Below are 112,572 nucleotides of genomic sequence, written 5' to 3'. Positions count from 1 at the left end.
ATCCGTTCGACGGGCCAGCACCGCGTACTCCCCCGCCGAGAGCGACAGGCAACCCTCCGCCTTCACCGTCGCCTCACCCGCCTCGGCGACCAGCGTCACGCCGTTGAGGTCCACGGGAGCCGTGGCTCGCAGCTCCACCCACTCCCCCAACGTGTCGTCGCCACGCGGATTGGCCATGACCTCAGTGATGACCAGGTCTCCAGGCGCCGGAAGCAGGACAGGTCTCACGGCATCGGCGCCCGCGGGCCTGCACGTCGCCACCACGCCCGCGTCCTCGGGGACACCCGCGTCACCCATGGGGCCACAGGGTGCGTTCGCGGCGCCAGGACTCCCCTGGAACGTCCCGCCGGCACCGGCGTCGGGCGAGTCACACCAGCGAGCCAGGTCATCGTTCCCCGCCATGTCCGGCACCAGGCGGCCGTCGTAGATGCGCGACGCCCCGCTCTTCGCGGGCGCGGAGAGCGGGACCTCGTCCAGGACCCGCTCACCACACCGGATGCCCAGCCGTCCGCCCGAGTTCCCCAACGCCCCCAGCCCGTCGCCATAGGCGTGGTCCACATGCGCGGGCACCGGCCCGTCGCGCACGTCGCCCAGCACCAGGTAGTCTCCCGCCGCCACCGTCAGCGCCTCGAGGACGGCATAGGCTGTCTCCTGCGAGCCATCCGCGCGGGACGCGTAGAGCGTCAGCCCATACAGGTCCACGGGGCCGCGCGTGGGGTTGTGCAGCTCCACGTACTCCTGGCCCGTGTCCGTCCCCACCGGGTCGTTGAGGTACTCGGTGATGGCGACATCACCGGGCAACAGCCCCGCGCACGCCGCGTCCACGGCTTCGTCCAGGGGCGTGCCACCACACGCCCACGCGCCCGCCAACCCCAGCAACCAGCCCCACCCCAAGTACCTGCCCCAGCCCTTCATTCCCTGCCCCCTCACGTTCAGCTCCGTCAAAAGCGCGTCTCCAACTCCAGGTGGAAGAGGTGGCGCGGCGGGTCAGGAGGCACACGCGCCACGCGCGCGTCCTTCAAGTCGAGCACCCACGCGTACCGGCCCCGGGCGGACACGGCGCTCGACACCCTCCACGCGACATCCAACGCGGTCCGCAGCTCCTGTTGGAGCCGGCTGCGCTCGGAGAGGTCCTGGTCCTTCCACACCAATCGCCCATGCAACTTCAGCGACGAAAGCGGCTGGGCGCGGACATCCAGCACGGCCTGCGCGTCGTAGCGAAGTCCCTTCGTCTCGGGTGCCTGCACGCGCGCGTGTCCGTACTGGAGCGAAACCGTCAACCCCTTCGCGACGTCGGAGCGCACCCGGGCGGTGACGCCGTACCGCGCGCTGGCGCACAGGTCCGCCACCTCTTGCTCGGGCAGCGAGTCATCCGCGCACGCCCCCATCCCGCCCACGCCGTTGTCACGCACCTCCACCTGAAGCGAGGGCTGCAACCAGGGCCGCACCCGAAGGTCCCCGCGCACCGAGGCACGCGCGTGCAGCGTGCCCGCGCTCCCGGACACCGCCCCATCCGCGGGCAGCGTCCAGGCGTCCACCTGCCCTCGCAGCCGCCATGCGCCTTCCTCACGGTGGAGGTAGCGCAGCCGGGCGCCCAGCTCGTTGCGAACGCGCAGGCCTTCCAGCGCATCCGGGCCTGACGGCGCGCCGCTGTAGGGATTGGCGAAACCGCGCCCGTAGTAGCGCAGCGACAGCTCCAGCTCGCGCGACGCCCCTGACAGCACGGTGCGCTGCACCGCACCGAAGTCCCCGCCGCCACCCGGCGCGGCATCGAAGCTGCGCGTGCCTTCCAGGAAGACGTCCAGCGCGCCACGCCCCCACGCGGCATCGAGCCCGAATGCGCCAAAGGCACCGCCCGCCGGGTAGCGGGCGTTGGGTTGGAAGTCGAGCTGCGCCCCCTCCTGGCCCCACACGGGCCGAGCCATCCAACCGGTGAGCCCCACATGGCTCCGCGACGACAGCGCCAGCGTCGCGTTGCCACCGCCCGCCAGCTCTCGGAACATCCCCGGCAGCGTCCGCGCCGTGAGCTTCTCCCACCGGCCCTCCGCCACGGACACCCAGACGTCAGGGGCCTTGCACACGCCACGGGCGGACGACGGACACAGCGAGCGGTCCAGCACCGCATGCCGTGCCAATGCACGGGACTGATACGAGCCGAAGCCGGTGAGCGACAGCGCGGCCCACGCCCCCAGCGGACCTCGCACCGTGCCCGCGACGCCCCGGAAGCCCTCGTCCCAGCGGAAGTCCGGGGTGACGTCCGACAGGCGTTCCTCGGGCTCGCAACCCGCGCTGCCCACCAGACACGCGCGCTCCAAGCCCGCCGGAGGGCGCACGTCATCGTCAGGAAGGAACCCGTCGGGTGACGGCAGCGCCGTGGTGTCCAGCGTGAGCCGCTGCCCGAAGCCCAGCCGGTACGTCCCCGCCAGCAGCGACGCGCGCGCTCCCGTCCACTGCACGTACAGCTTGGGCAGCGTGACGGACGTCCCGGGCGCCTCCACCACGAAGGCACGCCGCCGCGCGTCCCTGCGCGGAGGCGCCAGCGTCCGCCGGGCCAGCGTCGTCATCAGTCCCACCCGAAGCCCCGCGAGCCTCCAGCGCGGACCTGCAACGCCAGCGGTGGCGGCAGCCCATCCGACGCCGCGAAGGCCATCATCAACCGCGCGTCACCCGACAACCGCCCTGGCGTGCGTCCGTCCAGGAACGGCGCGAGCCGCCGCGACGCCGCCTCCGTCAACGCGCCACCCGCGGCGCTGCCTTCTCCCCGCGACCGCAGCAGCACGTCCACGTCCGAGTACGTCAGCCCCGGCAAGCCGTAGAGCGAGGCACGCGACGCCAGCCCCAGGTCCACGCCTGTCCGTCGCAAGGCCAGCAGCGCGGAGAGTGTCTCGGCGGAGATGGCGCCCTCTTCCACGAGCGCGAGCAGGTCCTGCGCGCCCACGGATTCAGGCTCCACTTCATACGGCGCGGCATGCACGGGCAGCGCGCCCGCCAACCACCAACCCAAACACCATCCCACCCAGAGCACCCGACGCACGCACCGCGCCTTGTGCACATCCGGGACCATGATTCCCTACAGCAGCCCCCTGCCCGCGGGTCGTCCGGCACGCGGACGCGCCGTCCAAAGGCGGGACACGCGGACCAGGCGCTCAGGCCCGGCCCATGCGCGGGTCGACTTCCAGCAGGTCCCACGCCAGGAAGTACGCGGCCTCCGCGCGGCTCTCCGCGGCGACGTAGCGAAGGCGTGACTCCTCGCTGCCATCCAAGGCCTCGCGCGCCTCGCGCAGGTCGGCCTCGGTGGTGAGCAGCAGGACCGCCAGGTGCGGGTGTTCCAGCTCCATGAGGGAACTCCAGATCAAACAGCATTCCGCGCAGACTGGGAGCACCGCGCGGTCCGCCCGTCGCCTGTGCATCCCCGGGGCCAGCGCTTCCCGACCGGTCACCCCCTCCAGGTATGCTGGCACCCGGTTCCCATGGGCCACGTCCACATCGTCCGAGACCTCCCCTCCCCCCAGGAGGGCTTCGCGCGCACCGTGCGCGTCTACACCCCCCACGCATACGATGCGATGCCGGGCCATCGGTTCCCCGTGCTGTACATGCACGACGGACAGAACGTGTTCGCCCACCCCGAATCCGCCCTCTTCGAGACCTGGTGCGCCAACCTCGCGTTGGAGCACGGCGTGGGCGAAGGAAGCCTGGAGCCGTGGCTCATCGTCGCCGTGGATTCGGGCGCGGGGCGCATGCACGACTATTCGCCGTGGAATGAACCGCGCAGCCCGATGCACGCGCGCGGCGAGGCCTACGGCCGCTTCCTGGTGGAGCACCTCAAGCCGCTGGTGGACCGCACCTACCGCACCCGGCCGGAGCCGCAGTGGACGGGCGCCATGGGCTCGTCGCTGGGCGGCCTGATTTCGCTCTACCTCGGGTGCCGCTATCCGGAGGTGTTCGGCCGTATCGGCGCCCTGTCTCCCACCGTGACGTGGGGCGCCAACCAGCTCTTCGGCGCCTGGTCGGCGCACAGCCGCCGCTGGACGCGCATCTACCTGGACGCGGGCGCCCACGAGTACACGGACGCCAGCGGCGTGCCCGTCTACTACGGCGAATCCACGCGCGCCTTCTACGAGCACCTCAAGCACCTGGGCTACGCGGACCACGAACTGGCGCTGGTGTTGGATCCACACGGCGGGCACCACGAGCGGGACTGGCAGCGGCGCCTGCCATCCGCCATGCGCTGGCTGCTGGGGTGAGGCGCTTCGAATGAAGCACCGCGGGGCGGTTCCCCTGGAGCAGCGGCTCGTCTACGTCCAGGTGGTGGAGGGCCTGCTCGAGCACGGGCTGCGTGGCAGCGTGTCACCCCGCCTCAAGCACCGGTTGCGGCAGGCGGGCATCGACCTGGACCGGCCACTGCTGCCGGGCTACCCGGTGCTGCTGTGGGGAAAGTGCCTCGACGTCATCGTCGAGGAGACCCTTCCGGGCCTGCCCCGGGAGGAGGCCTTCCGCCAGCTCGCCGAGCGCCACGTGCAGGGCTACGGGCGCACCGTCGTGGGCCGCGCGGTGTACGGCGTCATGCGGCTGCTCGGCCCCCGCCGCCTGGTGCAGCGCCTGCCGCAGACGCTGCGCGCCACCGACAACTACACGGAGGTGGAGCTCACCGAACAGGGCCCCAGCACCTACGCCATGCGGATGAACTCGCGGGTGGACGCGCCCGGCTACGCGGAGGCGCTCTTCGAATCCCTGCTGCGCCTGGGCGGCGCCGAGTCCCCCCGCGTGGCGCGCATCCACGAGGACGCGGACAGCACCACTTACCAGCTCACCTGGACGGAGCGCTGAGCGCGCTACGCCTTGTCCTGGATGAAGCGCACCGTGTCCCGCAGGGCGTCCATGTCCGCGTGGCGGGTGAGGTACATCTCCTCGCCCAGGAGGCTGTGGTAGATGCTCGGCAGCTCGCGGTGGAGGATGAGCGACGTGCCCAGCTTCTTCTCCACGTCCGCGTGCGGGTGCCGGTAGCGGCGGGACTTGCGGCGCGCGCTGTGACAGACGTGGTAGCGCGGCGTGAAGCGAAAGTCCGCCACCGGGTCGCCCGTCACCACCCGCGCCCAGAGCCGGTACACGTCGATGTCACACGTGTAGTTCATCATGTCCACCATGAAGCCACCGGGCGGTCGCAGGTTGGCCTCCAGCACCATGAAGCGGCCATCCGGCAGACGGAAGAACTCCAGGTGGAACCAGCGCTCGCGCAGGCCGAAGGCGGCCACCACCTGCCGGCCCAGCACGTCCAGCGCGGGGGGAATCTCCTTGTGGCTCCAGAAGGAGATGTCGCGCTGCTCCACCACCGTCTCCATGCCTCCGTCGCTGTACTCGTGACTGAGGTTGAAGACGATGACGCCGTGCCGGTCCACGATGCCGTCGTAGGTGACGATGGTGCCGCGCACGAAGGGCTGCGCCACGTAGGTGGTGGGCAGCGGATGGGACAGGGCCGCGTCCACCTCCGCGTCGCTGGCCACCTTGAAGGTGTTGGCGGCGCCCACGCCCACGTCCGGCTTGAGCACCAGCGGGTAGCCCACGCGCGCGGCGAACGCCTTCACCTGCGCGGCGTCCCGGACGCGGATGAGGTCCGGGTGCGGCACACCCGCTTCGTGGAACACCTCCGCCATGCCGGACTTGGAGCGCAGCCGGTGGATGTCCTCCGGCTGCAGGCCCGGCACGTTGAAGTCCCCACGCAAGCGCGCCTCCACCTCCAGCCAGGACTCGTTGAGCGAGTCGATGCGGTGGATGCGGCCGTGCCGCCACGTGAGGTAGCCCGCCGCGCGGGTGAGCGCATCCTCGTCCATGAGGCTGGGGACGAAGTAGTACTCGCGCAGGGACGCCTTCAACTCGGGACGGAGCGACTCGTAGGACGCGTCACCGATGCCCAGGACCGTGACGCCCCGCTCCCGCAGCGCAGAGATGAAGTGAAGGTAATGCGGAGGGAAGTGGGGGGAGATGAAGACGAAGTTCATGGCTCCTCGGGGCACAGGCGACCATATCGCGCCGCGCGCCCGGGCCCAGTTCCTGACTGAACGCCCGGAGGCGGGGAGTCACTCCTCCCCGCCCCGGGTGCGCCTGGAATCTGGGCTTCCCAACGCCCCGCCCGTCACTCAGCGGAACGACTAGGCGTTCGGCCGGACCATCGACACCTCGAAGTGCCGCTGGACGACGTTGCCCGTGGTGGGCCCCTCCCGGTAGAGGTTGCCCGTGTCCTGGTCCACGTAGAAGCGGTTGTTCGGGTTGGTGTCCGCGCCGCGCTGCTGGTGGTTCGTCGCCGGGTCGTGGAACGTGTAGTACGTGCGGCCCTGCTCGTCCGTGCCGCGGCCCGTAATCACCACGAAGTGGTCGGTGATGCCGTCCACGTTGTCCGAGTTCCGGCCCGAGCGGTGGTCCACGCCCACGACGACGGGCTTGCCCGCGTCGAGCTGGCCATCGATGTACTCACGGCCCCGGCGCGCCGCCGCGGCGTTCACCGTGACGCCGCCGTTCGGGTCATCCCCGGTGGCCACCTGGATGCGGTTGTCCGGCCCCGTCACGGTGGCCCCGGCGCCCGCGGCCATCACTACCGCGGCGCGGAAGCAGGCCTTGTCACCGGCGCGCTCCACCTTCGACGCGTTGTACTGGCTGACCCACGGCGTGGCCGTCTGCACCGCCGGGCGGTCCGCCGCGGGGGCAATCTCCGCCGTGTCGTTCAAGTCCGTGGGCGTCGCGCCCCCGGTGGTGTTGGAGGCCTGGAGGTTCTCCGGGCGCGGGCGCGGGATGGGGACCTCGGCGGGCAGCGCCGTGGTGCCCGACGTGAGGTTCTCCGGACGCGGGCGCGGGATGGGCGCGTTCTCGACCGCACCACCACCGTCGCGGTAGCCGCGCGCGTCCAGGGCCCGGACCAGCGCCGTCTCACGCCGCGTCTGGTCGGCGCGCAGGCGCTGCTCGTTGTGGTCGAAGCCGGAGGCGCTGATCTGCCCGTTGTCCGTGCGGTACGCATTCACGCGCGCGTCGACGAGCGCCTCGGGCGTCACGCCACGCGGGTCCTGCGCCAGCCTGGGCAGCTCGCGCTTGAGGAAGTTCTGCGCCGCGCGGGGCGACTGCGTGTGCAGGTCGTAGAAGGTGGAGGCCAGCAGCGCGTTGTTCGGGTCCAGGCCCGCGCGCTCGGCGGCGCGCTGGTACTGCGGCGTGACGCGGCCCAGCTCGCGGTTCCAGATTTCGTCCGCGTGCGACGGAGAGTTCGCGCCGCCCCCCTGGTAGGAGAACGAGCCCCGGTTGTGCTTGGCATTGCCCGGGTCGGTGTGGCCCCCGTAGCTCGCCGTGAAGCCACCGTTCGGCGTGCGGTTGCCTTCCGAGGTGCCAACGACAATGGCGGACTCGGAGTTGGACCCGCCCTGGCGGAAGGCCGTCAGGTCGACGTTGCGATAGCCATTCTGGGTGCCAGACACCCCAGCGGTACCCGCCGGCGTGACGCCCTGCGCCACGGTGCCCTGCGTGGTGCCAGGCTCAAAGCTGTCACGGTTCTGTGACGTCCCCGTCGGCCGGTTGGCCGGGCGCGGCGCATTGGCCTCGAAACCATCGTTGGCGCCCGGAATGATCAGGGTCTTCCCGGCGATGATGCGGTCCGGGCTCTGGAGGTTGTTCGCTCGCGCCAGCGCATCGACGGTCGTGTTGTTGCGCCGGGCGATGGCGCTGAGCGAATCACCCTGGCGGATTCGATAGGAGTTGCTACCCGTCATCAGCGGCTCCATGGGGGCGAAGTAAGTCAGACGCCTCCATGATTTTCCGGATCAATGTCCGAAAGTTGCGCAAGCCGCCAAACAACAGCCAGGGTGTTCAAATCCAGTACCCATGAACAAGCCCTGACGCGCCGCGCCAGTCCCAGGACTGTGACAGCCCCCGGCAGCATCCAGCATTGCTCAATAATTGACTTGGAGCTGGATGCGCGTCACGTGTCCCTGCTCCTGGATATACGGATAGCGGGACGAGGTGCGGTCCGAGATGAGGTAGGTGCCCGTCAGCTCCAGGGCCTTGTTGAGCTGCCACTCGGCGCCCATCTCCAGCTCCCGCACGTCGTAGAGCGGCGCGTTCGTCTCGAACTTCTTGCCGCCGTCATAGAGGGTGCCCCGGATGTAGGGGATGAGGGACACGCCCAGCACGCCGTCCAGCTTGTACATGAGCTGCGCATAGCCGCCCCGGAGCCGGCGGCTGTCGATGAGCAGGCCCTCGACGGGCCCCTCGCCCAGCGAGGGACCGCGGCCCAGGTTGAACTCGGCCAGGAGGCCCAGCGGCTGCGGGTAGATGACCAGGCTGACGATGGCGCGCGCATCCACCATGTCGGAGCCTCGGGCGAGCGCGTAGGGCGCGCCGTCACGCGGCGAGGCATTGAGGTTGAAGCGGCCGTAGTAGCCGCCCACGCCCGCTTCCACGTACTGCGAGCCGAACAGGAAGGGCCACGTGACGCGAACGACACCATGCGGCGTGTCATTGCGCTCGGCGCGGTTGGCCGTCTGGCCGTTGAAGACGCCGAGGCCGACCACGCCGTAGTCGCCGGAGCCCTTCAGGTTGTTGTCCACGAGGAACTTGAAGCGCTTCCGGATTTCGTCGGGCGCCCAGTAGAAGAAGACGCCCAGGTCGCGCTCGTCCTTGAGCCCGCTGTTGATGGCGTCGTTGCGGTCCAGCGCGAGGCGGTTCTGGCTGGACTGGAGGTTCTCGAAGCCGAACGGCACCTTCGACTGGCCCACGCGCAGACGGAACTCCTTCTTCGCGTCCAGGAAGATGTCCGCGTACCAGTCCCGCATGATGGTGACGTTGTACTGGTCCCCGATGACCGACGCGAAGTCCGGCTGGAGGTAGATGGACACGCGGTCGTGGACGTCACCGAACAGCACGAGGCGCGCGCGCCGGATGCCAAAGCCGGTGTTCTTGCCGAGGAAGCGGTCGCCCTGGTCGTTGATCAGCTCGTCATTCACCCGGAAGCTGGGCAGCCGGTTGTAGCGGAACTGCGTATAGCCCCGGATGCGGATGCGGTCGTACCAGGCCCGTTCCTCCTTCTTCGCCTCGGGCTTCACCTCCGACTCGGGCATCGCCGCCTCGGGAACCGGCGTCGGCGTGGACGCTGACGCGGGAGGCTGCTCGGTGGCGGACGAGGGCGCGGCCTCGTCCTGCTGCGCGTGGGCAAGGGGCGCCAGAAGCAGCGCGGAGCCGGACAACAGGACCTGGAGAGCAGCGCGGAACGAAGCAGTGGGGGTCATGACGGCGCGGAACTGCCAGCAGCGCGCGAAAGCGCGCACGAACTCGAGTTTGCAGTCCCGTTACAGGACGGAATGAACGACCGCAACGCACGGGCCCTCGTTTTTGCCTCACCGTCACAGGCCCCGTCGCCGCGTCACAGAACAGCCCGGCGCATGTCACCTGTTCGTGACATGCGCCGGGGTGACGACCACCGCGCTCGCGTCAGCGCTTCCAGCTGCCGTCCATCAGGCGCTGGATGCGCAGCTCCAGCGGCGGGTGGCTGGAGAAGAGGGCCATCATCCCGCCGCCCCGGATGCCGAACGCCTGCATGTTGGACGGCAGCATGGCCGGCTCCCCCTGCTGCATGCGCAGCCGGTTCAGCGCCCGCGCCATGGCGCCCGGGTCCACCAGCTGCGCGCCCCCGTCATCCGCGCGGAACTCACGCCGGCGGCTGTACCAGGCCACGATCATGCTGGCGCCAATGCCAAACACGATTTGGAGCACGATGCTGGTGATGAAGTAGGCCGGCCCCGAGCCGCCGCTCTCCTCGCCATCCTCGGAGCGGCTGAGGAAGCGGTCCACGAAGAAGCCCACCACGCGGCTGAGGAAGATGACGAAGGTGTTGAGAACGCCCTGGAGCAGCGTGAGCGTCACCATGTCACCGTTGGCCACGTGGGCCACCTCGTGACCGAGCACGGCCTCCACCTCGTCCCGCTTCATGCCATGGAGCAGGCCGGTGGACACCGCGACCAGGGCGCTGTTGCGCCTGGCGCCCGTGGCGAAGGCGTTCATGTCCGGGCTGTCGTAGATGGCCACGTCGGGCATGCCGATGCCCGCGTCGCGGGCCAGCCGGTGCACCGTCTCCACCAGCCAGCGCTCGTCCTCCGAACGCGGCGACGTGATGACCTGCGCCCCCGTGCTCCACTTGGCCATGGGCTTGGAGATGAGCAGCGAGAAGATGGCGCCGCCGAAGCCCATCACCGCCGCCATGATGAGCAGGCCCGGAAGGTTCAGCCCCACGCCGCGGCGGGCGAGCAGGTTCTCCACCCCGATGAGCTGTCCGACGATCGCCAGCATCGCGACCACCGCGAGGTTGGTCAGGACGAAAAGTGTGATGCGCTTGGCGAAGCTTCCCTTCATGAGTCTCTCTCTCCCTAGAAAAAACCTTGGGGACAACATTCAGCAGGGTGGGACGAATGCAAGCTTCGTCGGCCACTTCTTGTCCCGACCCGACTAGAACAGCCTTCCGACGGGGCACTTCCCAAGGTTGTTCCTTCAGGAACCTGAGATTTTCTCTATGAAACGACCGTGACGGGGGTTTCCCCAGGGCTTGCTCGGCCGCCGGGCTGGGTGCCTGGGGCTTGCGCATGCGGCTCCACACCAGGGGTGCGTCCCGGGCGCCCAACATGCGACTCCACCGCCCCCCCTCACGCGTCAGCCAATCACAAACAAGACGGCGAAGGCAGAATATTTCCACAACAATGAATGCCACAAATCCCGCCTGTCCACTGTCACCTTGGCGCAAATTTTCTGTCACGCCACGAAACACAGCTCAATCATGAGCGCGCGCTGGGATTGACACGCGTTTTTGACGGAATCCCAGGCAACTTTCTCTGAGCGGTTGGGAAAATGGCTCCAACTCCATTCTTCTTTCAAGGGAAGAGCCCCCCATGGTAGCCATTGCCCGCACCTCCGCGGCTGCGTCCAGCAGCGCGTCTCGCTCCGCCTCGCCCACGCTGCGCAGCGGCGCTCGCGGCGCGGCCGTGACGCAGCTCCAGAACAAGCTCAGGGCCGCGGGCTTCAATCCAGGCGCCTCGGATGGCGTGTTCGGTCCGAAGACGCAGTCGGCGGTGCAGGCCTTCCAGCGTGCGCGTGGGCTCCAGGTGGACGGCATCGTCGGTCCCAAGACGTGGAGCGCGCTCAACTCGGCGGGCGGAGCGGGCGGCTCGGGTCCCACGCTGCGCAATGGCGCGCGGGGTGAGCCGGTGCGTGCGCTCCAGCAGCGGCTCAACGTGCTGGGCTTCAAGTCGGGCACGGCGGACGGCGTGTTCGGTCCGAAGACGCAGTCGGCGGTGAAGGCCTTCCAGCAGTCCCGCGGTCTGGTGGCGGACGGCATCGTCGGTCCCAAGACGTGGGACAAGCTGGGCATCAACGTGCAGGGGCCTGTCACCAACCCGGGCGGTGGCGGTGGCGGTCGGGTCGTCACGGGCTATGTGAACGGGAAGCCGCGGCAGATTTCGCTCTCGCCGGTCCCGAACGGCAAGGAGATGCGCTCGGACGCGGCGGCGGCGTTCAACCGCATGCACGCGGCGGCGCGGGCGCAGGGCATCACCCTGAAGGTGAACAGCGGCTTCCGCAGCATGGCGGAGCAGGAAGCGCTGTACCGCGCGTACAAGAACGGCACGGGCAACCTGGCCGCGCCTCCGGGCTACTCCAACCACCAGGGCGGCATCGCGGTGGACATCAACACGGGCGGCACGGGCACCTCGACGTACCGGTGGCTGGCCAACAACGCGAAGAACTTCGGTTTCGCGCGCACCGTCCCGTCCGAGCCCTGGCACTGGGAGTACCGGCCCTGAAACAGGAGAGCGACATGAAGAAGCTGCTTTTGGCGTTCGCGGTGCTGGCGGCTCCCGCTGGCGTTGTCGTCGGCGGCCTGGGCTACACGCCCACGGCCGAGGCGCAGTCGTCCCGGCTGGCGTGTACGTACACGTATTACAATGACGAGGCGCTCACGGAGTACGTGATGACGCTGCGCTGTTCCTGCGCGAACCCGGACTGCCACGCCACCGAGGACGTGACGCCGTTCTTCACGGTGGAGTGCATCGACGCTTGCTGAGATGAAGTGCCGTCGAGCCACCGCACCTTGCCGGTACGGTGGCTCCGGACTGTCAGCGGCTCAGCTCTTCGTAATCGGGCGGTAGCGGATGCGGTGCGGCTCCAGGGCCTCGGGGCCCAGGCGCTTCTTCTTGTCCGCTTCGTAGTCCTCGAAGTTGCCCTCGAAGAAGAACACCTTGCTGTCGCCCTCGAACGCCAGGATGTGCGTGGCGATGCGGTCGAGGAACCAGCGGTCGTGGCTGATGACCACGGCGCAGCCCGCGAAGCCGAGCAGCGCGTCCTCCAGGCTGCGCAGCGTCTCCACGTCCAGGTCGTTGGTGGGCTCGTCGAGCAGCAGGAGGTTGCCGCCGCTCTTGAGCATCTTCGCCAGGTGCACGCGGTTGCGCTCACCACCGGACAGGTCCTTCACCCGCTTCTGCTGGTCCTGTCCCTTGAAGGCGAAGCCCGCCAGGTACGCGCGGCTGGGCACCTGCCCCGCCTTGCCCAGGTCCAGGTGGTCCAGCCCGCCGCTCACCTCCTGGAACACCGAGTTGTCGCCGTCCAGCGCGTCGCGGCTCTGGTCCACGTAGGCCAGCTTCACCGTCTCGCCGATGTTCAGCTCGCCCTCGTCCGGCTTCTCCACGCCCGTCATCATCCGGAACAGCGTCGTCTTGCCCGCGCCGTTGGGACCGATGACGCCCACGATGCCACCGCGCGGAAGCTTGAAGTTCAGGTCGTCGATGAGCAGCCGGTCGCCGTACGCCTTGCGCAGCCCCTTGGCCTCGACCACCAGCCCCCCGAGCTGCGGGCCGGGCGGGATGATGACCTCGCCCGTCGCGTCGCGCTTGTCCTGCGTCTGGTTGAGCAGCTCCTCGTAGGCCGCGATGCGCGCCTTGCTCTTGGCCTGACGGGCCTTCGGGGAGGCACGCACCCACTCCAGCTCGCGCTTGAGCGTCTTCTGGCGGTGGCTCTCCGACTTCTCCTCCAGCTCCAGGCGCTTCTGCTTCTGCTCCAGCCAGCTGGAGTAGTTGCCCTTCCAGGGCACACCCTCGCCGCGGTCCAGCTCCAGAATCCACTCGGCCGCGTTGTCCAGGAAGTACCGGTCGTGGGTGATGCAGACGATGGTGCCCTTGTACTCCTTGAGCGCCTGCTCCAGCCACGCGACGCTCTCCGCGTCCAGGTGGTTGGTGGGCTCGTCCAGGAGGAGCAGGTCCGGCTTCTCCAGCAGGATGCGGCACAGCGCCACGCGGCGCTTCTCACCGCCGGACAGCTTCGTCACGTCCGCGTCGCCCGGCGGCAGGCGCAGCGCGTCCATGGCCATCTCGATGGTGCGGTCCAGCTCCCAGCCATTCACCGCGTCGATGGCGTCCTGCAGCCGGCCCTGCTCGGCCAGCAGCTTCTCCATCTCCGCGTCGCTCATGGGCTCGGCGAACTTCGCGCTGACCTCGTTGAAGCGGTCCAGCGTGGCGCGAATCTCCTTCAGGCCCAGCTCCACGTTGCCCTTCACGTCGAGCGAGGCATCGAGCTGTGGCTCCTGCGCCAGGTAGCCGACCTTGGCGCTGGGGTCCGGCTTGGCGACACCGAAGAACTCCGTGTCCACGCCCGCCATGATGCGCAGCAGCGTCGACTTACCGGAGCCGTTGGGGCCAATGACGCCAATCTTCGCGCCGGGGAAGAACGAGAGGTAGATGCCCTTGAGGATCTCCTTGCCGTTCTTGACCTTGCGCAGGTCCTGCATCGTGAAGATGAAATTCTGGGCCATCTGGGCCTTCCTGCTTAAGGTGGAGTGAGGGCTCTGCGGGCCCTGCGGATACCAGGGTGCAACAGCGCACTCAAGGCGAGAGCGTCCCCCAGCCCCGTGGGGCTCGAACGACCGGCCCCGGCAGGTGGGGGCAGCCCGGAACAAGCCGTCGCTCCCTTGGCCCGCCCCGTCGGCGTGGAAAAGCGAACGGTGCAGCCAGGAGCCCTCTAAGGCCACCGCACGCTGCCCTCCCGTCAGTCCCGAAGCACCGCCCCCGTCCGCGCCCGCGACTCGAGCCTGAACCGGAACGGAAACCGCCATGTCCTCCTCCCAGACGTTCTTCTTCGCCGTGGTGGGCGACGTCCACGGGCACATGCACCGGATGGTGAGTCACCTCACCGCCTGGGAGGAACGCAGCCGCAGGCCGCTCGACTTCGTGCTCCAGGTGGGCGACTTCGAGCCCCACCGTCACGACGCCGACCTGGCCACCATGGCCGCACCCACGAAGTACAGGCACCTGGGAGACTTCGCGGCCTACCACCAGCGGCGACGCCGCTTCCCCTGGCCCGTCTACTTCATCGGCGGCAACCACGAGCCCTACGGCCACCTCGACCTGCACCCCGAGGGATTCGCGCTGGCGCCGCACTGCCACTACCTGGGCCGGAGCGGCGTGGTGGAGCTGAACGGCCTCCGCGTGGCGGGCCTGTCCGGCATCCACCGAGAAGCCACCTTCTGCAAGTCCCGCCCGCCGCTGGCCTCGATGGGCGACGTGTCCAACAAGGACTTCACCTTCTTCAACGAACAGGACGTCGAGCGAGTCCTGGCGCTCGGGCGCGCGGACGTGCTCCTGCTGCATGACTGGCCCTCCGGCATCATCCCGCCCGAGGAGGCCGCCGACTTCCAGGGACAGCGCCGCGGCGCGAGCCACGACCTCGTCGGCAACGCGTACGCGCGGCTGCTGGTGGACGCGCTCCAACCCCGGCTGGCCCTCTGTGGCCACCTGCACCGGCGCTACGCCGGCACCGTCCAGCACCCCGGCGGCCAGCGTTCGCTCGTGCGGTGCCTCGCCAGCGTGGAGCAGGGCGCGGATGCGTTCGCGGTCTTCCAGTGCCGCGAGGGCACGCTCCAGGAAATCACCATGCGGGAGTGACACCGGGTGGACAACGCGACGCGCCACCCTGCCCGACGTGCGCTAGCGAGTCGCCAGGGACGGACACGACGCCCGCACACAAGCCGAGCGCCGCGCGACCGGAGGTGTTACAGGAAGGGCCCCATGTCCGTCCCCGCCCTCGAACTCCAGGGACTCTCCAAGCGTTACGGAGAGTTCACGGCACTTCACACCGTGGACCTCGCCATCCGTCCCGGTGAAATCTTCGCCCTGCTGGGTCCCAACGGCGCGGGCAAGACGACGATGATTGGCAGCGTCTGCGGCCTGGTGAAGAAGTCCTCCGGCAGCATCCGCGTCTTCGGCAAAGACCTGGACCAGGACCCGGTGGGTCCGCGCTACGACATCGGGCTGGTGCCGCAGGAAATCAACTTCGACCCCTTCTTCACCGTGGCCGAATCGCTGCGCATCCAGATGGGCTTCTACGGCCGCCCCGCGAATGACGCGCGCATCGACGAGGTGCTCACCGCCCTCAACCTGCACGCGAAGAAGGACGCGTACACGCGCGCACTCTCCGGCGGCATGAAGCGCCGGCTGCTCATCGCGAAGGCGCTGGTACACAAGCCGCGCCTCGTCTTCCTCGACGAGCCCACCGCGGGCGTGGACGTGGAGCTGCGCCGCGACCTGTGGACCTACGTGCGCAAGCTCGCGTCGGAGGGCACCACCATCGTCCTCACCACGCACTACCTGGAAGAGGCCGAGGAGCTGGCCGACCGCGTGGGCATCATCAACGAGGGCCGCCTCCTCATGGTGGAGGACAAGGCCACCCTGCTGCGCCGCTTCGGCGAGCGCCGCGTCATCATCACCTTCGAGCAGCCGCAGCCGGGCCTGTCCGAGGCCGGCAAGCGCTTCGCCGCCCGCCTCAGCGAGGACGGCCGCACCCTCACCTACGTGGAGCGCGACGGCTGCGCCCCGTCCGGCGAGCTGCTCCGCGCCCTCTATGCCGAAGGGCAGCTCATCTCCGACGTGGAGACGCGCCGCTCTCGCATGGAGGACGTGCTCATCGAAATCCTCCGTGGCCGCCCACAGCAGGCCGCCTGAGCCCACATCATGAACGTCCTTGGGATGAAGACCCTTCTGGCGAAGGAGGTCCGGCGCTTCATGCGCGTGCCGGGGCAAACCGTCCTGTCGCCTCTCATCAGCACCACGCTGTATTTCATCGTCTTCGGCGTCTCCATCTCCGGCCGCGTCCAGACGGTGGAAGGCCTGCCGTACCTGCACTTCATCGTGCCAGGGCTCGTGTTCCTCGGCATCGCCAACAACGCCTTCCTCAACAGCTCCTCCTCGCTGTTCATCACCAAGATTCAGGGCACCGTGGTGGACCTGCTGGTGGCGCCGCTGGGGCCCGGTGAGCTGATGGCGGGCTTCATCGGCGGCGCCATGGTGCGCGGGCTCGTGGTGGGCCTGCTCACCTGGGCCGTGGCCACCTTCTTCACCGGCTTCAGCCTGGAGCACGCGGGAGTGGCCGCGTACTTCCTCATCCTGTCGTCCTACGTCTTCAGTGTGCTGGGCATGCTCGCTGCGGTGTGGGCGGAGAAGTTCGAGCAGATCAACTTCTTCCCCACCTTCGTCATGCTGCCCCTCACCTTCCTGGGCGGCGTCTTCTACTCCGTGCGCGAGCTGCCCGCGCCCTGGAACACCGTCAGCCTCTTCAACCCCATGGTCTACATGGTGGAAGGGCTGCGCTACGGCATGCTCGGCCGCAGCATCTATTCGCCGCTGGGCGCCGGGAGCATCCTCTTCGCCGTCGCCGTGGGGGCCACCGCGCTCACGTACGTCGTCCTGCGCTCCGGCTACAAGATGAAAGCCTGACTCACCCCGGAAAGCCGGGCAGGCCGCTCACGCCTGCCTGCCTGCTCGCTCCCAACCCTGTGGGGTAATTCGCGACTGAGCAATTCCCACGAGCTAAGAAAGAGCGATATCCTGGCGGGCACACATGGCTGTGCCATTCGGTAAGTACGAGCTGCTACGCAAGATTGCCTCTGGGGGAATGGGTCAGGTGTTTCTGGCCCGCGAACATGGGACGGGGTTCGAGCGACTTGTCGTCCTCAAGCTCATCCTTCCCCACCTCGCGGAGGATGATGAGTTCCTCTCCATGTTCCTGGACGAGGCGGGGCTCGTAGCGCGCCTGACGCACCCCAACCTCATCACCATCCTCGACCTGACAGAGATTGAGGGCCGCCACTGTCTGGCGATGGAGTACGTGCAGGGCGACGACGTGCGCCGCCTGGACAAGACGTCCCGCGCGCAGGGCAAGACGCTGCCGGTGGGACTCATCCTCCGCATCATCGCGGACGCGGCCGCCGGGCTCGACTACGCGCACCAGGCGCGTGACGCCCAGGGCAAGCCGCTGCGGCTGGTGCACCGCGACGTGTCGCCGCAGAACATCCTGGTCGGCTTCGACGGCGGGGTGAAGGTCATCGACTTCGGCGTGGCGAAGGCAGCCACCAGCAGCCAGAACACCGCCACCGGCGTCCTCAAGGGCAAGTACCCGTACATGTCCCCGGAGCAGGCCAGCGGGCTCGCCATCGACGCGCGCAGTGACTTGTTCGCGCTGGGCGTCGTCATGTGGGAGCTGCTCACCGGCAAGCGCCTCTTCAAGGGCGAGTCGGACATGATGACGCTGCGGCTGGTGAAGGACTGCCAGGTGCCGCGGCCGTCGCAGCTCAACCCGCGCCTGCCGCCGGGCCTGGATGAAGTGGTGCTCAAGGCCCTGGCGCCCTCGCCGGACCAGCGCTACCCGGACTGCGGCGCCTTCCGGCTGGCGCTGGAGGACTACGCGCTCAACCTGCGGCTGCCCTCCAGCAGCGCGCACCGCCGCCTTCCTGCGGGAGCTCTACGCGGACCGCATCGCCCATGAGACGGACCCGGCGAAGCTGGACCAGCTCGCGGAGGACGCGGACCTGGACTCGCGCTCCAACTCGTCGCTCAGCGGCGTGCCGGGGCTGATGGGCCCCGCGGGGCGCTCCTCCGCGTCGCGGGCCATGCGCGGCTCCCCCATGGCGTCGTCCCCGGGACGCGTTCGCGGCAGGCCGCCGCCCTGCCGCAGCCGAAAGAGAAGACGCGAGGCACCGCGCCCCTGGCCCGCCCCCTCCGGAGCCGGCCCGGCGCATTCCCTGGCTCCCGGTGGCCACGGCGGGGCTGGGCCTGCTCATCGCGGGCGCGGGCATCGTCTTCTTCCGCTCGCCCGCGGACGCCACCCCGGTCCGTCCGCCGGTGGAAGTGGCCGTGCCGCACCAGCCGGAAATCGCGCCGGAAGTGCAGCCGCCTCCACGCAGGGCCCCCGAGCCGGTGCGCCACGTGAAGCTGCCCGTCATCACCGAGCCCCCGGGAGCCCGGGTGAGCGTCAACGGCGAGGAGCGCGGCGAGACACCGCTGCGCCTGGAGCTGGAGGCCGGGGCCGCCCCGGTGTCGGTGACACTGGCCCTCAACGGCTACGAGCCCGTGACACGGCAGGTGTCCGCCACGGACGAGGAGCTGCGCCTGGAGCTGCGGCGCGCCGGAGGCGGCAAGTCCGTCCCGGGCACGCCGACCGCCGGGACGAAGCGGCCCGCCAGTCCCGGCCAGGGCGGCGGCGGCCTGGGCATCAAGACGGGCCGCTGAGCCTCGCGCGGGAAAATCCGCGCGAAATGATTTTCTGAGACGGCGCGCGCGCTGGGCCCTCAGGGGGATTGGACCCCCTCACAGGCCCAGGCGCCATGACTCCAGAATCCCTCCACCGTTCCGCCGGCCCCGCTCCGGGCCGTCGCGTGCCCAAGGCGCTGGCGTGGCTCGCGGGCGCGGCCTTGCTCGTGGGAGGCGCGGCGCTGCTGTCGTCGCGTGGCGGCGACGGCGCGTCGTCCGATGCCGAAGCCGGCGGCACCGCCGCGGCGTCCCGCGAGGCCGCCTCTGGCGGGCGAGGCCACGGCGGGCGCGCGGGCGCGGGTGGGTCGCACGACGAAGAGCCGCCGCCCCTCGCTTCGACGAGGCCGTGTGCTGGCGCGAGCTGGAGCGCTTCGACGCGGCGGTGACGCTGGAGAACTTCCGCGAGTGGGCCGCGCCGCTGCTCGCATCGGGGGATTCGCTGGTCGCGGACTACCTGGCGGGGCGCCTGACGGAGCTGATTGGCCAGGACCCGGACCGAGCGAGCGAAGTGCTGTCCTGGGCGCGCACCGCGGGGCCCGACGAGTTCGACGTCCTCCTGAGGGCGCTGCGTGGCTCGGAGGCGGTACACCACGCCCAGGTGTCCACCCGGCTGCTGGCGCAGGGCATGGACGCCACGCTCGACGGCGGTCGGCGCGCGGGCCTCCTGTCCGCGCTGGACACACAGAAGCGCTTCGAGCCGGCGGCGCTGGACACCCTGACGTCCTTCGCGAAGGACCCCGTCTCCGGCGAGGCGGGCTGGGCCGCCACGCGCACCATCGCCCGCGTCATGAAGCGCGACTTCGAGGCGAAGGGCAACGCCGCGCCCTACATGGACGCGCTGCTCACCATCGGCACCGAGTCCCCCGACGAGCAGATTCGCTACCTGGCGCTGTCCACGCCCATGCACGCCACGCCCGTGCTGGATGAGCGCACCCGCGCGCAGTACGCGAAGGTGCTCACGCAGGAGGGCAGCCCGGACGGACGCGAGGCCGCCGCGCACAACCTCTCCATCTCCGGAGACAACCAGCAGGTGCTGGAGCTGTTCGCCGAGGCCTTCGCCCGGGAGCAGGAGACGTGCGTGCGGTGGGCCCTCTTCCGCTTCGCCGCCCGCGCATCCGGCCGCGACGCCCTGCCCGTCATGGCCAACATGGCGATGGCCGACCCGCGCTTCCAGCCCCTCTACCAGGTTTTCGAACAGCGCTACGCGAGCGGGCTCCACGACTTCGTCCGGCTCTGGAACAGCCTGCCCGACCAGGACCCCTTCGGCTGCCTCGTCGGTCATGACTGAGCACGGGAGCCTCCATGAAACGCCTCTGCCTTCTGCTCACGCTGCCCCTCTTCCCCCTGCTGTCCACCCACGCGCACGCGGCCTCCACCGACGCACAGCCCGCGCTCCGGGCCAGCACCTGCTCCGTGCGCGGGTTGATGGATGACATCCGCCGCGGCCTGGGCTCCGGCTCACCGTCCTACCAGCGCTACCTGCGCACCCTGCTGCGCGAGGCCGCCGTCACGCTGCCGGACGCGGAGCTGCGCGACGCCTTCGCGCGGGAGACAGACCCCGTCATGGCCGAACACCTGGCGGCGGCGCTGGTGGCCCGCGCGGAACGTGAAGCGGACACCCAGGCCATGGACGTGGTGGCGCAGCGCGCGTTGCACGACGCGGACCCGTCCGTGCGCGCCGCCACGCTGCGGGCCATGCGGCGCACCAGCGCGCTGGAGCGCACCGGTGATTTGTACGAGCGCATGGTGCGGGACGAGTCGCCCCAGGTGCGGCAGGAGGCGGCGACCAACCTCATCGAGGACAACGCGCACGTGTACGCCGGCCAGTACGGCCCGGCGGCGGACACGGCGGTGACGGCCGCGGTGGCCTCCACGGACCCGGCGGTGACGGCGCGCATCCTGGACAACCTCTCCACTGAGAAAATCAGCGCCGAGTCCGCGGACCGCATCACCTCCCTGCTGCGCAGCGATGACGCGAGCGTGCGCAAGGCCGCCGTCAACGCGCTGGGCGGCGTCCCGGCGGAGCAGATGCAGGGCGCCCGCGAGTCCCTGCTCGCCATGTACCGCGAGGAGACGGACGACGGCGTGCGCAAGGCGCTGCTCCAGAGCGTCGCGCAGCTCGGCTTCGAGGGCGCGATTCCCGACCTCCAACGCCTGCGCGCCATGGACCCGCGCCTGGCGCAGGAGGCCGACGCGTGGATTCAGGTTCTCGGCATGGGCCTTCAGGAGTGGAGCCTGCTCCTGAGGGAGAAGCAGCGGTTGCAGCAGGCTCCGTGACAGGCAGTCCATTGAAAGGAACACCTCATGCATAGCAGCACCTGGAAGAACTCCCTGGCCGCGCTGGCCGCGCTGGCGCTCATCCCCGCGTCCGTGACGGCGCACACCGTCAAGGGCACCCACACCGGCTCGGTGACGGCCCTGACCAACTACAGCAGCGGCAAGTTCCACGGCGCGGTGGACATCGGCGCGGGCGGCCGTTGCAACTACTGGGGCGCGGAGACGGGCGTGGTGGGCTCCGTCTACTGGGCGGTGACCATCCGCACCACCGGCGTCGTCTGCAACGGCAGCGGCAGCGGCAACCAGAACGAGGCGCGCCACGCCTGGGCGAGCGGCTGGACGTTCCGTCAGTGGCACTTCATCAAGACGGCGGACTCCCGCAGCCGCACGTGTGACCGCTGCCAGGTGGGCAACATCGGCGGCACCGGCAACTCCACCGGTCCCCACGCGCACCTCCAGCAGGACAAGCTGGGGACGAAGGACACGTCCTGGTACAAGGGCTACGTCAGCGTGGGCAGCGCCGTCACGCGCGCGAAGACCATCGGCGTTCTGGACTGACGCACGGGCCCACCGGGGCCGCCAGGAGGCCCGGACACGTCCCCATCGGAAGGTCCGGGCCTTCGACCTCGCGCGAGGCGCCGCTCAGCCCAGCTTCATGCCCTTCGGGCGGGCCAGCAGCCGTTCGATGTAGGCCTCCAGCGCGGGACGCCCCGTCTGGCTGCCGAAGATGCGCATCCAGATGAACATCGAACCCACCATCACGTCCGCCGCGGTGAAGCGCTCACCGAACAGGTAGGGGCCCTGTCCCAATTCGCCCTCGACGACGTTCAGCACCGTCTCGAAGTCCGTCCAGCCCCGCGCGGGCCCCGTCGGCAGCTTCATCAGGTGGTCACCCATGGAGGGCTCCAGCTGCGACGAGGAGTACACCATCAACGACAGGTAGCGCCCGCGGTCCTTGTCACCGGGCTTCGGCGCGAGCTGCGCGTCCGGGAATTTCTCCGCCAGGTAGAGACAGATGGCCGCGCTTTCGAACAGCCGCGTGTCTCCGTCCACCAAGGCTGGCAATTTCCCAGCGGGGTTGATTTTCAAGAACTCAGGCGACTTGTTCTCCTTCTTCTCGAGGTCGATAGGGACGATTTCATACTGCGCGCCACACTCATCCAGCATCCACTTGGCGATGACCGCGCGGCTTCTGGGGTTGAAATAGAGTTTCATCGTCGGACCTGACCTTTCGGATGGAGGACAGCGCTGTCTCCTACCAGAACGCCGGCACGGGGCACGGCATCATGTGCGTGAAGAAATCCACCGCTGGGCGCTCACCCACCCGTCAGACTTCGATGGTGGGGAGCAGGACAAGACGACGAAGCCCGCAGGTTCCGCCAACGCGTTCAGGACCTGCTCGCGCTTCCTGTACTGCGTCTAGGACACCGCCGCTTGCGCCTGATTGGACACTTCACACGCGCGTCCCGGCCTCGCCGGGCCGCGCGTTTCTATTTTCGCCCCACCGGGCCAGGGCCGACTGATGACGCGAAGGGCGCATGTGCTGCCATCCCTTGCACCGACACCTCCAGCCGCCCCACCCCGCTTTCCTCCGCAGACCCGCCGCCTCCTGGCGGCCGTCCGCAAGGGCCCCGAGGCCAGCGACTGCTTCCCGCCCATTGTCCGGCCCGGCCCCGAGCGCGTGCTGCGGGTGGCCCGCGCCTTCCAAGGCGCCCGTGACGCTGCGCGGCTGGGCGCCCTGCTCTCACAGCCCGCCTTCCAGCCGCTGGTGGATTTCTATGAAGCCCTGGGCGACGGGTGCGACGCCATTGCCCGGCGGTGCCCGGGCCTGTTCGCCGCGCGCGTCGTGCGGCTCGCCAACGCGGCGCTGTTCGGCCCGGTGCTGACGGATGCCTTCGCCTTGTGCGCCGCCACCCCGGCGACACAGGGGCCCCACCCAGGGCTGCTCCGCCTGAGGGACGGGTTCCTGGCCTTCTTCGGCCTCTTCGCGAAGCGGCTCGCACGCGACCTGAAGGCCGGCGTCTTCCGCCGCGCGGGCTTCGAGGGCCCCGTCACCCAACTCTGGGCCACCCCCGAGGAGACGCACAACGGACGGCAGCACGTCCTGCGCGTCCAGTTCCGCCGGGGCGGCGCGCTGGCGTACAAGCCCCGGCCCGCGAGCGGAGAGGCCCTCTTCCTAGCGGAGCCGGAGCGGCGTGGCCCACGCGCCTTCTTCGCCTGGGTCAACCAGCTCCCGGCGGCCTCGGGAGCGGTGCGGCTCCCCACCCTTCGCGTCCTGCGCGGACGAGGCAGGGACGCCTTCACGTACAGCTGGCAGGACTGGATTGAACGTCCCCGCCAGTGGGGCGTCCTCCGCGATTCGCCCCAACTGAGGCTCCACGGCTGCCAGCTGCCGCCGCCCCAGGCCGCGCGCTTCTGGCACCACGCGGGCGCCCTCACCGGCACGTGCTTCGCCGTGGGCGCGGCGGACCTGCAGGGCAGCAACCTGGTGGTGGGCGTCCGGCGCGGGCAACGCGAGCCCCTGCCCTACCTGGTGGACCTGGAGCTGTTCTTCTGTCCCGTGCGCCGGCTCCCGGAGACAGGGCTGATTTCAGCGGGGAACCGGCGCGGCAACCACCACGTCGGCTTCGAGTGGCGCGCCTGGTGGTGCACCACCGGCGGTCCGCTGCTGTGCTTCTTCCCCGCCCGGAACGGCGCGCTCCAGCTTCGCCCGCGAAGGCGCGCGTGGGCCCGGGAGGAAGCCCGCTCCGTGGTGGCGGACACAGACGGCCACGTGGGCTACGCGGCCCACCTGCTGCCCTTCCTGCGCGGCATGTTCGACGTGTGGACCAAGCTGCTCATGGAGCACGAACGCGTGACGGCCTTCCTCGCGCGCGCGGCGCGGCGGCACCATGTCCGCGTGCTCGTCAAACCCTCGGACGCGTATGACGCGCCGCTGGAGCACCTGATGCTGGCGTCCCCAGGGCAGGTGCCCGGCGCCAGCGACCGGGGCCGCGTGCGCTTCAGCCCCGAGGAGCGCGAGCAGCTGGGCCGCTACGACGTGCCGTACTTCTTCCGCAAGGCGGACGGCGGTCCCCTGCTGATGATGGATGCGCCGCCCACGTCCGCGGCCTTCCGGCCCGTGGGCGAGCAACAGTTACTTGGGTCCACGCCGCCCCCTGCCCCGCACATCCTGAACGGCGAACAGCTCGGCCTGATGAACCTGGGCGTGGCCCTGCGGGACGCGGTGGACGCCGTCGCCCAGGACCTGCGCCACCGCGTCCAGGAGGCGCCCCAGTGGGGCGTGCGTCTGTCATTGACGAAGGACCGCCGCACGGGCGCGGTGTCCTTCGACTGGCCGGAGACGGGCAAGCGCCTGACGTTCTCCTGGAACCGTCGCACCGTGCGCCTCATCGACGAGGCGCTGGACGAAGCGCCCGCCCCCCAGCCTGGGAAGCGGGCTCGGCGGAAGTCGCCTACCGCTTGAAGTGGTCGGCGATGACGCTGGCCACGCAGCAGGTGAGCTTCTTGCCCGTGGGGATGTGGAGGAACTCGTTGGGGCCGTGGGCATTGCTGCCCGGGCCCAGCAGGCCGGTGATGAGGAACTGCGCCTCCGGGAAGCGCTCGCCCAGCATGCCCATGAAGGGGATGGTGCCGCCCTCGCCCATGGCCATGGCCGGCCGGCCGAAGTAGGTGTCGGACGCGGACTCCACCGCGTTCGACAGCCAGGAGGCCAGCGGCGGCGCGTCCCAGCCGGTGCTGGACTTCTCACCCTCGAACGTCACCGTCGCGCCGTACGGCGGGTCCTTCACCAGCGCCTCCGTCAGCGCCTCCATGGCCGCCTTGGGGTCCACGCGCGGCGGGATGCGCATGGACAGCTTCACCGTGGTGAAGGGCCGCAGCACGTTGCCCGCGCTGTTGAGCGCCGGCATGCCGTCCACGCCCGTCACGGACAGCGCCGGACGCCACGTCCGGTTGAGCACCAGCTCCGCGCCGTCGTCCGACATGGGGCGGATGCCGGGCACCCAGGGGAACTTGGTGAAGACCTCCTCCCCCAGCACCTTGGCCGCCGCGCGGGCCTGGTCGCGCCGCGCCTCCGGAATCTGCGTGTGCAGGGCCTCCACCAGCACCTTGCCCGTGCCCTCCTCCTCCACGCGAGACAGCACCTGCCGGAGCACGCGGAAGGACGACGGGACGATTCCGCTCGCGTCCCCGGAGTGCACGCCCTCCGTGAGCACGTCCACCCGCAGGTTGCCGGCCACCATGCCGCGCAGCGACGTGGTCATCCACAGCTGCTCGTAGTTGGCGCAGCCGGAATCCAGACACACCACCAGCGACGGCTTGCCGATGCGCGGCGCCAGCGCCTCGATGTAGGCCGGCAAGTCGTAGCTGCCGCTCTCCTCGCACGCCTCGATGAGCACCACGCAGCGCGCGTGCGGCAGGCCCTGCTCGCGCAGCAGGCGGATGGCGGTGAGCGACGCGAAGGCGGAGTAGCCGTCATCCGCGCCGCCGCGCCCGTAGAGCTTGTCGCCCTCGCGCACCGGCGTCCACGGCGTCAGGCCCTCGCGCCAGCCCGTCATCTCCGGCTGCTTGTCCAGGTGGCCGTACAAGAGGACGGTGTCGTCGCCCTTCGTCCCGGGCACCTCCATGTAGATGACCGGCGTGCGCTCGCGGCCCTTCTCGTCCTTGAGGCGCACCACCTCCAGCACCAGGCCGGGCAGGTGCTGGGCTTGCGCGCGGCACCAGTCCGCGACGAGCTGAACTGCGGCCTCCATGTGGCCGGAGCGGACCCAGTCCGGGTCGAAGGCGGGCGACTTGTTGGGGATACGGATGTAGCGCTCGAGCGCGGGGAGGATTTCCTGCTCCCAGATGCGGTCGGACGAGTCGGTGGCGGTCTGGACGTTCATGGCCATATCGGGCCGAATCCAGAACACGGGAGAGGGGCCCCTGTCGACAGCGGGAATCCACCAGGAGGCCGGATGGCGTTGATGGCCCCCATCGGATGCGCTGAAAACGCCCCACCCCGGCACTCCTGGGAGTACCGGGGTAGGGCGCCAACTGCTGTCAGCCGCTCACTGCTCCGCGGGGATTTCGCGCACGGACAGCCACTTGAAGTCCACGTCGGTGGCGCTGTCCCAGCGGAAGACCGCGATGGGGCCGCCCCAGGTAATCGGCATGGCGTTCACCGCGCCGCCGCAGTGGCTGGCGTCGCCACCCCAGCTGCCCGAGTCCACCATGTCGTAGACCTTCTTCCAGGTCTTCTTGTCGGCGTTCTCGTTGAGGTACATCTCCAGGCGCACGGCGTCCTTGCCGTTGACCTTGGTGTTGCGCATCACCGACTTGAAGCCCACCCAGCGGCCGCGGAGCGCGGACGTGCCCGTCTTGTACGACGCCTGCTCGTAGGAGACGTGCCACGTCTCCTTCTGCCAGCGCACGCGGCCGTCATAGTGCAGCGAGCCCTTGTAGGCGCTGCCCTCGCAGCCCGAGTGGTTGTCGTTGTGCTTTCCGCCACGCGCGTACCAGGCGAAGTTGTCCGAGTTGTCGGACGTGGAGTTGACCTTGATGAAGCCCGTCATCTCCACGTTCCGCCAGTCGTTCGCCGCCTGCATGTAGCCTCGGCTGGCCAGCACGTCACGGTCGTAGGTCGGAATCTTGGACGCGCTGTAGCCCGTGGAGGTGAACACGGACATGCGCACCTTGCTGTTCTTCATCTTCCAGGAGCCGTCCGAGTTGCGCGTGATGGTGTTCTGCGGGTCAAAGCGATTGTCGGACGTCGCGTTGTCCGCCAGGAACCACTGCTCGCCGCCCGACTTGGTCGGGTAGATCATCGTCACGCCGAACTTGTCCTGCGTGGAGCCCGGGCCAGGGTCCGGATTCTCCGGGTCCGGATTCTCCGGGTCCGGGTCCGGGATGGTGGCGCCGGAGAGGGCCGCCATGTCCGTGATGCTGCCCCAGGTCGTCTGGGTGCTGCCGTAGAAGGTGACGCGCACGTAACGGGCGTTCACCGTGGGGAAGGTGACGCGCTCGAACTCAGCCGTCTTCCCGGAGGAGATGCCCACGAAGACGCGGGTGAACGTGGTCCCGTCCGTCGACGTGGAGATGTCGAAGAGGTTGATGCGCTCGTTGCCACGGAACCAGGCGATGTCCAGGCCGTTCAGCGGCTTCACCGACCCCATGTCTGCGCGAATCCACTGGCCCGCGCCGGAGGCCGACCAGCGCGTGGCCTTGTTGCCATCCACCGCCATCGAAGGAGGGGTGGGAGCGTCATAGGAGCTGGCGGTGGCGGAGACGAAGCCTCCGGCGGCCAGCGCGGGCGTCGCGAACGCGCCGACGGCCAGCGAGAACGCGGTGACAGACGTGCGGAAGCGCTTCCATCCCCCCAGGGACGAAGTCGAGTGCTGTCGATTCAAGTGACTACCTCAAGTGAGGCCGCGAGCTTCCGCGACACATCGGAGCGGCCAAGAGCCTTTCCGGAGCGCCGCGTTCCCCCCGCGGCGCGTGGACTTCCATTTTTCCTGGCCGCCCGGAAGGAGGCACCCGCGCTTGCGCGCGGAGGCTTTCTCCAGGAGCGAACAGAGGTGTTACCGACTCAACGACGGACTGCGCGCCCCAATACCCTTTGAGTCGATATGGAATTCCCACGACATTTCTTGAGCATGTTTTCAGCCATGCCCGCTCGCCCTGCGGCGATACATGCAATGAAACACGGCGCGTTTATCAGTCTTTGGCGGGAAGTCTTATCACAGCCAGAGCCGAACCCTTCAACCGCACGGTGTCTCGCTTCAATGGCTGCAATTTTTCGGAGCCGCCGAAGCAAGCGTCTTCAGTCCACAGCACCAGCGCCGAGCCGGCGGGCACCGGATAATCCAGCGCGCCGCGCAGGCTGAGCAACACCTGCAGGCGCTGGCCGCCCCCACGCCGTTCGAGCACCAGGGCGTCCGGCCCCAGGGCCCGGGCCGCAAAGGAGCCCCGCCCCGTCTCGCGCAGGGCGGGCTCCGACGCGCGCAGACGGAGCAGCTCCCGGTAGAGCGCTCGCACGCCCGCATGCCCTGGCTTCTCCGCCTCCGCCCAGTCCAGTCGGGAGCGGGTGAAGGTGTCCTCCGCTTGCGGGTCCGGCACCTCCGCGCCCGCGAAGCGCGCGAAGCCGGCGAACTCCTTTCGCCGGCCCTCCGTGACGAGCTTGCCCAGCTCCGCGTTGTGCTCGGTGAAGTAGAGGAAGGGCGTGCTGGCGTTCCACTCCTGCCCCATGAAGAGCATGGGCGTGTAGGGAGACAGCAGCAGCAGTCCACTCATGGCGCGGAAGGCCGCGGGGCTCACGTCGTGCCCCAGCCGCTCGCCGAAGGCACGGTTGCCCACCTGGTCATGGTTCTGGATGCAGTGGACGAAGCGCCAGGGCTCCAGCCCCTCCGCCTTCGTGCCTCGCGCATGGCCCAGGTTCTTCGACACCTGCCCTTCGTAGAACCAGCCCTGGTTCAGCGTGCGCGCCAGGTCCTCCGTGTTGCCCGTGTAGTCCTGGTAGTAGCCCTCGCTGTCCCCCGCGAAGGCGCGGCGCAGCTGGTGGTGGAAGTCATCCGCCCACACGCCGTCCAGCCCCAGGCCGCCCTCCGACGTGGAGCGCATCAGGCGCCGCTCGTTGCGCTCGTCCTCGGCGATGACATGCACCTGCCGGCCCGGCGCGCAGGCCCGCGCCCGCTCGGCGACTTCGGTGAGCAGGTGCGGCGTGCCGTCGTCGATGATGGCGTGCGCGGCGTCCAGGCGCAGGCCGTCCAGGTGGTAGTCGGCAATCCACATCTCCACGTTGGCCAGCACCTGGGTCCGCGCGTGGGCGCTGCCTTCGCCGTCGTAGTTCACCGCGTCGCCCCACGGCGTGTGGTGGCGGCCGGTGAAGTAGTGCGGCGAATACACCCGCAGGTAATTCCCATCCGGTCCGAAGTGGTTGTAGACGGCGTCCATCAGCACCGCGAGCCCGTGCGCGTGCGCGGCGTCCACCAACCGGCGCAGCCCCTCCGGACCGCCGTAGGCCTGCTGGGGCGCGAACAGGCTCACGCCGTCGTAGCCCCAGTTGCGGCGTCCCGGGAAGGACGCCACCGGCATCAGCTCCAGCGCGGTGATGCCCAACTCCTTGAGGCCCGCCAGACGCGGGATGAGCGACTCGAAGGTGCCTTCGGGCGTGGCCGTGCCCACGTGCACCTCGTAGATGACCAGCGCCTGCGGCGCCACGCCCTTCCAGCCCGCGTCCGTCCAGGCGAAGTCGGGCACCACCACTTCGGACGGCCCATGCACGCCCTGGGGCTGCGAACGCGACCACGGGTCCGGGAAGGGGCCTTCGCCGTCCACGCGCAGCTTGTAGCGGAGCCCCGCGCCCTGCCCTTCCAGCACCGCGCCGAAGCAGTCGCCGGGCTCCGGCGTCATCGGCAAGACGCGGCCGGGATTGCCTTGCGCGTCGTGCAGCACCACCTCCACGCGCTGGTGGCCGGGCGCCCAGACACGCCACCGCACCCGCCCGTCCGCCTCCACCCACGCCCCCAAGAGAGGGGCCTTCGACCGCGCTGCCCGAGACTCATCCGCTGGACCCATGGGCACGTCCCTGTAATGCGTCACCCCTGCCCTTGAGGAGCACTCCGTGTGGCCGGACGCGCCCGCCGCGCGGCGGATGTTCACGGGTAGGCATGGCGCCCGGAAGGAATGGGGACCGGCCGACGGTGTTCGTGACGACGACACCCCGGGCTGGACGACGGCCGTGAGCGGGCGCGCGGCCCGCCTTGTCGGCCCCGCGCCCCGCCAGGATGATGCGCCCTCCGGCGGCCACCCGCCCCTGATTGGAGTCCCCTGGAATGAGCATCACCCACCCTGGCCTGGAGCCGCTGCCCGGATCGCCTGATGAGGACGTGCGCGCGCGCATCGCCGCCATCGAGGTCCTCTCTCCCCGCGAAATCGACGAGCGGTTGTCGGACCTGGGCTACCGGGGGCAGGCGGAGGCGCGCCGCGCGGCATCCGTGCTGGCGTACCGGCACCTGCGCCGCATCCGGCACCTGTTCCTGGAGGGGCTCGCCCCTGAACCGGGCATGCGGGAGAACTGCCTCTTCCTGGGGCCCACCGGCTCGGGGAAGACGTTCCTCGTGGAGCTGCTGTTCCGCGAAATCCTCGCCGTCCCCACCGTGCTGGCGGACGCCACGCAGTTCTCCGAAACCGGCTACGTGGGCGACGACGTGAGCACGCTGCTGTCGCGCCTGTACGAAGCCGCGGACCGGAACGCGGCCTGGGCCGGCTGCGGCGTGGTGTGCATGGACGAGTTCGACAAGCTCGCCACCAGCCGCTCCGACAGCCGCTTCGCCGGCCAGCAGACCACGAAGGACGTCAGCGGCTTCGGCGTGCAGCGCAGCCTGCTGCACATGCTGTCCGCCCCCAGCGCGGACTTCCCGCCCGACTTCGGCTTCACCAGCCGCCAGCGGCCCGACACCATGGAGCTGGCCTGCGTCACCTTCATCGCGTGCGGCGCCTTCAGTGGCCTGGGCGCCACTGCGGAGGGGTTGGCCCGGAGCGAACACCTGGGCTTCGGCCGCGAACCGCTCCCAGCGCGGTCGGAGAGCATCGCCACGCGAGTGACGGAGGAGCAGCTGGAACAGACCACCGCCTTCGCGCGCTACGGCTTCATCCCGGAGCTCATTGGCCGCTTCAACCGGCTGGTCTCCTTCTCGCCCCTGGACGCGGGCACCCTGGGCGACATCCTCCAGCACAACGTGCTGCGTGCCTATGAGCGCGAGTTCGAGCAGGAAGGGCTGCGCCTGCAGGTGGACACCGAGGTGCGGGAGTTCGTGGTCGCCCGGGCGCTCAAGCGGGAGACGGGCGCGCGAGGGCTGCGCACCACGCTCGCCCCCTTGCTGGAACGGGCCGCCTACGAGCACTTTGGCCACCGGGGCAACGACGGCACGCTCCGGCTGACGCTGGAGGGCGGCGAGGTCCAGGCGCGGCGGGTGTAGCCGCGCGCCTTCCGGCCAGCTGACGTGCCAGGGAAGCAGGCCCGTTCCACACCCCGCACGCACAAGCCTTACGGTTTCGCTGAGCAACGGAATCCGGAGGGCAGACACATGCATCACACTCGGGAGATACCCAGGGAAGGCTGGGGGGACTACCTCGCCTTGCTAAGCAACCTGGAACGCGACCACTGGGTGCGCATCGAGACGGAGAGCATCGACTTCGGCGACCAGCCGCTCGCCGGCAGGCTGCCGCTGGTGGAGATTGCCCTTGAGTCGAAGGGGAGCGACCAGGGCTCCGTGGAAATCATCGTGGGCCGGCCGGGCGGAGAGGTCACCCACCGCATCCTCAAGCCCGACCACATCTACGCGGACGAGAGCGAGAGCGGCGAGCTGGAGTGCCTGGACATCGAGGACGCGGACCACGTGAAGACGCTCATCTTCTTCGAGTCGCAACGCGCGGGCGACGAGCCGAGCATCGGCGCGCCGTCCTGACGACGGGCCCCACGCGAGCACGATGAGGCCGGAAGGCACCCGCCCGAGCACGGGGTGCCCTCCAGCCAGCGCGCCGCCCTGACCGGGCCTCACGGCGCGGCCAGGGCGGCGGTCCTGCATCGTGGGACTACGGGTACAGCGCGCGAGCGCCCTGCTTGTCCAGGGTGGTGAGCACCAGGTCGCCCGTCTGGGTGCCAGCGCACTGCGGGTAGTGCATGACGGACGCGCGGTCATACGTCGACGTCAGGGCGCGCCACGCGCTGTCCTCGAAGCAGCCGCTGCCCGTGGAGCGGGTGTGCTCGTGGCGGAAGCCCAGCACATGGCCCAGCTCGTGGCGCATGATGCCCTCCAGCGTCCAGGGCGAGATGGGGCCGAAGGCGGTGTTGTCCACCAGCACGTTGCGGCCCGAGCGCCCCGAGTTCGGGAAGAAGGCGCGCGCCAGGTACTGGCCGCCCGAGTTCACCGGACGCACGTCGAAGAGCACGTTGTTGTTCGAAGCGGTGCAGGCCCCGTCCTGCGCCGTCACGTGGGTGAAGTTGACGTTCGCGGTGGCCTCCCAGGCCGCCGTGGCGCTGTTCATCGCCGTCACCACGCGCGACTTGTTGCCGGAGAAGGTGCTGCTGACGCAGTACGTGAGGTTACGCGCCTGGGTGGCGCTCCACTTCACGTCCCCGCTGAGGGCCTTGGTGGGGCTGGTGTTGTAGACGGCCAGGCCGCCCCGGCTGGTGCCCGTCTCCGCCGCGACGTGGTTGTCGAAGAAGGCGCGCAGCTCCTCCTCGCTGTCCAGCGCCATGTCGCCGTCGAAAATCAGCTTGCCCTCGGGATCCTCGTACACCGAGGCCCGGAACTCCTCCCACGTCATCTTCGTCGGCTCGGACTCGGAGGCCTCCGGGCCACCGCACGCGGAACCGAGAAGGGCCACACCAGCAACCAGCGCAACGGAGCGGAACTTGAGCATCTTGGGGTTTCCTCTGACGCCTACTTCGGGGGACGCACCCGCCGCCCGGCGATTCCGCCAGCCGCGGCCTGGAGCGCTCCGCCCTTGAGCAACCGCCGCGCCAATCCGACGCCCAGAGGACAAATCAAGCTTTCATGACATTGCATGGACTAAAGACATTCCATGTTTGGAGTCAAAGGACGTAAACTCTCCTGACGGCGCGCCCGGCAACGTGGCGTCGGCACGGAGGAATCGCGTCTTCCGAGGGAGTTGCATCCAAACCAGACAGTGCTGTCTGGTTGTCGGTCACCTGCCCCGTGGGTCAGGTCCGCTGCGCCCGGGGGGGAAACCACCCGTTGCAAAACGCCAGACATTGGCAAGATGCATTCCCAGACAGCCTGCGTCAACCCTCTCACCGCAGCAGGGCCGGATTCATTCAGCCAACGCCGGCACACGGGGGAAGACGGCCGCGGGGGGTTGATTCCCGACGCCCGGGGGCGCTGAGGACTGCGCGCTCCATGCGGGCGTGATAGGCGGAACAGGAGGACCCCGCCGTTCGCTATGCACCTGTTCGACATCCCCGCGTGGTTGGAGGTGGCCTGCCCCATGTGGTGGCGGCGCTGACTGTGCTCATCAGCGTGGTGGCCAGCGCCCATGCGGTGCTGCACAAGCGGGACGTGCGGGCCGCGGTGGGCTGGGTGGGGCTGGCGTGGCTGGTGCCGGTGCTGGGCGGGGTGCTGTACGTCCTGCTGGGCATCAACCGCATCCGGCGCCGGGCACGGTCCTTGATGCTGAAACAAGAGCACGGCCGCTTTCCGCCGCTGTTCCAGGTGGCGCCCATGAAGGCGGAGACGGTGAGCGGGCCCCACCCCGAGGCCGCCCCCTGGCACCCCTGGTGCGGCTGGGGGACGCGGTGGTGGGACGGCCGCTGCTGCCGGGCAACCGCGTCACCGTGCTGGAGTCCCGCCGGGACGCCTACCCCGCCATGCTGGAGGCGATTGACGCGGCGCGCACGACGCTGTCGCTGTGCAGCTACATCTTCGACAATGACGTGGCGGGCCGGCGCTTCGTGGAGGCGCTGAGCGCCGCGGTGAAGCGGGGCGTGGAGGTGCGGGTGCTGGTGGACGCGGTGGGCTCGCGCTACACGTGGCCGCCCATCCTGGGCCGGCTGCGGCGAGCCGGCGTCCGCGCCGCGCGCTTCCTGCCGTCGCTGATGCCCTACCGGCTGCCCTTCGCCAACCTGCGCAACCACCGCAAGCTGATGGTGGTGGACGGGCGCGTGGGCTTCACGGGTGGCATGAACATCCGCAAGGCCTTCTGGCCCGGCGAACATGCCGCCGTGGACCTGCACTTCCGCGTCGAAGGACCGCTGGTGGGGCAGCTCCAGGAGACCTTCGCGGAGGACTGGGCCTTCACCACGCGCGAGCGGCTGACAGGCGAGGCCTGGTTCCCGCCGCTCACCGAAGCGGGCACCGTGCTCGCGCGAGGCATCGCGGACGGCCCGGACGAGGACTTCGAGACGCTGCGCACGGTGCTGCTGGGGGCCCTGGCCACGGCGCGGACGTCGGTGCACATCGTCACGCCCTACTTCCTCCCGGACACGGCGCTCATCACCGCGCTGAGCGTGGCGGCGCTGCGCGGCGTCCAGGTGGACATCCTCCTTCCCGAGAAGGGCAATCTTCCGCTGGTGCAGTGGGCCGCCTGGGCGCAGCTGTGGCAGGTGCTGCGGCCGGGCTGCCGCATCTTCCTCACCGCCCCGCCCTTCGACCACACGAAGCTGATGGTGGTGGACGGCGTGTGGTCGCTCATCGGCTCGGCCAACTGGGACCCGCGCTCGCTGCGGCTCAACTTCGAGTTCAACGTGGAGTGCTACGACACCGCACTGGCCATGCAGTTGGAGGGCGTGGTGGCCGCGCGGCTGCGCAACGCGCGGCCCCTCACGTTGGAGCAGGTGGACGCGCGCGCCCTGCCCATCCGCCTGCGGGATGGGCTGGCGCGGCTGCTGTCGCCGTACCTCTAGAGCAGGGCGCGCCGGACCCGCCAGAAGGTCTCCTTGGCGGCGCGGTAGCCCCGCGAATCCTGGGGCAGCAGCATGCGCAGCAGCTCCGCGGACTGCGTCTGCAGGGGCCGCACGCAATGCGTCTCCACCTTGGCGCGCAGGAAGCCCAGCGGGTCGCGCTTGCGGTAGTCCGCGAAATAGGTCCGCAGCTCGTTGCGCGTGCGCGCCTGCCCGTTGTCCGCGTACTTGGCCACATAGGGACTGAAGTCCGGGTAGAGCCGCCCCGCGCCGAAGTCGCCGTGCAGCGTCGTCTTCATGAAGTTGCCGATGAGCAGGTCGTCGAAGACCTGGTAGCGCACGGCCGACATCAGCGAGCCGCGTGGCACCTCGAAGGTGATGCCCCGGCGGAAGCGGCGCTTCTGGAATTCGATGACGTGCTCCCGGCCTCCCACGCGGAAGCGCAGGAAGTCGAGCGTGCGCCCCAGGTGCTCCACGCCGAGGAAGTAGGTGGTGAGCGCCGTCACATCGTCCGTGTCCAGTGAATCGCTCCAGTCGTCACCGAAGGCCTTGGGGTCCACCGGGCGCAGGACTCGCTCCCGGGGCTGAATGCGCTCCGTCTGACCGCGGCTGAAGTCGTGGCGGATGAACGCGGGCAGCAGCGAGCAGGTGCGAGACTCGAAGCCCCGGCCGTAGTCCTCCAGCCGGGTGGTGTACTCGGAGGCCCAGACGCTGTCGGCCCGCTGGTACTTGTGCATGGAGCTGAAGGGGATGAAGTAGCGCACCCCATAGAACTCCGCCTGCCGGGCAATGGTCCGTCCCACGGGCGTCTTCGCCGCGGCATGGGGCGCGATGCGCTGCCCGTCCTCGGTGAAGAAGTTGATCATATCCGCGTCGCCATACCCGGACAGGGCCAGGAGATACGACTCCTGATACCCGCTGACCACCTTGCGCACGAAGTGGCTGGCCCCGCGGTCCCCCGCATCGTTGAGGTTGACCAGCAGCCGCCCGTCCATGTCCACCAGCAGGACGGCGTCCTGGTTCACATCCGGCAGGCACATGACGCGGATGCGCGGTGACAGCTGCGTCCACACCCGGTCCGCCAGCACGTGCACCTTGAAGCCCTGCCCGCGCAGGTCATCGCGCATGCGGTGGCCGAAATGGTTGGGCACCAGCAGCGTGCGTGAGCGCAGCGCGCTCAGCGATTCCATGCTCAGGTGGTCCGGGTGGCCATGAGACAGCCACACGTAGGGACAGGCCTGGATGGCCTCGCGCTGCGCCGCCGGAATCTCATGCGACAGCGTCCAACTCCCGAAGTATGCGCTGCCGTCCGTCCACGGGTCGGTCACCAGCACCGGACCGTGGTCGTGGCAGATGAGCGTGGCGTTTCCAATCGTCTCGAAGCCCAGTTCCATCGCGTGCCCCCCTTCGCCCTGCGTCCGCGCACAAGTCCGCTGGTTTGGCCGGACGAACGTGACGATGGGCGGACGCCGCCTGCACTGCCCGGCAGCACGGTGAAGATGATTCGTTGCCTGGACGCACGCTGCCCGTTCCGGCGGGCGTGGAGACGCGGCCCCTTGCGCCCCGCCCCCGGACTTGCGCTGGAATCTCCGTGGCGCGCGGAGGGAAGCGCCCTTCCCTTCGTGGGAAGGACGCCTCCTTCCGCGAGGCGCCCGGGCTCAGCTCCTGCGCGCCACGAGGGAAAGAATCTGCGCGCCGTAGCGCTCCGTGAGGGAAGGCCCCACCCCGTGGATGGCCATCAACTCCGAGCCATTCTCCGGACAGGCCGACGCGATGGCCTCCAGCACCCGGTCCGTGAGGATGCGGAAGGCGGGCACGCGCCGCTTGCGCGCCTCCGCGAGCCGCCAGGCCTTCAAGGCCTCCACCATCTTCGGAGAAGGCTCGGCCGCGGCGCGGCGGCCCGGCGCGGAGGCACTCGGAGCCCCCGTGCTCCGGGACGCACGCGGCGCCCCGACGGCGCTCTTCGAGGGAGCGTTCGCGCGCCAGTGCGTCGGCGGGTCTTCCTCATCGGATTCGGATGCCGTGCGCCGCGTCGCGGCCCCGGCCTTGGCGCGGACCGCGCGCTTCTTGACCGAGGACCGCTTCGCGGTGCCCTTCTCCGCGCCCTTGCCCCGCCTGCGCTTCGCGGCCTTCTCCAGGGGCAACGGTAGGACGACCCGCTGGGGGTCCACCGCGCGCGTGCGGCGGCCCTCGTCCGTCAGGGCGAGGCGCTGGAACGAAATGACCTGCCCGTCCTTGTCGAACGAGTCCACCTCCAAGCGCGTCAGCCCGGCGCGGACCAGCCCGCCCACCAGCCGCTCGAAGTCGCGCCGTGGAAGGGACTCTCCAAACAACTCGCGGTGGAGCCGTCCGGTGGCCTGTCCATCCCGCTCCTGGAGCGACTCCAGGATGCGCTCCAACCCGTGCCGCTCCGCGGAGGTCGGCTCGGCGAAGCGCAGCGTGGCGCAGGCCTCCGGCGCGCAGACGTCACACAGGCCGCACGGCTCACCCGAATCCTGGGTGTCACCGAAGTGCCCCACGAGCTGCTTCATGCGGCAGCCATGGGCCTCCGCGTAGCGCCCCATCTGCTCCAGGTGCAGCAGTTTGCGATCGCGCTGGGCCGAGTACGACGCGGCCCAGCCCGGCTTCCCGCGCATCACCGTCTCGTCAGGCGTCATGACGACGCCGCCGTGAATCCAGAGCTGCTCCAGTGCCTTGTCGAAGACCTCGGGGTCTCCTCGCACGCGGCCCTGGAGCACGGCCTTGGGCTCGAGCTGCGGCGCCGTGGACTTGAACAGCCGCTCCAGCACGTACGCCTCCGGGTAGTCGCGCCGGTGGAAGAACTCGTGCGTGCGCCGGTCGATGTACGAATGCAGCAGCACCGCGCGCGACGGCTTTCCATCGCGGCCCGCGCGGCCCAGCTCCTGGTAGTAGCCCTCCAGGCTGGCGGGGAGCGCCGCGTGGATGACGGTGCGCACGTCCGCCTTGTCGATGCCCATGCCGAACGCCGTGGTGGCCACGATGACCTCCAGCGAGCCCCGGAGGAACTCGGCCTGTACCCTGTCTCGCTCCGAAGGCTGGAGCCCCGCGTGATAGGCGGCGGCGGGGAACTCGCCCGCGAGCTGGTCCGCGAGCTGCTCGGCGTGCTTGCGCGTGGCCGCGTAGACAATCGCGGGCCGGTTCTCCTCGTCCTCGAGCAGGCCCTGGATGGCGTCGCCGCGCGCGCCGGGGTTCAGCTCCCGCACCTCGATGGCGATGTTGGTGCGGCGAAAGCCGTGAATGAAGGTGCGCGCCTTGCCCCCGGGGCCTTGCAGGCCGAGCTGCTGGACGATGTCCCGCTGCACGTCCGGCGTGGCGGTGGCGGTGAGCGCCACCACGGGCGCGGGGCGCAGCAGGGGCAAACGCGCGCCCAGGAGCCGGTAGTCCGGGCGGAAGTCGTGCCCCCACTGGGAGATGCAGTGGGCCTCGTCCACCGCGATGAGCGCGGGCGTGCGGCGAGCCAGGAACTCCACGAAGCCCGGGACGCCGAGCCGCTCGGGCGCGATGAACAGGAAGTCGAGCCGGTCCTCCAGGTAGTCCGCGCACACCTGCCGCGACATGGCCCGGTCTCTTCCGGAGTGGATGCGGTCCGCCGCGAAGCCGAGCGACTGGAGCCGCGCCACCTGGTCCTCCATCAGCGCGATGAGCGGACTCACCACCAGCGTGGTGCCCGCGCGCGCCAGACCCGGCAACTGGTAGCAGAGCGATTTGCCGGCGCCCGTGGGCATCACGAGCAGCAGGTCCTCTCCCGCCGTGGCCGCGCGGCACACGGCCTCCTGATACGGCCGGAAGTCCGAGAAGCCGAACGCCTCCTTCAGCAGCGGACGCAGCGCCTCGGGCGCCGTCGGTGCGCGCCGCACGCGCTCCGGCCGCTGCCCGGTGGACGCGGCTGACGCCGGGGTCCTCGCACGGTTCACTGGAGCGCGAGCGGCGCCCGTGTTCTCCCAGGCCCCGGCGTTCCAGCCCGCGCCGTCCGCCCGCGGAAGACGTGAGGCGGCTCCTCCGCCCGGTGACATGGTGGAGGACAGCGGCTCGCCATGAGGCTCCGAGCGCCCCACGGAGCCCGAGGTCCTGCTCCGCCGCGTCCCGAAGAGCGGCTCCGAAGCCTCCGAGAACGCCCCCTGGCGTCCCTGTCCCGGCACACCCGGCGCGGCATCCGCGAAGCGCTCGGCAGAAGCCTCCGTGAACGCCCCCTGCCGGCCACGCCCCGACACCCCCGCCGAAGCATCCCCGAAGCGCTCAGCAGAGGACTCCGCGAGCACAGCCTGCCCGCCAGGGCCACGCGCTCCCGCGCCAGCGCCGTGCGCCGCAGCCGCGCCCTCGCTCGCCACCTGCGCCGCGCCGCCCTGCCCCCAACCTGCTCCAGGTGGAGCCCCCAACACCTCGTTGCGCGGAGGCCGTTGCGGCGCGGTGGCGCCATGGCCCACCACCTCGATGACATACGCCTCGATGCCACGGATGAACTCATCGAGCTGGCCTTCGCCGCGCTCGATGCGCTGGAGCCACGCTTCCCACTGGCCCGTCATGGCCGGCGTCTTCACATCCGGGTGCACCACCTGGATGAGATGGATGCCCTTCTCCGTGGCCTCCATCACCTTGCCCCGGCGGCGCAGGTACTCGCGGTCCAGCAGCACCTCGATGATGGCCGCGCGGGTGGCGGGAGTCCCCAGGCCCGTCTCGCGCATCGCGTCCGCGAGCTCCTTCTCATCCAGCGCCCGCCCCGCCGACTCCATGGCCGTCAGCAGCGTCGCATCCGTGAAGCGCGGAGGCGGACGCGTGCGCTTCTTCACCGCCTCCACGTCCTCCACGGACTGCGGCTGCGCGCGCGCCAACCCCGACGGCAGCGTCTGGGGCTCGTCCTCCGGCTCCCGCTCCGCGTCCTCGCCCTTGCGCCCCTCCGGCTTCAGCCGCGGCGCCTTCTGTCCGCCGCCAATGTCCAGCACCTTCCAGCCCACCTGCTCCACCTGGGTGCCCGTGCTCTGGAAGCGGTCCACCACGGGCGGCGCCCCTGCCGACGTCACCGCGGTGATGACCGTGGTGACCCGCCAGACGTGGTCCTCGTGCCACGCCTGGAGCAGACGCCGGCACACCAGGTCATAGACGCGCTGCTCGTCCGGAGACAGCCGCACCCCGCCCGGCGCCGTGGGCGTGGGGATGATGGCGTGGTGGTCCGTCACCTTCGCGTCATCCACATAGCGCTTGCCCAGCGCCCGAGCCCCCGTACCGACGGCCAGGTCCTCCTCGTAGGGCCCGCGAATGGCGTTCACCACCTCCGGCAGCGTGTCCGCCACGGTGCGCGACAGGTGCCGGCTGGCGGTGCGCGGATAGCTCAACAGCTTGTGCTTCTCGTAGAGCGCCTGCGCCACCTCCAGCGTGCGCTGCGCGCTGAAGCCATGGAGCCGATTGGCGTGCCGCTGCAGCTCCGTCAAGTCGTAGAGGAGCGGAGGCGCCATCCTCTTCTCCTCCGACTCCAGCGATTCGATGAGGGCCCGCCCGGCGCGCACCCGGTCGATGATGGCCTGCGCCTCCACGCCGTTCGCATCCAGCCGCCGCGCCTCGCGCACGCCCTCGAAGCCCGGCGGCGCCACGGGCTTGCCATCCGGCCCCGAGCGGAACCACGTGCCCTTGTACAGCGCGTCCGGCGGAACCCCTTCGCCCTGGGCGCGAAGGTGGCCACGAGCTCCAGGTAGTCACGCGGCACGAAGTCGCGGATGGCCAGCTCGCGCTCCACCACCATGGCCAGCGTGGGCGTCTGCACCCGGCCCACGCTCAGCATCTCTCCATGGCCCCCGTGCGCCAGCGTGTACAGGCGCGACAGGTTCATCCCCACCAGCCAGTCCGCCCGGCTGCGCCCCATGGCCGCGGCGGCCAGCGCTTCGTATTCACGGCCGTCCGCGAGCCGGCGGAAGCCGTCCTGGATGGCCCGCTCCGTCAGCGACGACACCCACAGCCGCTGTACCGGCTTGCGGCACTTCGCCGCGTCGTAGATGTACCGGAAGATGAGCTCGCCCTCGCGCCCCGCGTCCGTGGCGCACACCACCGAGGACACCTCCGGCGCGTTGAGCACCTGCTTCACCACCTCGAACTGGCTGCGCGTCTCCTTGGAGACGACCAGCGGCCAGTCCGCCGGGAGCATGGGCAGCAGCGCGCGGCTCCACTTCTTCCAGTCCGCGCGAATCTCATGGGGCTGCGCCAGGCCCACCAGGTGCCCGATGGCCCACGTCACCACGTAGCCATTGCCGCGCAGCCAGCCCTCACCGCGTTCGTTCGCCCCCAGCACCCGCGCGATGTCGCGCGCCACCGAGGGCTTCTCCGCCAGCACGGCCAGCAGGGAGGGGCGACCGGAGGACGCCTTCGCACCGCCGTCCCTGCCTCCGCGCCTGTCCTCCCGGGGCGTCTCGCCCATCTCTTCCCACCTCATGTGCCCTGTCCCCTCCCGCCCACCACACCACCCCCCAGGGAGGGAGCCTGGAGACGCAGTGTGAGCCCCTCCCCTATCGTGTCAGGCTGACATCTCCGAGTCCCGCATCGCCCTACCCGTGGTGCCTGCTCGCCCCACGTCCCACCCGCCACCTTCCAGGTCTCTGAGAAGGCGCGGAAAATCCCCCCCGCAAACACCCACTGAAACACGCCAGACACGCTGGCGCGCTCACGCAAGCAATTGGCGCGGAGGCGGAAAACTCCATCCTGGGTCTGAGCCAGTATGCCCTTGTCGCCAGTCACTTCGGCGGACCGAACGGGGGGAAGACGCATGTCGCACGTCGCGTATGGACCGGGCCGGGGGGCATCTGGGGGAAACACGAGGCTCGGTGCAGTGTCGCACGGCGACAAGGGAAGCAGGGCCACGGCTCAACGGCCGAGGCGCTTTTCCCGGGGGAGTGGCTCGAGGCCACTGGGGGGCATTGGAGGGCATCGTCATTCCGGAGCTGGCCACCTTCGCGGGGGCGAAGCGGGCGCAGCTGGCGGTCCTGGCGAATTCAGCCGTGACGGAAGCCATCCAAATCCAGTCGAGGGACGTAACGCGGGTGGCGTCCATGCGCCCGCAAACGTTCGGACGCGCTCAGACACAGGCACGGCTGCGGGCGCTCTCACGGCCCGCGGTGCCCTGGGACGCAGCAGGACAGGTGAAGGGGGGGCCTCGGCTCCCCCGAGTGACGGTGCTGGGGGCACCGGGCACGCGCACCTGAAGGGGCCGTAAGCGGTGTAGGGGGAAGGTGTCACACGCAGTTTCGCTGGAGGGGTCCAAGGCCCTCCGGACACACACCAAGGGCGGGTAGGAAGACGGCGCCGCGGGGGCGGCAACGTCTGTGGAAGGGGGACCCGGGGTCACGCTCGCCAGAGGGGGAGGGCGAACCCGATAGATGGGTCGAAATCCGAGGGATGCTCCGAGTCCATCGGGGCATCCCTCGTTGCTTTGCGGGGCACCCGGCCCGGGTGTTCACTCCACGAACAGCGCCGCCGAGCCCGTCACGGTCCGGTGAAGGGTGAGCCACAGCGCGTTGCCGGCGTCGTCCACGGAGGCGAAGTAGTCCACGTCCGCGGAGAGCGCCTGGCCATCCAGGGTGACGCGGGTGGGCGGCGTGGACGCGGTGTAACCGTGCAGCACCAGCACGGGATTCGCCAGGGCGCGGCCGTTCGTCTCGAAGCGCAGCAAGGCGCGGTTGTCGGCGCCGACCTCCGCCTCCCAGGTGGCGTACACCGGGTTGTAGCCGGGCACATCCCGCGCCACGGAGTCATCCCGCCCCACCCCACCGGGGCCCCGGTCCAGGACGCGGCCCTCGGTGGCCGTCAGCCGCACGCCCTGCCAGGCCTCCACTTCCGCCGCCAGCCGCAGCACCGGGTTCGAGGTGTGCGTGCCCAGCACCATGAAGACGGAGTAGCTCTGGTACGGGTAGCCGGACAGCATGGCGTCGTCGCTGTAGCGCGGGTACTCGCGGAAGCCCACCGCGCCGAAGTTGCTCCCCCACGCCATCCGGTGCGAGCGCGTGGGGCCCTGCGCGGGCAATTCGTACTGGTTGAGCTGATAGGTCCAGTTCCAGTCCTCGGGCATGGGGCCGTCCTCGTCCACCTGCCCCCAGGACGGGTATTGCCAGTAGCCGCCCGCGGGCTTCTGCGCCCACGTCTGCGTCTGCACCACGCCCATCTCCGCGTCGGGTGACGCAATCCACATGCGGGTGTAGGGCACCACGTTGGGCTCGCGGTAGTCCCAGCCGCTCGCCCGCGTCAGCGGCCCCGCCCCGAGCGTCACGAAGCGGTAGCGGTCTCCCCAGCCCACGCCGGAGATGTCCGCGTTGCCGTCCCCATCGAAGACGATGTCGCCGTAGGGCGAGCGCACGTCCGCGTTGATGACGTCGGGCGGCGCGCCGGACGCATCATGGGTGATGGCATAGAGCGGATGGCTCCGCCCGGTGGCGAAGAGGTAGTGCACCGTCACGTCGACGACGTGGCCGCCAAGCTCCATGGGCCAGCGGAACTCGTGCAGCGCGTGGTGGCGGCCCTCGAAGCGCGTGCGCCACGTGCCCCGGATGCCCTGCGTCCAGTTGCCCCACGGCGGGCTGACGCGCAGGTGGCTCGCGACGATGCCCCAGCCCGGCACCATGCCGTCCGAGCCATCACAGACGCGCGTCGCGCCCGCGACCTCGTAGGTGTAGCGGCGCAGGTAGCCGCCCGTCCATCCCTTGGGGTCCGTGGCGTCATTGCGCACCAGCGACGCCGAGCGGGGCTTGCAGTCCGCGTCGTGCCACTCGAAGCGGTCGGTGCGGAAGCCTTCCAGATTCACATCCCGCTCCAGTCGGAGCGGCGCACAGTCACCCGCGGGCGGCGTCTCCGGCCGCACGTCCTTGCCGCCACACGCGGCCAGCAGCGCGGCCAGCAGCACGGACGTGCCGCGCACACGGAGGATGGGTGATACGGCGTCCTTCAGCAGGTCGGGCGTCATGATGGTCGCTCCCCCAGGCAGCAAGCCGCGCTGCCCCACCCTTCCTGCCAAACCCGCATCCCCGGACGCAAGGACGGGCAGTGCGAGGAGGCGCCTCACCCCGCCCCCATCCGCCCGTCCCCGCGCTCGAAGGCCCGCTCAGCCCGCGTTGGCGGTGCCGCGCTCCTGGTGCCACGCGGCCAGCACTTCCTTCTCGCGCTCGGCGGACAGGCCGGAGCGCAGCTTCGCCTGACGCTCGGGAGGCAGCGTCTTGAACCAGGCCACCGTGTCGCGAATCGTCTCCGCGGCCGGACGGAACGTGATGCCCGCCGCCAGCGCCTTGGCGATGCTCACCTTGCCGATGCCGCCCTCTTTCCCGTTGCGCGGCATCCAGGCGGGCATGTCCGACCACGCCTCCACCTTGTGCTTCGTGAGGAAGTCGGTGTCCACCCACGTGAAGCGCGCGTCGCTGCCCAGGGCCGTCTTGTTCGCCTCCAGGAAGTCCCGCATCAGCAGGTCCTGGCTGGGGCCGGTGGCGTTGAAGATGCCCGTGGTGCGGGCCTCCACGGAGCGGATGATGAACGCCGCCAGGTCCCGCGCGTCGATGAACTGCAACGGGTCCACGCCGTCGCCGGGCGCCAGCACCTCGCCCCCGCGCGCCACGCGCAGCGGCCAGTAGGTGAAGCGGTCGGACGGGTCATCCGGCCCGACGATGAGGCCCGGCCTCACGTTGAAGACGCGGCCCGGCATGGCCGTCTCCGCGGCCTGCTCGCACAGCGCCTTCAACGCGCCGTAGTGCTTCTCCACGTCTTCGGTCGCCGTGTCCTCCACCGTGGCCACGGGGGCCGTCTCGTCGAGCCCCTGCCGTGACAAATCCTTGTAGACGGAGATGGAGGACACGAAGGTGTAGTGCTGGACGTGCGGCGCCAGCAGCTCCGCGGAGGCGCGCACGATGCGCGGCACATAGCCGGAGGTGTCCACCACCGCGTCCCACTTGCGGCCCTCCAGCGCCTTCAGGCCCTCGCCCTTGTTCGGGTCGCGGTCGCCCGTCAGCTTCTCCACGTCCGGGAAGAGGCCCGGCTTCGTCTTCCCCGGTTGAAGAGCGTGATGGTGTGGCCGCGCGAGCGCGCGAACTCCACCAGCGCCGGCCCCAGGAACGCGGTGCCGCCCAGGATGAGGATGCGCAACGGCGCGGCGGGCGCGGAGGACTGCTCCCCTGCCCCTGGGTGGAAGACGCGGCGGTGCCGGACGTGCCCGTGGTGGCGCACCCCATGGCCCAGAGCGAGCCGACCGCGGCCGCTCCCTGAATCACACTCCTGCGAGACAGCGTCATGCGGGATTCCTCCTGCGTGTGTGGACTGACTTCGTGTGGATGGCCGCTAGCGGGCCGCGACCTCTTCGGACACCGGCGCCTCGGGCGCGGCGGCCGGCACCGGCTCCGCCTGCCTCCGCTGGTGGCGCGCGAGATACAGCGACACGCCCAGCCACAGCCCGGCCAGGGGCACCGCCGCCAGCGACAGGCCCGTCATGCCCAGGCCCAGCTTCGTGAGGCCCCCTGGAGCCAGGCGCTCACCGTGTCGCTGCCGCGGTACACCACCGTGTCGATGAAGCTCTTCGACTTGTAGCGCGCCTCGCGGTCCACGGTGGTGAAGAGGACCTCGCGCGAGGGCCGCTCCAGCGCGTAGTGACTGGCGCCGCGCACCGCCTTGAACAGGATGAGCACGGTCAGCACCGGCATGGCGGCCAGCCCCAGGAAGCCCAGGCCCGTCACCACCGGCGCCACGGCGAGCCCTGCCCCCAGCCCCAGCCAGGAGATGACGCGCCCCGTGACGAGCGTCTGCAACCCCAGCGTCGCCAGTTGCACGTAGAAGTCGATGTCACCGAAGAGGGCGGTGCGGCTGGCCGCGTCGTTGCCGAGCGCGGCGACGAGCCGCACCTCCTGGAAGTAGAGGAACGTGGAGGTCGCCGCGTAGAGCAGCACCTGGAGCCCCAGCGCCAGCAGGAACGGCGACGTCACGATGAGCCGCAACCCCGCGAGCACGCCGCCGCCCACCGGGCCCTGCGCCGCCGCGGGCTGCTGCTGGACGTCCTGGGCCCAGCCGCTCAGCCGGCGCACACACTGTGCGCTCACCTCCAACAGCACCACCGAGATGAGGATGAGATTCACCGGGCCCACCGGCTCGGCGAGCCGCCCCACCAGGAAGGGCCCCACCAGCATGCCCGTGGTGCCACCCGCGGCGATGAAGCCGAAGAGCCGCTTGCTCTGTCCGCTGGCGAAGACGTCCGCCATGAAGCTCCAGAAGATGGAGACGACGAACAGGTTGTAGACGCTCAACCAGACATAGAAGACGCGCGCCACCGTCTCCCGCGCCACCCCGAGCTTCAAGAGCACGAAGAAGCCCAGCAGGTTGAGCAGGAAGAAGCGGTAGATGCGAGGAATCACCACCCGCCGGGGCCAACGCGACACCAGGGCGGAAAAGGCAGGCACCGCCGCGAGCATCACCAGGAAGGTGGCGGTGAAGAGCCAATCCAAGCCCTTCACGCTGCCCGCCGTGCCCATCTCGTTGCGGATGGGCCGGAGGATGGCATAGCCACACATCAGGGTGAAGAAATACAGGAACGACCAGCGGACGGCGCCGACTTCCTCGTCCCGAACGTCCACGAATCGCCTGAGCATGGAGGAATTCACGTGAGCGGCCCAACGAGGCCCCGGGCAACGTATTCCCAGGACCTCCATGATGGAACGAGCGCGGCGGAAAGATGTCGCAAGGATTACGCGCCGGAAGAGAGGACCTCGCGGAGCGCCGCCTCCACCCGGGGCAGCGCCTCCTCGATTTCCTTCACCGACGTGGCCCCCACCGACAGGCGGAACCAGCCCGTGTCCGCGTCCAGCCCAAAGGCCTGGAAAGGCACCACGCCCAGGTTCGCCTTCTCCAGCAGGAGCTTGCGGATGTCATTGTTGGAGCGCAGCCCCCCCTTGCCCACCAGGTCGAAGCGCACCGACAGGTAGATGGCGCCCTGCGGCGCGATGTGCTGCACCGGCAGCCCCGCCTCGCGCATGCGCGTGAGCCCCTTGTGCAAGGCCTCCAGCCGCGCTTCCACGGACTTGCGCATCCCCTTCAGGAAGGTCTCTGTCGCCGCCGTGTCGTCGAGGTAGCGCGCCACCGCGACCTGCTCCGCCTTGGGGGCCCAGGCGCCCACGTGGCCGAGCACGTCCCGCATGCGAGCGATGATGGTCGGCGGCCCCACGCCCCAGCCCACGCGCAAGCCCGTGGCGGCGAAGGCCTTGGAGATGCCGTCCACGAACACCGTGTACGGCGCCACCTCCGGCACCAGCGACACCGGCGTGACGTGCCGGGCCGCGCCGAAGCTCAGCACCCAGTAAATCTGGTCGTACATGAGGATGAGCGGCTTGCGGCCCTGCTTCTCGCGCTCGCGGTTCTCCGCGACGACGCGCTCGCAGATGGCGCCCAGCGCATCCGGCTCAATCATGGTGCCGGTGGGGTTGAGCGGGCTGCACAGGCACAAGAGGCGCGCGGCGCCCAGGTGCGGCGCCAGCTGCTCCACGGTGGGCATGAAGCCCCGCGCGGCGTCCGTCACCACCACCGCGCTCTTCGCGTCCAGCATGTGCGCGTAGTGGTTGTTGTTCCACGAGGGCACCGGGTAGACGACCGTCTCCCCCGCGTCCAGCACGCTGCGGTATGTGCCGTAGATGATGGGCCGCGCGCCTCCCGCGATGACGATGCCCTCCAGCGGGTACTTCAGGCCCAGCGAGCGCTCATAGAAGCGCTGCACGGCCTGACGGAGCTCCAGCACGCCATCCGACGGCGGGTAGTTCGTCTCGCCCGCCTGGAGCGCGGCGGTGATGTGCTCCCGCAGCGGGTCGGGGATGGGGAACTCGCGCGGGTTGAAGTCGCCCACGGTGAGGTTGCACACCTTCTGGCCCTTGGCGATCCGCTCGCGAATCTCCGCCGCGATGCGGAGGATTTCGCTGCCGACGATGCCACGCGCCATCGTTCCCACGGTGGCGTCGTCCTTGGAGGGGCGGGGAAGAGAGGTCAGGTCGAGGGGGGCCATGGGAGGATGCTCTCCGGTTCGTGCGCGTTCGGGGGCCGCGCGGACGACTTGCGGCGCGGACGATAGTCGCGGCCCCATCGTCCTGTGTCATCCATTCGTGGTGACGGTGGCCCTCCGGGGCAACCGGTTCTCCGTGGAAATTTCCAGCGCTCCCGGGGTCGTCCACGGGTGTTATCTTTGCCCGCTTTCCCCTCGTGACACTGGCCCCCGGGCCGCCGCTCGTGCGAGACGAGGGGCCGCAGTCCCGAACTCGCAGGCCCTGGCAGGAGGGGAATGATGACGCGGTCCGGACGCAGGATGACGTCGCTGTGGTTGGCCGGGTGTCTGGCGTTCGCCGGGTGCTCCAAGAAGGAGGAACCCGCCGCGGCGCCCACCGGCGCGCAGCCCCAGCCCGAGGTCCAAGCGCCGCCCACCTCGCCGCCCCTGGGCACCATTCCCCGCGAGGGCGAGGCCGCCGCCAAGCCACCCGTGCACACGGCCTCGATGGGTGATGAGGAAGTGGCCGGCGCGCCTCCGAGTGAGACCGAGTCGCCTTCGGACGCCCCCGCGGGAGACGCTCCCGCCGAGGACCCGAAGAACCGCGAGTGGACCACCACCCCGGTGTCGATGAAGCGGCGCCCGGCCCAGACGGTGACGCTGCGCTCGGTGCGCGCTGGCACGCATGCCGACTTCGACCGCGTGGTGTTCGAGTTCGACGGGACGCAGGTCCCCGGCTACCAGCTCCAGTACGTGGACAAGCCCATCATCCAGTGTGGCTCCGGGGACGAGACGCCGCTGGCCGGCAAGGGCTTCCTCCAAGTCACGCTGACCCCCGCGCGTGGCCATGACGACCAGGGCCGGGCCACCGTGGCCGCGCTGGAGATGAAGCCCAAGCTGCCCACCCTGCTGGAGCTGGTGCGCACGTGTGACTTCGAGGCCGAGGTGACGTGGGTGCTGGGAAACAAGGCCCCCACCGACTTCCGCGTCATGGAGCTGCGCGACCCCACTCGCCTCGTGGTGGACGTGAAGCACTGAGGGCCCAAGCGTCACCCGGCCCGCAGCTCGCGGGCCAGCGCGTCCAGTCCTTCCAGCAAGCGCTGGTGCCGCGCGCGCGCCGGAGCCCCTGCGCCCGTAGCGCCATGGCGAGCGCCGCGGGCAGGTTCACCGCGGCGTCTCCCTTCAACCGCTCGCGGTACTCCCGCGCCCAGTCCTGGGGCACACGCAGGGACCAGTTGCGCTCATCCACCGTGCCGGGCGCGTTGTACGTCTCCGGCATCCCGAGCAGGTCGGTGAAGAACATCATCACGTTGCGCGCGCGGCTGGCGAACAGGTCCGCCACCTTCGCCTGCGCCAACCGTCCCGGGCTCGTGGACAGCTCGCGCGCGAAGGCCTCGCGCTCCGCGGGCTCGGGGCACAAGCGCGCGGCCGGTACTCCGCCTGCGCGCGCAGCGTGCCCTTCCATTGCCAGTCCGCCACCAGGCGCCAGAGGGACTTCGTGTCGTGGTTGCCCACCATCACCCAGTCCTCCGGGCCCACGTTCTCACTGCGGTACACGTCCGACGGGTCGTGCAGGTCCGCCTTCTGCGTCACGCGGAAGCGGCCCAGGCCGTACTGCGCCAGCACGCGCTCCAGCGGGTACGGCAGCGTGCTGAGCACCTCCGCGAGCAAGTCGCCCACTTCCCGCCCGTTGCGCCGGGACGCCTCCACCACCGTGTCGAAGAGGACGCTGTAGCGGCGCACCTGTTCAGGCGTGAGGTCCTTCACCCAGCGGTCCGCGTAGCGCGGCACGGCGCGGTCCACCTGCTCCGGGCGCACGAGCGCGAAGTGCGCCAGCTCCGGGTGGTCCGGCAGGTCCGGTGAGGAGAAGAGCCGCGCTCCATGTTGCACGGACCACAGCGCGTCCGGCAGGTCCGCGCGGTACACCCACGGGCACACCAGCCCGTGCGGATGGTCCAGCCGCAGCCCGTCGTATTCGCCGAGCATCTTGTCCATGCGCGCATTCATGAAGCGCAGCACGGGCCCGTTGCGGCTCCCGGCGTTCGTCCCGGCGTCGTCCGGCTCGAAGTACTGCTCCGGGTCCATCACCGGATAGTTCCACGGCTGGCCGTCCGGGTTCGTCCTGCTGGGCGGCGCGCCCATGAGGTAGGTGCGCAGGAAGAGGCCCTGCCAGGCCCACGCGTCGCGCGGCGACAGGCCAATCTGGAGGTCGCCGTACAGCTTCAGGCGCCATGCGCCCACGCGCTCGCGCAGGCCTTGGTGCTGCGCATGGACCAGGAACTGACAGAAGGCGTAGCGCTCCAGCGTGTCCGCGTAGCGCAGCTCCAACTGCGTCAGGCGCGCGACGGCCGCCGCCTCCTCCTCCGGACGGGGGTTCCACAGCCGACCGTCCAGCGAGTCCGCCCAGCGCCGCCAGTCCGGCTCGCGCTTCTCCTCGCACAGCACGTCGAAGAGGGCGTCCCGCACCAGCCGGCCCGGTGCTGCTGACGGAAGGTGTCGAAGCGCGAGGCCAGTGCCTGGATGGCCGGAGCCGCGTCCGGCGCCGCACGCTTCTGTTGGAAGGTGCGCCACGCTTCGTTCAGCAGGGTGGTCTGCGCGCGGAAGGCGTGACGGAAGCGCGCTCCGGGGGCAGCGCCGAAGGGCGGCTGGCGGCGAGCTGCGCCACGCGGCCCGGTGGCAGCAGCGCGCCCCAGGGCTCGGGGGCCTCCAGCGGCGCGAGCGCCACGTTGAGGAGGTTTCGCGAGAAGAGCGTGCCGTCATACGGCGAGGCGTTGAACTCCGTCACCTGCCCCTGCGGCCCCAGCTGGATGCCGTTGAAGCCCAGCTCCCGGGCGAACACGAGGAAGCGCGCCGCCCCTTCCGAGTACGGCGAGCCCCAGCCCGTGTCCTCTTCTGGAAGGCTGGGGAAGCTCGGGTCATGGATGCTGAGCACCCAGTTGCGGACGTCGAGCGCGGCCAGGGCTTCGGTGACGAGTCGGTGGTGATTTTCAGGCAGCAAGGCGCGAGACATGGCGGAAGGGGCTGACCCTACGGCCCCGGGTGCGATGCGCCAACCGTCCTGTCGTCCGGAACCCGCCCGTTCGTTGCCGAGCCCTCAATCGTGCCGCGCCTGAGGAGCGGGCCGGGGCTCTCCACGGCCGCCGCCTCCGCCCGGAACGTGAGGCCGCTGTTCGGGAGGCTTCATCCGGAAGAGCTTGCGCAGCATGCGGGTGGACCACGTCCGGCCGTCCACCAGGATTTCGTACACCGTGGGAATCACCAGCAGTGTCAGCAGCGTGGACGTCAGCGTGCCGCCAATCACCGCGCGTCCCAGCGGCGCGCGGAAGTCGCCGCCCTCACCCGCGCCGATGGCCACCGGCACCATGCCCGCCACCAGCGCGAAGGTCGTCATGATGATGGGGCGCAGACGGATGCGGCCCGCTTCGATGAGCGCCTCGCGCAGGGGCATGCCCTTCTCGTGCGACCACTTGGCGAAGTCGATGAGGAGGATGGCGTTCTTCGCGACGATTCCCATCAGCAGCATGATGCCGATGAGGCTCATGAGGTTGAGCGTGTCACCGGTGATGAGCAGCGCCAGCACCACGCCGATGAGCGACAGCGGCAGCGAGATGAGGATGGCCAGCGGGTCCAGGAAGGAGCCGAACTGGATGACCAGGATGAGGTACATCAGCATCAGCGCCATGCCGAGCGCGATGAACACGCGCATGAACACCTCGGCCTGGTCCGCGGACTCGCCGCCCGTCGTCAGCGTGTAGCCCGGCGGCAGCTTCACGCCGTCCAGCCGCTTCTGGATGTCCGCGCCCACCTCCGACAACGAGCGCCCCTGCACGTTCGCCTGGACGTTGATGACGCGCTCGCGGTTCAAGTGCGTGACCTGCGCCGGACCCAACGTTTGACGGATGTCCGCCACCTGCCCCAGCGGCACCAGCCGGGGCGGCCCGCCCGCCGCCGCGCCCACGGAGATGGGCAACTGCGACAAGTCATGGGGGCTGTCACGCGCACCCGGAGCCAGCCGCACCATGACGTCTCGCGTCTCCCCAATCGGGTCCACCCAGTCCCCCACGTCCAGGCCCGCGAAGGCCGGCCGCAGCACCTGGGCCACCTGCCCCACCGTCACGCCCAACTGTCCAGCGAGCCCGCGGTTCAGCTCCACCTCCAGCTCCGGCTTCTGCCCTCGCGTGGACAGGCCCACGTCCACCGCTCCGGATACCTGCGCCACTTCCTTCTGGACCTGCTGCGCCAGTTGCGTGAGCACCCGCTGGTCCGGACCGCGCAGCTCGTACTGGAGCTGCTTGAAGGCTCCGCCGAAGCCCGAGGTGAAGACGGAGACGGTGGCGCCGCCGATGCGCTTCATCTCCTCGCGGAACTGGACGCCCAAGGCGTCCTGGCTCACGTCGCGCTCCGCCTTCGGCTTGAGCCGCACGTACACCAGGGCCTGGTCCACGCCGGGCGCGCTGAGCGCCAGGGGCACGCCGATGGTGGCGTAGGTGTAGTCCACCTCCGGGTGGGTGCGCAGGGTGCGCGTCACCTCGTCCACCTTGCGCCGCGTGTACTCCAGGCTGGAGCCCGGCGGCGTCTCCACCAGCAACTCCACCTCCGCGCGGTCGCTCACCGGCACGAAGCCGGCGCCGCCCACGGTGCCCTGGAGCACCAGCGCGCCCACCAGCGAGCCCACCGCCACCAGCACCATCACCAGCCGGTGGTCCAGCGCCCAGGCGATGACGTGCTTGTAGCGCTCCGCCTGCCGGTCGAACCAGGCGTTGAAGCGGTTCAGCGTCCGGGTGATGAAGCCCGGGTTCTCCTTCCTGGGCGGCTCCGGCCAGTACGCGCTCAGCATCGGGTCCAGCGAGAAGGACACGAACAGCGACACCAGCACCGCGCAGGCGATGGTGAGGGCGAAGGGCTTGAACCACTGGCCGGCCACGCCGTACATGAAGGCCACGGGCACGAAGACGGCGACAATGGAGAAGGTGGTCGCCGAAACCGCGAGGCCGATCTCCGAGGTGCCCTCGCGTGACGCCGTGTAGTGGTCCTTCCCCATCTCCACGTGGCGGACGATGTTCTCTCGCACGACGATGGCGTCGTCGATGAGGATGCCGATGGCCAGCGTCAGGCCCAAGAGCGACATGGTGTTGAGCGTGAAGCCGAAGGCCCACACGCTGATGAAGGACGCCAGCACGCTCACCGGCAGCGCCAGACCGGTGATGACGGTGGAGCGCCACGAGTTGAGGAAGACGAAGACGACCAGCACCGTGAGCAGCGCGCCTTCCACCAGCGCGGACTGCACGTTGTGCACGGCGTTCTCCACGCGGACGCCGGCGTCGCGCACGATTTCGAGCTTCACGCCCGCGGGGAGCCGCTGCTGGAGCGCCTGCACCCGCTCACGCACGGCGTCCGCGACCTCGGTGGTGCTGTAGCCCCGGGCCTTGAGCACGTCGATGCCCACCGCCTGGGCGCCGTTGAAGAGCGCCAGGGTGCGTGGCTCCTCGGCGCCGACGAAGACGTCCGCCACCTGCTCCAGGCGGATGGCCTGACCGTTGCGCGAGGCCACCACCATGGTCCGGAAGTCCTCCACCTTCTCCAGGCGTCCCTTGAGGCGGATGGATTCCTCCGTCAGCGGCGCGTTGATGCGGCCCACCGGCGCCGCCAAGTTCTGCGCCTGGAGCGCCGCCACCACCTCCGCCACCGACAAGCCCGCGGCCTGGAGCGCCTCGGGCTTGAGCTGCACCGTCATCTCCCGCGCCACGTCACCGACGACCTCCGCCTGGGCGACGCCGGGCACCGAGCGCAGCTCGCCCACCACCGTCGGGTCCGCCACCAGGGACAGCGCCGCGACGTCCAACCCTTCCGAAGTGAGCGTCAGCGACACGATGGGCTGGTCCGCCGGGTCGAAGCGCGTGAGGATGGGCTCCTCCATCTCCTGTGGCAGGTCCGCGCGCTTGCTGGAGATGGCGTCCCGGATGTCTTGCGTCGCTTCCTGGATGTCCTTCTCGAAGTCGAAGAACACCGTGAAGGACGCCAGGCCGTCGGTGGCGATGGACGTCGTCTCCTTCGGGTCCACGCCGCTGATGGCGAAGATGGCGTCCTCGATGGGCTCGAGGATTTCCCGCTCCACCGTCTCGGGTGAAGCGCCTGGATAGACGATGGTGACGCTCACCACCGGGGGCTGGACGTCGGGAAACTCATCGGTCTCCAGGAGTCCCAGCGACACGAGACCGAAGACCACCAGCGCCAGCATCGAGGTGATGGTGATGATGGGACGCTTGATGGCGAAGTCTGAGATGAACACGGACGTGACTCCAGGCTTGGCGCATCAGTGGGACGGCGCAGCGTCCTCCGCCGGTGGTTGCGTGGACGCGGGCCGCGGCGTGGGCTGCATTGCTCCCGACGGTGCCTCCGAGCCGCCAACGCCGGGCCCCGCCTCCTCCACGGGCTTCGAGTCAGGCCGCGGGGGCGACACCTTCACGCGCCCGCCCTCCACCACCTCGCTCCGCGCGGCGCCCAGCAGCACCACGTCGCCGTCCTCCAGGCCTGAGCGGACCTCGACCTGCCGCGCCACCTCGTCGCGCAGGCCCAATGTGACGTTCACCCGCTGCACGCGCCCTTCCTGGATGCGCAGCACGGCGGGCTCGGTCCCCGTGTCGTCGATGGCGTCGATGGGAATCGCGACCGCCTGCGTGCCCTTCGAGGCCACGCGCCCCTCCGCGAAGAGGCCGGCCAGCAACTGGAGGTCCGTGTTGGGAATGGCCACGTAGATGCGGACCTGGCCGGTGGCCGGGTCCACCACCGGGTTGATGCGCTCCACCGTGCCGCGGAAGGCACGGTCCCCATAGCCCGTCACGTGGAACTCCACCGGCGTGTCCACCTTCACCTGTTCGAGCTGCGCCGCGGGCACGGAGGCCTCCAGGCGCAACGTGCGCGGGTCCACCACCGTGAAGAGCGGCGCGCTGGGCTGGACGACATCACCCGCGCTGGCCTGCCGCTCGCTCACCACGCCCGCGAAGGGCGCCACGACGCGCGCGCGGTTGAGCTGCTCCTGCGCCAGGGCATGCCGGGAGCGCGCCTCCGCGAGCTGCCCCTTGGCCTGCTCCACGGAGAGCTCCGCCCGTTCGAAGTCGCGCTGGGTGATGACGCCCGCCTTGGACAGCCTCGTGGCGCGCTCCTGCTCGGCCTCCGCTACCTGGAGCGCGCTGCGGGCCGTGCGGACCGCCGCCGACGCCGCGATGAGCTGGTCCTTCAGCGTGACGTCCTCGATGCGCGCCAGCTCCTCGCCCTTCTTCACCACCGGCCCTGCTGGGCCTTGATGTCGAGGATGGTGCCGCCCACTTCCGCGCGCACCGCCGCCGCCGTGCGCGCCTGCAGGTTGCCGGAGATGCCAGGGCCGGAGCGCAACTGCCGCACCTCGGCGCGGGCCACGTTCTCCTGGCCCAGCATCACCTCCAATTCCTCTTGTCGAGGCGCGGGCGCTGCGTCCTCACCCTTGCGGCAACCGGACAGGGCGCAGAGCCCCATCAGAATCCCCGCCGAGGTTCCGCCGAAGACCTGTCGTATTCGAGCCCGTCTCACAGCGCGTCTCCCATCCCCGCCCCCCACGGCGAGCCGGCTAACCATGGTGTCGGCCCCCTGCCCCCGGTAGCCGAGGACAACAAGGTCCACCGCCAGCAAGCAGGCCGGGCTGACGGGCTGGCGAGCCTTCCCAGGCACGCCAAGCGGACGGCGCCTACTGCGCGGGAGGAACCTCGCTCATGATGAGCGTGCCGGCCTGGAAGTGGGCCCACTGGCCGCATTGGGTGCGCTGCGTCTGCCCCGGGCAGCTCACGGCCTGTGCCGCGCGCGTCGTCTGCGTGAAGCAGCGCGCACCGTCGGCGTCCCACTCGGCCTCGTGCAGCCACGCCTCCGTATCCGTCTGCACGTTCACGCCGTCATGGAGGTTCACCCACTGGCCATCCGTGGTGTGCGACGTGCCGTCGCCGCAGAAGTCCGCGCGCACCATGCGCGTGCACGCCTGGTGGTGGTCCGCCAGACTCAAGCCGTCCGCCGTGGTGCCCCAGGGCCGGTAGCCGAAGCGCACGCACTTGGCGATGGCCGCCCCCTCGCAGGCGAAGGTGAAGCGCGCGGCGTCATCCACCTTCGCGCCGCCACCCGGCACGCCCTGACGGTAGTCCCACCGGCCCGCCACGGGAATGGCGCTCAGCGCGGAGCCGTCCGCCGCCGCGCACGCGGGCTTCCAGAGGGCATCCGCCGCGTCGTAGTAGGAGACGAGGTACGCCCAGACGTCCGCGTCCGCGCCCACTCCAGGCTCGATGCCGTCAACGCGCAGCTCCACGGTGTCACCACTGCTCAGGTTGCCGATGAAGCGCGCGCCCAGGAAGGACTGGCCGGACACCGGGCCGCTGGAGGCGACGCCGTGGAAGACGCTCCTCCAGCCGCACCGCGCCGAGGACTTCCTCCGCGATGCGGGCGCCCGCGAGGTCCACGGACACGAGCAGCTGCCCCAGCTCGGAGGTGTTCAGGTTGCGGCCATTCAGGTTGCGGCCATTCAGGTTCCGTCCGTTCGGCGCCGCCAGCTCCGCCACGCCCGAGCGCAGCGCCACCGGCTCCGTCACGTTCCCCGCACAGCCCACCATGCTCACCGCGCTGACCAGCGCCGCCACCGTCTGCTTCCAAGCACCCATCACCCACCACCTTCCCGGCCCGACCACGGAATCAATGTCCGCAGCAGCCGCCCGCCCAGCAACTCGCCTGAGCACCCGCAGGCACTTGCTTCGTCCACTGCGCATCACCCGCCCCAGACGCCAGGGCGGACACAGGGTTCCTCCGTCCGGTAGCGCGCGGAGCGGATGTAGGGCAAGCAGGCGGGCTCAGGGGTGCGCGGCGGATGCCACGTCCGCACACACCCGCATGCCCACCGTCACGTCGCGCAGGGACGGCTCCGGCAGCTCGCGGTTGGAGGCGCGCGCCGAGGTCGCCGCGAAGGCGAAGCTGCCCCCACGCGCCACGGCCTTGCCCGGCTCCAGCCAGGAGCGGGTCCACTCCCACACGTTGCCGGACATGTCGTCCACGCCGAAGGGACTGCGCGATGCGGGGTGGCTGCCCACCTCGTCGGGGCCGAAGCCTCCGGGCTGCTTGCCGTAGGTGGTGTCGATGTTGGCGTCGTCCGGGGCCAGGGTGTCGCCATGCGGATACTCACGCCCGTCCACGCCGCGCGCCGCGCGCTCCCACTCGAGCTCCGAGCAGAGCCGGGCGCCGGGGACGCGGCCGCTCTCCGACAGCCACGCGGCATAGGCCTCCGCGTCCGCGAAGGTGATGCCGCTGACGGGGAAGCGCAGCCAGTCCTGTTCCGCGCGCGACGTGCGGCGAGCGTAGCGCAGCGGCTCTCCGGCCCGCGCCATGTAGGGCTCGTTCCCGGGCTGGAAGCGCAACCGCCAGACGCCGTCCACCTTCCCCAGCGTGAGCAGGCCCGCGTAGCCGCCCGTTCCCACGCGCGGCAGTCGCTGTGCGCGTTGCGCGGGCGGCAGCGCTTCCACGTAGGCCAGCCACTCGGCATACGTCACCTCATGCCGGGCCACCAGGAAGGCAGGGACGTCCACGGAGTGCAGGGGCACGGCGTTGAAGAACTCGCGCACGCTGGCCTCGGCCGCGCTGCCGAACTTCACCTCGCCCGGCGGCACGAAGACGAAGCCCTCCGGCACGCTGCCCATGCGCGGCAGCGGCACGCCGAGCCGCCGCGACTCGCCTCGCCGCAGCAGCACCCACTGCACCACCGGCTCGTAGCCGAGCGAGCGCGCGGAAATCTGGTACGTGCCCGGCGCCACCGCTGCGTCCAGCCAGCGCCCCGGGTCCGCTTGCAGGGGCTCTCCCAGCTGAAACCTGCCCTGCGCATCGCGCGTCAGTGGACGCAGCTCCACCTCCGCCCCTGGGACAGGTGTCTCCAGGGTGAGGCTGGCCGCGGCGTTCCAGCGCCGCCAGCGCGTGCCCGCCGTGTCATAGAGCCGCAGACGCTGGAGCAACGCGGGCAGCGCCGAGGCGTCTTCGTCCTGCTCGGCCCACAGGGCGCGCTCGTAGAGGAAGTCCGCCAGGGCCTCGCGCACGTCGGCGCGGCCGGGCGCCAACGCCAGCGCGCGCTCCAGCCGTCCGGCCACTTCGTCGAAGCGGCCGCGCAGCTGTCCCGCTTGCGCACCGGCCCGGTTCCAGTGCCGGTCCGCGTCGGCGCGGCGGCCGGTGCCGTAGAGGCGGAAGGCCTCGTCACGCTCGGCGCGCAGCCTGCCCCAGTCCTGACGCACGGCGCTCAAGGCCTGGGCCGCCTGGCCCAGCTCCTCGCGCACCTGCCGGTCCAGGCTCCAACGCTCCCTCAGCTTGAGCCCGCCGTAGACGAGCCCCAGGGACACGACGAAGCCCACCACCAGCGCATGCCGCGTCCGCCGGCTGCGCACCATGGTGCGGCGCGAGTCCTTCAGGAAGTCGCGCTCGCGACGGGTGAGCTCTCCCGTGTCGAGCACCCGCGTCTCCTCCAGCTGACGCGGGCCCCAGAGGGATTCGCTCGGGAAGCCCAGCTTCTCCCAGTGCGCGGCGGCGGCCTCCAGCCGGGATTGGACCTCGCGGCGCTCGGAGGCCTCGGCCAGCCAGCGCGCCAGCGTGCCCCAGCCGGAGAGCAGCGCCTCGTGGGCGAGCTCGTAGGACGTGCCCTCCTGGGCCTCGCGCGCCACGAGCAGCCGCGCGTGCACCAGCGCCTCCAGGGCGGCGCGGTAGCGGGCGTCGTCCCCCACCAGCTCGCGGTCCGTCTTCCGCGCGCGGGTGCCGTCCGCGGTGACGAGCCGCAGGAGCACGCCCCGGGCCGCCACCCGCTGGTCCGGAAGCAGCCGGGCCACCGCCGCATCCGCGTGCCGCGCGAGCGCGCCCTCCACGCCGCCCAGCGAATCGAGCACCGCCTGCGTCATGACACCCGCCGCCGCGTCGCGCGCCTCCCACATCTCGGCCAGCGCGAACTGGAGCACCGGGAGGCCGCCCTCCGCCGCGGACAGGGTGGAGGTGACGAGCCCATCCACCAGCGCGTCGGATTCGAAGCGCACGCCCTTCACGCGAGCGGGGCCCGTCACGGCCTCCCGCGTCTCCTCGGGCGACAAGGCGCGCAGCAGGTACAGCGCGCGCGGCACCTCCGCACCCAGCCCGGGCACGGCGGACAGCCGGGTGAGGAAGTCACTTCGCCCCGTGGCGAGCAGGCGCACGCCACTGGCGCCCTCCGCGAGCGCCCCCAGGGCCTGTCCCGCCAGCTCCGCCTCGGCCGGCGGCGCCAGCGTCACCAGCTCCTCGAGCTGATCCACGTAGACGAGCAGCCCCTCCTGGGCCCCCTGCTTCACGCGGAGCCGGCGCACCAGGGACGTGGGCTCGGCGCGCAGGGCTTCGGCCAGGGTCTCCTCTTCCGTCTCCAGCACAGGCGCGAGCGCCGCGACCAGGGCCGCCAGGGGCCTGCGGCCCGGCACCAGCCGCACGCTGCGCCAGCGACGCCCGTCCTCCAGGCCCCCTTCGGTGACAGCGGGGAGCAGCCCGGCGAGGCACAGGGAGGACTTCCCCACGCCCGAATCACCGGTGATGAGCAGGAAGGGCTCCGAGCGCATCCGCTCCAGCACCGCGCGCTGCTCGCGGCGGCGGCCGAAGAAGACGGCGCGGTGCTCCTCCTCGAAGGCCTGGAGGCCGCGGTAGGGATTGCCCTCCGGCACCACCTGGGCGGTGTCGTCACGCGTCAGTGCGTCCAAGGCATCGAGCAGCTGTGAGGCGGTGGCGTAACGCTCGGACGGCTCGCGACGCAGACACTTGTCGATGACGGCGGCGAGCCCGGCATCCACACCGGACACCACCTGGGCCAGGGGGCTGGCATCCCGGTGGCGCACCTGAGCCGGAAGTTCGCGCCAGGGCACGTCCCGGAAGGGGCCCTTGCCCGCGCACAACTCGTACAGGACGACGCCCAGTGAGTACACGTCACTGCGCGCCGTCAGCGCCTCGCCCGCCCAGGCCTCCGGGGACATGTAATACGGCGTCCCCACCAGCGAGCCGCGCGGCAGCGAAGGAAGGAAGATTCCGTCCAGCGAGCGCGCGCCCAGGTTGGGGCTGGCCTCCGGGTCCAGGTCAGGAGGCAGCTCCGGCGGCGGAGTCCCGGAAGCGGGCGGCGCGCCATCCCCCGCCCCTGCGGCCCGGTCCAGGAGCTTCGCGAGGCCGAAGTCGAGCAGCTTCACCTCGCCAGCCTCCGTGAGCACGGCGTTGCCGGGCTTGATGTCCCGGTGCAACACCCCGCGCCGGTGAGCGGCGCTCAGGCCCCGTGCCAAATCCCGCCCCATGGACAGCACGCGCTCCCAGGGCAGGGGCCTGGGCAGCCGGTCCAGGCTCATCCCCCGAATGAACTCGGAGACGAGGTAGGGCTGCTCCTCCAATTGTCCCACCCGATAGAGGGTGACGACATTGGGGTGCTGGATGCGCGCGGCCGCCCGGGCCTCCACAAGAAACCGCGCCAGGGCGTTGGGCCCCAGGGCGGGGATGAACTTCACGGCGACGGGGCGCTCGAGCAACGTGTCATGGGCCAGGAACACCCGCCCCGTGCGCCCACGCCCGATGGCCCGCACAAGGCGGTACTCGTCGAACTCCTGGGGAGGAGTCCACGCATCAGGAGGCGGCGAGGCGGCCGGAGAGCCCACACCCGGTGCCTATGCATCCGTCCGGCAGGGGTCAACTGAACGGGCCGCGAGGGAGGAGACTCCCGGACGCCAGGGCCGCTGGAGTGTCCGTTGCCGAGCAGTGGTGTTGTCCTTGGGCCTCAGCCGCCCCGGACCTTCCCCTTGCTCGGCTTGAGCATGTTTCGGATCTTGTTCTCCAAATCCTGCGGCAGGCAGGGCTTGGCGACGAACTCGTCCGCGCCGGCGTCCCGGGCATGCTCCGCGTTCCCCGCGAGCACATGGCCGGTGAGGGCCATGACGGGGATGTCCCGGGTGCGGGAGTCCTGCTTGATGCGCCGCGTCGCCTCCCAGCCGTCCATGACGGGGAGGGACAGGTCCATCAGGATGATGTCGGGCTCGCCCTCGCTGGCCTTCTCCACCGCTTCCACGCCGTTGCGGGCGGTGTCCACCTCGAAGCCAACGAACTCCAGGTACTCCGCGTACATCTCCCGGGCATCGTCGAAGTCGTCCACCACGAGCACACGCTTCTTGTTCCCCCCCGCCGCGGGCTCCTTGGCGGTTGGCATGTCTTCTGCCGGGACTGTCATCGCCGTGCTCTTCATGGGACAGACGCCTCTCGGGTTGGAACGGGCGTTGAGCAATCTATACACGCCCCTCCCGACGTGCCCACCCCACCCGGCTCTTCAACGAATGCGGACCGGAGTGCCAGTACGTGTTCATTGGAGAACAGGTGGGGCGGACGGTGGGTGGTCAATAGTTGGCGCGGTAGACGTAGAGGTGGTGCTGGCTGGGAGTGCCTTCGGCCGCCTCTATGCGGGCCAGAACAGGTTGGTCCTGTGCGTCCAGCGCAACAACACCATGACCAGTGGGGACCCTTCCTGGCAGCGGGCGCAGCAAACCACCCAACGGTCCCCATGCAGCGCCGTCCCAGCGGCGGAGATAGGTAACCCAAGGCCCATCAGCAATCTCAGGCTCGCCCAGCAACGCAACCAGTCGGCCCTGAGTATCGACACCAAGCCCCCCGATCAGCGCATCCGTAGCCCCCGGAAACAGGCCGCCGGCAGGCGCACCAAGGTTGACCCATCCGTGAGCCTCATCAAATCGCTGGACCCCACCAGCCTGTGCCCCATGGATGTCCATATACGCGACGGCCCGAACCAGGTTGCCATCCCCATCCAGGCCATATCTGCGATGCGGCCCATCAATAGGCGTCACTAGGGACTCCCACGCACCACCGTTCCACCTCTGGATATACGTCTTCGAGACGCTCCAACCCGGGTTGGACTCGGACCAGACGACAACTGGACGTCCCGACACATCCAGCAACAACCCCACATTGGAGACTTCCCATGTGGGGTCGACCTTGAGAGCCCCACCGAGCGGCACCCAAGCAGAGCCTCCCCAAGTCAGGACGGATATCTGGGACTGCTGATTCGAGTTCTTTTCTCGAAAAGCCATCGCCATGTCGCCACGAGCGTTCGCCTTGAACTGGAACATCTCGATGATTCCTTGTGACAGGCGCGTCTCGACAGGCCCCCCTACAGCGGACCACTGGCTTCCGGACCAGCGGCGGACATGCACATTGATGTACCCAGCCTCCGTCCCCTCCGTCCAGGCCACGACTGGGTCTCCTTCTGGAGAAATCTGGAGCACGTATGAGTGAACAAATGTCTCACCGTCATTCGCATCCAACACCTCTCCCAACGGCTCCCACAAAGTCCCATTCCACCGTTTGACATGGACGCCCCAATTCCCAGGCCTGGCGCCATCAACAAACGCAACAATGGGGTCACCCGCCGCATCAAACCCAAGCGACGGCGAATACACATTGGAATATCCTGCAGGATCAGCAGCAAGACCACCGCCCATGGAGAGATAGGCCGGGAACGTCCACTCCCAGGAGACCACGGGGGCGGCAAATGCGTTTCCCGCTACGTCCGTCACTGACTCAGTGAGCGTCACGGACATCACCGTATCGACCGGAACGGCCCCCAGAGGCCGCAACGTCAGCGAAGTACGCTCTGGGGAGAGCTGCAACTCCGCAGGAACCTCGCTGCCATTCGACCAGAGCTTCACGGAGTCTGTCGTGACAGAGGCGGGCTCAATAGGCTCGGAGAATACGGCCTGGATGGGATGGCGAACCAATGCTGTCTGAGCCCCCGGCAAGGGGGTCTGCGAAACAAGCCTCGGTGCCGTCCGGTCCACAGTGAGCGTGTTCGCATCGCTCATGACCCGGAGTTCCCCGATGGTGCCCCTCGCTGCAAAGCTATGAATTCCCTCATCCAGGGCCTCCGTGCTCCAGCGCAGCTCGTAGCGAGGCGGAGGCAGCAAGGCGACCGAATTCCCGTCGACGAACAGTTCAACGGCGTCTGGCGCATCCCCCGACACAGAGGCACGAACCCAGACGTCTCTATTCGTCACGGTCCGCGACAACTCAAGCCTCACCGAGGGAGTCGACCCCCCCGCATCAGCCACAGGACCTGCGTCAGGCGTTTGAGGGACCACATCGACTTCCGGCACGTTGATGCAGGCCCAAAGCAAGGAACAGAACCACACTGACAGGAGTCGGATGAATCTCATGTATCTGGCTTTCGGATGCAGCAGCCGTTCCCAGCAAAAGTGGACTTTGCTGCCACCAAAGGCTTGGATAATCGATGACTTACTGGTCGGGAGCAGGACGCTCCCACCCGAGGCACGCCACGCCTTGGACCCTGGGTCCAGATAGATGGACTCCCTGTCCGACCTGTGCGCTCCAAGCTTCAAAAGACGACACCCCTATGGAGACGCGCTCCATAGGGGTGCAGTGCTGAGGCTCAGCCCAGCATCAACCGATGAATCGCAAGCTCACGGGACCGGCGGCTGCACAGCGATGCCCCGGATGGAGAGGTCCGTCGAGAGCGGCTGCCCCCAGATGTTCTCGTAGGTGCCATTGATTTCACGGCTACCCAGCGCCGAGAAACCCACTTGCAGCGGAGCCGAGCTGGGAGTCAGTGCCACCGTACCCGCGTACACGAAGTAGTAACGGGTGCTGTAGTTCGACAGCCGGATGTCGAAAACAGGGGTTTCAGCAGGCGTGCGGGTCGGCACCGGACGATCAGGCTCATCGATGTAAAGGTCGAACCCGATGGGGTACCCAACCTCCCCCACGGCATCTCCTGGGGCACCACTGTTGTTGATATCCGCGTCGAAGAACACCTGGACGTGCTGTCCCGAGGTGAACGTGCGCGCGACGGGGTGCGAGAAGTTGATGTAGACGAGCTCACCGGGATTGAGGGTCGGCGTTCCAATGGCAGAGGTCTCCTGGTAGCGAGCCTCCGCGATGGCCGTCGCCTGCTGCGGACCAGTCGCAGCACCGGCGAAGAAGTAACCCATGGTGCTATAGAGCGAGCCGCCCTCTGCGGAGACCGCGCGCACGTCCAGGTTGTACTCCTTGCCCTCGACGGTGCCCCCGGGGTTGATGGTCGCGCTGTAGCCACCGTTGTTCACGGTCGCCGTCACGCCCAGCGACTCCCGCGCGTACTCGTCCGTCATGCGAACGAGCAGCGAACCCTGCTGAATGGGCTGGTTGAAGAACAGGTGAATGAGCTCGCCCGGGCGGACCAGGTTGCGCAGAGGATGGAAGTCAGCGCCGCCGCCCCGGAGGCTGGCCACGTTGCTGCTCTCGATGCTCAGCGGCACGTTCTGCGGCCGCGAGTACGGCAGGCTGATGAGCCGCGTGGTGCTGTTGGCCACCACCTCGGCCCCAGAATACGTGCTGACGTAGCCCCCCGTATCCGGGATGCCGTCACCGTTGGCGTCGATGGGTGACACCCACAGCCTGTACTCGCCGTTGCCGTTGCGCAGGCGCGCCAGCTCAGCAGCGCTCGGGATGCCCGTGAAGGTGAGCAGGCCCTGCTCGTTCGCGGTCGCCTCCACCACCACGGAGCTCACCATCGACGAGGACTCATCGCCGTTGGAGATGGCACCCGCCGGCGTGGCCTCCAGCGTCGCCCGAACACCCGCCGCGGGACGGCCCTGCGGCGTCACCACCAGGAAGTTCAGCGTGCCGTCCAGCCGCGCCAGGGTGATGGGGCCGAAGCTCGCGTTGCCGTTGTTGATGGGGACGTTGCCCGCGGACGACGGAACCTGCGCCGTCGCGCGCAGCGTGGCATAGCCCGCCTTGGAGAACGTCAGCAGCACGTGCGAACCGGCCGGGACGTTCTTGTAGGTGAAGTTGCCCTTCGCATCCGAGATGGCCGACACCGGCTCCGCCGAGCTGCCGATGGTCATCTCCACCGTGACCTCGGTCAGCGGCCGCAGGTCCGTGCTCAGCACCTGGCCGGACACCGTGCCCTTGGGATTGGCTGGCGTCACCACCGTCACAGTGTCCGGTTCGCGCACGCCGTCCGCGATTCCGTCTCCGTCCGCGTCAACCAGGTCGTCTCCACAACCGAACGCCAGGAACGGAACCACGGCCATTACCAGATGCTTCTTCATCATCCCCGCCTTGAAAGAAAAGTCCCCAAGTATCGCCGCCTCAACACTTCATGAGGCGTCGGCCGGACACTCTCCGACACTTGCCCGTTCCGTCAAGCAGCCCCCCCTGATTCAAAGCGGGTTCTCATCGGCCGAGACGCCCGTAACCGGGTGTGTCACGGATCACTCGGAGAACCCCGTATGCCCTCATGGACATGAGTCACCGTTGACCCGATGGCGTGACCCACCCGGGCTTTCCCCGGACTGCTAGCGTGAGCCCATGCCGGATGTTTTGGATGTGAATGACCCATGTCTCGGCTGCGCCATCGTGCGCGGTGAAACACGACCCGTGGGAGGCGTCATCGCGCGCGCGCCGGGACTGGTGCTGCATGGCGTGGCGGGCCCCAGCCCCGTGCCCGGCTGGGTCGTCATCTCCAGCGCCCGGCACGTGCGCGCCTGGTATGACCTGGAGCCAGACGCGGCGAGCGAGCTCGGCCCCTTCGCCGCCCGGGTCATGCGCGCCCAGCGCGAGGTACTGGGCGCCGAACACGCCTACGCCTTCGCCATTGGCGATGTGCTGCGCCACTTCCACCTGCACCTCGTCCCCCGCTATTCGCAGACGCCGCAGCGGCTCTGGGGCCGGGCCGCCTTCGATGCCCCCGCCTCCGACCACCTCCCCGCGCAGGAACTGGAGGCCGCGGCGCAGGCGCTCGCCGCCGCGCTGGCGGGCTGAAGCCCGGCCCCAGGGCCACCCTCGCGTGATAGAGACAGCGGCCTCCCCTCCCGTCGAGAGGTGCCGCCTTGTCGCCCGAGCCCCGCAACCGCGTCCTTGAGAAGATGCTTGAGCGGCTCTACGCCGCGCTCGCATCCGGCCCCAGCCTCAACAGCCGGCCGCACAACAGCCGCCAGCGCGTGGACCTCGCCACGCTGAGCCGGTTGGATGGCACCGCGCCCCACACCTTGCTGGCCGCCCTGCTCGGAGAGAAGGCCCAGGCCCGGCTCGTGGTGAAGCCGCCGCCTCCGCCTCCCGAGGCTCGCCCACGCAAGGGCTCCGCCCAGGCCCGCGCCGCTCGCACCCAGGACGACGATGCCACGGGGACGGATGCCGACGACCTGCCGGACGCGGCGCCCAAGGCCGCGCACGCACTGGACGAAAACCACGTCCCTTCCCGCGACGTGGCTTCCGACGCCGCGCTTCCGCTGGACACCCCCCAAGGGCTTTCCCGCCACGCGCGTCCCGACAACGCGCCTCCGCCGGATGAGGCCCCCGCGCCTTCCCGCGCGGAGGAGGAACAGCAGGACCTGCTCCGCAAGCTGGCCACCATCGTCGAGGACGCCCGTACCTTCGAGCAGGACACCGGCGCGCACGTCCTTCACGTGGGCTTTCCCCTGCTCCACCTGCCACCGGGCGCCAAGGACAAGCGCGGCTTCGGCACCCGGCGAATCCTGGCCCCCATCGCCTTCATCCCCGTGCGGCTCACGCTCAAGAAGGGCCGCGTGCCGTCGGTGGAGCTGGAAGGCGCCGAGGCCGGCGTGGACCGGGTGGCCCCCAACACCGCGCTGCTCGCCTGGCTGGAGCAGCAGACGGGCCAGCGGCTGGGCGACCTCTTCGCGGATGAAGCGGGCGAGGACCCGTGGCGCGAGCTGAACGAACTGGTGGCCGCCGTGTGCAAGGCCATGGAGCTGCCCGCGCCGGCCCCCTTCACGCCGGAAACCCTCCTGGCCCCCATTCCGCGTGGCGACGACGCCCAGCCCCAGGCCGCCATCCTCCCCAGCGCCGTGCTGGGTCTGTACCCCCTGTCCAACCAGAGCCTCGTGGACGACATGCGCGCGCTCTTGGACGGAGAACCCATCTCCGGCCCGCTGGAGAGCTTCCTCCGCGTGGATGTCTCTCTCGGCCTGCCCCCGGGACACGGCGGCGGCGAGCCCAACCTGGAGGGACTCAAGCGCACGGGCGAGGAGCGGCTCGTCACACTCGCGGACCCGTGCCAGGCGCGCGCGGTGCGGCTGGCACGCAGCAGCCGGGGGCTCGTCATCCATGGGCCTCCGGGCACGGGCAAGTCGCAGACCATCGCCAATGCCATTGGCGACCACCGCGCGGGGGAGCGCGTGTTGCTCGTCTGCGACAAGCGCACCGCGCTGGACGTGGTGAAGCACCGCCTGGACCATCTCGGCCTTGGACACCTGTGCGCCGTCGTCCACGACGCCCAGCGTGACCAGCGCGACCTCTACATGGGCATCCGCGAGCAGCTCGACACGCTGCCGGAGACACGGACCGACGCGGCCGTGGCCAACGAACTGGCGCGCATCGACACGGAGCTCCAGTCCCTCCATGACGAGCTGACGGCCGCCGACCGGGCCCTCTCCGAGCGCCCCGACGGAGGCACCGCGCCCTCTTTCCACGAGTTGGTGGGCCAGTGGTTCTCCGTGGAGGCCCCCGCCGCGCTCACGCCCGCCCTGTCGAGCCTCGCCCACGCACGGCTGGGCGACGTGACGCCGCACGAGCGCGAGGTGCGTGAGGTGCTGGAGCGCGGCGGCAAGGAGGGCTATCCGGAGAACCCGTGGCGCGAGGCCCTAGGCGGGGAGCTCGCCACGTACCGGCGACGCCGCTGGCCACCTACCGCGAGCGCCTGAGCGCTGTCGACAGCGCGGCGCGGGACGCGGATGCGCTCGTGTCACCAGACGTTCCTGTCTTCGGCGCGGACCCTCGGGCGGAGGGCGCGGCGCGCGCCGCCTTCGCGGAGAAGCTGGCACCACTGCTGGAGTCGGCCCGTCCGGACGTCCTCGCGCGCTGGGGCTCGGCGACGCCGGACGCGGTCCAGGCCGCGCGGACACAGCTCGACGGGCTGGCGGCACAGCGGCAGGCGCTCGCGGAAGGGCCGCTGGACGCGGAGCTGGCCCTGGTCCACCGCGAGCAGCCCCAGGCCTTGAGCGTGCTGGCCACCGCGATGGCCGCGCTGGGCTCGTACCTGGAGATCGCTCGCAAGTGGTACGCGTTCTTCTACTTCGCGAGGAAGACCGGGGCGCGCCGGGTGCTCCAGCAGTTCGGTCTGACGCTGAGCATCCTCGCCGCGGAGCGCGTCACGCGGTTCTTCACGGGCGTGAAGGCCCGCGCGCTGCTCACCGAGTACCACCGCACCACGCTCGTCCCGGGCGACACCGCGACGCTCACCGACGAGTCCTTGTCCCAGACGCTTCGCACCCACGCGGCGCTCTTCGAGTTGCTGCAGGAGTTGGAGCGCACGCCCTTGCTCGCGTCGTGCCGGGACGCGGTGCGGGCGGCCCTGACGGCGGACGCGGAGGCTCGCGCGGCGCTGCTGGCGGGCCTGCGGCTGTCCGCGGCCCGAGGCGACGCCGTCGCGCGACTGGAAGCCCGGCTCACCGAAGCGGGGCTCTTCTCCGCGTCGTGGCTCGACTCGCGCTCGCGTGGGCTGCGCTCGGGCGAGCGTTTGGCATCCGTCACCACCGCCCTGGTGTCACGGCTCCCCACCGTGGAAGGTCTGCTGCGCATGCGCGCGGTGCTGACGGGCATGCCTCCGGCGCTGGAGTCCGCCGTGGAGCGGCTGGCGCGCCAGGGCGCGGAGGCCGAGGCCGGCTGGCGCGCGGTGTTGAAGGCGACGCTGGCGGCGGAAGCCTCCGCGCGACTGAAGGAGGCGCCAGCGCTCCAGCGCATCGACGCCGAGCGCGTGCGCACGACCCATTCGCACTACCGCGTGCTGGAGGAGAAGAAGCGGGTCCTCGTGCGCGACGCCCTGGTCCACCGCTGGACGCAGCGCCAGCGCGAGCGGCTGCTCGCGGGCACGGGCGGCCGGCTCAACGGGCAGGGCGCGGAGCTCCGCCGACGGCTGATGCTGCGAGGAGAGCGCGCCCTGCGCGTGCGTCAAGTCATCGCCACCGGGCAAGGCATCGAAGGGGGCGACCCGCTCTTCGACGTCCGCCCCGTGTGGATGGCCAGCCCGCAGACCGTGGCGCAAATCTTCCCCCGCCGCCCCATCTTCGACGTCGTCATCTTCGACGAGTCCTCGCAGTGCCGGCTGGAGGAGGCCCTGCCCGTCCTCACCCGCGCCCACCGCGTGGTCATCGCCGGTGACCCGAAGCAGTTGCCACCCACACGCTTCTTCGAATCCGCCGTGGTGCAGAACGCGGAGCAGGAGGCCGAAAGCGAGCAGGGCCTCTTCGAGGAGCAGCAATCCGAGGTGGAGGACCTGCTGTCGGCGGCGCTCAACCTCGACATCGACCAGTGCTACCTGGACGTGCACTACCGCTCCCAGAACGCGGACCTCATCGCCTTCAGCAACGACCACTTCTACGACAAGCGGCTCCAGGCCATTCCCGCGCACCCGTCCCACAGCGTGCCCCACGCGCCATTGCGGCTGCTCCCCGTGGGCGGCACCTATGAGAAGCGCGCCAACCTGGTGGAGGCTCGCGCCGTGGGCTCGCTGGTGAAGGAGCTGCTCTCACGGCCGCAGCCGCCGTCCATTGGCATCGCGTGCTTCAACCTCACCCAGCGCGACGCCATCAACGACGTCCTCGATGAGATGGCCGCCAGCGATGCATCCTTCGCGGCGCGGCTGGCCGAAGCGCGCGTGCGCCGGGGCTCGGGCTCATTCGAAGGGCTCTTCGTGAAGAATCTGGAGAACGTCCAGGGCGACGAGCGAGACCACCTCATCATCAGCACCACCTACGGCCCGGACCGGCACGGCCGCTTCTACCGGCGCTTCGGTCCGCTGGGCAGCGCGGGCGGAGGCCGGCGGCTCAACGTGCTGGTGACGCGAGCGCGGGAGCAGATTCACCTCGTCACCTCGATTCCGCGCGAGTCCTACCAGTCCGCGCCCCCATGGAAGCGGGCCGGCAGCCCAACGGCGGCTGGCTCCTCTTCGCGTACCTGCGCTTCGCGGAGGCCTTGGAATCGGCCTACGCCCAGGAGGCCCGCCGCGAACCCGAGGACACCGTGTCCGAGGCGTCGCGGCCCGCCGAGACAGCGGAGGTGTTCGTGAGGCCCACGGACGCGGGCTCGGCCTTCGCGCAGGCCCTGGCAGGACATCTGGCCACGCAGCACCGCGTGTCCTCGGAGGTCCACTGGGGCAATGACGGCTTCTGCGTGGACGTCGCGCTCCGGCACCCCACCCGCCCAGGCGATGTCACCGTCGGCGTGCTGTGTGACGGCACGCGCTACCCCAAGGCCGCGGACCGCGTGGAGTGGGACCTCTTCCGCACCGGCGTGCTGGAAGGCCAGGGCTGGCAGCTCGTGCGGATGTGGACGCCCTCCTTCTTCCGCGACCCCGAGGGTGCCACCACCCAGGTCCTCCAGGCCGCGGGCGACAAGCTGATGCGCGAGCCTTCCGCCTCGCCTCAGGCGGCCATGTCCGCGCGGGGCGTGGTGCACTGAGGCGGAGGCGGCGTCACTTCGCCTTCGCCTCCGGCAGCCACAACACGCCGAGCTCCAGCTCCACCGCTTCAAAGGGCTCGGCGCGGACGCGCTCGTCGTCCGACCACGTCCCCTGCTCGAGCCACTGTCCCCCGCTCAGCCGGAACACCTCCAGCGTCCGCGCCTGAGGGTCCACGAGCCAGACGTGCCCGACGCCCTCCCGCGCGTAGATGCGCTTCTTGCGCGAGCGGTCGAGGGAAGCCGTGGAGGGCGAGAGCACCTCGCAGACCCAGTCCGGTGGCTGCGTGAAGAAGGGCGTATCCGGGACTTCCGGCATCCGGTCGCGGCGCCAGCCCGCCAGGTCTGGCACCAGGACATCCGCGCCGAAGTGCAGCTCCGGCTCATCCAGGAAATACCAACCTCCAGGCCCGCCGCGTCCCCGTTCGAAGGGGCCGTACAGCTCTCCACCCAGCCGGGTGGTGGCCCGCGCATGTCGACTCGCCGGCCTCGGCTGGGCAATGAGCTCCCCGTCGATAATCTGCCCCACCTGGTGTTCCGGCAGCGCCACCAGGTCCTCGTAGGTCGCCGGGCGCTTCGTCTCGTGGCCCATTCCCGTGTCCCGTTCCTCTCTCACCGTGATGGCCGACAGCTCCTGAATCATGGCCCCCGCCTCCCCGGAGTGGAACCCCACTCCTCGTTGCATGTCCAGGCTCGACATTACCCATCAGGTCCGACGCCCTGTTGCCAACCCATAAGCCCCCATGGACCTCTCACGCCAGAGAGGGAAGAATGCTTGGCGTCCCATGCGTTCCTCCCGTTCTTTCGCGTTCGTCCTCTCGGTGTTCCTCCTGTCCGCGCCCGTGCTCGCGGACAACAACGCGGATGAAGCGGACATCGCGTTCGAGCTCGGCAACGATGCCTATTCCAAGGGGCAGTACGCCGAGGCGTTGCGCTCCTACTTCACCAGCTACCGCCTGGTGCCCAACCGGAACGTCCTCTTCAACATTGCCCGCTGCTTCGAGGCGCTGGGCAAGTTCAACGAGGCGTACCGCTACTACAACGACCTGCTCGCAGAGGACCTGCCCAAGGAGGACGCCGCCGAGGTCTCCCGCTCCGTGGACCGGCTCCGTCCCAAGGTCGCGCTGGTGCGCGTCACCTCCAACCCCAAGGGCGCCGACGTCTACGTGGATCGCATGGACCTGGGCAGCCGGGGCCGCTCTCCGCAGACGCTCGCGCTGACGCCCGGCCGTCACAAAATCATGGTGAAGAAGGAAGGCTACCGCGCCGCGGAAGCCACGCTCACCCTGGTACGCGGCCGTGAGACGGACCAGACCTTCGACCTCACGCTCATCACCGGCGGCGTGGAAATCACGGGCACGCCGGAGGGCGCCGAGATTCGCGACGCCCCCAACGGCAACATCCTGGCCCGCGTGCCCGGCCGCGTGCGGCTGCCTCCCGGCCAGCGCGTGCTGCACGTGCGCGCCCCCGGCTACGCGCCCAGCCAGTACGTGGTGGATGTCCCCGCTGACGGCAACGTGCCTGTCGCCGTGGCGCTGCGTCCCCAGGACCGGCCCACCGGGCGGCTCGTCGTCACCGCCAACCGCGACGGCGCCACGGTGCGCGTGGATGGCAAGCCCGCCGGCTTCACCCCCACCGTCGTCACCCTCCCCGAAGGCGAGCACACGCTGGAGGTGGAGAGCCGCGAGGTGCGCCCGCTCCGCCAGACGGTGAAGGTGGTGGCCGAGGAAGAAGTGAAGGTCCACGCCGAGCTGCGCTACGCGCCGCCTCCGGTGCGCGCCGCATCGAAGAGCCTGGTCGCCGTCGACGAAGCGCCCGCCTCCACCACCGTGCTCACACAGGAGGAGCTGCGCGCCTTCGGCTGGCGCACCGTCGCCGAGGCCGTGGCCGGTGTGCGCGGCTTCTATCTCACCGACGACCGGACCTATACGTACATGGGCGTGCGCGGCTTCTCCCCGCCGGGCGACCTCAACACGCGCATCCTCATCCTCTGGGATGGCCACTCCATGAACGACGTCTGGGCCGGCCAGGGCTTCGCCGCCCGCGACCTCAGCGTGGACATCCAGGAAGTGGAGCGCATCGAGGTGGTGCGCGGCCCTGGCAGCGCCCTGTACGGCACGGGCGCCTTCTTCGCCGTCATCAACGTGGTCCCCCGTGAGTCGCTGGGTTCGGACAAGCACCTGGAAGTCACGGGCGCGGTGGGCGCGCTCGGCACCACCCGGGGACACGCCACCGCGTCGTGGGAGGACGGCAACCGGTCGGTGCTGGTGAGCGCCGCCGCCTTGACGTCCACGGGCGCGGACACCACCCGGCTGGGTTCCAGCGGTCCCATCATCACCGGGCTGGACGCGGAGCGCGCCGCCGGGGCTCCTCCGGCCCGCGTGGGCGACCTGTCGTTCCAGGCCCAGCTCAACGTGCGCACCAAGGAGTTGCCCACCGCGCCCTACGGCACCGTGCCCGGCACGGAGGGCAACATCGTGGAGGACCTGCGCGCCTTCGCCGAGGCCCGCTACGAGCGCCAGTTCACCGAGCGCTTCAGCCTGTCCGTGCGCGGCGCGTTCGACATCAGCCGCTACGAGGGCACCTACGTCTACCCGGAGGAGGACGGCGGCGCCCGGACCGAGGGCGGCGCGGCGGACTGGCTCACCGGCGAGGCCCGCGCGCGCATCGGCCTGTTCGAGGGCAACGTCTTCACGCTCGGCGTGGAAGGGCAGGCGCAGCTCCGCGTCCGGCAGGACGCCGGTGATTTGCCCTTGGAGACCCAGGCGCGCACGCTGGTGTCCGCGTACCTGCTCGACGAGTGGAAGATCCACCCGCGGCTGAGCGTGTCGGCCGGTCTGCGCCTGGACAAGTACGTGGACCTGGACAGCACGCCCATCACCCCGCGCCTGGCCGTCATCGCCCGGCCCTACGAGCGGGGCCTCACCAAGCTGGTGGCGGGTAACGCCTTCCGCGCGCCCAACGTCTACGAGCTCTACTACGCGGACGGCATCTCCCAGGGCGCGGCGCTGAACCTGCGGCCGGAGACCATCACCACCTTCGAGCTGGAGCACTCGCACGACCTGACGGACGAGCTGCGCCTCACCGTCGCCGGCTACCACAACCGCATCTCCAGCCTGGTGCAGCTCACCGCGGAGGACGCGGCTTCAGGCGACTGCGGCACCGCCGCCTGTCTGCGCTTCATGAACACCGACGGCACCACGCTCGCCTGGGGCGCCGAGGCCGGCGTGCACTGGCAGCCGGGCCGCTGGCTGCTGGTGGACGTGAGCTACTCCTACGTGACGCTGCGCAACGCCTCGGAGGAAGTGGCCTCCGCGGCGCCCGCGCACCTGGTGGCGGGCCGGATGATGCTGCCCATTGGCGCCGGCGACATGCGCGTGGCCACCCAGGCCATCTACCAGAGCGCCCGGCCCACCGGCCCGGGCGGCGCGGACAGCGGCGAGGCCCTGCTGGTGGGCTTCGGCCTGTCGGGTGACTACGGCCCCCTGCGCTACTTCGCCGGCGTGCACAACCTGCTGGACACCCGCTACTCGCTGCCGGTGTCGGACGAGAACTCCATCGCCCCCGTGCCCCAGTACGGCCGCACCTTCACGCTCCAGCTCACGGGGACTTTCTGACGTGACGGCCGGCGCCACCTTCGCCTTCATCCACCCCGCGCATCCGCTCTACGCGGGCGAGCTGGAGCTGCGCTTCCGCGTGCTGCGCGAGCCGCTCGGCTTCACCCGTGACGACGTCGCCTTTCCCTTCGAGGCGGAGAGCCTGCACCTGGTGGCGCACCAGGAGGAGGGGGTGCTCGGCTGCGTCCTCTTCAACCCCGAGGATGCCCACGGCGGACGGCTGTTCCAGATGGCCGTGGCCTCCCACCTCCAAGGGCAGGGGCTGGGTGCCCGGCTGGTGCGTACGCTGGAAGTGGAGCTGGTGCGGCGCGGCTTCACCCATGTCCACCTGCACGCGCGCGAACCGGCGGTCCCGTTCTATGAGCGGCTGGGTTACGCCGTCTTCGGCGCCCCCTACACCGAGGTGGGCGTCCCCCACCGCAACATGCGCAAGACACTCGAGGCCTAGCGGACCTACGAGCGCCTGGACCTCCTCGAACTCTGCTCCCGTGACGTTCGCGCGCTCCATCGCCCTCTTGATGTCCGCATTCACGCCTCGGCGGATGTGGTCGGGTTCCAGAGAGAGCCGAGAAGCTTGAGCACCACCTGGGGCCGCGCACGATGGTAGGCGAGCCCCGAGCGTAACGAGTCCTGAAGCTCGGTCATCTCGTCGAAGAGCAGGTTGTGAGTGGTGCGTCCGCGCAGAGGGCGCCACAGCCGCTCAACAGGCTGAAGCTGCGGGCTGTAGGGTGGCAGCCGGTACAATGTCAGGTGAGGGTAGCGCCGCAAAGCCCAGTCCACGGGCCGCGACGCCCTCTGCCAGCATCTTCGAAGCCACCCGGGACGCCTCCCCTGCAAGCCAGGACCCGATGCTATGACAGACGCATGACGACGCTGAAGGAGTGGCTCCTGGCGGTCCTGCCGTTCACGGCGCTGGTCCTGCTCTGGCGCTTCTCGGTCTCGCGCGAGAAGCGGCACACCCAGACGCTCTACCGCGCCATCGACGAAGGGGCCGTGAGCGAGGTCCAGGCCATCCTCTCGAAGCAGGCCTTCCCGAACCTGCGCTCGGTGGTCGTCGCGAGCGCCATCGTGAGGGCCGTCGAATCCAGACAGGTTGCCGTGCTCGACTTCCTGCTCAGCCCCGAGCTGAAGCCCGTGACGCTCACCCAGAAGCTCGATTCCTTCCTTCACGACCAGGCGATGAAGGGTGGCTGGAGGGGCGTGGTGCTCTGGCGCTCGCGGAACTCGCACCTGTTCTTGCCCTGGAGGGACCTGAGCAAGCGGGACAAGCTCCGGCTGAGGGCCATGGCCACCCGCGTCGTCGAGGCGGAGCCCTCGAAGGTCTTTCTTCGCCACGACGTCCGAGGATGGACCGTCGCCTGAAACGACGAAGGGCCCGTGCGTGTGCACGAGCCCTCGTGGAACGTCACCCGCGCGAGGCGAGGCCCTCGCGCCGCCGCTCCCTCAGGGTCATCGACTGGACGCGGGCTGCAGGAACAGCAGGTAGTGGTCCGGAAGGCCGTCGTACTCGGACACGATGGAGTAGCCCGCCTGCTGGGCGGCGGCGACGAGCGGCGGGCGCATCGCCCGAAGGTGCGTCACCGCGATACGGCCATTCGGGGTGAGGGCGAGACGCAGCCTGGTCAGGTAGGCCACACGGTCCGAGAGGAAGTGGTCCACCTCGGAGAGAAGGATGAGGTCGTACGCGCCGGGTTCGAGGCCTGGCTCGTCCGGTTCCACCTTGCGCACCACGACGTTCTTCCGCTCGGACATCCGTGCGCGAAGCCGCTTGAGGGCCTCGTCGTTGATGTCGGTCGCGACCACCTGTCCCGCCGGACCGACGGCCTCCGAGAGTCGCTGCGTGAAGTAGCCCAGGCCCGCTCCGACATCGGCAATCCGCTGTCCCGGCGTAATTCCCAGCGCGGCGATGAACCTGGCAGGCTGACGGGATTGGTCATACGAGGCCTGCACGCCCTCGACCCCTCCGAGGCCATGGAGGTCGGCGGGCTGCTCCGCCGCGGGGGCCTCCGTCGGCGTCCGGGATGGCTCGGGGCGCTTTTCCTCTCCGCCCTCGGAGCGACATCCGCCTGTCGCGGCCGTCACCAGACAGAGCAGCAGCCGCGCGAGACGACGGGGCGTTGCATGGGCACGAAAGAGCGTCATTCCGGGCGACCTCTTCGGAGGGGAGGAGCAACGGGTGCTCCTTCGAGGATTGCACCCCATGCTGGCTCACGGCGTCAGGGGAATCCACTCCGACGCCGCGACGAGCCCGCCCGTGGCCACGTCCAGTGCCGCGAACTGCACGCCCTGCACGCCCACGCGCCAGTTGATGCCGTGGCAGGAACCGCCGGCCTGTTGGCTGTCTTGAGCCTCAACACCACACGGCCTGGGGTGGCCCTCCATCGATGCGCCGTACTCGCCGCGTGCGCCGTGCTCGGCGCGTGCTCGGACGCTGACAAGAAGCCCTCGGGCACGCTCCAGATCACAAGCTGTCAGCACCGTTCTGCCGGCGTCACGAGCCGGTCACAGCCACGGTCACGAGGCTTGCCTGAATGCCCACCCCTCGGGGTGCCGACCGCCCTTCGCGCCCTTGCACCGTGCGCAGGTGTCTTTGGGCTTCGCGTTCTCCAAGGACTCCGCGTGACTGCATGGACAGGACTGCCACCTTCTTTCGATCCCACCCAACGATCCCAACCGTTTCACGGCAGCTTTCCCGTGTCATGACAGTCGATTGCGCTTCTCGCTTCGGGGTCCTTCACATGGCCGAGTCCCGGACCTCCAGTCCGGTGAGTCGACACCCGATCGAAACCCCATGCCCCCATTCCGAAGTCTGTGGATCGCGGCCGCCCTACTGATGGCCGCCTGTGGAACGACTGAGCTCGCGCAGCCCGACGACGTACAGGATGCGACGACGGCCCAGGGCCTCTCCACGCTCTCCGTGCGAGGAACCACCAGCGCGAGCGGCCTAGCCATCACCGCCCTCTCCATCCCCACCCCCGTCGGTACGGCCGCCGGAGATGTGCTGGTGATGCAGCTGAGCAATCGCGAGGCCGTCGCCGCCGTCGCCACCCCACCCGCTGGCTGGACGCTGCTGCGCTCCGAGCAGAGCGCCTCGGCCATCAAGTCCTGGCTCTTCCTCCGAGTGGCAAGCGCGGCCGAGCCGAGCAGTCACACCTTCACCCTCGACCTCGCCAGCTCCATGGCGGCCACCCTGGTCGCGGTGTCGGGCGCGGATCCGATCCAGCCAATCGACGTGCACGTGGGCCAGAAGAATGGCAACAGCGCGAGCCTCGCGCTGCCCGTCGCCACCACGTCGTCCGCGAACGGCCTCGCAGTGTGGTTCTCGGCCCAGGTCTGGGGAGGCGCCGCGTGCCCCGCGGTCCACACCCCTCCGACGGGCTTCACCGAGCAGCTCGACACCTGCCTCGTCTCGTCGTCGCGCGGCGTGCTGCACAGCGCCGCCACCTCGGAGCTCGGGGCCGCAGGTGCCCAGCCCGCCTTCACCGGCAGCTCCACGCTTCCCAACACGAACATCACGCACGCGGTGGTGCTGCGTCCCCTCCAGCCGCCGGCCACCCAGGAGATCTCCCTCGTCGGCACCACGCACGCGAGCGGCAAGACGGTCACCAGCCTGACCCTCTCGACCCCTCCGGGCGTCGCCGCCGGTAACGTGCTGCTGGCGCACCTTGCGAACCGGAACCAGATCGGCGCCGAGCTCACCCCGCCTGCAGGTTGGACGCTGGTGCGCACCGACATGAGCACCTGGAGCATCCGCGGCTGGGTCTTCGTCCGCGTCGCCACCGCCAGCGAGCCCGCGAGCCACACTTTCCAGAGCGCCATCGCGAGCTACCTCGTCGGCAACCTCGTGGCGTATGCCGGCGTCGATCCGGCCAACCCGATCGACACGCACGCCGGCAAGAGCAACAGCGGCTCGACGGCCTTCACTACGCCGCAGCTGAGCACCTCGACCGCGGGCGGGGCTGCCGTCTGGTTCGGCGCGCAGGCGTGGACCGGCGCCGCGTGTCCGACCCCGGCGATCGAGCCCCCGTGGGCTTCGCCGAGACCTACGACACCTGCCTGGTGTCCTCGTCCCAGGGCCTCGTCTTCAACGCCGCCTTCATGCCCCTCGCCGGTGCCGGCCTCCAGGGACCGTTCAACGGGAGCTCGACGTTCGCCGAGACCAACGTCGCGCAGGTCGTCGCCCTTCGCCGCGCCGAGGTCGCGCCGTCCTCGGGGTCGCGTTGCGTGGGAGCTCGCACCACAGCGGCCTGTCGATCGCTTCGCTGTCGATCCCCAAGCCGTCGGGGACCGAGGCCAACGACGCGCTCATCGCGCGGGTGACCGTGCGCAACAACATCTCCGCGACCGTCACGCCGCCCGCCGGCTGGACGTTCCTGCGCTCGGAGCAGAGCGCCTGGGCCATCCGCACCTGGATCTTCTACCGCGTCGCGGGCGCCTCCGAGCCTGCGAGCTACGCGTTCGGACTGGACGCGACCACCCACATGGCGGGGAGCGTGGAGGCCTTCAGCGGCGTCGATCCGGTCCAGCCCATCGACGTGCACGCAGGCCAGAAGAACGGCGACTCCGCGTCGTTCACCGTGCCCGACGTGGTGACCGGCAGCGCGGGTGGCCTCGCCGTCTGGTACGGCTCACAGGTCTGGCCGGACGCCACCTGCCCTGCCACCGGCATCGAGCCGCCGCTCGGCTTCACCGAGGCCTTCGACGCGTGCCTGGGTCACACCAACGGGCTGCTCTTCAATGCGGCCTACCGGTCGCTCACCGCGCCGGGCCTCCAGACGGGCCTCTCCGGCAGCTCCGCGTTCGTGCAGACCAACACCGCGCACGTGATCGTCCTGCGCGCCGCCAACGCCCCCACCTGCATGGTCGGCGACACGTACGCGAGCACCTTCACGCTCCAGGGCACCGTGACCGCGCCGGAAATCGTGGAGCCCTCGGGCCTGGCCGCGAGCCGCGTGGTCGGCAACGCGCTCTACGTGCACAACGAGGACACCACCGCGATCGTCGCGATCGACACGCTCAACGCGAGCACGATCGGCACGTTCAACGTGACCAACGTGACGCCGGCCGACTGGGAGGACCTCGCAACCGGGCCCTGCCCGAGCGGCTCGTGCATCTTCATTGGTGACATCGGGAAGTGGAGCGCCAACTTCCCTCCGGGTGGCAGCCCCACGTCGTTCACGATCTACCGCGTGCCCGAGCCGGATCTCGCCAACGGCCAGACCTCGGGGGGGCTCGTCGCCGAGGCCTTCCCGTTCGTCTATCCGGACGGCGCGAAGGACGCGGAGTCGCTGATGGTGCACCCCACCACCGGGGACATCTACGTCGTCACCAAGAACGGGGGCACGGGGCAGAGCGGCGTGTACAAGTTCCCCCAGCCGCTGACGCCGGGCGTGCAGGCCACGCTGATCCACGTCCACACGATCCAGCTGCCGCTGAACGGAGACGCCAACTTCTCGGCCGCGACCGCGGCGGCGATCCACCCATGCGCGGATCGCTTCCTCCTTCGCACCTACCGCACTGTCTACGAGTTCCGTTCGACGCCGGGACTTGGCTTCGAGTCGGCCGTCTTCGCGACGCCCGTCACGCTGACCGACACCACCGAGGGCCAGGGTGAGGCGATCGAGTACGAGGCCAACGGCGCGAGCTACTTCACGATGAGCGAGAGCCCCTCGCCCTTCAAGCTCAAGCGCGTGCCCCTGAAATAGGACCGCGTCGACACGCCGAGGAGCAAGGCCGGTCGTGGGGCACGTCCCCATGGCCGGCCTTGCTGTTCCGAGTTGGGAGCTCGCGCTCAGTGCCCCCGTTCACGCGGTCGTACACACGGCGTCCCGCCTGAAGCCCAGGCACCCCCGCGGGCCAGAGCATGAGCACCGGTCCCCGCGCGCATCGCCGGGCCTGATGCCTCTCCTCGGACGCGACGTGCGGCACGGAGGTCTCCGCGTCAGACTCCTTGCGAACCCGCGGGGCAGCTGCGCCCGCTGCGAGGGAGTCCACGCGATGGAGACCATGGCCACGGCGCTGCGACGCTACTTCGACGAGAGCGGCTTCGGAGAGGACGGCGGGTACGCGTCCGATTGGGTCGACTTCAAGCTCGGCCCCCTCCCCTTCCCACTCCCCAACACCGAGGCTCGCAAGCGCGCGGTGCGCTTCCACGATCTGCACCACGTCCTCACCGGCTATCGCACCGACCTCACGGGCGAGTTCGAGATCTCCGCGTGGGAGATCGGCGCGGGCTGCGGCGACTTCCACGCGGCCTGGGTGCTCAACCTCTCGGGCATGACCGGGGGGGCTGCTGACGGCCCCGGTGCGCACCTGGCGCGCGTTCGTCCGCGGGCTCGACGAGCAGTCCACCTACGGGCGCGACTACGAGGCGCTGCTCGAGCGCAACGTCGAGGACCTGCGCGCGGAGCTCGGGATCGGAGCGGGTCCCCACCGAGCGGGCCTCGGCGCCGCGCTTCGCTTCGCCGCAGCGCTCACTGCGGGCGCGGTGGTCGGCTCGCTGATGATGCTGGTGCTCGTCTCTCCCATCACCCTGGCGCTCTGGTGGCGGGGCCGAAGGGCCAAGGCCCAGGCGCTGGCCGCCGCGCCCTGAGGGACGCCGACGCGCCGGACCGGACGCGGGTGAACCGCGCCGACCCGCCACATCGCCGCGCGGGCGCGCTCAGTTCCAGGTGCCGTTGAGCGCAACGCCCATGCTCACCGTGCCGCGGCTGCCCGGGAGCAACGTCGGCGCGACGGAGAGCCGCGTGGAGCGAAACTGCTTCGCGCTGTGGTGGGAGGTCAGCTCGTAGCCGAGCGCGCCGAGCAGCACCGTGCCCACGGGCGTCGCATCGAACACGGTGCCGGCGTGAGAGGGATCGAGAAGCTGCATGGTCGTCGTGCCCACGGTCATGCCGACGGCCATGCCCACCAGCACGCCCCACCAAGCGCCATCGCCGCCATCCAGTGGCCCACCAGCAGGGTCCCGCCCAGCAGGCCCAGCCCGGCACCGATGGTGCCGCCCGTGACGAGTGCCGCGAAGGAGAAGAAGCCTTGGATCCGTCCCTCGCACATCGCGAGATTGGCGATCAGGTAGCCACCCGTGCCCAGGAGCGCTCCGCCGGCGGCCCCACTCAGCGACGCGACCGCGAAGCGAGGCAGGTTCACGCCCAGGAGCGAGGTGCCTGCGCGCTGCGCCTCGCCGTCAGCGGGAGGCATGGCGAGCGTCGAAGCGAAGCTGGCGTGCGCGTCCTGGGCAACCGCCTCGACCACCGCGGCCTCGGGGGTCTGGGCCTGCACGCCGATCGGCGCGAGCATCGCCAACAGCAGGAGCATCCAACCGGTCATCGACGTCACGCGCGCATAAGAGGAATGGGGGCCCTGTTGAGGGGGAGGGAGGGTGCAGAGGGGCCGAGGAGGGCCGCTGACGGGGCCGCCCGAGCGATGCTCCCGGCCGGTGGACAGGCCGCTTGAGCCCCTTGGGGCACATGCCTGCCCAGGCCCCGCTCCCATCAGGTGCGTGGCAGCAGCCTTGGCCTGTTGGCTGTCTTGAGCCTCAACACCACACGGCCTGGGGTGGCCCTCGTGCCGGGGCCAACCTCGCACAGGCCGTGGGCAAGCCCAGGTGCTCCAGAATCGTCCGCACCCCGGGGCCCCCTTCACGTACGCCAACACCCGCCGCCTGCCTCCACACACCTCACGCAGGCGAACACGTCGAAGTCGAACGTCCTCCTGAGCAACTCGGCGTAAGTCCACTCGCGATGTCCTCTCCTTCACCCGCTCCTTCCTGGCCGCTGCCTCATGCCCCGCGCTCGCCTCCTGCGCACCTGCTTGAGGGAGCAACTGCACGCTGAACGGCAACCCCTGCGAATGAGGCGGGCGCGTCGGTGACGCGTGGACAGGGATGGCCCGGCGCTCGTTCAGGCCGGGCCATTCCTGCTTCATGAGGTCAGGCGACGGAATAATCGCGAGGTGCCCGGGTTGCTGGCCGGCCGCGCGAACACACCCCGCCACCTCGCCTCGGAGTCCTTCGTGAAGCTGTCGCTCCTGCTGCTCACCTGCCTTGTGTCCCTGCCCGCCTTCGCCGAGGAGAAACTCAAGGACACCGCCGTCGCCCGGCAGCAAATCACCGCCGTGGTCGACGACTTCCGCGAGGCCATCATCCAGAAGGACCGGAAGAAGTTCCTCGGCTTGTTCCTGCGCGAGGACGCCACGTGGCAGTCCGTCGATGGAGAGGAGCTCCTGAAGCGCCGCCTCCAGAAGAACCCCAAGGCCACCCGGCTCAAGCTCGATGCACGGCAGAACCCGACGACGTTCATCGATGAAATCGTGGCGGACCCGGAGCGTAGCGAGGAGAAGTTCACCAACGTCCGCGTCGACACGGACGGCACCATCGCCTCGGTCTCCTTCGAGTTCACCTTCCACCTGGGCGAGCGCGTCATCAATCGCGGCCAGGAGAGCTGGCACCTGGTGAATACGGGCACCGGCTGGAAGATTGCCTCCGTCATCTGGTCCAACAACTAGGCCCCATACCCGACATGTCCTTCCGCGCTCCGCTCCTCTCGATTCTCGCCGTCGCGTGCTTCAGCTCCCAGGCACTGGGCGCGCCCCAGGCCTCCATCACCGCGAAGCTGGATGCCCACCTCCAGTCCTATGTCGACAAGGAGGGCTTCCGAGGCGCGGTGCTCGTCGGGAAGGACGGGAAGGTGCTTCATCGTGCCGCCTATGGCCTGGCGGACGAGAAGGGCCGGCGCGCCAACCAGGTCGACTCCCAGTTCCTGATTGGCTCGCTGACCAAGTCCTTCACCGCCGTGACGGTCATGCAGTTGGTGGACGCGGGCACGCTGGACCTGAACGTCCCCATCTCCCGCTATCTACCGAAGCTCCGCGCGGACCTGGGCAAGAGCCTGACGCTCCACCTGCTGCTCAAGCACCAGTCCGGCCTGCCCACTCATCTGGACTCGCTGGTGGAACGTGAAGCCGAGACGGATGTCTCCTCGGCGGAAATCCTGCGGCTCATCAACACCGCGCGCGTCTCGTTCAAGCCCGGAGCGAAGCACGAGTACTCCAACCTGAACTACCACCTCGCGGCCCTCATCATCGAAGCCGTCACGGGCAAGCGCTACGCGGAGGTGCTCCAGGAGAAGACGTTCGGCCCGCTCGGGATGACGGACTCGGGCATCGAGCGAAGCACGAACGTTCCGCCCAAGCGGGCCTTCGGCTACGCGAAGGAGCTGCTGGGCATTTCGCGCGACGAGAACAACGTCTCCTATGCCCTGGGCTCCGGAGACATCTACTCGACGGTGGATGACCTGTACGCCTGGGACCAGGCGCTCTTCGGCTCGGGGCTGGTATCCGCCCCGAGCAGGAAGCGGCTCTTCACGGGAGAGAGTCGCGCGCTCGGCTACTACGGCTATGGCTTCCGGATTCAGCAGTACCAGCGGAGCCCCGGCGGCAAGGAGCGCGGCGTGCTGGTGCGGCACGGCGGCTCCATGGATGGGTTCCTCTCCAACCTCCACCACTACACCGAGGACCAGCTGACGGTGATTGTCCTCGGCAACGTGCGGCCCTTTCCCATCCGGGAGCTGACCTTCGAGCTGAAGGAGATTGCCCTGGGACTGGAGCCCCGAAGCCGCTCGCGCGCGGAGCTGGACGAGTAGCTGCGCCGCTCAATACCCGATGGTGAACCGCCGCTTCACGAACCGGGGCAGCGCCACCTCGTCCAGCAGCGCGAGCGCGTAGTCCTCGTAGGAGATGCAGCTCTGTCCCTCCGCGTCCACCACGAGCTGGTCCTCCCCCAGCCGGAAGCGCCCCGTGCGCTCTCCGGCGGAGATGGCCGCGGCGGGGCTGAAGTAGGTCCAGTTGCGGTTCGAGGTCCGATAGAGGTTGAGCGCATCGCGATGCGCCAGCACAGCGGCCTTGTACGCCTCCGGGAGGCCCAGTCCCTTCAACCCCTCGACGGCCCCCTCGGCGCATAAGAGGAATGGGGGCCCTGTTGAGGGGGAGGGAGGGTGCAGAGGGGCCGAGGAGGGCCGCTGACGGGGCCGCCCGAGCGATGCTCCCGGCCGGTGGACAGGCCGCTTGAGCCCCTTGGGGCACACGCCTGCCCAGGCCGCGCTCCCATCAGGTGCGTGGCAGGAGCCTTGGCCTGTTGGCTGTCTTGAGCCTCAACACCACACGGCCTGGGGTGGCCCTCGTGCCGGGGCCCACCTCACACAGGCCGTGGGCATGCCCAGGTGCTCCACAATCGCCCGCACCCCGGGGCCCCTTCACGTTCGCCAACACCCTTGAGCCTTCCTCCCCACCCCACGCGGCCGAACACGTCGAAGTCGAACGTCCTCCTGAGCAACTCGGCGTAAGTCCACTCGCGATGTCCTCTCCTTCACCCGCTCCTTCCTGGCCGCTGCCTCATACCCCGCGCTCGCCTCCTGCGCACCTGCTTGAGGGACGCTCGCGCTTCCCGGGCGTCCACCGCTCGTGCGGCCCGATGAACCACTGGGCCTTGGTCTCCACATCGGACCAGGTCGCGAAGACTCGGGCTGGATTGGCTCGCGACAATGTGGCCGTGGTCAGCGCGCCAGGTCGGGGCAGCACGTTCTGGTTCACCCCGCCGGGAGCCGTCGGCGGGGGCGCCGTCGCGAGGCGCGAGACGAAGAGGCCCGGTGGTGTCGGAGCAGGACGCCGCGACACCCCGGGGTGCGCCGCGAAGGCTGGCGTCAGAGGGACGCGCCGCCCCAGTCCCTCATCTCCTCACGCCGAATCCGGGAGGCATCGCGGACCAGGTCCTTGCAGGACATGCCGAGATCCTTCTCGGTGATGTTCCTGGCCACCTGCGGGAGGATGTTCTTCTCCTCGTCCGCGATGTGTCGCTTGACCACCGTCTCCAGCGCGCCGACCTTGGCCTTCACCGCGCTCATGTCGTCGCGCATCCGCACGATGTCCCCCAGGAGCTTCGTCATCTCCTGGTGCTCCTACTCCGCGTGCTCGATTTTCTCGTCGCCCACCACCCGCGAGGCCTTCGGGGAGACCCAGCGCACCTCGATGGTGGAGTGCAGCATGAGCGCCTCCGCGAGCGGGATGCACAATTCCCTGCGGCTCGTGTCGTCCGAGGCGTTGCGGAACGCCAGGAACAGTGCGTCGACTTCGCGGTGCTGCTGACTCAACAGGCCGATGACGTCCACGGGTGCGCTCCTTTCAATGGGGTCGCTCCCCAACGGTCCGCATGCGCCCCTGCCGCGGCAATCGCGCGCCTCGCCGTGCCCCCGTCCCGTGCGAGGAGGGGACAGGGGAGCGCTTCCGCTGGGCCGCGGCGGGAGGCTCAAAGAGCCACAGGGCCCGCCGCCGAATTCTCAAGAACCGACGAAACTTTCGCCGCAGCCTCAGGAAAATGACGGAAGTTCCTCGATGCGAATGCCCATCCCCCGGGCAGGAGCCTTCCATGTCGTGGTCCACGTCCTCGCATCTCGCGGGGGGCCTCAGTCCATGGTGCTGAACCCGCATGCGTCCAGAGGACGAAGGCCGTTGCTGAAGCTCGAGGAGGGCGTGTCGGGGCGGCATGCCTCGCACTCCCGCGCGAACGGGCGACTCGCTTCATGACACCCCTCGCGCTCCCACCCCAACCCCAGTGAACCGGCGGTGCCCGCCTCACTCCGTGAGGAGCAGGAGGACGCGGACGCCCGCCCCAACCAGGACATCCCATGGGAATCGGCGGAATCATCGGTGGCGCGGCGGATGCCGCTCGACGCGCGGCGGAAGCGGCGAAGCGCGCGGCGGAGGCGGCCGCGAAGAAGGCCGCGGAGGCAGCCGCGAAGAAGGCCGCGGAGGCGGCGGCGACGGCGACGAAGACCACGGAGCAGATTGAGTCGGTCGCCAAGAAGCACACGCAGGACGTCTTCGAGCGACACGAGGCGCCGGGCGACAGCGGGCGCGACGTGAAGCAGAAGGACCGCGAGACGGTGGGCGACTTCTTCGAGGACCTGAGGTCCAAGGCGGGCGAAGCGATTAATGACACGGCCCAGAAGGTGGGCGAGGAGCTGGGCAAGGCGACGGACGTCTTGGCCAACGGGCTGGACCAGTTGGGGCAGGCCATCCAGGACGCGCCGGCGCAGAATCCGGTGCAGGACTTCGCCCAGGACCTCGCCGGGGGCATCCTCCAGGGCGCGGCCGGCGCGGTGCGCGACTCAGCGAAGACCGTGGGCGCGGCCAAGGACGCGCTCAACTTCAACACGCAGGTGGAACAGCTCAAGCCGGGCGAGAGCGTCTCCGTGGGCCTCAATGCCGAGGTGGATGTCTGCGCCGTCGGCATCACCGGCAAGGGTGACCTGACCGTCAGCCGTAGCGCCGAGGATGGCGGGGGCTACACCGTCTCCGCCAGCGGAGATGTGGGGGCGGGCATCATCGGGAAGATGGGCGGCAAGGGGGCGGCGGACGCGGGCGCCAGCGTGTTCGGTACCGCGGGCGGCACGGTGGAGTACAAGTTCGACACCCTGGAGGAGGCCCAGCGCGCCGCTGGCATCATCGCGGCCAACGCCGCCGTGTCGGGCGCCTCGGGGCAGAACCCCCTGCTGGGCCTGGGGTTGAACTTCGTGCTGGGCGACCCGCGGTCGGAGCTGGCGGGCCTGCGCGACAATGTGAGCGCGGTGGAGTTCGAGCTGGGCGCGGAGGGGAACCTCGCGGGCGAGCTGGGCATGAAGGGCCTGCAGGACGTGCTCGGCGCGGGCGCGAGCGCGGGCGTGGACATCAACCAGTCCACCACGGCGCGCATCGAGATGGAGGGGGCAAGCCGACGTCGCTGACGCTCACCCAGTCGCAGGACGTTTCGGCCGACGTGGGCGCGAACGTGGGCCTGGGGGTTCCGAGCCAGGGCAAGGGCGGCCCCAGCGCGTCGCTGCCGACGAGTGCCTCGGCCGGAGTCGAGGGGTCGCTCAAGGTGGAGCTGGAGCAGAGCATCGACCTGTCGGGGAACTTCAACCTGGACGACTTCCTGAGGGACCCGAAGAGCGCCGCGCAACAGCTGGGCCAGTCGAGCGAGGTGAAGGTGACGCTCACCGACTCGCGCCAGGGCTCCGCGCAGGCGCTCGGCCTGGGCGGGAGCATGGGCCGCGAGGTGAATGTGGAAATCAGCGGCAACCTCGAGGACATCGCGAACAGCGGCGCGTTCACCAGCATCGCCAACGGCGACGTGGGTCAGGCGGTGACGCAGCTTGGCGGCAAGGTCGACATCAAGGCCACCGTGCAGGACAAGACCACTGTGAACGGTGACATCGGTGTCGGGGTTCACGCCGGCGTGGTCGGCGCCGAGGTGGGGGTCACCACCGAGCGCACCCAGGTGGGCGAGGAGCACGAGCTCACCACTGCGCAGCTCGTGGAGCTGTACCTCACGCAGCGCTGGTCCGCCGGAGTCGCCGGCTGAGACCGGTCCGCGGCGAGGGCTGCTCGCGCCATGCGGTGCGCTCAGCCCTCGCCCTTGCCTCCGGACTCGTACTCCTTGCACTTGCACCACAGTGTGAGCGCGTCGATGCCGAGCACCCTGGCGGCCTCGCCCAGCGTGGGCGCGGAGGCCATGACGCGCAGCGTGTGCTCGCGCTCCACCTCCTCCAGCGTGTGCGGCCCGCTCAGCGCCACCACCGAGCCCGCCGCAGCGGCGATGCGGTCCGGGAACGCCTGCGGCTCCAACACCTCCGCCGGCCACACGATGAGCGCCCGCGCGGGGATGCGTGAAGCAGGTCCACATCTGCGCTGGGGACTTCTCGGGTCTCCGGGCGATACGAGACGATGGCCGGACGCGTCGCCGTTCTCCATCCGGACCCGGTGACTGCACGCGCAGGAGTTGGCGAGGTGGCGCGAGAGCTCCGGGAATGGAGGAACCCTGAGGCCCCGTTCCGTTGCGCCTTCGCGCGTCTCTCCGCAGCGGAGGGCCTCGAGCGCTCCGCCGAAGACGAGGCCCTCCACGCCGCCGGGTCCACCGCTGCGGACCTGTCGCCCCGTCTACGCCAATGCCTGCACGGAAACGCCCATTGCCGCCTGTAGGGATGCCGGCGGCGGAAGGCCCAAGGAGGTCATCGTCGAGCGATGCTTCTTGGCCGCGCGGCCCCGGCGCCGGGGCCCATCCCTCCGGGGCCCCTCACCCGGTCCTGCGCACCGGGGCCTCGGCGAGGAAGCTCTCCGCCGAGTCGTCCAGCTCGTCCATCCACTTGCGACGGTGCGGCGTGGCGCGGGTTCCGGTGACGATCGACGTGAAGGTGCGGTCGCGGTAGCCGAGGATGTCCTCCTGCTTGTCGCGCAGCCACTGCTTCAGCAGCTCCGCGACCTTCTCCACGCTGAAGCCCGGGTAGTCGGTGCGGTCGAGCAGGTCCCGGATGTAGGCGGTTTGGAAGTCCACCGCCCCGAACGAATCCTGAATCCCCTCCTCGCGCTCGACCCACGCCGCGATGTCCGCCTCGCGCTCCTCGGCGGACGGCAGCGCGGTGCGCCCCATGATCACGTCGCGCACCAGCCATGCTTGGGCGTCGAACATGTTGAAGGTGTAGTACTGGTCCTGCATCCCCAGGTAGGCGAGCTCCGGCTGGCCTTGCCAGAACACGCCCTTGTAGAGCCCCGGCGGGTAGAGCCGGTTGTGGCTCTCCAGGCGCAGCGCATTGGGAAGGAAGCGGTACTTGTGCTGGTAACCCGTGCACAGGATGACCGCATCGAGCGTCGCGGAGGTCCCATCCGCGAAGTGCGCGCGGTTCCCCTCGAACCGCTTCACCAGTGGTACCTCCTTCATGCCCATGGGCCACCTGAAGCCCATGGGGGCGGACCGGTAGCTGATGGTCACCGACTTCGCGCCCAGCTTGTGGCACTGCACGCCGATGTCCTCGGCGGAGTAGCTGCTCCCGATCAGCAGGAGATTCTTTCCCGCGAACTCCTCGGCGCCGCGGAAGTCGTGCGCGTGCAGCACGCGACCGGGGAAGGAGTCGATGCCCTCGAAGAAGGGCACGTTCGGCGTGGAGAAGTGGCCGGTTGCGTTCACCACGCGGTCGAACGACTCCTCGCGGACCTCGCGCTTGGCGAGGTCGTCGACCACCACGGTGAACTTCCGGGTCTCCTCGGACCAGGAGAGCCAACGAACGATGGTGTTGAACTGGATGTACTTGCGGACGTCGCACTTCTCCACCCGCCCGCGGATGTAGTCGTAGAGCACCTCGCGCGGCGGATAGGACGGGATCGGCCGGCCGAAGTGCTCGTCGAAGGAGTAGTCGGCGAACTCGAGCGCCTCCTTCGGACCGTTCGACCACAGGTGCCGGTACATGCTGCCGTGCACCGGCTCGCCGTAGCGTCCCAGGCCGGTCCTCCACGTGTAGTTCCAGAGCCCGCCCCAATCCTCCTGCTTCTCGAAGCAGACGATTTCCGGGATCTCCGCTCCCTTGCGGGCAGCGGATTCAAACGCACGCAACTGGGCCAAGCCGCTGGGGCCAGCTCCGATGATCGCGACACGAAGAGCCATCTGGACACACCTCGAGCAGGGGAGCTGCCCGGCGCAGCTGGGCGCCGGCGACCGTCCCGCAGGTTCATGCACGTGGGCGCACGCGCCCCATGCACCGGAGTCCGTGGACTCCGGGTGGATGGAATGCCGAGCGGCGCAGAGGCCGGGGCAAGGAACGTCGGACGCGAGCGAGGGCGCCATCGACGCAGGAGCGTTTCGCATACCTGAGCGCGCGAGAACGGATTCCTATGGGGTCAAACCTTCACCAGACTTGACCGTGGATGTCAACGCTCGAGCTGCCTTGCGCCCTGACAGCGTCCGCTCGTCCGCCCGCTCGCCCTGCAAGCGCACTCTTGGTATCTCGACCGTCGACCGCAGGGATGCGCCATCGCTCAGCCAGCGCACCGATGCCTTGGGGACGGCGTCACCACAGCGAGAGCTCGGTCAGACTCAGCAGCAGCCCGCCGTTGTCGGCCTTGCTGCGCAGGCGGATGTAGCGGGCGCTGGTCGCGGGGATGAACGATCCGACGATGCCGTCCATTCCAACGCCTGCCCAGGACTCGCCGTCGACCGAGATCTCGGCGACCACATCGGCGGTGATGCCGCGCACCACCAGCAGCGATGCAGGGCGAGCTGCGTCGAGGTTGACCGTCAACACGCGATCGGCTCGCGCGGCTCCACAACCCTGGCCCAGGTCATCCGGCACGCAGCCGATGTCCACGGGCGGCTGGAACCTGTTCACGAAGTCTCCGTCGGTCAGGGCGCACGCGGTGATGGCCACCGGCACACCGCTCCTGCGCACCTGCTTGAGGGACCAGAAATGGCCGCAGTCTGGCGCCTGGAGCGAAGACGCCGTGGAATCTCGTGAGGTTTGCCCGAGACGGAGGTACCAGGGACGCTACACGCCGTAACAGTTCCAGCCCGGTGAAGAGCAGGTGCGTGGTGCCGTCCGGCAGCGGGCGCTTCATCCGATAGGCGATGCGGCCGTCCTCCGCTCGTGACAGCCGCTCCAGCGCCAGCGCACCGCGCGCCCCGTAGCGGCATCGCCGTTCCAGTCCCTGCCTGTCGTTGGCATGCAGGTCCTTGCGTGGGCGGCGGCAACACCTCGAAGCGCTCGCCGCCCTCCCCCGGCACGAAGACGCCTTCCGGCACCAGCGCATGGTAGTGAGGCGTTGCTTGCAAGGCCGAGCCGAAAAATTGCGTTCTTCGTGGGTTCGAGTGCTACCGCACCCAGCCCACGAAGCCCTGAAGCTCTGGTCCCATCTGCGATGCCGGCACGTCGAGCCGGATGCTGGAAGCGGAGAGCGCGGTCAGGGTGGGGCTGTTCTGCAACTGGACGCGTTCCATCACCAGGAGCGAATCGAAGGTGTCCGGCCAGCACACCTCGCTTGCCTGGGAGCGCAGCAGGACCGTCGCGGCGAGGACGTGTGCGTCGTCGGGTGAGAACGCGAGGACCATGAGTCCACCCAGTCCCGTTCTCGGCTCGATGCCCGGTCGCGACGCGTCGAAGTTCGCCTGGAAGAGCGCTGGCGCGGGCACACGGTCGAAGGCGCAGGAGCGAGGCTGTCCTGAGTAGGTCGTGAGATAGGCCACGGGTTGGTGCTGCATCCAGGCCACGTGGCGCAGGAGTCGGGTGTCGACCTCGGAAGGGGCATCCACCTTCCTTCCATCCAGCAATGCGGTGGGAACCCCGGCTTCCGGTGTCGCTGGCAGCAGGAGCGTATGCACCCCGTCGGAGGAAACCGCACCGCGCGCGTGCGTGTCTCGTATGCCTCTTCCTGGCTCGAATTCGAAGAAGCGGCCGTCCTTCCCGACCTCGGCGGTTGCCTCACAGGAGAGCAGCGAGAAGGAGACGGTCCCCTGTGCGCTCCACCCTCGGGGGGTGAGCATCCCGTGCGTTGGACTCTCGAAGAGCCGCTCCACCTTGCCCGAACCCACCTCCACCGTGTGGACCTCCGCGAGCGGGCAGGGCCGCGACTCCGGACCGGTTCGCGCGAAGGACTCCAGGGAGAATGCGATCCGGGCGCCATCCGAGGACCAGAGGATGGGGCCCGCGCGGAACGGCCCCGGAGTCAGCGCGTGCTCGCGAAGGTCCAGCAGCATGCGTCGACCCGAGCCATCCGAATTGACGATCCACAGGACGGCCCATCGGCCCGGGGATTCGTGCTCCTGCGCTTCCGGGCGTTCGACATAGGCCACCTGGCGCCCATCGGGAGAGATGGCGACGCCGCTCCATCCCAGCCCGTTTCCGTAGGGGCGGGTGGCCACCACCCGCCCGGTCCGTGTCAGTGCGTACTCGCTGTCCCCAGCAGGGGTGCGGACCCACAAGTCCTGTTTGCGGACCTGAAGCAGCCAGGGCCCTCCGCCCATGCGCCTGGCGGGCGAGGCTTCCTGTCCGGGGAGGGCTTCATGGGTTCGCCCGTCGGTGAGCAGGGATGGGCTCCGGCATCCTCCGGCGAGGAGCAGGAGCAATGCGGCTGTTCTCAGCCCCCTTCGCACCTTTGATTCCAGTCTCACCGACGGCCTCGCTGACCAGGGGGAATAGGAGCCCCCGGTGGACATCGGACTTGGACCGATGTCCACCAGCGACCTGGTGCCCTCCACGGAGGTGGTGATGATCCCAATGCTCAGCGGCTGCAAGACCACCGTCACGGTCAAGCTGGCGCTCGCGCCCAATGCCCCCAGATCACAGCCTACCGCCGAACCGTTGCGTTGGCAGCTTCCCTGCGAGGACGTCACAGAGACGAAGGTCACGCCGTCGGGCAGGACCTGTGAGAGGAAGACCTGACCTTCGGGACTGGTTCCGCCATTTGTCACGGTGAGCGTCAGCGTGAGGTTGGAGCCCACTTGTGCCGTCGATGGCGAGGCGGAAATCGTCGCTGACAAGTCGGTCGCGGCGGAGGCAGGCTCGCAGGCATCCCCGAGTCCATTGCCATTGAGGTCCGCCTGTCCCGGATTCGCGGTCACGATGCAGTTGTCGTCCGCATTGGCGACACCATCGCCGTCGGAGTCCAGCGATGCACCCGTGGCAAAGAGTGATTCTGGGTCCATTTCCCCGGCGGGCAGTGCACACGACGAGCGCGGCCTCGTCCGGGCGGGCGGCCAGCGCATCCAGGGCTACCTTGAGTCCGTTGAACGCCGCGAAGCAGCCCATGTGTCCGACGAAGGTCCGGCGCAGGGTGGGGGACAGGCCGAGCTCCGCCGCCAGCAACAGGTCCGGTGACGGGGTGTCGTAGCCGGTGCAGCTCACCATCACCAGGCTCCCCAGCGAACGTGTGGTGTCGAAGCCCGCGAGCGCCTCCGTCATCGAGCGTCGGCTCAGCTCCAGGGCGCCCTGCTTCCACAGCCGCATCCGGTCCCCGGTGGGCATCCTCGGCGTGCTCATGGCCTCGAAGGAGTCCAGGTAGAGGCCGCGGCGCTCCACGCCCGAGCGTTGGAAGATCGCTTCCGCGTCGGGCAGTCGCCGGTACCAGGGACGGAAGATCTGTTCGTAGAGGTCCTGCTGGGACCAGGACTGCCCTGGCACCGCGCTCGCGAGTCGGATGAGGGTGGGAAGGAGTTCCTGGGCGGCGTGGGGCATGCGTGGCTCCGCGTCCCTCCTGGCGTCGCGCCGGAAAGGGAGATGAAACCGCGCCTTCGCGCGGCGGTGGACTCAGGTCGGGAGGGCGGGCGGCTTCACGGCGAAGCCCAGGTAGGACAGGTGCAGCGACGGCGTGAAGACGAAGCGGAAGTCGGAGGCCCCCGCCGGGTGAGCAGGGATTGGAAGAACGCACGGGAGCGCCAGTGGGGCCGCAACCCCACCTGCTCCCGCGTGCGCAGGCCGGCCGCCTCGCAGTGGCCCTGGAGTTCCTCAGAGGTGATGAAGAGTCTCAGCACATGCAGGTGGTCGGGCGTGTTGGGCACGAACCACTCCACCGCCTGGATGATGATGAGTCCGGCGAGCCAGTTGCGGTTGAACGTATGGAAGAAGAACAGGCCTCCGGGGGCCAGGACGCGCGCTGCCTCCGCCACCACGCGCGCGGGCTCCTCCACGTGCTCCAGGAAGTCCATGCAGGTGACGACGTCGAAGCACCCGTCGTCGAAGGGCAGGACGTAGGCGTCCGCCACGCGGTAGTCCACGCTCCCGGTCCCGTCGTAGTGGCGCATAGCATCCACAGTCAGCGCGGGACCACCGCCCCATTTTCTGCAAATTCCACAATAACAAGCTTCAAAAGTCTTTGCCGGTGCGAAAGCCTCAAATCACCGATCCGCAAAGACATTTTCCTGTGATTAATTCATTCTCGCTCATCTTTGCTCCTGGTTAAAAAGCCTGAAGAGATCAGTCGGAACACCCAATAACTCAATTCGGCAATCAAACTTCATTCCCAATTTCTCTGCCAATTTTATAGAGGGAATATTGTCGGGAGTGATCGCTGCCGTGATCTGCTTGAGTTGCAAATTATGAAAGCCATAATTTACTAAAGCTTGCGCAAGCTCATAACCATAGCCTTTACCGTGAGCGGAGTTTCGTAAACGATATGTGAGATCGACGAGACTTTCATTCTCTAACTTCCAAGGAGTCAGTCCACCCATGCCGATCAAATTGCCAGTGGCTTTTTCAAGCACCGCATACTTGCCCACATTTTTTTCGATCCATTGGCGCGCAGATTCAACACTGCTTTGGCGATAATCTGTGATGGGAAACAACGTGAATCCTGGATCTTGCGAAAGATCCAAGAAAGCCTCTGCCATATCGGGCGTCCATTTTTTTACGAACAAGCGTGCTGTTTCAATCATTGTCTACAATTATTGAGTCTATCGGAAAGCCAGTCAACACAGGCGCATAAGAGGAATGGGGGCCCTGTTGAGGGAGGGAGGGTGCAGAGGGGCCGAGGAGGGCCGCTGACGGGGCCGCCCGAGCGATGCTCCCGGCCGGTGGACAGGCCGCTTGAGCCCCCTTGGGGCACACGCCTGCCCAGGCCGCGCTCCCATCAGGTGCGTGGCAGCAGCCTTGGCCTGTTGGCTGTCTTGAGCCTCAACACCACACGGCCTGGGGTGGCCCTCGTGCCGGGGCCAACCTCGCACAGGCCGTGGGCAAGCCCAGGTGCTCCACAATCGCCCGCTCCCCGGGGGCCCCCTTCACGTTCGCCAACACCCTTAAGCCTGCCTCCACACCTCACGCAGCCGAACACGTCGATGTCGAACGTCCTCCTGAGCAACTCGGCGTAAGTCCACTCGCGGTGTCCTCTCCTTCACCCGCTCCTTCCTGGCCGCTGCCTCATGCCCGCGCTCGCCTCCTGCGCACCTGCTTGAGGGACCAGAAATGGCCGCAGTCTGGCGCCTGGAGCGAAGACGCCGTGGAATCTCGTGAGGTTTGCCCGAGGCGCAGGTACCAGGGACGCTACACGCCGTAACAGTTCCAGCCCGGTGAAGAGCAGGTGCGTGGTGCCGTCCGGCAGCGGGCGCTTCATCCGATAGGCGATGCGGCCGTCCTCCGCTCGTGACAGCCGCTCCAGCGCCAGCGCACCGCGGCTGCTTGTTGGGAGTTGCCCCTGGTGGGCCGCATGTGCCCCCAGTGTGCCCCTCCAGCGGGGCTGAGAACGGGACAAGACGGGGCGAGACAGGGATAGGGCGGGCACAACGAACCGACGTGAGATCAAGGCGATAGCGGGTAACAGCGCGTCCTGCCTGGGGTTTGCTATTGCACTACCCCCGGGTTCAAGTCCCGTACTCTCCAAGCCCGGCGCGCGGCTGTTACCCGGCAACCAACCTGGAAGGCCCTCTTCCGCTCCCCGCCTCTAGGTCGAGAGGGTTGCTGGTAACCTTGGAGAAGCCGAAGAGCCCGCCAGCTTCAGGAGACCCGATGAACGGAGCGAATGACGGACGTTCCCCGCCCTCTTCCCGTGAATCCGAGCCCGACGACGAGCGCAGTGACTCGAGTCCTGAGCCCCGGCGGCCTCCGATTTATGTCCTGGAAGGCAACACCCTGCACACGCGGCTGACGCGTGAGTTGGGGGTGAACTATCCATTCGTCAGCGACGGCATGGCCTTCGTGTCGCTGCCGCCGCTGGTCATCGCCGTATCGGAAGCGGGCGGCGTGGGCATGCTCGGCGCCGCGCCGGAACCAGCGGACGTCCTGGATGTCCGGCTCCAGACCATCCAGGCAGGCACGCGGCGCCCCTTCGGCGTGAACTTCCTCATGGCCCAGCGGGAGGGCCGGCATTCCACCACGCGCGAGCACATCGAGGTGTGCATCGCCCGGCGCGTGCCCATCGTCTCCTTCCACGGCGCCCTGCCTCCTCGGAGTGGGTCGCGGCGCTGCGGGCCGCGGGCATCCGGGTCTGGGTCCAGGCGCCGTCGGGAGACATGGCGCGGCAGGCCCTGTCGCTCGGCGTGGACGGGCTCATCGCCCAGGGCCGGCAGGCGTCCGGCCTCAACCAGAGCACCACGCCCACCCTGGCGCTGGTGCGTGAGCTGCGCGCGCTGACGGACTCGGTGCCAGTGCTGGCCGCGGGTGGCATCGCCGACGGGCTCAGCGCGGCGCGCGCCCTCTTCCATGGCGCGGACGGCGTCTGGGTGGGCACGCGCATGGTGGCCTCCGTGGAAGCGCATGCCCACCCGGCCTACAAGCAGCGCATCGTCGACGGGGATGCGGGAGACACGGACGTCACCACCGTCTTCGGACGGGAGTGGCCGGGTCATCGCATGCGCGTGCTGCGCAACCGCGTGGTGCGCGAGTGGACGGGACGTGAGGGCCGCGTGCCCATGCCCATGGCGACACCGGAGCGCGTCGGCACCACCCGGCTGTTCCCCGGGACCCCAGGCGGCGGCCCCCTTGTCGACGTGCCGCGACACAGCGCCTTCGTGCCCACCCCGGACACCGAGGGGGACCTGGAAGAGATGGCCATGCCTGCCAGCGGCGCCAGCATGGCGCGCATCGAGAGCGTGCTGCCCGCCGGACAAATCGTGGTGGAGCTGATGGAGCGAGCGCGCCGGGTGCTCGCCGATCCGCATGGCCTGGACGCCGACGCGGATGAGGACGGCCGGGGCTGAATTGGAGTAGAGCGCCCTCATGGGTGCAAGGTGGCGTCGAACGGCACAGGTCGGATGGCTGGCTTTCGCGCTGTGCGGTGCCATCGCGGTGGTGCGCGCCTCCACGGCCGAGCTGCCGCCGCGCGAACGCACCCTGAACGCGGCCGAGCGCAAGCTGGTGGGCCGCGCCGCCGCGAGCCAGGAGCCAGAGTGGCGCCGCAAGTCGCGCCAGTCCTTCCCCGGCGACCGCTGGTCCCAGGACGATGACTTCGGCGCGTCCGAGCGCCAGTGGGCGCTGGACGAGGCCCGCCGCCGCCGCGTGCCGGTGACGGACGTCCTGGGCGCCATCGACGAGGAGCTGCACGGCCAGCCCGTGCTGCCCCCGCGCAAGGCCACCGCCAGCCCCTGCAAGCCCCGCCCCTTCTACGACTGAGCTCCGGCGCCCTCGCCCATGATGCCCCCTCCCCGCAGGCTGCTCCGCTTCGCCCACCGCGCCGCCACCCTCACCAGCGTGCGGCTGGCCCTGTTCGCCGCGCTGGCGCTGGCCGCCGCCGGCGCCCGCTGCAGCAGGCCGGGGGCATGAACGACTTCCGCGACGCGCACCTGCTGCACTCGTACGAGGACGCGGGGACGCGCACGGTGACGCACTACGGGCAGCTCCCGCTGTGGAACCCGTGGGCCTGCGGCGGGCAATACGCGCTGGGCAGTCCGCAGACGCGCGTGGCGTCTCCCACGCTGCTCGTGTCCGCGCTCATGGGCGCGCGGCCGGCGGAGCCGCTGCTGCTCTGGGCCTTCCTCGTGCTCGGCATGGAGGGCTTCTTCCACTACGCGCGGCGGCGCGTGGGCTCCGCGCTGGGGGCGCTCGGCGCGGCGCCGCTGTTCGGCCTGGCGGGCTTCACCGCGCTGTCGTGGTCCATTGGCTGGCTCAACTTCGCGGGCTTCCTGCTGCTGCCCTGGCTGCTGTGGGGCACGCGCCGCGCGGCGGAGGGCCATCTCCGGGGCGCCGCGGTGGTGGCCGGCACCTTCGCGGTGCTGCTGGGCTTTGGCGGCACGTACCCGGTGCCCATGGGCGCGCTCTTCGTCGCGCTGGAAGCCGGGCGCACGCTGTACGGGCTGCGCGGGACGCCGCGGCGCAAGTCCGCGCTGTGGGCCCTGGGCGCCACCGCCGTGTTCACCCTGGGCGCCTGCGCGTTCCGGCTGTGGCCGTTGGTGGAGACCATGCGCTCGGCGCCGCGCATCATGGCGGGCACGCCGGGCAACTCCGCCGAAGAGCTGGCGCGCATGCTGCTCCAGATGCCGGCGAGCTCCGGCTACAGCGACCCGGGCAACTTCTTCCTCGCGCCCGCGGTGCTCGCGCTGATTCCGCTGGCTGCGTGGGCCGGCGCCGCGCGCTGTACCCGGCGGTGCTGGCGGCGCTGTGCGTGTGGATGGCGGCCGGCTACGCCGCGGTGCCCTCGCTGTTCGGCGCGTTGCGGCTGCTGCCCGTCTTCGGAACGCTGCGCTATCCGGAGCGCTTCCTCGTGCCCGCGGGGCTCTTCCTGGCGGAGCTGGTGGCGCTGGGGCTCGCCGTGCTGCTGGTGCGCGTGTGGCGCGTGCCGGCCGCGCGCACGGCGACATCCTGGTGGCCCACCGCCGCGGTGGTGGCCTGCGTCGTCATCGCCGTGGGCTGGGGCTTCCAGGTGCGCGCCTTCGACCGGCTCAGCCGCTGGTCGCAGATGGTGCCCGCGCCCGGCCCCGTTCCCGAGGAGACGGAGCGCCCCTTCGCCCAGGCCCGCGGCAACCGCTGGGCACAGGGTTACTTCCTGGCGCTCAACCGAGGTTCCATCGCCTGTGGCGAAGCGTGGCCTGTCCCCATGTCCGAGCGCCTGCGGGGCGACCTGCCCCAGGAGGAGTACCTGGAGGACGCCTCCGCGGGCACCGCGCGCCGCGTGGAGTGGACCCCAACCGCGTCACGGTGGACGTGACGGCGACGCGCCCCACGGTGCTGCTGGTGAACCAGAACTGGCACCCGGGCTGGAAGTCCTCGGAGGGCGAGGTGGTGTCCCAGGACGGGCTCCTCGGCGTACGCGTGGCGGAAGGGACGCACCGCGTGGTGCTGCGCTTCCTGCCGCGCTCCGGGCTGGGCGGAGCGCTGGTCTCCGCGCTCGCGTGGCTGGGTCTGGGCTTCGTGGCCTGGCGGCTGCGCGGGCGGCTGGGGCCCGCGGCCATCGGCGTGGCGTGTGTGCCGCTGGTGGCCTGGGGCGTGCTGCTGGCGACGTCACCTGAGCCGCTGGCGCGCGCGGTGCCCCTCAACGCGGATGGCTCGCCGATACGCATGGCGGCGCTGCCGCCCACCGCGAAGCCCGTGGACGCGCGGTTCGACGTGCCGGTGGAGCTGGTGGGCGCGGAGATACCGTCGGCGCCGGACGCGGAAGGGCTGCTCCACCTGGTGCTCTACTGGCGCGTCACCGGGCCGGTGCCTCGCTCCGCGGGCATCTTCGTCCACTTCCCCGGCCCACCCGGCAGCAAGCGGAAGAACGCGGACCACCCGGTGCTGGGCGGCACCTACTTCTTCGCCGAGGCGCCCCGGGACACGCTCCTGCGGGACGCCTTCTCGGTGTCCACGAAGGACTGGGACGCGGGCGAGCGAAAGGTCCTGGTGGGCCTGTGGCACGCCGGGGGTGATGGCTCACGCATCGGCGGACGAGGCGCGGACGGCAAGCCGCTGACGTCGTCCCATGTCGAGGTGGGCACACTCGCGGTGCCGCCCAAGGCACAGTCCGAGGAAAAGCCCTGAGGCCATCGGACAGCAGGCGGCGGGGACGCATGACGCGACGCGATGATGGCGTTATGAAGCCCACATGCGAATCCTGCACACCATGCTCCGCGTCGGTGACCTCGAGCGCTCGCTCGACTTCTACACCCGGGTCATCGGCATGAAGTTGCTGCGCCGTCACGACTACCCCGACGGCAAGTTCACCCTGGCCTTCGTGGGCTTCGGCCCCGAGGACACCCACCCCGCCCTGGAGCTCACGTACAACTGGGGCGTCGAGAAGTACGAGCTCGGCACGGCCTACGGCCACGTGGCCCTGGGCGTCAGTGACATCCACGGCACGTGCGAGGCCATCCGGAAGGCCGGTGGCAAGGTGGTCCGCGAGCCCGGCCCCATGAAGCACGGCACCACCGTCATCGCCTTCGTCGAGGACCCGGACGGCTACAAGGTAGAGCTCATCCAGAAGGACCGCTGAGCCCACCACCACCCCAGGGCCGAAGCGCACGCAACGCCTGCACACCCGGCCCGGGCCCGTTAGTGTGGGCCCCGTGAACTCCACCCCCGCTTCGTCCCCGACCACACCCCGCCCGACCGGCCCCGCGAGGGCGCCCTGCTCTTCCTCGCCCGGGGCATGGACGTGCTCGTCCAGGAGCATGCGGACGGCGTCGCCATTCCCACCGGCGCGGCCTTCCCGGAGCTCGCCGCCGCCGCGCACTACCTGGGAGCCTTGGACGGCTTGGACTGCTACGCGGCGGGGTTCACCCAGGACTTCGTCCCGCCGGAAGGCTACAAGGCCGTCGCCGCCCGCTCGCTCTTCAAGCGAGTGGATGACGCCCGCTTCGCCGTGGCGGGCCGCGCGCTCGCGATTGCCGAGTGGGACCTCACCCACCGCTTCTGCGGCCGCTGCGGAGAGCCCACCCATCTGGTTCCGGGGGAGCGCGCCCGCCGCTGCCCGGTGGACAAGACGCCCTTCTATCCCCGCATCGCCCCCGCCATCATCGTCCTCATCACCCGCGGCGACACGATGCTGCTGGCGCACAACGCCCAGTTTCCAGAGCCCATGTTCAGCACGCTCGCCGGCTTCACGGAGCCGGGCGAGTCGCTGGAGGAGTGCGTGGCGCGCGAGGTGAAGGAGGAAGTCGGCATCGACGTGAAGAACATCCGCTACTTCGGCTCGCAGCCGTGGCCCTTCGGCCGCTCGCTGATGGTGGGCTTCACCGCCGAGTACGCGGGCGGCGACATCACCGTGGACCAGAAGGAAATCTCCGAGGCCCACTGGTTCAGCCCGGACAACCTCCCGCGCATCCCGCCGAAGCTCAGCATCGCCCGGCAGCTCATCGACGCCTTCGTCGAGCGCGTGAAGGGCCCCGCCGCCCCTTGACCCCTCCCCAGGCGAGGCAACAGGCCGCGCTTGACCTGGCGCGGCAGGTTGGGGTTGAAGCACGCCTCCCTCGAATCAGCGAAGAAGCCATGCCCGCAGCGCGCCCACACATCGAGCCCCGACGCGTCCCCACCGCGGACTCCGTGGTGGTGAAGGAAATCTACCTCAGCGTCCAGGGGGAGTCCTCCCACGCCGGGCTGCTGTGCGCCTTCATCCGCCTCACGGGCTGTCACCTGCGCTGCACCTACTGCGACAGCGAGTTCGCCTTCCACGGCGGCGCACGCCGGAAAATCGCGGACATCGTCAGCGAGGTGCGGGACCTGCGCACGCCCATGGTGGAGGTCACCGGCGGCGAGCCCCTGCTCCAGCCTGGCGTCTACCCGCTGATGGAGGCGCTGCTCGACGCCGGCTTCAAGGTGCTGCTGGAGACGAGCGGCGCCATCGACGTGCGGCTGGTGCCTCCGGCGGTGCACAAAATCGTCGACATGAAGACGCCCTCCTCGGGCGAGCACCTGCGCAACGACTACCGCAACTTCACGTCGATGAACGCCAACGACGAGCTGAAGTTCGTCATCGGCTCGCGCGAGGACTACGACTGGGCCAAGGCGCTCATCGCCGAGCACCAGCTGCTCCAGAAGCCCTACGGCAGCCTGTTCTCCACCGTGTTCGACAAGCTCCACCCGCGCGAGCTCGCCGAATGGGTCATCGAGGACAGGCTCGCCGTGCGCTTCCAGCTGCAGATGCACAAGTACATGTGGGACCCGAACGCGCGCGGCGTGTGAGCGCGGCGCCCGGCCCTCAAGGTCCGAAGCCCCAGAACACGACGGCCAGCCAGCTCGAGGCCAGCCCCAGGTTCACCCAGCCGAGCCCCGTGGTCACCCGCGCCAGGGTCCGTCCGCGCACGGCGCCCTCGCCCCGGGCAATGCGCCGCAACTCCCGCAGGCCCAGCACCACGCCGGCCAGCCCCGCCACCAGCGTGGGCAGCGGCAACGCCAGCGAGCATGGCAGACACATCAGCCCCGCCACGTTGAGCACCAGCGCCACCTGAATCACCCGCGACGGACGCGCCTCCCTGCGCAGCACCGCCACGCAGGGCGCGCAGTAAGGCATTTCGCCCGCCAGCTCCGTGCAGTCCCCGCACAGGAAGCCACCACAGCGCGCGCACGTGGCCACCGCGGCCTCGTCCGGGTGGGTGGCGCAGACGGCGCCGACGGGTGTCCGCACGCGGCCTTCCACGCCGGGCGCCCCGCCGTCAGAAGCCCGTGGGCGGGGAGCGCGAGGCCAGCGCCGAAAGGCTGTGCAGGCCCAGCCCCAGGAACACGGCGGCCAGCACGGTGCTGGCCATGAAGCCCGCGACGATGAGGCCCTTGCGCCGGTGCTCGAACTGGCTGAAGGCGTAGAAGAGCATGTAGCAGGGAATCAGCAGCACCATCACCCCCGTGCCCACACTCCGCCGGAAGGCGTGGACGAGCAGGGTAGCGGCGCAGCCCAGCGCGAGAGCGGCGAACAGGATGGCGAGCGGGAGCAGCGGCACGTCCACCCCCTTAACACGTTCCGCGCTTTGCAGCGCTGGCGTGCACATATTAAGCACGCCCCGACGTCAACCAGCCGAGGTGCCTGCCGATGAACGCCGCCAAGACGCTGCTCAACTTCATCCTCGCGGGCGCCCTGCTGGGCTTCGTGGTCGCCTCCTGGTTGGGGCCCAACTACCTGGGCTGGTACAACGAGACGCCCTACGCCACCCAGACGATGTGCAACCTCCCCGAGGTCGTCCGCAAGACGTCCGCGGACCTGATTTCGTACCAGGTCATCGGCGGGGGCGTGGGCGCCGGCCTCTTCCTCATCCTGGGCGTGGTCGTCGTGCGCCGCTCACACCGGAAGGCCCGGGTGCAGGCCGACCAGACGCCGCCCCCACGGAGCCGCGCGCCACCGCCTGACGCGCGGCCCGGCGGCGCTCAGGGCGCCTGGGACGCCGCCGCGTGGACGATGACGCCCGGCCCCTGGGCCAGGATGGCATCGCCCTCGCTGTCCTCCACGGTGACCATGATGGCGAAGGTCGTCGTCTCCGACACCTCGGGCGCCACCCACGTGGGGTTGCGCGCAGTCGCGTCGCTGAAGGTGCCCGCGGGCTCCGCGGGGAGCTGCTCCCATTGGAAGGTCATGGAATCCCCGTCCGGGTCTTCGACCTCGAAGACGAAGGACACCACGCCCCCCGGCCCGACGACCTGCGGCGAAGGCCGAGGCCCCGTGGAGACCTTGGGAGCGTGATTGGCCCGGCAGGACACAGCGAGCCCCAACAGCACCAGCGCCCCGAACACTTTCGAGTACGAGTGAGACATGAACCGGCCCCTTTGGTTGGTGGCGCCAGAGTAACGCGCCTGTATCGGGAGAGGTATTGCCCCACTGGCGTGCCACGAACGTTCAGGGGCGCCCCAGCATGCGCAGCTTCTCCGCGCGAGACAGTCGCTTGATGGCGGCCTCCCGCCGGAGCGCCGCGCCGCGGTCCCCCGCGGCCTCGCTCCACACCAGGGTGACGGGCAGCCGCGCCCGCGTGTACGCCGCCCCGCGCCCCCGGCCATGGGTGGCCAGCCGGCGCTCCAGGTCGTTGGTGGCGCCGGTGTACAGCGTGCCGTCACGGCACCGCAGGATGTAGACAGTCCACGAGGGCGATTCGTCCGGCACGGCGTGCCGCACTCTACCGCCCCCGCGGACCGCCGTCTCACCCCGCGCCGTGAGGCTGGGCGCCCTGGAGCCGCGACCGCCGCGCCCCCGCCCGCGCCTCTCCGGGAACCCCCGCCCGCGCCATGACGCCGGACACCGGCGCCAGCGGATCTCCCCTCCAGGCCGCGAGGATGTGCTCCTCGCTGACCAACCCCAACAACCCTCCCCCTTCCCCCACCACGCCCAACAACCGCACCTGGTGCCGCTCCATCTTCCGAAGGGCCGCCAAAAGGGTATCCGTGGGAAAAACGGTGGCGAAAAGGGAGGACCACATTTCCTTCCAAGCCGGTTTCCGCCGCAATGCCACCTCCTTCGAGTCGTTGCCTACATCTCCCTGCAACAGTCCTGCCGGGCGGGTGCTTGCTCACCAATGAACACGGCATGGCCCCGCGGTCCGGCTTAGACTGGCGACGTGACTCGTCGACAGGTGGCACGGTTGGGTCGGATGGCGGACCTCTTTTCGCGAACGATGGTGCGCGGGAAGGAGGGGCTGCTGACGCTCACCTTCCGCCCGGACGAGCTGTACCGGGTGCCCACGGACGACGGGGCCTCCATTGCCCTGGGCCGCTACCACGCCCGAGGCGAGAAGCGCTTCGCCCAGCCCGTCATCCTCTGCCACGGGTTGGGGGCCAACCGCTTCCACATGGACTTCGACGAGCAGTACAGCCTGGCCCGCTACCTGGCCCGGTCCGGCTTCGAAACGTGGGTGCTGGAGCTGCGGGGCCGGGGGCTGGCGGGCGACTGCCCGGATTTCAACTTCGATGACCAGGCCGAGCACGACGTGCGCACCGCGGTGCGGACCGTCTTGTCCACAGGTGCGAAGGAAGTGCTCTGGGTTGGTCATTCCAAGGGCGGGCTGATGCTCTACGCCCACCTGGCGAAGACGCCGCAGGCGCCCGTGCGGGCGGCCGTCACCCTGGGCAGCCCCTTCACCTTCGCGGTGCAGCCGGGCCTGCGCACCTTCATCCAGAAGGTGGAGCCGGTGCTGAAGCTGCGGGTCATCCCCACCAGCCGCGTCACCAGCATCGCCCTGTTCGGCGCGCCGCCGGGGCCCATGAGCCGCTACATGATGCTGGCGGAGAACATGGAGACGGAGGTGGTGCGGCGCGCGCTGGCCAACGTGCCCGCGGACATCGCCGGCGGCGTGGGGCGCCAGTTCGCGCGGTGGATCACCACCAACCGCTTCACGTCCTACAACGGCGAGTTCGACTACCGCGAGTCCCTGCCCCGGGTGACCATCCCCTTCCTGCTGCTGGCGGGCAGCAAGGACCTGCTGGCTCCGCCCATGGCGGTGGCGCGCGCCAAGGAGTACCTGGGCGGGCCGGTGAAGGTCCTCGTCGCCGGCAAGGCCCACGGCTTCGGGGCGGACTACGGGCACGCGGACCTGGTCCTGGGCCGCCGGGCCCCGGACGAAATCTTCCCCCTGGTGGAGGCGTTCCTCTCCGCACACGCGACGCAGCCGTAGGCCCGGTGAGGTTGTCCGGCCCTGCCCGGCGTGCTACCGGAACGGGCCTCGCGCCATGACTGACGGCTTGCCAATCTGGAGCCCTCCCCCTCACGAGGCCCCGCGCATGCGCTTTTCTCCCACCCGCGCCTTCCTGGTCCCACTCGCCATCGCCCTGGCCGCGGGGGTCGGCATGCCCGCCTGCACCAAGCCCGTGATGGAGACGCCGGAGGCCCTGGTGGTCGCTAGCGTCAACGGCGAGGTGCTCAGCCGGGCGGACTTCGAACAGGAGCTGTGGCGCGAGCTGGCGCTGACGGACATGTCCCAGCGCACCTTGGAGGACGTGGAGCCCTTCAAGCGCGCGCTCCTCGACACGTACATCCACCGGATGCTGCTGCTGCAGGAGGCTCGCAAGCACAACATCACCGTCACCCCGGAGGAGGTGGACCGGGGGGTGCTGCGGCTGTCCGGGGACTATCCGGCGGGCAACTTCAACGAGGTCCTGGCCCAGGGGCAGCTCTCCATGGCGGAGCTGCGCTCGCGGGAAGCAAGCCGGCTGACCATCGAGAAGCTGTTCGCCAGCCACGTCTATTCGCGCGTGGCGGTGACGGAAGAAGAACTGCGGGCCTGGTACGGCGCGCACGAGAAGGACTTCCACGAGCCCGAGCAGGTCCACGCCGCGCAAATCGTGGTGAAGGGCCTGGACGAGGCACGGCGGCTGCAAACCCAACTCAAGTCCGGCAAGAAGTTCGCGGACCTGGCGCGCAGGTATTCGCTCAGCGCGGACGCCAAGGTGGGGGGCGACCTGGGGTTCTTCCCCCGAGGGCAGATGCCGCCCGCCTTCGACGAGGTGGTATTCAAGCTGGGGGTGGGGCAGGTTTCGGACGTGGTGTCCACCGAGTACGGCTTCCACCTGTTCCGCGTGTTGGAGCGCAAGCCGGCGCGCAAGCGGGAGTTCGTGGAAGTCCGTTCGCTGGTGGAGGGCAAGCTGCTGGAGCAGAAGCGGTCGCAGGCGCAGGAGACGTTCGAACAGGAGCTGCGGCAGAAGGCGCAGGTCCAGGTGAACGAGGCCACGTTGCAGGCCATCCGCGGGCGTCCGGCGCCTCAGCAGGCGACGGCGGAGTGACGACGAAATCGAAGACCGGGGCGGCGGTTGGACGCGCCCGGGGTGGTACGGAAGGATGGCGGGAATGAAGAAGCTGGTGGCGGCAATCGCGGCGGTGGCGCTCCTGGGGAGCGGCGGGGCGGCGCACGCGGAGCTGGTGGACAAGGTGGCCGCGGTGGTGAACCGCGACATCATCGCGCTGTCCGAGGTGCAGCAGCGCGCGGCGCCGGAGATGGCCCGCGTCAACGACCCGGATCCGCGCAAGCGCGGCGAGCAGCGGCTGCAGCTGATGAAGACGGCCCTGGACACCCTCATCGGCGAGAAGCTGATGGAGTCCGAAATCGCGCAGCTGGGCATCACCGCCACCGAGGCAGAGGTGGATGAGCTGGTGGCGGACGTGCGCCAGCAGAACAACATCACCGACCCCGCGCAGTTCGAACAGCTCCTGCTGGGTGAAGGCCTCACCATGGCCACCTACCGGGACATGATGCGCAAGCGCATCCTGCGTGACCGCCTGCTGCGCATGAAGGTGGGCCCCCAGGTGAAGATCACCGAGGAGGACCTCAAGGCCGCGTACACGCAGTACACGCGCATGGAGAGCGGTGACTCGGAGGTCCACGCGCGCCACATCCTGGTCCAGGTGGACGCCAAGGCCACGGCGGAGCAGGTGGAGGCCGCCAAGAAGCGGGCGGAGGCCATCGCCACGGAAGCGCGCCGGCCGGGCATGGACTTCGCCTCGCTGGCCCGCGCCCGCAGCGAAGGCCCCAGCGCCGCGGATGGCGGTGACCTGGGCTGGTTCAAGCGGGGCGTCATGGTTCCAGCCTTCGAGAAGGCCGCGTTCGGCCTCCCCGAGGGCGGCGTCAGTGAGCCGGTGCGCACCAACTTCGGCTGGCACGTGCTGAAGGTGGAGGAGCGCCGCACGGTGGCCGCCGCGTCCTACGAGGAGATGCGCTCCAAGCTGGAGGGCAAGCTGCTCCAGGAGAAGACGGAGAAGTTCCTCGACCAGTACGTGCAGGAACTACGGCAGAAGGCCAACGTCGACGTGAAGCTGTAGCCGCCGTGGGCCTTCCGCTCGTCGGAATCTCCCTGGGGGACGTGTCGGGCATCGGGCCGGAGGTGACGGCCGCGGCCCTGACGAAGCCCTCCGTGCGCAAGGTGCTCGTCCCCGTCATCTTCGGGGACGGCCCCACGCTGGAGCGATTCACCGCCATCCGCCGCTACGCACGCGTGGAGCCCTCCGCCCTGGGCCGCGTGGAAGGCCCCACCGTGGTGGAGGTGACGCGGCTCGCGGAGAAGGACCGCGTGCCCGGAAAGCCCTCGCGCGAGGGCGGCCGCGCGCAGTACGCCTTCGTGACGGCGGCCATCGACGCGATGCGGGCCGGACACGTGGACGCGCTGTGCACCGCGCCCGTGTCGAAGGAGCAGATTTCCCGCGCGGGCATCCCCTTCATGGGTCACACCGAAGTGCTGGCGGAGGCCTTCGGCGTGGACGTGATGATGTTGATGGATGGGCCTCGCGTGCGCGTGGCGCTCGCCACCAACCACGTTCCCCTGGCGGACCTGCCGCGCCTGCTCACCGTGGACGGACTGACCGCGCAGCTCAAGCTGCTGTCGCGCAGCCTGGAGCCGGTGGTGGGCCACAAGCCGCGCATCGCCGTGCTGGGGCTCAACCCACACGCGGGCGAAGGTGGGCTCCTGGGACGCGAAGAGGTGGAGGTGATTGGCCCCGCCATCCGCAAGGCCCGCGCGGCCCGGGTGGACGCGCATGGGCCCATCCCCGCGGACGGGCTCTTCGCGAAGCCCGACGAGGTGGGCGCGCGCTACGACGCGGTGCTGGCCATGTACCACGACCAGGGGCTCATCCCGGCCAAGGCGCTGGACTTCGAGCGCACGGTGAACGTGACGCTGGGCCTGCCCGTGCCGCGCACGTCTCCCGACCACGGCACGGCCTACGCCATCGCCGGCAAGGGTGAGGCGAGCTGCGTGCCCATGGTGGAAGCGCTGCTCAAGGCCGCCCAGCTCGCGGGGGCCCGTCTTGCCCACCCGGCAGCCGGCCGACGTGCTCGGCCAGGTCCGCTCCGTCCTTCGCCGGGTCGATGAGCTGAACGTGCGCCCCGGAGCCACTGTCCGGGAGCACCAGCACGCTCACGAGGCCCCGGGGACACTCCCCCAGGCAGCCTGATGCCATCACCCGCGTCCGCTCGGCGAGGCCCCGTCCCGCCAGGGCCTCCCGCAGCCGGCGTGGCAGGTCCACGCCACCGGCGCTGGCCTCCAACCGCACGAGGCAGCGGTGGCAGACGTGCAACTCCGTGGGCTCCGGCGGCTCGGTCGCTGGCATTCCAGGTGGAAGCATAGAAGCCAGTGGTCCGCGCGCACCTCAGAAGATGAAGGGGAAGCGGATGGGCTCCTGCATCCGCACCTGATGCACCGGGAACTTCCAGCGGCGCACCACGTCCTCGATGCAGCGCGACAGCGGCGTGGCGCGCAGCGCGGCGGTGTCCATGGACACGTTGAGCGTCTCACCGCTGGGGAGCACCGACCACTGCACCATGAAGCGGCCACCGGCCTCCATCGGCGTGCCCTGCGCGTGCGAACGCAGGCATGCGGTGATGGCGGGCTGGTTCGTCAGCACCACCTGCTTCACGTCCTCCGGCGTGAGGTGCTCCTTCACGTCCACCGCGGGCGGCACGTAGACGGTGCGCGCGGGCTCCTCCGCCTTCGAGACCTCCGCGTCCGCGTCTTCCGTGAACCCCAGCTCGCGCGCGAAGGTCTCATCGAGGTCAGCGTACGGCCCCTTCTCCGACGTGTCCTCCTCCACGGCCTCCGCGACAACATCACCCGGTGAAGTCGCGATGGCGTCTTGAGACGCGGCGCCTTCCGCCCCCGTGTCTCCGAAGTCGAGCTCGACGGGCGCGGGCGGCAGGGCCGCCGCCGCGTCTGGCTTCGCGAGGGCCTTGCGCTTGATGGGCGCGGGGCTCACCACCGCGAGCGACTCCGCCACGGGCGTGCCCGGGCTTCGCACCGGCTCCGAGGCAGGCACGGAGGCGCGCAGTCCCTTCGCCGCGTCCTGAAGAAGCGCCGAACCCATGCCCGGCTGCGTGCTGGAGACAGCCACGGACCACGCAGCACCGGAGACGTGCGACGAGGCAGCGAGCACCGCGTCCGGCGATGAACCGCTCACGGCGGCCTGAGTGGACGTGCTCGCTCCAATGGTGTGCCCGGACGGAGCGGCGGTGCTCATCGCGACGCCGGCGCCAGCCGAGGACAGGCCCGCCTGGGCGTCACCGCTCGCACCAAGGACAGCGCCGTTCGCCGTGCGCCGCATGGCATCATCGACGCGCACCTGCGTCCCCGTGAAGTCACCACGCACGTAGAGTCCCGCGGCCAGCATCAGGCCCGCCGCCAGCGCGCCCACGGCCGCCGCGCCCATCAACTCCCCAGGACGAAGTCCCAGGACACGGCCTGTCTCGGTCGCGCTCGCAGCGCGCCACCGCGCGGATTCCAGGTGCGCATGCGGCGGCGCATCACCCCACATGGGCGCATCCGGCGCACGCGCCAGCACATTCTCCGCACGCGGCGGCAACAAGGCGCCCAGGGACGTCACCTTCTTCGCTCCAGGCGAAGTGCGCATCCACTCGGGAATCTCCACCGTGGGCTCGGGCAACACGTCCAGCGTGTGCGAGGTGGACGACGGCAGGCGTTCCAGCCACTCCGTCTCCTCCTCCGCGAGTGCGAGCAGCGCGCGCATGCTCGCGGAAACATCCGTCACGGGTGCAGGGTCTTCCACGGCCGCGTCGTCTTCACACGCCTCGAGAAGCTCACGGTCGAGATACGCGTCGAGGTCTCCCTCGAGCGCCTCGCTCACGCTCACCGTGCCGCGCGGCTCCAACGCACCTGGAGTGCCGTTGCCCTGAGTACGGAACTGCCCTTCAGCTCCGGAAAGAAGCTCGTCCACACGCCCTCCCTCGCCCGCGCTGCACTCACCGGCCCTGACTTCGACTGGGCGTGCAACGTAGGAACCGGTCCTCGTCGCGCCACCCCCCACTGTTCGTCCTAGAACGCTGTGCCCCCTGGAGGCACCGCGCCTGTCCACTGCTTCACCGGGTCAACTCACGGCGGATGGCGCACGCGGCCCCGCAACTTCGCGCTCTGGAGATTCATTCCGCACGCGAGCATGCGCGCCGGACTCACGACACCTCATGTATCAATCACGCCTGCATCCACCCCGCTGGCCGCCTCTGTGTGCGGTCATGTTTCCACCCGGAGTCAGTCACCCATGAGCACGACTTCCACCGACGACATTCGCACGCTGACGGAGCTCGAAGGCCGCGTCATGCGCGCCATCCAGACGAAGGACCTGGAGGCCATCAAGTCGCTCACGACCGAGGACTTCATCTATCGCGGCGCGGACGGCGCGGAGATGAACCGAGACGCGTTCATCGTGGGCATCGCCGAAATCCCCGGTGACATCACGTCCGTCGAAGCCGAAAAAATGAAGTCTCACGTCTTCGGTGACACGGGCGTGCTGGCCGGCATCCAGCGCTCGCAGCTGCGCATGACCGACGGCAGCGAGGTCACCGACGCCGTGTACTTCACCGACGTGTGGCAGCGCCGCGACGGAAAGTGGCTCATGGTGTTCGCGCACAGCAGCCCGGCCGCGCCCACCGAGGCTCAGCAGGGGCCCGAAGGCGCACCGCAGCAGCAGTAAGCGCTGCCCTGACGTCCCACTGAGACGTTCCACAACCCACACCCCGATGCGCGGCGCCAGGCGCCGCGCACCTCACATCGCAGCGCCTCCTACGCGGAGCGCGCATCCTGATACACTCCCAGACAGGGAGGCCGTCATGATGCAGCTCTTGCACGGTGAGCGCCGGTGGCGCCTGCCGGCCCAGGGGGAAGACTGGCTCATCGTACCGTCCGTCGACCTGGAGCGGCTGAAGCACCCGCAGGCACCGGTGCCCGACGTCTTCGTCAGCTCCGCCTTGAAGCGCTGGCTGGCCACCTCCGCCGCGCACACGCTGTATGCGATGTACGAAGCGCTCGGAGGCAGCCGCCCGCTGGGGCTGTCCGGCCTGGAGCGCGGCCGGTACGAGCAGCGCCTTCAGCAGCGGCTCACCGAGGCCTTCGTGCATGGAGAACTGGTGGCGCTCCCCATGGCGCGGCCGGTGCTGCTACCCACGCCCTGGCCGGAACCACCGCCGCTGACGTCCGAGGAAGCCCCCGTCGAGGAACAGACGTGGCTGGCCATCGAGCTGAAGGACGAGGAGGGAAACCCCATCCCCCACGCGCGCTACCTGGTGACGCTCCCGGATGGGAGCACGCGCGAAGGCACCCTCAACAAGAATGGCTACGCGCGCGTGGACGGCGTGAATCCCGGCCAGTGCCAGGTCACCTTCCCGGAGCTGGACGGGCAGAGCTGGTCATGACGGCCTCGATGTCCGAGGCCTCCTTGGGGATGGCGGCGGTGAGCACCTCGTTGCCATCCGGCGTGACGAGCACGTCGTCCTCGATGCGGATGCCGCGCACGTCCGCGTAGCGCGCCAGCACGTCGCGCTGGAGCCTGTCCTTCGCGCGCGCCATGAGCCGCGCGTCCGACAGGATGGCGGGCACCTGGTACATGCCCGGCTCAATCGTCACCGCCATGCCGGGCTCCAAATCCCGGTCCAAGCGAAGCGAGCGGTGACCGAACTCCGGCGAGCGCGTGCGGCCCGGCGCGTAGCCCGCCCGGTCTCCCAGGTCCTCCATGTCATGCACGTCCAGCCCCAGCAGGTGGCCCACGCCGTGCGGGAAGAAGAGCGCGGTGACGCCGTCCACCACCAGCTCCTCCGGGTCCCCACGGAGGATGCCCAGCGCCACCAGGCCTCGCGCCATCTCCCGGTGTGCGGCCAGGTGCACGTCGCGGTAGCGCGTCCCCGGCTGGACCGCGTCGATACTGGCCTTCTGCATGCGCAGCACGACGTCGTACAGCTCGCGCTGCGTCGTGCTGAAGCGGCCCGTCACCGGCCACGTGCGCGTCACGTCACAGGCGAAGCCGGCGGGGCTCTCACCGCCCACGTCGGCCAGCAGCAGGTCTCCTCGCGCAGCGTGTGGTCATAGCGCAGGTTGTGAAGCACCTCGCCGTGCACGGTGACGATGGGCTGATACGCCGGTCGCACGTCACGCGAGACGAACTCCGCCTCCATCGCGGCGCGCACCGCGGCCTCCAGGATGCCCGGCCGCGTGGCGCGCATGCCCGCCATGTGGGCCAGCACCGTGACTTCCGCGGCCTGACGCAGCTGCGCCTGCGCGGCGTCGTCATGGCGAAGCCGCAGCGCAATCATCGCGTCCGCCAGCGGCACGTCCACCGTCGCCAGGTGGCCGGGACGCACCTCGCGGCCCAGCAGCGCGGCCACGTCCAGGCACGTCTCCAGGTCCGGCGTGGGCAGCGTCGCCACGTCACGGCCCTTCAGCGCCGCGGGCAGCTCGGCGCGTGAGCGCACGGTACAGCCCGTCCGCTCCGCGATTTCAGCGAAGCCGGGCACCGCGCCGTCCCACAGCGCGTCGTCGGGACCGGGCTCGGGCAGATACAGCGTCCAGCCCTGGCCGTCATACAGGCCCACGCCGTCCGGCGCCGCGAGCCCGAAGAGGTAGAGGAAGTGGCTCGACGCCCGAAAGGGGAACTGGTCGGCGGCGTAGTTGCGCGGGCGGGGGCGGCTCGACGCCAGCAGCGCGGCTGCGCTCCCCAGGGCCTTCGCCAGCTGCTCCCGCCGTCGGGTGAGAGCGGAGCGCTCGGAAACGGAAGGGAGCAGCATTCTGGAACCTCGCGTTCAGGCACCCAGCGGGCGCTGGGGCAACAGCTTGAAAAGGAAGGCCAGCAGGTCGTCGAAGTGGCCGCCCTTGCGGAAGACGGCGTCCACCGGCATGTCGATTTTCCCGTCATGACCGGTGACGAAGACGACCTTGGTCTTCGGCATGTGGTGGCGCACCAGCGGAATCAGCCCCGTCCCAAAGCCGTCACCCAGGCTCTGGTCCAACAGCACGGCGTCATACGCGCGAGGCCGGTTCAATAATCCCGCGGCCTCCGAATAGGAGCCAGCGGTGACGACCGCGAAGCCCGCATCCTCCAAAAGCGCGGACAGCGTCATCCGGTTGGAAGGGTCGTCTTCCACGAGCAGCAGGCAACGCCCGAACGTCCAGTTCGTCTCCATCACTTGCTCCCCCGAGTCACGTCATTCCGGTCATGGGCCCCCGCCTCCGGGCCCGTGAATTGGATTTCCACGTAGGTGCCCCCAGAGGGGCCAGCGCCCAGGTCCAGTTGCCAGCCATGCCGCACGGCCGTCCGGTGGACGATGCTCAGCCC

General features: G+C 69.7%; 105 protein-coding genes and 7 pseudogenes (2 of these 112 only partly in view). 48 read left to right on the top strand and 64 right to left on the bottom strand.

Annotated elements, in window-relative coordinates; translation table 11 throughout:
- From QEG98_RS03290 to QEG98_RS03275, 4 genes are all read right to left on the bottom strand, one after another.
- Positions 1-945, bottom strand: the 5' portion of a protein-coding gene (locus tag QEG98_RS03290; protein ID WP_316565721.1) for a lamin tail domain-containing protein. Its footprint begins 570 nt before the window's first position; only the first 945 of its 1,515 coding nucleotides appear in the window; the start codon lies at positions 943-945; its stop codon lies off the left edge, out of view.
- A complete protein-coding gene (locus QEG98_RS03285; protein ID WP_316565720.1) occupies positions 942-2,564 on the bottom strand; it encodes a hypothetical protein in 1,623 nt (540 codons plus the stop codon). Before QEG98_RS03285 ends, QEG98_RS03290 begins: the two co-directional genes overlap by 4 nt.
- Complete coding sequence (locus tag QEG98_RS03280; protein WP_316565719.1) at positions 2,564-3,064, bottom strand: hypothetical protein; 501 nt, start codon at positions 3,062-3,064, stop codon at positions 2,564-2,566. The genes QEG98_RS03285 and QEG98_RS03280 overlap by 1 nt, the downstream gene beginning before the upstream one ends.
- Before the next feature lie 82 nt (positions 3,065-3,146).
- Positions 3,147-3,338, bottom strand: a complete 192-nt coding sequence (locus QEG98_RS03275) for a hypothetical protein (protein ID WP_090486295.1) — start codon at positions 3,336-3,338, stop codon at positions 3,147-3,149.
- Between the two features lie 132 nt (positions 3,339-3,470).
- Between QEG98_RS03275 and QEG98_RS03270 the strand changes: the two genes are divergently transcribed.
- Positions 3,471-4,244 carry an alpha/beta hydrolase gene (locus tag QEG98_RS03270; RefSeq protein ID WP_316565718.1) on the top strand — a complete coding sequence of 258 codons (774 nt, stop codon included), beginning with the start codon at positions 3,471-3,473 and terminating at the stop codon, positions 4,242-4,244.
- 10 nt (positions 4,245-4,254) lie between these two features.
- Positions 4,255-4,827, top strand: coding sequence for a DUF2378 family protein (locus QEG98_RS03265; protein WP_316565717.1), 573 nt, complete (start codon positions 4,255-4,257; stop codon positions 4,825-4,827).
- Positions 4,828-4,832: 5 nt separating this feature from the next.
- On the opposite strand, the gene QEG98_RS03260 is transcribed toward QEG98_RS03265, so the two are convergent.
- The 4 genes from QEG98_RS03260 to htpX form a co-directional block, all read right to left on the bottom strand.
- Positions 4,833-5,996 (bottom strand): acetyl-CoA carboxylase biotin carboxylase subunit family protein, encoded by a 1,164-nt coding sequence (locus QEG98_RS03260; RefSeq protein ID WP_194858579.1) that lies wholly within the window; start codon positions 5,994-5,996, stop codon positions 4,833-4,835.
- Positions 5,997-6,146: 150 nt separating this feature from the next.
- Positions 6,147-7,757, bottom strand: a complete 1,611-nt coding sequence (locus QEG98_RS03255; protein WP_316565716.1) for a LysM peptidoglycan-binding domain-containing protein — start codon at positions 7,755-7,757, stop codon at positions 6,147-6,149.
- Positions 7,758-7,925: 168 nt separating this feature from the next.
- Positions 7,926-9,299: a porin gene (locus QEG98_RS03250; RefSeq protein ID WP_316565715.1), complete on the bottom strand. Its 1,374-nt coding sequence runs from the start codon at positions 9,297-9,299 to the stop codon at positions 7,926-7,928.
- Positions 9,300-9,462: 163 nt separating this feature from the next.
- Complete coding sequence (gene htpX, locus QEG98_RS03245; protein WP_090486319.1) at positions 9,463-10,380, bottom strand: protease HtpX; 918 nt, start codon at positions 10,378-10,380, stop codon at positions 9,463-9,465.
- Positions 10,381-10,910: 530 nt separating this feature from the next.
- Between htpX and QEG98_RS03240 the strand changes: the two genes are divergently transcribed.
- The gene (locus QEG98_RS03240; protein WP_316565714.1) at positions 10,911-11,819 is read left to right on the top strand and encodes a peptidoglycan-binding protein; all 909 of its coding nucleotides are present in this window, start codon (positions 10,911-10,913) and stop codon (positions 11,817-11,819) included.
- A gap of 14 nt (positions 11,820-11,833) precedes the next feature.
- Positions 11,834-12,079, top strand: coding sequence for a hypothetical protein (locus tag QEG98_RS03235; protein WP_316565713.1), 246 nt, complete (start codon positions 11,834-11,836; stop codon positions 12,077-12,079).
- A gap of 60 nt (positions 12,080-12,139) precedes the next feature.
- On the opposite strand, the gene ettA is transcribed toward QEG98_RS03235, so the two are convergent.
- Positions 12,140-13,819, bottom strand: coding sequence for an energy-dependent translational throttle protein EttA (ettA, locus tag QEG98_RS03230; RefSeq protein ID WP_316565712.1), 1,680 nt, complete (start codon positions 13,817-13,819; stop codon positions 12,140-12,142).
- 298 nt (positions 13,820-14,117) lie between these two features.
- On the opposite strand from ettA, the gene QEG98_RS03225 reads away from it, so the two are divergent.
- The 4 genes from QEG98_RS03225 (at position 14,118) to QEG98_RS03210 (ending at position 17,823) form a co-directional block, all read left to right on the top strand.
- A complete protein-coding gene (locus tag QEG98_RS03225; protein WP_316565711.1) occupies positions 14,118-14,948 on the top strand; it encodes a metallophosphoesterase in 831 nt (276 codons plus the stop codon).
- Between the two features lie 123 nt (positions 14,949-15,071).
- Positions 15,072-16,004, top strand: coding sequence for an ABC transporter ATP-binding protein (locus tag QEG98_RS03220; protein WP_090486359.1), 933 nt, complete (start codon positions 15,072-15,074; stop codon positions 16,002-16,004).
- A gap of 24 nt (positions 16,005-16,028) precedes the next feature.
- Complete coding sequence (locus QEG98_RS03215; protein ID WP_201423647.1) at positions 16,029-16,775, top strand: ABC transporter permease; 747 nt, start codon at positions 16,029-16,031, stop codon at positions 16,773-16,775.
- 124 nt (positions 16,776-16,899) lie between these two features.
- A complete protein-coding gene (locus QEG98_RS03210) occupies positions 16,900-17,823 on the top strand; it encodes a serine/threonine-protein kinase (protein ID WP_316565710.1) in 924 nt (307 codons plus the stop codon).
- Here the strand turns inward: QEG98_RS03210 and QEG98_RS03205 are convergent.
- On the bottom strand, positions 17,800-17,949 hold the full coding sequence (locus QEG98_RS03205; protein ID WP_316565709.1) for a hypothetical protein: 150 nt from the start codon (positions 17,947-17,949) through the stop codon (positions 17,800-17,802). The genes QEG98_RS03210 and QEG98_RS03205 overlap by 24 nt on opposite strands.
- Positions 17,950-18,089: 140 nt before the next feature.
- Here QEG98_RS03205 and QEG98_RS03200 point away from each other — a divergent pair, with 140 nt between their 5' ends.
- The 4 genes and pseudogenes from QEG98_RS03200 to QEG98_RS03180 all read left to right on the top strand — a co-directional run bounded on the left by QEG98_RS03200 (position 18,090) and on the right by QEG98_RS03180 (position 21,422).
- Positions 18,090-18,566, top strand: a complete 477-nt coding sequence (locus QEG98_RS03200; protein WP_316565708.1) for a PEGA domain-containing protein — start codon at positions 18,090-18,092, stop codon at positions 18,564-18,566.
- Positions 18,567-18,634: 68 nt separating this feature from the next.
- Positions 18,635-19,875 (top strand): annotated as a pseudogene (locus QEG98_RS03190) (hypothetical protein).
- A gap of 14 nt (positions 19,876-19,889) precedes the next feature.
- The gene (locus tag QEG98_RS03185; protein WP_090486371.1) at positions 19,890-20,864 is read left to right on the top strand and encodes a HEAT repeat domain-containing protein; all 975 of its coding nucleotides are present in this window, start codon (positions 19,890-19,892) and stop codon (positions 20,862-20,864) included.
- A 27-nt stretch (positions 20,865-20,891) separates the two neighbouring features.
- Positions 20,892-21,422, top strand: coding sequence for a hypothetical protein (locus tag QEG98_RS03180; RefSeq protein ID WP_316565705.1), 531 nt, complete (start codon positions 20,892-20,894; stop codon positions 21,420-21,422).
- An 84-nt stretch (positions 21,423-21,506) separates the two neighbouring features.
- Here the strand turns inward: QEG98_RS03180 and QEG98_RS03175 are convergent, their stop codons facing one another.
- Positions 21,507-22,079, bottom strand: a complete 573-nt coding sequence (locus QEG98_RS03175) for a glutathione S-transferase family protein (RefSeq protein ID WP_316565704.1) — start codon at positions 22,077-22,079, stop codon at positions 21,507-21,509.
- 325 nt (positions 22,080-22,404) lie between these two features.
- Here QEG98_RS03175 and QEG98_RS03170 point away from each other — a divergent pair, with 325 nt between their 5' ends.
- Positions 22,405-24,330, top strand: coding sequence for a DUF4135 domain-containing protein (locus QEG98_RS03170; RefSeq protein WP_316565703.1), 1,926 nt, complete (start codon positions 22,405-22,407; stop codon positions 24,328-24,330).
- Here the strand turns inward: QEG98_RS03170 and QEG98_RS03165 are convergent.
- The 3 genes from QEG98_RS03165 to treZ form a co-directional block, all read right to left on the bottom strand.
- Positions 24,320-25,756 (bottom strand): M20 family metallopeptidase, encoded by a 1,437-nt coding sequence (locus QEG98_RS03165; protein WP_316565702.1) that lies wholly within the window; start codon positions 25,754-25,756, stop codon positions 24,320-24,322. The genes QEG98_RS03170 and QEG98_RS03165 overlap by 11 nt on opposite strands.
- Positions 25,757-25,915: 159 nt before the next feature.
- Positions 25,916-27,253 (bottom strand): discoidin domain-containing protein, encoded by a 1,338-nt coding sequence (locus QEG98_RS03160; protein WP_316565701.1) that lies wholly within the window; start codon positions 27,251-27,253, stop codon positions 25,916-25,918.
- Between the two features lie 307 nt (positions 27,254-27,560).
- Complete coding sequence (gene treZ / locus QEG98_RS03155) at positions 27,561-29,420, bottom strand: malto-oligosyltrehalose trehalohydrolase (protein WP_316565700.1); 1,860 nt, start codon at positions 29,418-29,420, stop codon at positions 27,561-27,563.
- A 257-nt stretch (positions 29,421-29,677) separates the two neighbouring features.
- On the opposite strand from treZ, the gene QEG98_RS03150 reads away from it, so the two are divergent.
- Both QEG98_RS03150 and QEG98_RS03145 read left to right on the top strand, forming a co-directional pair.
- Positions 29,678-30,823 carry an AAA family ATPase gene (locus QEG98_RS03150; RefSeq protein WP_316565699.1) on the top strand — a complete coding sequence of 382 codons (1,146 nt, stop codon included), beginning with the start codon at positions 29,678-29,680 and terminating at the stop codon, positions 30,821-30,823.
- A 108-nt stretch (positions 30,824-30,931) separates the two neighbouring features.
- Positions 30,932-31,312: a DUF5335 family protein gene (locus QEG98_RS03145; RefSeq protein WP_316565698.1), complete on the top strand. Its 381-nt coding sequence runs from the start codon at positions 30,932-30,934 to the stop codon at positions 31,310-31,312.
- Positions 31,313-31,439: 127 nt separating this feature from the next.
- On the opposite strand, the gene QEG98_RS03140 is transcribed toward QEG98_RS03145, so the two are convergent.
- The gene (locus QEG98_RS03140) at positions 31,440-32,270 is read right to left on the bottom strand and encodes a M57 family metalloprotease (RefSeq protein WP_316565697.1); all 831 of its coding nucleotides are present in this window, start codon (positions 32,268-32,270) and stop codon (positions 31,440-31,442) included.
- Between the two features lie 590 nt (positions 32,271-32,860).
- On the opposite strand from QEG98_RS03140, the gene QEG98_RS03135 reads away from it, so the two are divergent.
- Together QEG98_RS03135 and QEG98_RS03130 are read left to right on the top strand one after the other, a co-directional pair.
- The gene (locus QEG98_RS03135; RefSeq protein WP_316565696.1) at positions 32,861-33,331 is read left to right on the top strand and encodes a PLDc N-terminal domain-containing protein; all 471 of its coding nucleotides are present in this window, start codon (positions 32,861-32,863) and stop codon (positions 33,329-33,331) included.
- Positions 33,235-34,269, top strand: coding sequence for a phospholipase D-like domain-containing protein (locus QEG98_RS03130; RefSeq protein WP_316565695.1), 1,035 nt, complete (start codon positions 33,235-33,237; stop codon positions 34,267-34,269). Before QEG98_RS03135 ends, QEG98_RS03130 begins: the two co-directional genes overlap by 97 nt.
- Here QEG98_RS03130 and QEG98_RS03125 read toward each other — a convergent pair.
- Both QEG98_RS03125 and QEG98_RS03120 read right to left on the bottom strand, forming a co-directional pair.
- On the bottom strand, positions 34,266-35,660 hold the full coding sequence (locus QEG98_RS03125) for an MBL fold metallo-hydrolase (RefSeq protein WP_316565694.1): 1,395 nt from the start codon (positions 35,658-35,660) through the stop codon (positions 34,266-34,268). The genes QEG98_RS03130 and QEG98_RS03125 overlap by 4 nt on opposite strands.
- Before the next feature lie 264 nt (positions 35,661-35,924).
- Positions 35,925-40,690, bottom strand: a pseudogene (locus QEG98_RS03120) (DNA topoisomerase 3).
- A gap of 496 nt (positions 40,691-41,186) precedes the next feature.
- On the opposite strand from QEG98_RS03120, the gene QEG98_RS03115 reads away from it, so the two are divergent.
- The gene (locus QEG98_RS03115; RefSeq protein WP_140860295.1) at positions 41,187-41,471 is read left to right on the top strand and encodes a hypothetical protein; all 285 of its coding nucleotides are present in this window, start codon (positions 41,187-41,189) and stop codon (positions 41,469-41,471) included.
- A 251-nt stretch (positions 41,472-41,722) separates the two neighbouring features.
- Here the strand turns inward: QEG98_RS03115 and QEG98_RS03110 are convergent, their stop codons facing one another.
- The 5 genes and pseudogenes from QEG98_RS03110 to QEG98_RS03090 form a co-directional block, all read right to left on the bottom strand.
- Positions 41,723-43,222, bottom strand: coding sequence for a hypothetical protein (locus tag QEG98_RS03110; RefSeq protein ID WP_316565693.1), 1,500 nt, complete (start codon positions 43,220-43,222; stop codon positions 41,723-41,725).
- A 138-nt stretch (positions 43,223-43,360) separates the two neighbouring features.
- The gene (locus tag QEG98_RS03105) at positions 43,361-44,263 is read right to left on the bottom strand and encodes an NAD-dependent epimerase/dehydratase family protein (protein ID WP_316565692.1); all 903 of its coding nucleotides are present in this window, start codon (positions 44,261-44,263) and stop codon (positions 43,361-43,363) included.
- Positions 44,251-44,469 carry a hypothetical protein gene (locus QEG98_RS03100; protein ID WP_316565691.1) on the bottom strand — a complete coding sequence of 73 codons (219 nt, stop codon included), beginning with the start codon at positions 44,467-44,469 and terminating at the stop codon, positions 44,251-44,253. Before QEG98_RS03100 ends, QEG98_RS03105 begins: the two co-directional genes overlap by 13 nt.
- Positions 44,470-44,580: 111 nt before the next feature.
- Positions 44,581-45,938, bottom strand: a pseudogene (locus tag QEG98_RS03095) (NTP/NDP exchange transporter).
- Between the two features lie 35 nt (positions 45,939-45,973).
- On the bottom strand, positions 45,974-47,278 hold the full coding sequence (locus QEG98_RS03090; RefSeq protein ID WP_316565690.1) for a pyridoxal phosphate-dependent aminotransferase: 1,305 nt from the start codon (positions 47,276-47,278) through the stop codon (positions 45,974-45,976).
- 273 nt (positions 47,279-47,551) lie between these two features.
- On the opposite strand from QEG98_RS03090, the gene QEG98_RS03085 reads away from it, so the two are divergent.
- Entirely contained in the window at positions 47,552-48,292 is a 741-nt protein-coding gene (locus tag QEG98_RS03085) for a hypothetical protein (protein WP_316565689.1), read from the top strand.
- Here the strand turns inward: QEG98_RS03085 and QEG98_RS41600 are convergent.
- From QEG98_RS41600 to QEG98_RS03035, 13 genes and pseudogenes are all read right to left on the bottom strand, one after another.
- Positions 48,243-48,611 carry a hypothetical protein gene (locus QEG98_RS41600; protein ID WP_410477936.1) on the bottom strand — a complete coding sequence of 123 codons (369 nt, stop codon included), beginning with the start codon at positions 48,609-48,611 and terminating at the stop codon, positions 48,243-48,245. The genes QEG98_RS03085 and QEG98_RS41600 overlap by 50 nt on opposite strands.
- Positions 48,560-49,720 (bottom strand): 4-alpha-glucanotransferase, encoded by a 1,161-nt coding sequence (locus QEG98_RS41595; protein WP_410477935.1) that lies wholly within the window; start codon positions 49,718-49,720, stop codon positions 48,560-48,562. The genes QEG98_RS41600 and QEG98_RS41595 overlap by 52 nt, the downstream gene beginning before the upstream one ends.
- Before the next feature lie 112 nt (positions 49,721-49,832).
- On the bottom strand, positions 49,833-50,264 hold the full coding sequence (locus QEG98_RS41590) for a hypothetical protein (RefSeq protein WP_410477934.1): 432 nt from the start codon (positions 50,262-50,264) through the stop codon (positions 49,833-49,835).
- Positions 50,265-50,348: 84 nt separating this feature from the next.
- Positions 50,349-53,543 (bottom strand): efflux RND transporter permease subunit, encoded by a 3,195-nt coding sequence (locus tag QEG98_RS03075; RefSeq protein ID WP_316565688.1) that lies wholly within the window; start codon positions 53,541-53,543, stop codon positions 50,349-50,351.
- Between the two features lie 24 nt (positions 53,544-53,567).
- The gene (locus QEG98_RS03070; RefSeq protein WP_316565687.1) at positions 53,568-54,539 is read right to left on the bottom strand and encodes an efflux RND transporter periplasmic adaptor subunit; all 972 of its coding nucleotides are present in this window, start codon (positions 54,537-54,539) and stop codon (positions 53,568-53,570) included.
- Complete coding sequence (locus tag QEG98_RS03065; protein WP_316565686.1) at positions 54,533-54,766, bottom strand: hypothetical protein; 234 nt, start codon at positions 54,764-54,766, stop codon at positions 54,533-54,535. The genes QEG98_RS03070 and QEG98_RS03065 overlap by 7 nt, the downstream gene beginning before the upstream one ends.
- 208 nt (positions 54,767-54,974) lie before the next feature.
- Positions 54,975-55,640, bottom strand: a complete 666-nt coding sequence (locus tag QEG98_RS03060; RefSeq protein ID WP_316565685.1) for an ADYC domain-containing protein — start codon at positions 55,638-55,640, stop codon at positions 54,975-54,977.
- On the bottom strand, positions 55,585-55,929 hold the full coding sequence (locus tag QEG98_RS03055; RefSeq protein ID WP_316565684.1) for a hypothetical protein: 345 nt from the start codon (positions 55,927-55,929) through the stop codon (positions 55,585-55,587). The genes QEG98_RS03060 and QEG98_RS03055 overlap by 56 nt, the downstream gene beginning before the upstream one ends.
- Positions 55,930-56,115: 186 nt before the next feature.
- Positions 56,116-59,940, bottom strand: a complete 3,825-nt coding sequence (locus QEG98_RS03050) for a protein kinase domain-containing protein (RefSeq protein ID WP_316565683.1) — start codon at positions 59,938-59,940, stop codon at positions 56,116-56,118.
- Positions 59,941-60,059: 119 nt separating this feature from the next.
- A complete protein-coding gene (locus QEG98_RS03045; protein WP_090486438.1) occupies positions 60,060-60,521 on the bottom strand; it encodes a response regulator in 462 nt (153 codons plus the stop codon).
- A gap of 148 nt (positions 60,522-60,669) precedes the next feature.
- A complete protein-coding gene (locus QEG98_RS03040; protein WP_316565682.1) occupies positions 60,670-62,148 on the bottom strand; it encodes an Ig-like domain-containing protein in 1,479 nt (492 codons plus the stop codon).
- A gap of 93 nt (positions 62,149-62,241) precedes the next feature.
- Positions 62,242-62,499: pseudogene (locus tag QEG98_RS41585) on the bottom strand (hypothetical protein); the annotation flags it as partial.
- 264 nt (positions 62,500-62,763) lie between these two features.
- Entirely contained in the window at positions 62,764-64,398 is a 1,635-nt protein-coding gene (locus QEG98_RS03035) for a carboxypeptidase-like regulatory domain-containing protein (protein WP_316565681.1), read from the bottom strand.
- 256 nt (positions 64,399-64,654) lie between these two features.
- Here QEG98_RS03035 and QEG98_RS03030 point away from each other — a divergent pair, with 256 nt between their 5' ends.
- The 4 genes from QEG98_RS03030 (at position 64,655) to QEG98_RS03015 (ending at position 69,763) form a co-directional block, all read left to right on the top strand.
- Positions 64,655-65,107, top strand: a complete 453-nt coding sequence (locus tag QEG98_RS03030) for an HIT family protein (protein ID WP_011550653.1) — start codon at positions 64,655-64,657, stop codon at positions 65,105-65,107.
- Between the two features lie 68 nt (positions 65,108-65,175).
- Positions 65,176-67,008, top strand: a complete 1,833-nt coding sequence (locus QEG98_RS03025; protein ID WP_316565680.1) for a DUF4011 domain-containing protein — start codon at positions 65,176-65,178, stop codon at positions 67,006-67,008.
- A complete protein-coding gene (locus QEG98_RS03020) occupies positions 66,936-69,371 on the top strand; it encodes a DEAD/DEAH box helicase (RefSeq protein ID WP_316565679.1) in 2,436 nt (811 codons plus the stop codon). The genes QEG98_RS03025 and QEG98_RS03020 overlap by 73 nt, the downstream gene beginning before the upstream one ends.
- Positions 69,368-69,763: a hypothetical protein gene (locus QEG98_RS03015; protein WP_316565678.1), complete on the top strand. Its 396-nt coding sequence runs from the start codon at positions 69,368-69,370 to the stop codon at positions 69,761-69,763. Before QEG98_RS03020 ends, QEG98_RS03015 begins: the two co-directional genes overlap by 4 nt.
- A gap of 13 nt (positions 69,764-69,776) precedes the next feature.
- Here QEG98_RS03015 and QEG98_RS03010 read toward each other — a convergent pair whose 3' ends face one another.
- A complete protein-coding gene (locus QEG98_RS03010; protein WP_316565677.1) occupies positions 69,777-70,403 on the bottom strand; it encodes a Uma2 family endonuclease in 627 nt (208 codons plus the stop codon).
- A 142-nt stretch (positions 70,404-70,545) separates the two neighbouring features.
- Between QEG98_RS03010 and QEG98_RS03005 the strand changes: the two genes are divergently transcribed.
- The 3 genes from QEG98_RS03005 to QEG98_RS02995 all read left to right on the top strand — a co-directional run bounded on the left by QEG98_RS03005 (position 70,546) and on the right by QEG98_RS02995 (position 74,739).
- Positions 70,546-73,377: a TonB-dependent receptor domain-containing protein gene (locus QEG98_RS03005; RefSeq protein ID WP_316565676.1), complete on the top strand. Its 2,832-nt coding sequence runs from the start codon at positions 70,546-70,548 to the stop codon at positions 73,375-73,377.
- Position 73,378: 1 nt separating this feature from the next.
- Positions 73,379-73,825: a GNAT family N-acetyltransferase gene (locus tag QEG98_RS03000; RefSeq protein ID WP_316565675.1), complete on the top strand. Its 447-nt coding sequence runs from the start codon at positions 73,379-73,381 to the stop codon at positions 73,823-73,825.
- Between the two features lie 416 nt (positions 73,826-74,241).
- Positions 74,242-74,739, top strand: a complete 498-nt coding sequence (locus QEG98_RS02995) for a hypothetical protein (RefSeq protein WP_140786915.1) — start codon at positions 74,242-74,244, stop codon at positions 74,737-74,739.
- Between the two features lie 87 nt (positions 74,740-74,826).
- Here the strand turns inward: QEG98_RS02995 and QEG98_RS02990 are convergent, their stop codons facing one another.
- A complete protein-coding gene (locus QEG98_RS02990; protein ID WP_237079116.1) occupies positions 74,827-75,519 on the bottom strand; it encodes a class I SAM-dependent methyltransferase in 693 nt (230 codons plus the stop codon).
- Between the two features lie 1,005 nt (positions 75,520-76,524).
- Positions 76,525-77,196, bottom strand: coding sequence for a hypothetical protein (locus QEG98_RS02985; protein ID WP_316565674.1), 672 nt, complete (start codon positions 77,194-77,196; stop codon positions 76,525-76,527).
- Between the two features lie 401 nt (positions 77,197-77,597).
- Here QEG98_RS02985 and QEG98_RS02980 point away from each other — a divergent pair, with 401 nt between their 5' ends.
- Positions 77,598-79,082, top strand: a complete 1,485-nt coding sequence (locus QEG98_RS02980; protein WP_316565673.1) for a cell wall anchor protein — start codon at positions 77,598-77,600, stop codon at positions 79,080-79,082.
- A gap of 599 nt (positions 79,083-79,681) precedes the next feature.
- On the top strand, positions 79,682-79,969 hold the full coding sequence (locus QEG98_RS02975; RefSeq protein WP_316565672.1) for a hypothetical protein: 288 nt from the start codon (positions 79,682-79,684) through the stop codon (positions 79,967-79,969).
- A 69-nt stretch (positions 79,970-80,038) separates the two neighbouring features.
- Here the strand turns inward: QEG98_RS02975 and QEG98_RS02970 are convergent, their stop codons facing one another.
- Together QEG98_RS02970 and QEG98_RS02965 are read right to left on the bottom strand one after the other, a co-directional pair.
- Positions 80,039-80,281 carry a hypothetical protein gene (locus QEG98_RS02970; RefSeq protein WP_316565671.1) on the bottom strand — a complete coding sequence of 81 codons (243 nt, stop codon included), beginning with the start codon at positions 80,279-80,281 and terminating at the stop codon, positions 80,039-80,041.
- The gene (locus QEG98_RS02965) at positions 80,266-80,691 is read right to left on the bottom strand and encodes a hypothetical protein (RefSeq protein WP_316565670.1); all 426 of its coding nucleotides are present in this window, start codon (positions 80,689-80,691) and stop codon (positions 80,266-80,268) included. The genes QEG98_RS02970 and QEG98_RS02965 overlap by 16 nt, the downstream gene beginning before the upstream one ends.
- A gap of 696 nt (positions 80,692-81,387) precedes the next feature.
- Here QEG98_RS02965 and QEG98_RS02960 point away from each other — a divergent pair.
- Together QEG98_RS02960 and QEG98_RS02955 are read left to right on the top strand one after the other, a co-directional pair.
- On the top strand, positions 81,388-81,879 hold the full coding sequence (locus tag QEG98_RS02960; RefSeq protein ID WP_316565669.1) for a hypothetical protein: 492 nt from the start codon (positions 81,388-81,390) through the stop codon (positions 81,877-81,879).
- A 14-nt stretch (positions 81,880-81,893) separates the two neighbouring features.
- Complete coding sequence (locus QEG98_RS02955; RefSeq protein ID WP_316565668.1) at positions 81,894-83,015, top strand: serine hydrolase domain-containing protein; 1,122 nt, start codon at positions 81,894-81,896, stop codon at positions 83,013-83,015.
- A 9-nt stretch (positions 83,016-83,024) separates the two neighbouring features.
- Here QEG98_RS02955 and QEG98_RS02950 read toward each other — a convergent pair whose 3' ends face one another.
- The 3 genes from QEG98_RS02950 to QEG98_RS02940 all read right to left on the bottom strand — a co-directional run bounded on the left by QEG98_RS02950 (position 83,025) and on the right by QEG98_RS02940 (position 84,536).
- Positions 83,025-83,306 (bottom strand): hypothetical protein, encoded by a 282-nt coding sequence (locus QEG98_RS02950; protein WP_316565667.1) that lies wholly within the window; start codon positions 83,304-83,306, stop codon positions 83,025-83,027.
- 765 nt (positions 83,307-84,071) lie between these two features.
- A complete protein-coding gene (locus tag QEG98_RS02945; protein ID WP_316565666.1) occupies positions 84,072-84,314 on the bottom strand; it encodes a hypothetical protein in 243 nt (80 codons plus the stop codon).
- A 12-nt stretch (positions 84,315-84,326) separates the two neighbouring features.
- The gene (locus tag QEG98_RS02940; protein ID WP_316565665.1) at positions 84,327-84,536 is read right to left on the bottom strand and encodes a hypothetical protein; all 210 of its coding nucleotides are present in this window, start codon (positions 84,534-84,536) and stop codon (positions 84,327-84,329) included.
- Positions 84,537-85,052: 516 nt separating this feature from the next.
- Between QEG98_RS02940 and QEG98_RS02935 the strand changes: the two genes are divergently transcribed.
- Positions 85,053-86,150 carry a hypothetical protein gene (locus QEG98_RS02935; RefSeq protein WP_316565664.1) on the top strand — a complete coding sequence of 366 codons (1,098 nt, stop codon included), beginning with the start codon at positions 85,053-85,055 and terminating at the stop codon, positions 86,148-86,150.
- A 32-nt stretch (positions 86,151-86,182) separates the two neighbouring features.
- The gene (locus QEG98_RS02930) at positions 86,183-86,767 is read left to right on the top strand and encodes a hypothetical protein (RefSeq protein WP_316565663.1); all 585 of its coding nucleotides are present in this window, start codon (positions 86,183-86,185) and stop codon (positions 86,765-86,767) included.
- A gap of 41 nt (positions 86,768-86,808) precedes the next feature.
- Here QEG98_RS02930 and QEG98_RS02925 read toward each other — a convergent pair whose 3' ends face one another.
- From QEG98_RS02925 to QEG98_RS02885, 10 genes and pseudogenes are all read right to left on the bottom strand, one after another.
- Complete coding sequence (locus tag QEG98_RS02925) at positions 86,809-87,156, bottom strand: hypothetical protein (RefSeq protein ID WP_316565662.1); 348 nt, start codon at positions 87,154-87,156, stop codon at positions 86,809-86,811.
- Between the two features lie 322 nt (positions 87,157-87,478).
- Positions 87,479-88,840, bottom strand: coding sequence for a flavin-containing monooxygenase (locus tag QEG98_RS02920; RefSeq protein WP_140860276.1), 1,362 nt, complete (start codon positions 88,838-88,840; stop codon positions 87,479-87,481).
- 403 nt (positions 88,841-89,243) lie between these two features.
- A complete protein-coding gene (locus QEG98_RS02915) occupies positions 89,244-89,600 on the bottom strand; it encodes a hypothetical protein (protein WP_316568078.1) in 357 nt (118 codons plus the stop codon).
- Positions 89,515-89,979, bottom strand: coding sequence for a transposase (locus QEG98_RS02910; protein ID WP_316565661.1), 465 nt, complete (start codon positions 89,977-89,979; stop codon positions 89,515-89,517). Before QEG98_RS02910 ends, QEG98_RS02915 begins: the two co-directional genes overlap by 86 nt.
- 61 nt (positions 89,980-90,040) lie before the next feature.
- Positions 90,041-91,189 carry a hypothetical protein gene (locus tag QEG98_RS02905; RefSeq protein WP_316565660.1) on the bottom strand — a complete coding sequence of 383 codons (1,149 nt, stop codon included), beginning with the start codon at positions 91,187-91,189 and terminating at the stop codon, positions 90,041-90,043.
- Positions 91,190-91,471: 282 nt separating this feature from the next.
- Positions 91,472-91,870: pseudogene (locus QEG98_RS41580) on the bottom strand (DUF11 domain-containing protein); the annotation flags it as partial.
- Positions 91,871-91,943: 73 nt separating this feature from the next.
- Positions 91,944-92,126, bottom strand: a pseudogene (locus QEG98_RS41575) (type III polyketide synthase); the annotation flags it as partial.
- Positions 92,127-92,494: 368 nt separating this feature from the next.
- Positions 92,495-92,965 carry a methyltransferase domain-containing protein gene (locus QEG98_RS02895; RefSeq protein ID WP_316565658.1) on the bottom strand — a complete coding sequence of 157 codons (471 nt, stop codon included), beginning with the start codon at positions 92,963-92,965 and terminating at the stop codon, positions 92,495-92,497.
- 138 nt (positions 92,966-93,103) lie between these two features.
- The gene (locus QEG98_RS02890; protein WP_316565657.1) at positions 93,104-93,595 is read right to left on the bottom strand and encodes a GNAT family N-acetyltransferase; all 492 of its coding nucleotides are present in this window, start codon (positions 93,593-93,595) and stop codon (positions 93,104-93,106) included.
- Between the two features lie 455 nt (positions 93,596-94,050).
- The gene (locus tag QEG98_RS02885; protein ID WP_316567812.1) at positions 94,051-94,437 is read right to left on the bottom strand and encodes a transposase; all 387 of its coding nucleotides are present in this window, start codon (positions 94,435-94,437) and stop codon (positions 94,051-94,053) included.
- Between the two features lie 224 nt (positions 94,438-94,661).
- Here QEG98_RS02885 and QEG98_RS02880 point away from each other — a divergent pair.
- The 4 genes and pseudogenes from QEG98_RS02880 to QEG98_RS02865 form a co-directional block, all read left to right on the top strand.
- Positions 94,662-94,961: pseudogene (locus tag QEG98_RS02880) on the top strand (nitronate monooxygenase); the annotation flags it as partial.
- Positions 94,962-95,047: 86 nt separating this feature from the next.
- Positions 95,048-95,851, top strand: a complete 804-nt coding sequence (locus tag QEG98_RS02875; protein ID WP_316565656.1) for a nitronate monooxygenase — start codon at positions 95,048-95,050, stop codon at positions 95,849-95,851.
- Positions 95,852-95,870: 19 nt separating this feature from the next.
- Positions 95,871-96,263, top strand: a complete 393-nt coding sequence (locus QEG98_RS02870; RefSeq protein ID WP_316565655.1) for a hypothetical protein — start codon at positions 95,871-95,873, stop codon at positions 96,261-96,263.
- Positions 96,264-96,281: 18 nt separating this feature from the next.
- Positions 96,282-96,413, top strand: a complete 132-nt coding sequence (locus tag QEG98_RS02865) for a hypothetical protein (RefSeq protein ID WP_316565654.1) — start codon at positions 96,282-96,284, stop codon at positions 96,411-96,413.
- A gap of 64 nt (positions 96,414-96,477) precedes the next feature.
- Here the strand turns inward: QEG98_RS02865 and QEG98_RS02860 are convergent, their stop codons facing one another.
- Positions 96,478-96,639, bottom strand: coding sequence for a hypothetical protein (locus tag QEG98_RS02860; RefSeq protein ID WP_316565653.1), 162 nt, complete (start codon positions 96,637-96,639; stop codon positions 96,478-96,480).
- A 15-nt stretch (positions 96,640-96,654) separates the two neighbouring features.
- Entirely contained in the window at positions 96,655-97,113 is a 459-nt protein-coding gene (locus QEG98_RS02855; protein WP_316565652.1) for a hypothetical protein, read from the bottom strand.
- A gap of 90 nt (positions 97,114-97,203) precedes the next feature.
- Between QEG98_RS02855 and QEG98_RS02850 the strand changes: the two genes are divergently transcribed.
- The 5 genes from QEG98_RS02850 (at position 97,204) to QEG98_RS02830 (ending at position 100,745) form a co-directional block, all read left to right on the top strand.
- A complete protein-coding gene (locus QEG98_RS02850; RefSeq protein ID WP_316565651.1) occupies positions 97,204-97,794 on the top strand; it encodes a hypothetical protein in 591 nt (196 codons plus the stop codon).
- The gene (locus tag QEG98_RS02845) at positions 97,791-98,606 is read left to right on the top strand and encodes a hypothetical protein (RefSeq protein ID WP_316565650.1); all 816 of its coding nucleotides are present in this window, start codon (positions 97,791-97,793) and stop codon (positions 98,604-98,606) included. The genes QEG98_RS02850 and QEG98_RS02845 overlap by 4 nt, the downstream gene beginning before the upstream one ends.
- Positions 98,607-98,670: 64 nt before the next feature.
- Positions 98,671-99,057 (top strand): lactoylglutathione lyase, encoded by a 387-nt coding sequence (gloA, locus tag QEG98_RS02840; RefSeq protein WP_090486514.1) that lies wholly within the window; start codon positions 98,671-98,673, stop codon positions 99,055-99,057.
- A gap of 156 nt (positions 99,058-99,213) precedes the next feature.
- The gene (gene nudC / locus QEG98_RS02835; protein ID WP_316565649.1) at positions 99,214-99,963 is read left to right on the top strand and encodes an NAD(+) diphosphatase; all 750 of its coding nucleotides are present in this window, start codon (positions 99,214-99,216) and stop codon (positions 99,961-99,963) included.
- Positions 99,964-100,052: 89 nt separating this feature from the next.
- Entirely contained in the window at positions 100,053-100,745 is a 693-nt protein-coding gene (locus QEG98_RS02830; RefSeq protein ID WP_090486520.1) for a radical SAM protein, read from the top strand.
- 16 nt (positions 100,746-100,761) lie between these two features.
- Here QEG98_RS02830 and QEG98_RS02825 read toward each other — a convergent pair whose 3' ends face one another.
- Positions 100,762-101,187, bottom strand: a complete 426-nt coding sequence (locus QEG98_RS02825) for a hypothetical protein (RefSeq protein ID WP_244171441.1) — start codon at positions 101,185-101,187, stop codon at positions 100,762-100,764.
- A gap of 28 nt (positions 101,188-101,215) precedes the next feature.
- Entirely contained in the window at positions 101,216-101,554 is a 339-nt protein-coding gene (locus QEG98_RS02820; protein WP_410477933.1) for a hypothetical protein, read from the bottom strand.
- A gap of 32 nt (positions 101,555-101,586) precedes the next feature.
- On the opposite strand from QEG98_RS02820, the gene QEG98_RS02815 reads away from it, so the two are divergent.
- A complete protein-coding gene (locus QEG98_RS02815) occupies positions 101,587-102,231 on the top strand; it encodes a hypothetical protein (RefSeq protein WP_316565647.1) in 645 nt (214 codons plus the stop codon).
- Positions 102,232-102,384: 153 nt separating this feature from the next.
- Here QEG98_RS02815 and QEG98_RS02810 read toward each other — a convergent pair whose 3' ends face one another.
- Entirely contained in the window at positions 102,385-102,657 is a 273-nt protein-coding gene (locus QEG98_RS02810) for a GIY-YIG nuclease family protein (RefSeq protein ID WP_011550605.1), read from the bottom strand.
- Between the two features lie 25 nt (positions 102,658-102,682).
- On the bottom strand, positions 102,683-102,958 hold the full coding sequence (locus QEG98_RS02805; protein ID WP_316565646.1) for a CBS domain-containing protein: 276 nt from the start codon (positions 102,956-102,958) through the stop codon (positions 102,683-102,685).
- 171 nt (positions 102,959-103,129) lie between these two features.
- Here QEG98_RS02805 and QEG98_RS02800 point away from each other — a divergent pair, with 171 nt between their 5' ends.
- From QEG98_RS02800 to pdxA, 4 genes are all read left to right on the top strand, one after another.
- Positions 103,130-104,149: an alpha/beta fold hydrolase gene (locus tag QEG98_RS02800; RefSeq protein WP_316565645.1), complete on the top strand. Its 1,020-nt coding sequence runs from the start codon at positions 103,130-103,132 to the stop codon at positions 104,147-104,149.
- A gap of 106 nt (positions 104,150-104,255) precedes the next feature.
- Positions 104,256-105,254: a peptidyl-prolyl cis-trans isomerase gene (locus QEG98_RS02795; RefSeq protein ID WP_186817731.1), complete on the top strand. Its 999-nt coding sequence runs from the start codon at positions 104,256-104,258 to the stop codon at positions 105,252-105,254.
- 64 nt (positions 105,255-105,318) lie between these two features.
- Positions 105,319-106,287, top strand: a complete 969-nt coding sequence (locus tag QEG98_RS02790; RefSeq protein WP_186817730.1) for a peptidylprolyl isomerase — start codon at positions 105,319-105,321, stop codon at positions 106,285-106,287.
- A gap of 5 nt (positions 106,288-106,292) precedes the next feature.
- Complete coding sequence (pdxA, locus tag QEG98_RS02785; protein ID WP_316565644.1) at positions 106,293-107,333, top strand: 4-hydroxythreonine-4-phosphate dehydrogenase PdxA; 1,041 nt, start codon at positions 106,293-106,295, stop codon at positions 107,331-107,333.
- 277 nt (positions 107,334-107,610) lie between these two features.
- Here pdxA and QEG98_RS02780 read toward each other — a convergent pair whose 3' ends face one another.
- On the bottom strand, positions 107,611-109,188 hold the full coding sequence (locus QEG98_RS02780) for an AgmX/PglI C-terminal domain-containing protein (RefSeq protein WP_316565643.1): 1,578 nt from the start codon (positions 109,186-109,188) through the stop codon (positions 107,611-107,613).
- 321 nt (positions 109,189-109,509) lie between these two features.
- On the opposite strand from QEG98_RS02780, the gene QEG98_RS02775 reads away from it, so the two are divergent.
- Together QEG98_RS02775 and QEG98_RS02770 are read left to right on the top strand one after the other, a co-directional pair.
- A complete protein-coding gene (locus QEG98_RS02775) occupies positions 109,510-109,941 on the top strand; it encodes a nuclear transport factor 2 family protein (RefSeq protein WP_316565642.1) in 432 nt (143 codons plus the stop codon).
- Positions 109,942-110,077: 136 nt separating this feature from the next.
- Entirely contained in the window at positions 110,078-110,659 is a 582-nt protein-coding gene (locus QEG98_RS02770; RefSeq protein ID WP_225888469.1) for a carboxypeptidase-like regulatory domain-containing protein, read from the top strand.
- Here the strand turns inward: QEG98_RS02770 and QEG98_RS02765 are convergent.
- The 4 genes in view from QEG98_RS02765 to QEG98_RS02750 are tightly spaced (at most 30 nt apart) and all read right to left on the bottom strand, a layout consistent with a single transcriptional unit that may run on beyond the window.
- Entirely contained in the window at positions 110,622-111,287 is a 666-nt protein-coding gene (locus QEG98_RS02765) for a M24 family metallopeptidase (RefSeq protein ID WP_316565641.1), read from the bottom strand. The two genes, QEG98_RS02770 and QEG98_RS02765, sit on opposite strands and share 38 nt — an antisense overlap.
- On the bottom strand, positions 111,248-112,024 hold the full coding sequence (locus tag QEG98_RS02760) for a Xaa-Pro aminopeptidase (RefSeq protein WP_316565640.1): 777 nt from the start codon (positions 112,022-112,024) through the stop codon (positions 111,248-111,250). The genes QEG98_RS02765 and QEG98_RS02760 overlap by 40 nt, the downstream gene beginning before the upstream one ends.
- A gap of 15 nt (positions 112,025-112,039) precedes the next feature.
- Entirely contained in the window at positions 112,040-112,420 is a 381-nt protein-coding gene (locus QEG98_RS02755) for a response regulator (protein WP_013936365.1), read from the bottom strand.
- Between the two features lie 30 nt (positions 112,421-112,450).
- Positions 112,451-112,572: the final stretch of a hypothetical protein gene (locus tag QEG98_RS02750; RefSeq protein ID WP_316565639.1), read on the bottom strand. Its footprint extends 574 nt past the window's final position; the window shows 122 of its 696 coding nt (coding positions 575-696); its start codon lies beyond the right edge, outside the window; the stop codon is at positions 112,451-112,453.

It is taken from the genome of Myxococcus sp. MxC21-1 (assembly GCF_032612255.1).
GTDB classification, from domain to species: domain Bacteria; phylum Myxococcota; class Myxococcia; order Myxococcales; family Myxococcaceae; genus Myxococcus; species Myxococcus virescens.
This window is presented reverse-complemented; position numbering and strand designations above follow the sequence as displayed.

What these genes read in the sequence shown, in the direction of transcription:
- QEG98_RS03285 (WP_316565720.1), bottom strand. Translation starts at nt 2,564, where the DNA reads ATGACGACGCTGGCCCGGCGGACGCTGGCGCCTCCGCGCAGGGACGCG.
- QEG98_RS03280 (WP_316565719.1), bottom strand. Translation starts at nt 3,064, where the DNA reads ATGGTCCCGGATGTGCACAAGGCGCGGTGCGTGCGTCGGGTGCTCTGG.
- QEG98_RS03275 (WP_090486295.1), bottom strand. Translation starts at nt 3,338, where the DNA reads ATGGAGCTGGAACACCCGCACCTGGCGGTCCTGCTGCTCACCACCGAG.
- QEG98_RS03270 (WP_316565718.1), top strand. Translation starts at nt 3,471, where the DNA reads ATGGGCCACGTCCACATCGTCCGAGACCTCCCCTCCCCCCAGGAGGGC.
- QEG98_RS03265 (WP_316565717.1), top strand. Translation starts at nt 4,255, where the DNA reads ATGAAGCACCGCGGGGCGGTTCCCCTGGAGCAGCGGCTCGTCTACGTC.
- QEG98_RS03260 (WP_194858579.1), bottom strand. Translation starts at nt 5,996, where the DNA reads ATGAACTTCGTCTTCATCTCCCCCCACTTCCCTCCGCATTACCTTCAC.
- QEG98_RS03255 (WP_316565716.1), bottom strand. Translation starts at nt 7,757, where the DNA reads ATGGAGCCGCTGATGACGGGTAGCAACTCCTATCGAATCCGCCAGGGT.
- htpX (WP_090486319.1), bottom strand. Translation starts at nt 10,380, where the DNA reads ATGAAGGGAAGCTTCGCCAAGCGCATCACACTTTTCGTCCTGACCAAC.
- QEG98_RS03240 (WP_316565714.1), top strand. Translation starts at nt 10,911, where the DNA reads ATGGTAGCCATTGCCCGCACCTCCGCGGCTGCGTCCAGCAGCGCGTCT.
- QEG98_RS03235 (WP_316565713.1), top strand. Translation starts at nt 11,834, where the DNA reads ATGAAGAAGCTGCTTTTGGCGTTCGCGGTGCTGGCGGCTCCCGCTGGC.
- ettA (WP_316565712.1), bottom strand. Translation starts at nt 13,819, where the DNA reads ATGGCCCAGAATTTCATCTTCACGATGCAGGACCTGCGCAAGGTCAAG.
- QEG98_RS03225 (WP_316565711.1), top strand. Translation starts at nt 14,118, where the DNA reads ATGTCCTCCTCCCAGACGTTCTTCTTCGCCGTGGTGGGCGACGTCCAC.
- QEG98_RS03220 (WP_090486359.1), top strand. Translation starts at nt 15,072, where the DNA reads ATGTCCGTCCCCGCCCTCGAACTCCAGGGACTCTCCAAGCGTTACGGA.
- QEG98_RS03215 (WP_201423647.1), top strand. Translation starts at nt 16,029, where the DNA reads ATGAAGACCCTTCTGGCGAAGGAGGTCCGGCGCTTCATGCGCGTGCCG.
- QEG98_RS03210 (WP_316565710.1), top strand. Translation starts at nt 16,900, where the DNA reads ATGGCTGTGCCATTCGGTAAGTACGAGCTGCTACGCAAGATTGCCTCT.
- QEG98_RS03205 (WP_316565709.1), bottom strand. Translation starts at nt 17,949, where the DNA reads ATGGCCCGCGACGCGGAGGAGCGCCCCGCGGGGCCCATCAGCCCCGGC.
- QEG98_RS03185 (WP_090486371.1), top strand. Translation starts at nt 19,890, where the DNA reads ATGAAACGCCTCTGCCTTCTGCTCACGCTGCCCCTCTTCCCCCTGCTG.
- QEG98_RS03180 (WP_316565705.1), top strand. Translation starts at nt 20,892, where the DNA reads ATGCATAGCAGCACCTGGAAGAACTCCCTGGCCGCGCTGGCCGCGCTG.
- QEG98_RS03175 (WP_316565704.1), bottom strand. Translation starts at nt 22,079, where the DNA reads ATGAAACTCTATTTCAACCCCAGAAGCCGCGCGGTCATCGCCAAGTGG.
- QEG98_RS03165 (WP_316565702.1), bottom strand. Translation starts at nt 25,756, where the DNA reads ATGGCCATGAACGTCCAGACCGCCACCGACTCGTCCGACCGCATCTGG.
- treZ (WP_316565700.1), bottom strand. Translation starts at nt 29,420, where the DNA reads ATGGGTCCAGCGGATGAGTCTCGGGCAGCGCGGTCGAAGGCCCCTCTC.
- QEG98_RS03150 (WP_316565699.1), top strand. Translation starts at nt 29,678, where the DNA reads ATGAGCATCACCCACCCTGGCCTGGAGCCGCTGCCCGGATCGCCTGAT.
- QEG98_RS03145 (WP_316565698.1), top strand. Translation starts at nt 30,932, where the DNA reads ATGCATCACACTCGGGAGATACCCAGGGAAGGCTGGGGGGACTACCTC.
- QEG98_RS03140 (WP_316565697.1), bottom strand. Translation starts at nt 32,270, where the DNA reads ATGCTCAAGTTCCGCTCCGTTGCGCTGGTTGCTGGTGTGGCCCTTCTC.
- QEG98_RS03130 (WP_316565695.1), top strand. Translation starts at nt 33,235, where the DNA reads ATGCTGGAGGCGATTGACGCGGCGCGCACGACGCTGTCGCTGTGCAGC.
- QEG98_RS03125 (WP_316565694.1), bottom strand. Translation starts at nt 35,660, where the DNA reads ATGGAACTGGGCTTCGAGACGATTGGAAACGCCACGCTCATCTGCCAC.
- QEG98_RS03110 (WP_316565693.1), bottom strand. Translation starts at nt 43,222, where the DNA reads ATGACGCCCGACCTGCTGAAGGACGCCGTATCACCCATCCTCCGTGTG.
- QEG98_RS03090 (WP_316565690.1), bottom strand. Translation starts at nt 47,278, where the DNA reads ATGGCCCCCCTCGACCTGACCTCTCTTCCCCGCCCCTCCAAGGACGAC.
- QEG98_RS03085 (WP_316565689.1), top strand. Translation starts at nt 47,552, where the DNA reads ATGATGACGCGGTCCGGACGCAGGATGACGTCGCTGTGGTTGGCCGGG.
- QEG98_RS41590 (WP_410477934.1), bottom strand. Translation starts at nt 50,264, where the DNA reads ATGTCTCGCGCCTTGCTGCCTGAAAATCACCACCGACTCGTCACCGAA.
- QEG98_RS03065 (WP_316565686.1), bottom strand. Translation starts at nt 54,766, where the DNA reads ATGGGGCTCTGCGCCCTGTCCGGTTGCCGCAAGGGTGAGGACGCAGCG.
- QEG98_RS03055 (WP_316565684.1), bottom strand. Translation starts at nt 55,929, where the DNA reads ATGGGTGCTTGGAAGCAGACGGTGGCGGCGCTGGTCAGCGCGGTGAGC.
- QEG98_RS03045 (WP_090486438.1), bottom strand. Translation starts at nt 60,521, where the DNA reads ATGAAGAGCACGGCGATGACAGTCCCGGCAGAAGACATGCCAACCGCC.
- QEG98_RS03040 (WP_316565682.1), bottom strand. Translation starts at nt 62,148, where the DNA reads ATGAGCGATGCGAACACGCTCACTGTGGACCGGACGGCACCGAGGCTT.
- QEG98_RS03035 (WP_316565681.1), bottom strand. Translation starts at nt 64,398, where the DNA reads ATGATGAAGAAGCATCTGGTAATGGCCGTGGTTCCGTTCCTGGCGTTC.
- QEG98_RS03030 (WP_011550653.1), top strand. Translation starts at nt 64,655, where the DNA reads ATGCCGGATGTTTTGGATGTGAATGACCCATGTCTCGGCTGCGCCATC.
- QEG98_RS03010 (WP_316565677.1), bottom strand. Translation starts at nt 70,403, where the DNA reads ATGATTCAGGAGCTGTCGGCCATCACGGTGAGAGAGGAACGGGACACG.
- QEG98_RS03005 (WP_316565676.1), top strand. Translation starts at nt 70,546, where the DNA reads ATGCGTTCCTCCCGTTCTTTCGCGTTCGTCCTCTCGGTGTTCCTCCTG.
- QEG98_RS02995 (WP_140786915.1), top strand. Translation starts at nt 74,242, where the DNA reads ATGACGACGCTGAAGGAGTGGCTCCTGGCGGTCCTGCCGTTCACGGCG.
- QEG98_RS02990 (WP_237079116.1), bottom strand. Translation starts at nt 75,519, where the DNA reads ATGACGCTCTTTCGTGCCCATGCAACGCCCCGTCGTCTCGCGCGGCTG.
- QEG98_RS02985 (WP_316565674.1), bottom strand. Translation starts at nt 77,196, where the DNA reads ATGGCGCTCTGGAAAGTGTGGCTCGCGGGCTCGCTGGCGGTGGCGACG.
- QEG98_RS02970 (WP_316565671.1), bottom strand. Translation starts at nt 80,281, where the DNA reads ATGGCCGTCGGCATGACCGTGGGCACGACGACCATGCAGCTTCTCGAT.
- QEG98_RS02965 (WP_316565670.1), bottom strand. Translation starts at nt 80,691, where the DNA reads ATGCTCCTGCTGTTGGCGATGCTCGCGCCGATCGGCGTGCAGGCCCAG.
- QEG98_RS02955 (WP_316565668.1), top strand. Translation starts at nt 81,894, where the DNA reads ATGTCCTTCCGCGCTCCGCTCCTCTCGATTCTCGCCGTCGCGTGCTTC.
- QEG98_RS02945 (WP_316565666.1), bottom strand. Translation starts at nt 84,314, where the DNA reads ATGACGAAGCTCCTGGGGGACATCGTGCGGATGCGCGACGACATGAGC.
- QEG98_RS02935 (WP_316565664.1), top strand. Translation starts at nt 85,053, where the DNA reads ATGGGAATCGGCGGAATCATCGGTGGCGCGGCGGATGCCGCTCGACGC.
- QEG98_RS02925 (WP_316565662.1), bottom strand. Translation starts at nt 87,156, where the DNA reads ATGGAGAACGGCGACGCGTCCGGCCATCGTCTCGTATCGCCCGGAGAC.
- QEG98_RS02920 (WP_140860276.1), bottom strand. Translation starts at nt 88,840, where the DNA reads ATGGCTCTTCGTGTCGCGATCATCGGAGCTGGCCCCAGCGGCTTGGCC.
- QEG98_RS02910 (WP_316565661.1), bottom strand. Translation starts at nt 89,979, where the DNA reads ATGCGCTGGTGCCGGAAGGCGTCTTCGTGCCGGGGGAGGGCGGCGAGC.
- QEG98_RS02905 (WP_316565660.1), bottom strand. Translation starts at nt 91,189, where the DNA reads ATGGGCGGAGGGCCCTGGCTGCTTCAGGTCCGCAAACAGGACTTGTGG.
- QEG98_RS02895 (WP_316565658.1), bottom strand. Translation starts at nt 92,965, where the DNA reads ATGCGCCACTACGACGGGACCGGGAGCGTGGACTACCGCGTGGCGGAC.
- QEG98_RS02890 (WP_316565657.1), bottom strand. Translation starts at nt 93,595, where the DNA reads ATGATTGAAACAGCACGCTTGTTCGTAAAAAAATGGACGCCCGATATG.
- QEG98_RS02870 (WP_316565655.1), top strand. Translation starts at nt 95,871, where the DNA reads ATGGGTGCAAGGTGGCGTCGAACGGCACAGGTCGGATGGCTGGCTTTC.
- QEG98_RS02865 (WP_316565654.1), top strand. Translation starts at nt 96,282, where the DNA reads ATGATGCCCCCTCCCCGCAGGCTGCTCCGCTTCGCCCACCGCGCCGCC.
- QEG98_RS02860 (WP_316565653.1), bottom strand. Translation starts at nt 96,639, where the DNA reads ATGCCGAGCACGAGGAAGGCCCAGAGCAGCAGCGGCTCCGCCGGCCGC.
- QEG98_RS02855 (WP_316565652.1), bottom strand. Translation starts at nt 97,113, where the DNA reads ATGCGCGCCAGCTCTTCGGCGGAGTTGCCCGGCGTGCCCGCCATGATG.
- gloA (WP_090486514.1), top strand. Translation starts at nt 98,671, where the DNA reads ATGCGAATCCTGCACACCATGCTCCGCGTCGGTGACCTCGAGCGCTCG.
- nudC (WP_316565649.1), top strand. Translation starts at nt 99,214, where the DNA reads ATGGACGTGCTCGTCCAGGAGCATGCGGACGGCGTCGCCATTCCCACC.
- QEG98_RS02830 (WP_090486520.1), top strand. Translation starts at nt 100,053, where the DNA reads ATGCCCGCAGCGCGCCCACACATCGAGCCCCGACGCGTCCCCACCGCG.
- QEG98_RS02815 (WP_316565647.1), top strand. Translation starts at nt 101,587, where the DNA reads ATGAACGCCGCCAAGACGCTGCTCAACTTCATCCTCGCGGGCGCCCTG.
- QEG98_RS02805 (WP_316565646.1), bottom strand. Translation starts at nt 102,958, where the DNA reads ATGTGGTCCTCCCTTTTCGCCACCGTTTTTCCCACGGATACCCTTTTG.
- QEG98_RS02800 (WP_316565645.1), top strand. Translation starts at nt 103,130, where the DNA reads ATGGCGGACCTCTTTTCGCGAACGATGGTGCGCGGGAAGGAGGGGCTG.
- QEG98_RS02795 (WP_186817731.1), top strand. Translation starts at nt 104,256, where the DNA reads ATGCGCTTTTCTCCCACCCGCGCCTTCCTGGTCCCACTCGCCATCGCC.
- QEG98_RS02790 (WP_186817730.1), top strand. Translation starts at nt 105,319, where the DNA reads ATGAAGAAGCTGGTGGCGGCAATCGCGGCGGTGGCGCTCCTGGGGAGC.
- QEG98_RS02775 (WP_316565642.1), top strand. Translation starts at nt 109,510, where the DNA reads ATGAGCACGACTTCCACCGACGACATTCGCACGCTGACGGAGCTCGAA.
- QEG98_RS02770 (WP_225888469.1), top strand. Translation starts at nt 110,078, where the DNA reads ATGATGCAGCTCTTGCACGGTGAGCGCCGGTGGCGCCTGCCGGCCCAG.
- QEG98_RS02760 (WP_316565640.1), bottom strand. Translation starts at nt 112,024, where the DNA reads ATGCTGCTCCCTTCCGTTTCCGAGCGCTCCGCTCTCACCCGACGGCGG.
- QEG98_RS02755 (WP_013936365.1), bottom strand. Translation starts at nt 112,420, where the DNA reads ATGGAGACGAACTGGACGTTCGGGCGTTGCCTGCTGCTCGTGGAAGAC.